Origin of the sequence: Mesorhizobium sp. M0938, assembly GCF_040319125.1 — a bacterium.
Classification (GTDB): Bacteria; Pseudomonadota; Alphaproteobacteria; order Rhizobiales; family Rhizobiaceae; genus Mesorhizobium; species Mesorhizobium robiniae.
In genome coordinates this window covers 57268-171633 of record NZ_JAMYNS010000015.1, presented here as the reverse complement: position 1 = coordinate 171633, position 114366 = coordinate 57268, and the positions used below count along the sequence as shown (strand labels likewise).

Annotated in this window: 101 protein-coding genes (2 of these 101 cut by a window edge); 56 read left to right on the top strand and 45 right to left on the bottom strand. The window is 62.9% G+C overall.

The features are described from left to right. From NKH73_RS24375 to NKH73_RS24320, 12 genes are all read right to left on the bottom strand, one after another. A protein-coding gene (locus NKH73_RS24375) for an amidohydrolase family protein (RefSeq protein WP_352936942.1) crosses the window boundary here: on the bottom strand, window positions 1–380 show its 5' portion. The gene continues 508 nt to the left of window position 1, outside the view; only the first 380 of its 888 coding nucleotides appear in the window; it begins with the start codon at window positions 378–380; its stop codon lies off the left edge, out of view. Beyond that, complete coding sequence (locus NKH73_RS24370; RefSeq protein ID WP_502893919.1) at window positions 380–1513, bottom strand: vWA domain-containing protein; 1134 nt, start codon at window positions 1511–1513, stop codon at window positions 380–382. The genes NKH73_RS24375 and NKH73_RS24370 overlap by 1 nt, the downstream gene beginning before the upstream one ends. Next, the gene (locus NKH73_RS24365; protein ID WP_352936923.1) at window positions 1510–2391 is read right to left on the bottom strand and encodes an AAA family ATPase; all 882 of its coding nucleotides are present in this window, start codon (window positions 2389–2391) and stop codon (window positions 1510–1512) included. The genes NKH73_RS24370 and NKH73_RS24365 overlap by 4 nt, the downstream gene beginning before the upstream one ends. A 9-nt stretch (window positions 2392–2400) precedes the next feature. Beyond that, window positions 2401–3411: a xanthine dehydrogenase family protein molybdopterin-binding subunit gene (locus NKH73_RS24360; RefSeq protein WP_352936922.1), complete on the bottom strand. Its 1011-nt coding sequence runs from the start codon at window positions 3409–3411 to the stop codon at window positions 2401–2403. 1 nt (window position 3412) lies between these two features. Further along, the gene (locus tag NKH73_RS24355; RefSeq protein WP_352936921.1) at window positions 3413–4780 is read right to left on the bottom strand and encodes a xanthine dehydrogenase family protein molybdopterin-binding subunit; all 1368 of its coding nucleotides are present in this window, start codon (window positions 4778–4780) and stop codon (window positions 3413–3415) included. A 13-nt stretch (window positions 4781–4793) separates the two neighbouring features. Beyond that, window positions 4794–5276 (bottom strand): (2Fe-2S)-binding protein, encoded by a 483-nt coding sequence (locus NKH73_RS24350; protein ID WP_352936920.1) that lies wholly within the window; start codon window positions 5274–5276, stop codon window positions 4794–4796. A 55-nt stretch (window positions 5277–5331) separates the two neighbouring features. Beyond that, window positions 5332–6123 (bottom strand): FAD binding domain-containing protein, encoded by a 792-nt coding sequence (locus tag NKH73_RS24345; RefSeq protein WP_352936919.1) that lies wholly within the window; start codon window positions 6121–6123, stop codon window positions 5332–5334. Between the two features lie 15 nt (window positions 6124–6138). Beyond that, a complete protein-coding gene (locus tag NKH73_RS24340; RefSeq protein ID WP_123152047.1) occupies window positions 6139–6582 on the bottom strand; it encodes an SRPBCC family protein in 444 nt (147 codons plus the stop codon). Between the two features lie 135 nt (window positions 6583–6717). Continuing rightward, the gene (locus NKH73_RS24335) at window positions 6718–7545 is read right to left on the bottom strand and encodes a helix-turn-helix domain-containing protein (protein ID WP_352936918.1); all 828 of its coding nucleotides are present in this window, start codon (window positions 7543–7545) and stop codon (window positions 6718–6720) included. Window positions 7546–7718: 173 nt separating this feature from the next. Beyond that, window positions 7719–8486, bottom strand: a complete 768-nt coding sequence (locus NKH73_RS24330; RefSeq protein ID WP_352936940.1) for an SDR family oxidoreductase — start codon at window positions 8484–8486, stop codon at window positions 7719–7721. 107 nt (window positions 8487–8593) lie between these two features. Next, window positions 8594–9592: an ABC transporter permease gene (locus tag NKH73_RS24325; RefSeq protein WP_352936917.1), complete on the bottom strand. Its 999-nt coding sequence runs from the start codon at window positions 9590–9592 to the stop codon at window positions 8594–8596. 40 nt (window positions 9593–9632) lie between these two features. Further along, on the bottom strand, window positions 9633–10373 hold the full coding sequence (locus NKH73_RS24320) for an ATP-binding cassette domain-containing protein (protein ID WP_352936916.1): 741 nt from the start codon (window positions 10371–10373) through the stop codon (window positions 9633–9635). A gap of 426 nt (window positions 10374–10799) precedes the next feature. On the opposite strand from NKH73_RS24320, the gene NKH73_RS24315 reads away from it, so the two are divergent. Together NKH73_RS24315 and NKH73_RS24310 are read left to right on the top strand one after the other, a co-directional pair. After that, window positions 10800–11789, top strand: coding sequence for a sugar-binding protein (locus tag NKH73_RS24315; RefSeq protein WP_352936915.1), 990 nt, complete (start codon window positions 10800–10802; stop codon window positions 11787–11789). A 134-nt stretch (window positions 11790–11923) separates the two neighbouring features. Then, the gene (locus NKH73_RS24310; protein ID WP_352936914.1) at window positions 11924–12721 is read left to right on the top strand and encodes a FadR/GntR family transcriptional regulator; all 798 of its coding nucleotides are present in this window, start codon (window positions 11924–11926) and stop codon (window positions 12719–12721) included. Between the two features lie 8 nt (window positions 12722–12729). Here the strand turns inward: NKH73_RS24310 and NKH73_RS24305 are convergent, their stop codons facing one another. Beyond that, on the bottom strand, window positions 12730–13668 hold the full coding sequence (locus tag NKH73_RS24305) for an NAD(P)-dependent oxidoreductase (protein ID WP_352936913.1): 939 nt from the start codon (window positions 13666–13668) through the stop codon (window positions 12730–12732). Between the two features lie 147 nt (window positions 13669–13815). Here NKH73_RS24305 and NKH73_RS24300 point away from each other — a divergent pair, with 147 nt between their 5' ends. Continuing rightward, on the top strand, window positions 13816–14712 hold the full coding sequence (locus NKH73_RS24300; protein ID WP_352936912.1) for an NAD-dependent epimerase/dehydratase family protein: 897 nt from the start codon (window positions 13816–13818) through the stop codon (window positions 14710–14712). Window positions 14713–14813: 101 nt separating this feature from the next. Next, a complete protein-coding gene (locus NKH73_RS24295; protein WP_352936911.1) occupies window positions 14814–15611 on the top strand; it encodes a FadR/GntR family transcriptional regulator in 798 nt (265 codons plus the stop codon). Between the two features lie 97 nt (window positions 15612–15708). Here the strand turns inward: NKH73_RS24295 and NKH73_RS24290 are convergent, their stop codons facing one another. Further along, window positions 15709–15996, bottom strand: coding sequence for a DUF3175 domain-containing protein (locus tag NKH73_RS24290; protein WP_352936910.1), 288 nt, complete (start codon window positions 15994–15996; stop codon window positions 15709–15711). Between the two features lie 238 nt (window positions 15997–16234). Between NKH73_RS24290 and NKH73_RS24285 the strand changes: the two genes are divergently transcribed. The 10 genes from NKH73_RS24285 to NKH73_RS24240 all read left to right on the top strand — a co-directional run bounded on the left by NKH73_RS24285 (window position 16235) and on the right by NKH73_RS24240 (window position 25650). After that, window positions 16235–17407, top strand: coding sequence for an MFS transporter (locus NKH73_RS24285; protein WP_352936939.1), 1173 nt, complete (start codon window positions 16235–16237; stop codon window positions 17405–17407). Between the two features lie 255 nt (window positions 17408–17662). After that, complete coding sequence (locus NKH73_RS24280) at window positions 17663–17986, top strand: ArsR/SmtB family transcription factor (protein WP_352936909.1); 324 nt, start codon at window positions 17663–17665, stop codon at window positions 17984–17986. Beyond that, window positions 17983–18393 carry an SRPBCC family protein gene (locus tag NKH73_RS24275; RefSeq protein WP_352936908.1) on the top strand — a complete coding sequence of 137 codons (411 nt, stop codon included), beginning with the start codon at window positions 17983–17985 and terminating at the stop codon, window positions 18391–18393. Before NKH73_RS24280 ends, NKH73_RS24275 begins: the two co-directional genes overlap by 4 nt. 38 nt (window positions 18394–18431) lie before the next feature. After that, entirely contained in the window at window positions 18432–18755 is a 324-nt protein-coding gene (locus NKH73_RS24270; RefSeq protein WP_502893918.1) for a hypothetical protein, read from the top strand. Window positions 18756–19001: 246 nt separating this feature from the next. After that, on the top strand, window positions 19002–20030 hold the full coding sequence (gene gntR / locus NKH73_RS24265; RefSeq protein ID WP_352936907.1) for an HTH-type transcriptional regulator GntR: 1029 nt from the start codon (window positions 19002–19004) through the stop codon (window positions 20028–20030). Window positions 20031–20328: 298 nt separating this feature from the next. After that, window positions 20329–21453, top strand: coding sequence for a sugar ABC transporter substrate-binding protein (locus tag NKH73_RS24260; RefSeq protein WP_352936906.1), 1125 nt, complete (start codon window positions 20329–20331; stop codon window positions 21451–21453). 70 nt (window positions 21454–21523) lie between these two features. Then, window positions 21524–23116 carry a sugar ABC transporter ATP-binding protein gene (locus tag NKH73_RS24255; RefSeq protein WP_352936905.1) on the top strand — a complete coding sequence of 531 codons (1593 nt, stop codon included), beginning with the start codon at window positions 21524–21526 and terminating at the stop codon, window positions 23114–23116. Window positions 23117–23129: 13 nt separating this feature from the next. Continuing rightward, entirely contained in the window at window positions 23130–24110 is a 981-nt protein-coding gene (locus NKH73_RS24250) for an ABC transporter permease (RefSeq protein WP_352936904.1), read from the top strand. After that, on the top strand, window positions 24107–25093 hold the full coding sequence (locus tag NKH73_RS24245; RefSeq protein WP_352936903.1) for an ABC transporter permease: 987 nt from the start codon (window positions 24107–24109) through the stop codon (window positions 25091–25093). Before NKH73_RS24250 ends, NKH73_RS24245 begins: the two co-directional genes overlap by 4 nt. Before the next feature lie 29 nt (window positions 25094–25122). Further along, on the top strand, window positions 25123–25650 hold the full coding sequence (locus NKH73_RS24240) for a gluconokinase (protein WP_352936902.1): 528 nt from the start codon (window positions 25123–25125) through the stop codon (window positions 25648–25650). Window positions 25651–25683: 33 nt separating this feature from the next. Here the strand turns inward: NKH73_RS24240 and NKH73_RS24235 are convergent, their stop codons facing one another. Together NKH73_RS24235 and NKH73_RS24230 are read right to left on the bottom strand one after the other, a co-directional pair. Next, complete coding sequence (locus NKH73_RS24235) at window positions 25684–26133, bottom strand: RrF2 family transcriptional regulator (protein WP_006202816.1); 450 nt, start codon at window positions 26131–26133, stop codon at window positions 25684–25686. A 252-nt stretch (window positions 26134–26385) separates the two neighbouring features. Next, window positions 26386–27372, bottom strand: a complete 987-nt coding sequence (locus NKH73_RS24230; protein ID WP_352936901.1) for a sulfate ABC transporter substrate-binding protein — start codon at window positions 27370–27372, stop codon at window positions 26386–26388. 264 nt (window positions 27373–27636) lie between these two features. Here NKH73_RS24230 and NKH73_RS24225 point away from each other — a divergent pair, with 264 nt between their 5' ends. Both NKH73_RS24225 and NKH73_RS24220 read left to right on the top strand, forming a co-directional pair. After that, entirely contained in the window at window positions 27637–27918 is a 282-nt protein-coding gene (locus NKH73_RS24225; RefSeq protein WP_352936900.1) for a type II toxin-antitoxin system TacA family antitoxin, read from the top strand. Then, the gene (locus tag NKH73_RS24220) at window positions 27918–28394 is read left to right on the top strand and encodes a GNAT family N-acetyltransferase (RefSeq protein ID WP_352936899.1); all 477 of its coding nucleotides are present in this window, start codon (window positions 27918–27920) and stop codon (window positions 28392–28394) included. Before NKH73_RS24225 ends, NKH73_RS24220 begins: the two co-directional genes overlap by 1 nt. 68 nt (window positions 28395–28462) lie before the next feature. Here the strand turns inward: NKH73_RS24220 and NKH73_RS24215 are convergent, their stop codons facing one another. From NKH73_RS24215 to NKH73_RS24190, 6 genes are all read right to left on the bottom strand, one after another. Then, window positions 28463–29503: a sulfate/molybdate ABC transporter ATP-binding protein gene (locus tag NKH73_RS24215; protein WP_352936898.1), complete on the bottom strand. Its 1041-nt coding sequence runs from the start codon at window positions 29501–29503 to the stop codon at window positions 28463–28465. Between the two features lie 124 nt (window positions 29504–29627). After that, a complete protein-coding gene (gene cysW / locus NKH73_RS24210; protein ID WP_352936897.1) occupies window positions 29628–30512 on the bottom strand; it encodes a sulfate ABC transporter permease subunit CysW in 885 nt (294 codons plus the stop codon). After that, entirely contained in the window at window positions 30505–31356 is an 852-nt protein-coding gene (cysT, locus tag NKH73_RS24205; RefSeq protein WP_352936896.1) for a sulfate ABC transporter permease subunit CysT, read from the bottom strand. Before cysT ends, cysW begins: the two co-directional genes overlap by 8 nt. A 23-nt stretch (window positions 31357–31379) precedes the next feature. Beyond that, the gene (locus NKH73_RS24200; RefSeq protein WP_352936895.1) at window positions 31380–32408 is read right to left on the bottom strand and encodes a sulfate ABC transporter substrate-binding protein; all 1029 of its coding nucleotides are present in this window, start codon (window positions 32406–32408) and stop codon (window positions 31380–31382) included. Window positions 32409–32818: 410 nt separating this feature from the next. After that, window positions 32819–34903 (bottom strand): penicillin-binding protein 1C, encoded by a 2085-nt coding sequence (gene pbpC / locus NKH73_RS24195; protein ID WP_502893921.1) that lies wholly within the window; start codon window positions 34901–34903, stop codon window positions 32819–32821. 25 nt (window positions 34904–34928) lie between these two features. Then, window positions 34929–40418, bottom strand: a complete 5490-nt coding sequence (locus tag NKH73_RS24190; protein WP_352936893.1) for an alpha-2-macroglobulin family protein — start codon at window positions 40416–40418, stop codon at window positions 34929–34931. Window positions 40419–40794: 376 nt separating this feature from the next. Here NKH73_RS24190 and NKH73_RS24185 point away from each other — a divergent pair, with 376 nt between their 5' ends. The 6 genes from NKH73_RS24185 to NKH73_RS24160 all read left to right on the top strand — a co-directional run bounded on the left by NKH73_RS24185 (window position 40795) and on the right by NKH73_RS24160 (window position 55487). After that, complete coding sequence (locus NKH73_RS24185; RefSeq protein ID WP_352936892.1) at window positions 40795–42723, top strand: autotransporter assembly complex protein TamA; 1929 nt, start codon at window positions 40795–40797, stop codon at window positions 42721–42723. Then, window positions 42723–48773, top strand: coding sequence for a translocation/assembly module TamB domain-containing protein (locus NKH73_RS24180; protein ID WP_352936891.1), 6051 nt, complete (start codon window positions 42723–42725; stop codon window positions 48771–48773). The genes NKH73_RS24185 and NKH73_RS24180 overlap by 1 nt, the downstream gene beginning before the upstream one ends. A gap of 354 nt (window positions 48774–49127) precedes the next feature. Then, window positions 49128–50780 carry an ABC transporter substrate-binding protein gene (locus tag NKH73_RS24175; RefSeq protein ID WP_352936890.1) on the top strand — a complete coding sequence of 551 codons (1653 nt, stop codon included), beginning with the start codon at window positions 49128–49130 and terminating at the stop codon, window positions 50778–50780. A gap of 225 nt (window positions 50781–51005) precedes the next feature. Further along, window positions 51006–52040 (top strand): ABC transporter permease, encoded by a 1035-nt coding sequence (locus tag NKH73_RS24170; protein WP_352936889.1) that lies wholly within the window; start codon window positions 51006–51008, stop codon window positions 52038–52040. Window positions 52041–52052: 12 nt separating this feature from the next. Further along, window positions 52053–53210, top strand: a complete 1158-nt coding sequence (locus NKH73_RS24165; protein WP_352936888.1) for an ABC transporter permease — start codon at window positions 52053–52055, stop codon at window positions 53208–53210. Window positions 53211–53258: 48 nt separating this feature from the next. After that, window positions 53259–55487 carry a dipeptide ABC transporter ATP-binding protein gene (locus tag NKH73_RS24160; protein ID WP_352936887.1) on the top strand — a complete coding sequence of 743 codons (2229 nt, stop codon included), beginning with the start codon at window positions 53259–53261 and terminating at the stop codon, window positions 55485–55487. A 13-nt stretch (window positions 55488–55500) separates the two neighbouring features. On the opposite strand, the gene NKH73_RS24155 is transcribed toward NKH73_RS24160, so the two are convergent. Together NKH73_RS24155 and NKH73_RS24150 are read right to left on the bottom strand one after the other, a co-directional pair. Next, window positions 55501–56091, bottom strand: a complete 591-nt coding sequence (locus NKH73_RS24155; protein ID WP_352936886.1) for a transglycosylase SLT domain-containing protein — start codon at window positions 56089–56091, stop codon at window positions 55501–55503. A 208-nt stretch (window positions 56092–56299) separates the two neighbouring features. Further along, a complete protein-coding gene (locus NKH73_RS24150; RefSeq protein WP_352936885.1) occupies window positions 56300–57061 on the bottom strand; it encodes an SDR family NAD(P)-dependent oxidoreductase in 762 nt (253 codons plus the stop codon). 160 nt (window positions 57062–57221) lie between these two features. Between NKH73_RS24150 and NKH73_RS24145 the strand changes: the two genes are divergently transcribed. Continuing rightward, window positions 57222–57815 (top strand): TetR/AcrR family transcriptional regulator, encoded by a 594-nt coding sequence (locus NKH73_RS24145; protein WP_352936884.1) that lies wholly within the window; start codon window positions 57222–57224, stop codon window positions 57813–57815. A gap of 21 nt (window positions 57816–57836) precedes the next feature. Here the strand turns inward: NKH73_RS24145 and NKH73_RS24140 are convergent, their stop codons facing one another. Continuing rightward, window positions 57837–57998 (bottom strand): hypothetical protein, encoded by a 162-nt coding sequence (locus NKH73_RS24140; protein WP_352936883.1) that lies wholly within the window; start codon window positions 57996–57998, stop codon window positions 57837–57839. 126 nt (window positions 57999–58124) lie between these two features. Between NKH73_RS24140 and NKH73_RS24135 the strand changes: the two genes are divergently transcribed. After that, on the top strand, window positions 58125–59663 hold the full coding sequence (locus tag NKH73_RS24135) for a trimethylamine methyltransferase family protein (protein ID WP_352936882.1): 1539 nt from the start codon (window positions 58125–58127) through the stop codon (window positions 59661–59663). 80 nt (window positions 59664–59743) lie between these two features. Beyond that, window positions 59744–62185 carry a GcvT family protein gene (locus NKH73_RS24130; protein ID WP_352936881.1) on the top strand — a complete coding sequence of 814 codons (2442 nt, stop codon included), beginning with the start codon at window positions 59744–59746 and terminating at the stop codon, window positions 62183–62185. A gap of 19 nt (window positions 62186–62204) precedes the next feature. Here NKH73_RS24130 and NKH73_RS24125 read toward each other — a convergent pair whose 3' ends face one another. Next, window positions 62205–62597, bottom strand: coding sequence for a DoxX family protein (locus tag NKH73_RS24125; RefSeq protein ID WP_352936880.1), 393 nt, complete (start codon window positions 62595–62597; stop codon window positions 62205–62207). A gap of 197 nt (window positions 62598–62794) precedes the next feature. Here NKH73_RS24125 and NKH73_RS24120 point away from each other — a divergent pair, with 197 nt between their 5' ends. Next, a complete protein-coding gene (locus NKH73_RS24120; protein WP_352936879.1) occupies window positions 62795–63283 on the top strand; it encodes a hypothetical protein in 489 nt (162 codons plus the stop codon). Between the two features lie 31 nt (window positions 63284–63314). Here NKH73_RS24120 and NKH73_RS24115 read toward each other — a convergent pair whose 3' ends face one another. Continuing rightward, window positions 63315–64091, bottom strand: coding sequence for a VOC family protein (locus NKH73_RS24115; protein ID WP_352936878.1), 777 nt, complete (start codon window positions 64089–64091; stop codon window positions 63315–63317). Between the two features lie 192 nt (window positions 64092–64283). On the opposite strand from NKH73_RS24115, the gene NKH73_RS24110 reads away from it, so the two are divergent. The 6 genes from NKH73_RS24110 to NKH73_RS24085 all read left to right on the top strand — a co-directional run bounded on the left by NKH73_RS24110 (window position 64284) and on the right by NKH73_RS24085 (window position 69360). Beyond that, the gene (locus NKH73_RS24110) at window positions 64284–65000 is read left to right on the top strand and encodes a gamma-glutamylcyclotransferase (protein WP_352936877.1); all 717 of its coding nucleotides are present in this window, start codon (window positions 64284–64286) and stop codon (window positions 64998–65000) included. A 134-nt stretch (window positions 65001–65134) separates the two neighbouring features. Next, a complete protein-coding gene (locus NKH73_RS24105) occupies window positions 65135–66499 on the top strand; it encodes an NAD(P)-dependent oxidoreductase (protein ID WP_352936876.1) in 1365 nt (454 codons plus the stop codon). A gap of 2 nt (window positions 66500–66501) precedes the next feature. Next, complete coding sequence (gene preA / locus NKH73_RS24100; RefSeq protein WP_126105849.1) at window positions 66502–67815, top strand: NAD-dependent dihydropyrimidine dehydrogenase subunit PreA; 1314 nt, start codon at window positions 66502–66504, stop codon at window positions 67813–67815. A gap of 110 nt (window positions 67816–67925) precedes the next feature. After that, window positions 67926–68444 (top strand): RrF2 family transcriptional regulator, encoded by a 519-nt coding sequence (locus tag NKH73_RS24095; RefSeq protein WP_352936875.1) that lies wholly within the window; start codon window positions 67926–67928, stop codon window positions 68442–68444. A gap of 19 nt (window positions 68445–68463) precedes the next feature. Then, window positions 68464–68922 carry a carboxymuconolactone decarboxylase family protein gene (locus NKH73_RS24090; RefSeq protein WP_352936874.1) on the top strand — a complete coding sequence of 153 codons (459 nt, stop codon included), beginning with the start codon at window positions 68464–68466 and terminating at the stop codon, window positions 68920–68922. Window positions 68923–68982: 60 nt separating this feature from the next. Then, window positions 68983–69360, top strand: coding sequence for a DoxX family protein (locus NKH73_RS24085; protein WP_352936873.1), 378 nt, complete (start codon window positions 68983–68985; stop codon window positions 69358–69360). 124 nt (window positions 69361–69484) lie between these two features. Here the strand turns inward: NKH73_RS24085 and NKH73_RS24080 are convergent, their stop codons facing one another. After that, on the bottom strand, window positions 69485–70321 hold the full coding sequence (locus NKH73_RS24080) for an SDR family oxidoreductase (protein WP_352936872.1): 837 nt from the start codon (window positions 70319–70321) through the stop codon (window positions 69485–69487). Window positions 70322–70535: 214 nt separating this feature from the next. Continuing rightward, a complete protein-coding gene (locus NKH73_RS24075; RefSeq protein WP_352936871.1) occupies window positions 70536–71165 on the bottom strand; it encodes a TetR family transcriptional regulator C-terminal domain-containing protein in 630 nt (209 codons plus the stop codon). Window positions 71166–71418: 253 nt separating this feature from the next. On the opposite strand from NKH73_RS24075, the gene aptA reads away from it, so the two are divergent. The 5 genes from aptA (at window position 71419) to hydA (ending at window position 76481) form a co-directional block, all read left to right on the top strand. Then, window positions 71419–72747, top strand: a complete 1329-nt coding sequence (gene aptA, locus NKH73_RS24070) for an omega-aminotransferase AptA (RefSeq protein ID WP_352936870.1) — start codon at window positions 71419–71421, stop codon at window positions 72745–72747. 139 nt (window positions 72748–72886) lie between these two features. After that, on the top strand, window positions 72887–73306 hold the full coding sequence (locus NKH73_RS24065; protein ID WP_352936869.1) for an endonuclease domain-containing protein: 420 nt from the start codon (window positions 72887–72889) through the stop codon (window positions 73304–73306). A gap of 3 nt (window positions 73307–73309) precedes the next feature. Then, the gene (locus NKH73_RS24060) at window positions 73310–74560 is read left to right on the top strand and encodes a Zn-dependent hydrolase (protein WP_352936868.1); all 1251 of its coding nucleotides are present in this window, start codon (window positions 73310–73312) and stop codon (window positions 74558–74560) included. After that, complete coding sequence (locus NKH73_RS24055) at window positions 74557–74997, top strand: contact-dependent growth inhibition system immunity protein (RefSeq protein WP_352936867.1); 441 nt, start codon at window positions 74557–74559, stop codon at window positions 74995–74997. The genes NKH73_RS24060 and NKH73_RS24055 overlap by 4 nt, the downstream gene beginning before the upstream one ends. A gap of 32 nt (window positions 74998–75029) precedes the next feature. Further along, window positions 75030–76481: a dihydropyrimidinase gene (gene hydA / locus NKH73_RS24050; RefSeq protein WP_352936866.1), complete on the top strand. Its 1452-nt coding sequence runs from the start codon at window positions 75030–75032 to the stop codon at window positions 76479–76481. Between the two features lie 17 nt (window positions 76482–76498). Here hydA and NKH73_RS24045 read toward each other — a convergent pair whose 3' ends face one another. After that, entirely contained in the window at window positions 76499–76903 is a 405-nt protein-coding gene (locus NKH73_RS24045; protein WP_352936865.1) for a cupin domain-containing protein, read from the bottom strand. Window positions 76904–77047: 144 nt separating this feature from the next. Here NKH73_RS24045 and NKH73_RS24040 point away from each other — a divergent pair, with 144 nt between their 5' ends. The 5 genes from NKH73_RS24040 to NKH73_RS24020 all read left to right on the top strand — a co-directional run bounded on the left by NKH73_RS24040 (window position 77048) and on the right by NKH73_RS24020 (window position 81531). Beyond that, window positions 77048–77839, top strand: coding sequence for an ABC transporter ATP-binding protein (locus NKH73_RS24040; protein WP_352936864.1), 792 nt, complete (start codon window positions 77048–77050; stop codon window positions 77837–77839). Between the two features lie 3 nt (window positions 77840–77842). Next, the gene (locus tag NKH73_RS24035) at window positions 77843–78721 is read left to right on the top strand and encodes an ABC transporter permease (RefSeq protein WP_352936863.1); all 879 of its coding nucleotides are present in this window, start codon (window positions 77843–77845) and stop codon (window positions 78719–78721) included. After that, window positions 78718–79848, top strand: a complete 1131-nt coding sequence (locus NKH73_RS24030) for an ABC transporter permease (protein ID WP_352936862.1) — start codon at window positions 78718–78720, stop codon at window positions 79846–79848. Before NKH73_RS24035 ends, NKH73_RS24030 begins: the two co-directional genes overlap by 4 nt. Window positions 79849–79928: 80 nt before the next feature. After that, on the top strand, window positions 79929–80900 hold the full coding sequence (locus NKH73_RS24025) for an ABC transporter substrate-binding protein (RefSeq protein WP_352936861.1): 972 nt from the start codon (window positions 79929–79931) through the stop codon (window positions 80898–80900). 181 nt (window positions 80901–81081) lie between these two features. Then, entirely contained in the window at window positions 81082–81531 is a 450-nt protein-coding gene (locus NKH73_RS24020) for a CHRD domain-containing protein (protein ID WP_352936860.1), read from the top strand. A 46-nt stretch (window positions 81532–81577) separates the two neighbouring features. Here the strand turns inward: NKH73_RS24020 and NKH73_RS24015 are convergent, their stop codons facing one another. From NKH73_RS24015 to NKH73_RS24005, 3 genes are all read right to left on the bottom strand, one after another. Beyond that, on the bottom strand, window positions 81578–83227 hold the full coding sequence (locus tag NKH73_RS24015) for a thiamine pyrophosphate-binding protein (RefSeq protein ID WP_352936859.1): 1650 nt from the start codon (window positions 83225–83227) through the stop codon (window positions 81578–81580). Continuing rightward, window positions 83224–84399 carry a CaiB/BaiF CoA transferase family protein gene (locus NKH73_RS24010; protein ID WP_352936858.1) on the bottom strand — a complete coding sequence of 392 codons (1176 nt, stop codon included), beginning with the start codon at window positions 84397–84399 and terminating at the stop codon, window positions 83224–83226. Before NKH73_RS24010 ends, NKH73_RS24015 begins: the two co-directional genes overlap by 4 nt. A gap of 97 nt (window positions 84400–84496) precedes the next feature. After that, on the bottom strand, window positions 84497–85432 hold the full coding sequence (locus NKH73_RS24005) for an alpha/beta fold hydrolase (protein WP_352936857.1): 936 nt from the start codon (window positions 85430–85432) through the stop codon (window positions 84497–84499). Window positions 85433–85635: 203 nt separating this feature from the next. On the opposite strand from NKH73_RS24005, the gene NKH73_RS24000 reads away from it, so the two are divergent. Then, window positions 85636–86670: a ribonuclease T2 family protein gene (locus tag NKH73_RS24000; protein ID WP_352936937.1), complete on the top strand. Its 1035-nt coding sequence runs from the start codon at window positions 85636–85638 to the stop codon at window positions 86668–86670. 27 nt (window positions 86671–86697) lie between these two features. Here NKH73_RS24000 and NKH73_RS23995 read toward each other — a convergent pair whose 3' ends face one another. Continuing rightward, window positions 86698–87993, bottom strand: a complete 1296-nt coding sequence (locus NKH73_RS23995; protein ID WP_352936856.1) for a GGDEF domain-containing protein — start codon at window positions 87991–87993, stop codon at window positions 86698–86700. 251 nt (window positions 87994–88244) lie between these two features. On the opposite strand from NKH73_RS23995, the gene ettA reads away from it, so the two are divergent. The 4 genes from ettA (at window position 88245) to NKH73_RS23975 (ending at window position 92700) form a co-directional block, all read left to right on the top strand. After that, window positions 88245–89894: an energy-dependent translational throttle protein EttA gene (gene ettA / locus NKH73_RS23990; RefSeq protein WP_352936855.1), complete on the top strand. Its 1650-nt coding sequence runs from the start codon at window positions 88245–88247 to the stop codon at window positions 89892–89894. A 42-nt stretch (window positions 89895–89936) separates the two neighbouring features. Then, a complete protein-coding gene (gene tam, locus NKH73_RS23985) occupies window positions 89937–90707 on the top strand; it encodes a trans-aconitate 2-methyltransferase (protein WP_352936854.1) in 771 nt (256 codons plus the stop codon). Window positions 90708–90820: 113 nt separating this feature from the next. Next, window positions 90821–91942 carry a beta-ketoacyl-ACP synthase III gene (locus tag NKH73_RS23980; RefSeq protein ID WP_352936853.1) on the top strand — a complete coding sequence of 374 codons (1122 nt, stop codon included), beginning with the start codon at window positions 90821–90823 and terminating at the stop codon, window positions 91940–91942. A gap of 140 nt (window positions 91943–92082) precedes the next feature. Then, window positions 92083–92700 (top strand): MOSC domain-containing protein, encoded by a 618-nt coding sequence (locus tag NKH73_RS23975; RefSeq protein WP_352936852.1) that lies wholly within the window; start codon window positions 92083–92085, stop codon window positions 92698–92700. A gap of 58 nt (window positions 92701–92758) precedes the next feature. On the opposite strand, the gene NKH73_RS23970 is transcribed toward NKH73_RS23975, so the two are convergent. From NKH73_RS23970 to tsaA, 4 genes are all read right to left on the bottom strand, one after another. Then, window positions 92759–93601: an SDR family oxidoreductase gene (locus tag NKH73_RS23970; RefSeq protein ID WP_352936851.1), complete on the bottom strand. Its 843-nt coding sequence runs from the start codon at window positions 93599–93601 to the stop codon at window positions 92759–92761. Between the two features lie 203 nt (window positions 93602–93804). Beyond that, window positions 93805–94764: a D-amino acid aminotransferase gene (locus tag NKH73_RS23965; protein ID WP_352936850.1), complete on the bottom strand. Its 960-nt coding sequence runs from the start codon at window positions 94762–94764 to the stop codon at window positions 93805–93807. A gap of 106 nt (window positions 94765–94870) precedes the next feature. Further along, window positions 94871–95182 carry a DUF2293 domain-containing protein gene (locus NKH73_RS23960; protein WP_352936849.1) on the bottom strand — a complete coding sequence of 104 codons (312 nt, stop codon included), beginning with the start codon at window positions 95180–95182 and terminating at the stop codon, window positions 94871–94873. Further along, the gene (gene tsaA, locus NKH73_RS23955; RefSeq protein WP_352936936.1) at window positions 95179–95700 is read right to left on the bottom strand and encodes a tRNA (N6-threonylcarbamoyladenosine(37)-N6)-methyltransferase TrmO; all 522 of its coding nucleotides are present in this window, start codon (window positions 95698–95700) and stop codon (window positions 95179–95181) included. The genes NKH73_RS23960 and tsaA overlap by 4 nt, the downstream gene beginning before the upstream one ends. A gap of 143 nt (window positions 95701–95843) precedes the next feature. Between tsaA and NKH73_RS23950 the strand changes: the two genes are divergently transcribed. Further along, the gene (locus tag NKH73_RS23950; protein WP_352936848.1) at window positions 95844–96866 is read left to right on the top strand and encodes an ArsR/SmtB family transcription factor; all 1023 of its coding nucleotides are present in this window, start codon (window positions 95844–95846) and stop codon (window positions 96864–96866) included. Continuing rightward, complete coding sequence (metF, locus tag NKH73_RS23945; protein WP_352936847.1) at window positions 96866–97783, top strand: methylenetetrahydrofolate reductase [NAD(P)H]; 918 nt, start codon at window positions 96866–96868, stop codon at window positions 97781–97783. Before NKH73_RS23950 ends, metF begins: the two co-directional genes overlap by 1 nt. Window positions 97784–98228: 445 nt before the next feature. Here metF and NKH73_RS23940 read toward each other — a convergent pair whose 3' ends face one another. Then, on the bottom strand, window positions 98229–99146 hold the full coding sequence (locus NKH73_RS23940; RefSeq protein ID WP_352936846.1) for a DMT family transporter: 918 nt from the start codon (window positions 99144–99146) through the stop codon (window positions 98229–98231). A 218-nt stretch (window positions 99147–99364) separates the two neighbouring features. On the opposite strand from NKH73_RS23940, the gene NKH73_RS23935 reads away from it, so the two are divergent. Next, window positions 99365–100585 carry an alanine racemase gene (locus NKH73_RS23935; RefSeq protein ID WP_352936845.1) on the top strand — a complete coding sequence of 407 codons (1221 nt, stop codon included), beginning with the start codon at window positions 99365–99367 and terminating at the stop codon, window positions 100583–100585. 12 nt (window positions 100586–100597) lie between these two features. Here the strand turns inward: NKH73_RS23935 and NKH73_RS23930 are convergent, their stop codons facing one another. Next, a complete protein-coding gene (locus NKH73_RS23930) occupies window positions 100598–101329 on the bottom strand; it encodes an SDR family oxidoreductase (RefSeq protein ID WP_352936844.1) in 732 nt (243 codons plus the stop codon). Window positions 101330–101460: 131 nt separating this feature from the next. On the opposite strand from NKH73_RS23930, the gene NKH73_RS23925 reads away from it, so the two are divergent. Next, complete coding sequence (locus NKH73_RS23925) at window positions 101461–102354, top strand: LysR family transcriptional regulator (RefSeq protein ID WP_352936843.1); 894 nt, start codon at window positions 101461–101463, stop codon at window positions 102352–102354. Window positions 102355–102359: 5 nt separating this feature from the next. Here NKH73_RS23925 and NKH73_RS23920 read toward each other — a convergent pair whose 3' ends face one another. Both NKH73_RS23920 and NKH73_RS23915 read right to left on the bottom strand, forming a co-directional pair. Next, the gene (locus NKH73_RS23920) at window positions 102360–103538 is read right to left on the bottom strand and encodes a lytic murein transglycosylase (protein ID WP_352936842.1); all 1179 of its coding nucleotides are present in this window, start codon (window positions 103536–103538) and stop codon (window positions 102360–102362) included. Window positions 103539–103618: 80 nt separating this feature from the next. Next, the gene (locus tag NKH73_RS23915) at window positions 103619–104410 is read right to left on the bottom strand and encodes a glycoside hydrolase family 25 protein (RefSeq protein WP_352936841.1); all 792 of its coding nucleotides are present in this window, start codon (window positions 104408–104410) and stop codon (window positions 103619–103621) included. Window positions 104411–104631: 221 nt separating this feature from the next. Between NKH73_RS23915 and NKH73_RS23910 the strand changes: the two genes are divergently transcribed. Then, window positions 104632–106005 (top strand): serine hydrolase domain-containing protein, encoded by a 1374-nt coding sequence (locus tag NKH73_RS23910; protein WP_352936840.1) that lies wholly within the window; start codon window positions 104632–104634, stop codon window positions 106003–106005. Between the two features lie 74 nt (window positions 106006–106079). Here NKH73_RS23910 and NKH73_RS23905 read toward each other — a convergent pair whose 3' ends face one another. The 3 genes from NKH73_RS23905 to NKH73_RS23895 are packed head-to-tail and all read right to left on the bottom strand — an operon-like array spanning window position 106080 to window position 112016. Next, window positions 106080–106787, bottom strand: a complete 708-nt coding sequence (locus NKH73_RS23905; protein WP_352936839.1) for a class I SAM-dependent methyltransferase — start codon at window positions 106785–106787, stop codon at window positions 106080–106082. After that, on the bottom strand, window positions 106784–108082 hold the full coding sequence (locus NKH73_RS23900) for a BtaA family protein (RefSeq protein WP_352936838.1): 1299 nt from the start codon (window positions 108080–108082) through the stop codon (window positions 106784–106786). Before NKH73_RS23900 ends, NKH73_RS23905 begins: the two co-directional genes overlap by 4 nt. A 31-nt stretch (window positions 108083–108113) precedes the next feature. After that, a complete protein-coding gene (locus tag NKH73_RS23895; protein ID WP_352936837.1) occupies window positions 108114–112016 on the bottom strand; it encodes a hydantoinase B/oxoprolinase family protein in 3903 nt (1300 codons plus the stop codon). A gap of 200 nt (window positions 112017–112216) precedes the next feature. Here NKH73_RS23895 and NKH73_RS23890 point away from each other — a divergent pair, with 200 nt between their 5' ends. The 4 genes from NKH73_RS23890 to NKH73_RS23875 form a co-directional block, all read left to right on the top strand. Beyond that, window positions 112217–112417: a hypothetical protein gene (locus NKH73_RS23890; protein ID WP_352936836.1), complete on the top strand. Its 201-nt coding sequence runs from the start codon at window positions 112217–112219 to the stop codon at window positions 112415–112417. Window positions 112418–112665: 248 nt separating this feature from the next. Next, window positions 112666–113385, top strand: a complete 720-nt coding sequence (locus NKH73_RS23885) for a TerB family tellurite resistance protein (protein ID WP_352936835.1) — start codon at window positions 112666–112668, stop codon at window positions 113383–113385. Beyond that, window positions 113382–114149: an N-acetylmuramoyl-L-alanine amidase gene (locus NKH73_RS23880; RefSeq protein WP_352936834.1), complete on the top strand. Its 768-nt coding sequence runs from the start codon at window positions 113382–113384 to the stop codon at window positions 114147–114149. Before NKH73_RS23885 ends, NKH73_RS23880 begins: the two co-directional genes overlap by 4 nt. 186 nt (window positions 114150–114335) lie before the next feature. Then, on the top strand, window positions 114336–114366 hold the start of the coding sequence (locus NKH73_RS23875) for a lytic transglycosylase domain-containing protein (protein WP_352936833.1). 755 nt of this gene lie beyond the right edge of the window; the window shows 31 of its 786 coding nt (coding positions 1–31); it begins with the start codon at window positions 114336–114338; its stop codon lies off the right edge, out of view.

The following is a 114366-nucleotide window of genomic DNA, read 5'->3' as shown; positions in this document are numbered from 1 at the left end:
AAGGCCGGCGTTTCGTGCCAGTGCAGTTGCATGCGCACGCCGCGCAGCAGGGGATATCTTTTCAAGCGATCGATCTGGGGGCGGACATCGTCCACCGTCATGTCGGCATAGCCGACGATGGCATGCGGCCAGCCGGTTTCGTTAGCTGTCTTCTGCAGGAAGGCGACCTCGGTCTCGAAATCCTCCTTGGCCCAGTTGGTCTGGACATAGACCGCCTTCTCGACGCCCGAACCTTGCTGGTCGGCCAGGAATTCCTCGATCGGATAGTCGCGGCGGATCGGCTCATAGGGTCCGAAGATGCGCGGCACCATCGGCCCACGCAGCCAGGGCTGGTCCTGCTGTCGCCAGATATGGAAATGCGCGTCGATCGCCTTCTGCATCATGAAACCCTTTTCCAGATTGCCGCGGCCGCCGGGGCAGGGCGGGCGAGCGACAGGATGAAATCGGTGAGACCCGAGATCGACGAGCCGTCGACCAGATCGTCGAGCACCGGCAGGATGGCGCGAAGGGCAGCCGTGGCCGGCTGGAAACGCGGGTCGCCGGCCAGCGGCGTCGCCAGCGACAGCCGGAAGGCGCGTGCGCTCAGCCGGCGCATCGCCATTTCCAGCTCGGCATGGTCGCCGCGCTCCAGCGCATCCGACAGGATGACGACCGCGGCACCACGCGCGAAAGCGGAAAAGCGCGGCACCGACAGGAAGGCGAGCAGCGTCGGTCCCATTCGGGTGCCGCCATCCCAGTCGTCGACCAGTGCCGCCACGCGGGCCAGCGCCTGGTCGCGGTCGCGGATGCGCAACGCCCCGGTGATGCGGGTCAGCCGTGTGCCAAAGGTGAAAGTCTCAGCCCGGTCCGCGCCTTGCACGGCCGCATGCGCCAGTTTGAGATAGTCCGATGTGTGCAGCTTCATCGAGCCGGACACGTCGATCAGCATCAGCAGCTTGCGCGGCACGGTCTGCCGGCGGCGCAGCAGCGGGGATGGCACGTCGCCGTCGGCACTGACGATTTCACGCAGCGACCGGCGCAGATCGAGCTTGCCGCGTGCGTGCGTGCGCACGGTGCGGAAGGAGCGACGGGTAGGCAAAGCGGTAGCGAGTTTGCGGCGGAAGGCGGCAAGCCCGTCGCCGTCGCGCTGGAAGCCGCGGGCGCTCAATTGTTCGGCGCCGGACGAGAGCTCGCCGCCTTCCTCCTGGCGCGCCACCTCGATCTCTTCATCTCTGGTGCCGCCGTCGTCCTTGATGCGGGTTTCCTCGTCGGCCTCGCCTTCGACCACGGCTGCGGTGTTGCCGTAGAAATGGCTTTGGAAATGGGCCTCGAATTCATCGCGTCGGTCGGGCGGCGGCGCCAGCGTGGCAAGGGCCGCTTCGCGGATATCGGCCATCGAGCGCGGGCCAAGCAGCGTCACCGCCTGCATGAAGCCTGACACCTGCTCCGGCGCTATCGGAAAGCCGTAGCGGCGCAGCAACCGGCCGAAGCCGAGCAAGGGTGCTGCCGCCCGGGGCAAGGCTGTGGCGCTCACGCCAGTGCCTCCTCGACGATCCGGCTAAGCTCAGGCGCGATGTAGGACAGGTCCTCCTCGTCCTTGATCAGCACGCCGATGGCGCGGCGGAACGCTTCCGGCCACGGGCTGCCGCCTTTTTCGAGGATCGTCGCGGCGTTCGCCCATTCGACCGCTTCGGCGATGCCCGGCGGCTTGGCCAGCGGGCGGGCGCGGATGTCGCGCACGGCAGAAGCCACGGCACGTGCGGTCGCCTCGGCGACCTCACCGGCGCGCAGCATGATGATCTCGGCCTCGCGCTCGGCGCCGGGATAGGTGATCCAGTGGTAGACGCAGCGCCGCCGCAGCGCTTCTGCCAGTTCGCGGGTGCGGTTCGAGGTCAGGATGACGATTGGCTGCGCCTTTGCGCGGATGGTGCCTCTCTCAGGAATGCTGATCTGGAAATCGGAAAGGAATTCCAGGAGCAGAGCTTCGAACTCATGGTCGGAACGGTCGATCTCGTCGACCAGCAGCACGCGCTTTTCTGGCGCCCTCAGCACCTGCAGCAGCGGCCGCGCGATCAGAAAACGGTCGTCATAGATGTCGACCTCATGCTCGCCGGCATGACGGATCGCAAGCAGCTGGCGCTGGTAGTTCCATTCGTAGAGCGCGTGTGCTGCGTCGATGCCCTCATAGCATTGCAGCCGTACCAGATCGCGCCCGAGCAGTTCGGCTATCGCCTTCGCCGCTTCCGTCTTGCCGACGCCGGGCGCGCCTTCGAGCAGCAGCGGCTTGCCCAGCCTGATCGCCAGGAAGATAGCGGTGGCCAGGCTTTCATCGGCCAGATAGCGCGAGGCGGCGAGGCGCGACGCCACCGCCTCCGGCGAGGTCGCGACAGTTTCGGCGCTTCTCTTGGGCATTACCAACACTCAGTTTGGCGCGCCGGCTTGCGCCTTCAGCGCCCGCAGGATGCGCTCCGGCGTGATCGGCAGCGTGTCGATGCGCACGCCGACTGCGTCGAAAACGGCATTGGCGACCGCCGGGATTTGCGGGTTGGCGCACATTTCGCCTGGCCCCTTGGCGCCATAGGGTCCGTCGGCCGAGGGCCGTTCCAGCACGATGATCTCGGTTTGCGCAAGATCGCCCGGTCCCGGCATCAGATACTGGTTGAAGTCGGTGCCGCCATGATCGCGATTGGGATAATAGGGTTCCGTCGTCTCGTAGAGCGCGTGGCTGATGCCCATCCATGAGCCGCCAACCAATTGCTGCTCGACCATTTTCGGGTTGAGCGCGCGACCAATCTCGAAGACGTTCTTGACCGTCAGGACGGTGACTTCGCCGGTCTCGTCGTCGACCTCGACCTCCGCCACCGTGCAGGCGTGGGCATAACAGGTCGACGGCTTCATCGCGCCGGTCTCTTTTTCGGGGTACGAGCGCGGGATGAGGAACATGCCACGGCCGGAAATCGAGCGGCCGCGCTTGAAATGCGCCGACAGCGCGACATCGAAGATCGAGATCGACTTTTGCGGCGCGCCCTTGACCAGGATGTTGCCCTGGCCGTCGGTCTCGAGGTCCGAGGCATTTACTTCCAGTTCCTCGGCCGCCACTTCCAGCATCACCTGGCGGGCTTCCCTGGCCGCCTGGATGACGGCGTTGCCGGCGCGATGCGTGCCGCGCGAGGCGAAGGTACCCATGCAGTGCGGGCCGGTGTCGGTGTCGGCCGTGTCGACGACGACGCGGTCGGTCGGCACGCCGATCGTCTCGGCGCAGATCTGCGCCATGATCTGCTTCATGCCCTGGCCGAGATCGACGCTGGAGAGCGTGACCATGAAGTTGCCGGTCGGCGTCGAATGCACCAGCGCCTGGGTCGGGTCGCCGCCGAGATTCATGCCGGTCGGATAATTGATTGCGGCAACGCCGCGTCCACGCCTGATCGCCATCTCAAGCTCCCTTCGCGTAGGAGGACATCGCCATGAACTTCTCCGCCACCGGCCAGTTGGCGGCGCGCGAGGCTTCCTGCATGCACTCGATCAGTGCCGCGCCTTCGGTCGGCTGGCGATGCGCCTTCATGTCGCCGTCGCGGTAGGCGTTGATGAAGCGGAATTCGAGCGGGTCCATGCCGATCAGCCGGGCGAGCTTGTCCATCTGCACCTCCAGCGCGAAATCACCGATGGTGACGCCGAAGCCGCGCATGGCGGAGGAGGGCGTGCGGTTGGTGTAGACGCAGTAGGTGTCGATCCAGACATTCGGGATCGTGTAAGGGCCGGGATAATGCCCCGCGCCCTTCTGCGCGCCATAGGGCGAATGGCGTGAATAGGCGCCGGCATCGGTGTAGCCGGTGACCTTGCGGGCGACGATGCGGCCGTCCTTCATGACGCCGTCCTTTATGACGACCTTTTCGGCGGCGCGCGGCGAGGAGATCTGCATCTCCTCCTCGCGGCTGTAGATGAAGGAGACCGGACGCCCGGTGAGCTTGGCGCCGAGGATGGCGATCGGCTCGACGATGACGTCGACCTTGCCGCCAAAGCCGCCGCCGACGGTGCCGCCGACGAAATGCAGTTTGTTGCCGGGCATCTGCAGGATGATCGAAGTGTTGTCGAGCGTGAAGAACATCGCCTGCGTGTTGGTATAGCAGGTGAAGCGGTCATTGCCCTCCGGCGCGACGATGCACCCGGTCGTCTCGGTCGGCGCATGCTCGATCGGCGAGGATTGGTAGGTCTGTTCAAGCACATGATCGGCGCCGGCGAAGCCGGCCTCGACATCGCCGAAGCGCACCTTGCGGCATTCGCCACTGTCATAGAGGTAATAGTTCTGGCCGTGATATTCGTTCACGATCGGTGCGCCGGGCTTCAGCGCTTCCTCCATGTCGAAGACGGCCGGCAGCACCTCGTAGTCGACCTTGACCTTGGCCGCCGCTTCCTGGGCGGCACGCTCGGTCTCGGCGAGCACCGCCACCACCGCCTCGCCCTTCCAGCGCACCTTGCCGTCGGCCAGCACCGTCTCGTCCTCCGGTCCGATCTGGATCAGGATCAGGATGGTGTAGACATTGTGCGGCACGTCCTTGGCGGTCAGGATTTTCACCACGCCTGGATGCTTTTCCGCCTCTGAAGTGTCGATGCTGCGGATGCGGGCGTGATGGTGCGGACTGCGCACCATCTTCAGATGCAGCATGCCGGGAAAATTGCGGTCGGCGAAATAGGCGGTCTTGCCGGTGACGTGGCCGGGTGAGTCCGAGCGCGGCCGGGGCTGGCCGATCTCGTGCAGATCGTCCTTGCGCTGGTCGGCGAAATAGCTCTTGCGGAGTTCCATCTTTTTACTCCCCTCAAGCCGCGTTCTGCGAATTGGATCGCGCGGCGGTCAGCACCGCCTGGATGATCGGCTCGTAACCGGTGCAGCGGCAGATATTTCCCGACAGCGCCTCGACCACCTCGTCGCGGCTGGGGTTCGGCGTGTGGTCGAGCAGCACCTTGGCGGCCATGATCATGCCCGGCGTGCAGAAGCCGCATTGGGTGGCGAAGGCGTCGAGGAAGGCGCGCTGCAACGGATGCGGCACGCCGCCTTCCGAGAGCCCCGATGTCGTGGTGATGGCTGCGCCGCTGCAGTTTTCGGCCAGCGTCAGGCAGGAGAGCCTGAGTTCACCGTCGATGATAACCGAGCAGGCGCCGCAGGTGCCCTGGTGACAGCCGCCTTTCGGCGAGGTGTCGCCGATCTTGTCACGCAAGGCGTTGAGCAGCGTCGTGCCGCTGTCGATGAATTCGGCTTTTTCCGCGCCGTTGAGCGTGAACTGAACCGGGACCTTTGCCATGTTTTCCTCCTTGCGCGCCTGCTCGTAGGGCAAGCGCGCTCCCCCGATGGGTATTTCAGGCGAGCAAAAGCCGGCCGAGATGGACCGGCAGGACTTCGTTGCGATACCAGGCACTGGCGATCGGATCGGTGACGGGCGAGGTGCCATCGCTTGCGACGGCCAGTGCTGGCGCAATGCCTTCGCTGGTAAGTTTCCTGCCGAGCAGCGTCTTTTCTGCCGCCTTGGCACGCATCGGACGGACGGCCATGCAGCCAAGCGCAATCCGCGCCGACGATACAGTGCCGTCCGGCGCCTGTTCCAGCACGGCCGCGATGCTAAGCACCGAGACGCCTTTCGGCTTGACCCGCGACACTTTCAGGAAGCGAAAGCCTTCCGCCGGAAGCGTAAATCCAACTGCCGTGGCGATGGCGTGGTTGCCTTCACGCTTTGCCAGGAAGGTTTCGATCGGCATCTCGCCGTTATCGGTGCTGACAATTGCATCCAACGCCAGCAGAGCGACGGTGAAATCGCCATAGGGCGCCGGGGCGAAAAGATTGCCGCCGACGGTCGCCATGTTTCGGATCGCCGGGCCGCCGACGGCGCGCGCCGCGCTGGCCAGCGGAGTGAGATCCGGGTGATGGGCGATCGCCGCCATGGTCACCGAAGCGCCGATGCGGACCTCGGTGCCGGAAACGGTGATGGCCGACAGCACCGGTTCGGTCGACCTGATAAGGCTGGAGACCGAGACATCGCCTTCATTGACGGCGCGCATGACCAGCGTGCCGCCGCCGAGATAGCGGGTGCCGGCGGCTTTCAGCGCCGCGTTCGCGTCCTTCACCGTCGAAAAAGTCTGCAGTGCAAGCGCCATGGTACCTCCCTTGGCTCAGCTTTGGCCAGCGAAATGACTTTTCAAAGCGTTGAAACCGCCCTGGAAGACGTTGGCGCCCATGCCCTCGGCCAATTTGTCGGCCTCTTCCGGAGCGGCGTCGAAGCTGGCGGTCCATTCGGCATAGGTGCGGTCGCCGTCAGTCACCCGCCGCAACTGCAGCGTCGCCTTGTGGTTGGTGAGCGGCTGCGGCGTCTCCAGGATGGAGTAGCTGACGAGGAAATTGTCGTCGGAGAAGTCGAGCAGCTTTTCGCGGATGCGGGCTCCGCTGGCGAGTTCGAAATTGCGCACGCAGCCGATCGTGCCGGCGTCCTTGCCGTCCTCGATATGACTTTCGACCATACGCGGATGCCAGCTCGGCAGTCCGTTGAAGTCGCGAATGCGCGCCCAGACCTTTTCGACCGGTGCGTCGATGACGCTGGAGATGGTGACTTTCGCCATATGATCGTTTCCTTGCGAATATCTATCTCGCGAGGGTAGGGCGGCGAGCCCGGCGGCGCTTATCAATGCGTCTTGAACGCCTATCAAATAGTCTGAAAAACGCCCCGCCGAGCGGCTCGGGCAGTCTGAAATGGTTCAGGAAATGGCCCGCGCCGCCTCGCGATAGAGTGTCGGCGGAACGCCGACATGGTCGCGGAAGAAGCGCGAGAAATTGCCTTGCGTGGTGAAGCCTAGATTGCAGGCGACAGAGATCAGCGGCTCCTGCGACCATTGCAACTGCCGCACCGCTTCCTCCATGCGCAGCGTGTTCCAGTAGACGTTGGGCGTCAGATTGGTCTGTTCCTTGAACAGCGCGAAGAAATGCGGCCGCGACAGGCCGACGCTGCGCGCAACGTCGTCGAAGCAGATGCGCTCGCAGACATTGGCCTTCATCAGCTGGATCGCCTTGCGGACGCGGAAGTCTTGCATGGTATTGACGCGGGCGCGCGTCACCGGCGGGGCCGAGGTGTCGGCAGCGTCGAGCACGCTGTCGATAAAACGCTCTATCTCGTAATTGGCGATGTCGTCGATGCTCTCATTGTCGCTGAGATGGTCGAGAAGGTTGGCCGCCGCCTTGTGCAGCCATGGCTCCAGCACGATCGCCGGCGTCGAGAACAGTGGCGCAGCGGACGGCAGATCGCGGCGCCGTCGCGCCCAATCCGGATCGATGTAGAAGGCGAGGAACAGGCCGGGCCGGCCGTCGCGAGACAGAGCGTGGCTGTGCGGCTGGAAGGAATTGATGCCGGCGGCGGTGCCGGGCCCAAGCCGCACCGTCTCGCGGCCGATGGTCATCTCGCCGGCCGTGCCTTCCAGCCAGATGATGATATGCGCCTCGACATGGGCATGGGTGACGAAGTCGCTGGCGACGTTCAGGACAGAAACATGTCCGAACCGGCCCCAGTAGAGCCTGATCGCTTCCGTCATGGGTATATCCTCCCGCAGACGACTGGCCTCCCTTCGCCTGCAATGGGGATAGTGCGGCGCGCTTCATGTCCGCGTCAAGGCACATGCGCACGCCTGGCGCCCGCCATGGACCGCGCCGGCCGATTTTCAGACTGAGCGATAGGAAGAAGGTGAATGTTTCCAGGCTGGTATGGCTACACCGACGCGGTCAGGCCGCCGTCGACATAAAGCGTGTGGCCATTGACGAAGGAGGAGGCGTCGGAGGCCAGGAAGACGGCGGCGCCGATCAACTCGTCGACATTGCCCCAGCGCCCGGCCGGCGTGCGCTTTTCCAGCCAGGCGGAGAATTCCGCATTGTCGACCAGCGCCTGGTTCATCTCGGTGCGGAAATAGCCGGGTGCTATCGCATTGATCTGCAGGCCGTGTTTCGCCCAGTCGGCGCACATGCCCCGGGTCAGGTTCCTGATCGCGCCCTTGGTCGCGGTGTAGGGGGCAATGCCGGTTCTGGCGAGTTCGCTCTGCACCGAGCCGATGTTGATGATCTTGCCCTTGCCGCGCGGGATCATGTGCCGGGCAACCGCCTTACCAGCGTGGAAAGCGCCCGAGACATTGGTCTTGAACAGGCGCTCCCACTGCTCCTCGGGAAAATCCTCGAGCGGGGCGCGGAACTGCACACCGGCATTGTTGACGAGGATGTCGATGGCGCCGATCTCGGCCTCGATCCGGGCAATATCCTCATCGACCGCATGAAAATCGGTCACGTCGAAGATCGAGGCATGCGCCTTGAAGCCGGCGTCGACCAGCCTTGCCACCGCACCAGCGACCTTGTCCGGATCGCGGCCGTTCAGCACCACGCTCGCGCCATGTTCGGCAAAGCCGCGCGCCAGGGCAAAGCCGATGCCTTGGCCGGAACCGGTGATCAGCACCAGCCGCCCGTCGAGGCTGAACAGCGATTTCGTCATCATGTTGTCTTTTGCTTGATCATGATCTTATCCGAACCGAAGGTCAGCGCAGCAAAAACCGGCTTCCAGGTTTTCGCTGGCGCGGACCTTCGGTTCGGGATCATGGTCTATTCGTTGCGCCTGAAATTGCGTAGCCGGTCGAACAGGACCGCCATCAGAATAGCGCCGCCAATAAAGGTACCTTGCCAGAACGCATTGATGCCGAGCAGGCCGAGACTGTTGCGGATCACTTCGATCAGCGCTGCGCCGACGACGGCGCCAAAGGCCGTACCCATGCCGCCGGCCAAATTGGCGCCGCCGATGACGGTGGCGGCGATAACCTGAAGCTCCATGCCGTTGCCGAGATTGGTGGTGACGGCGCCCAGCCAGCCGGTCTGGATGATGCCGGCAACGCCCGCCGCCAGCGCCGAGATCATGTAGACCGCGACCTTGATCTGGCGCACTGGAACGCCGGTCAGCGTCGCCGCATGCTCGTTGCCGCCGATGGCGAAGATGTGCCGGCCGAATTTCGTCCAGCGCAGGACGAAGCCGGTGATCAGCGCCAGCAGGATGGTGTAGAGCACCGGATTGGCGATGCCGAACACCCAGGCGCCACCGCCCAACGCCAGAAGCTTGTCGTGATCGGGCCCGAACTGGAAGACGACGGTGTTGTTGGAGGCGACCATGGCCAGGCTGCGGGCGATCGACAGCATTCCGAGCGTCACCACGAAAGGCGGAAAGCCGAGATAGGCGATCAGGATGCCGTTGAAGGCGCCGATAATCAGCGCTGTCGCGATCGCAGCGGCGATGCCGATCTCGATGCCGTAGCCGGCATGCATGGTGACGGCGAGCACCATCGAGCACAGGCAAAGCACCGAGCCGACCGACAGGTCGATGCCGCCGGTGATGATGACGAACGTCATGCCGAGCGCCACAATGGCGACGAAGGTGACGTTGCGGGTGATGTTGTAGAGGTTCTTGGTCGTGGCGAAAGAATCCGTGGCCACGGACAGGAACAGACAGGCGAGGATGACCGCGATCACCACCCAGAAGGTCTGGCTGGCAAACACCCTGCTCAGCAAAGTGTGCTGTTTCTGCGCGATCGTCTGGTCAAGAGTTACTGCCATCGTCGACCTTTATTTGCTTGCGTGGTGGAACCCGCTGACATCAAACCTGTTCGATGGCGCCGGTAATGAGCCCGGTGACTTCCTCGGGCGAACTCGACGCGATCACCTTGTCGGCGACCTTGCGGCCGCGCCGCATGACGATGACGCGATCGGCAACGTCAAAGACGTCCGGCATGCGGTGACTGATCAGCACGACCGCAATGCCCTGGTCGCGCAGATGGCGGATCAGGTTCAGCACCTCGGCCACTTGCCGGACCGAGATCGCTGCCGTCGGCTCGTCCATCAGCACGATCTTGGCCTGCGAAAGCATGGTGCGGGCGATTGCCACCGCTTGCCGCTGGCCGCCCGACATCTGCTTGACCAGGTCGCGCGGGCGGGTCTCGGATTTCAGCTCGGCAAAGATCTGGCCGGCGCGCTTGTACATCGCGGCGTAGTCGAGGATGCGAAACGGGCCGATGCCGCGGCGCAGCTCGCGTCCGAGATAAACATTGGCGGCGGCCGTCAGATTGTTGCACAGCGCCAGGTCCTGATGGACGATCTCGATGCCGTGCTGGCGCGCCTCCACCGGCTTGTGCAGGATCAGCTCCTTGCCGTCCATCTGCATCGTGCCGTGGCTCGGGGGGAAATTGCCGGCAATCATCTTGACCAGCGTCGACTTGCCGGCGCCGTTGTCGCCCATCAGGCCAACCACCTGTCCGGCCTCGATCGACAGCGAAACGTCGTTGACAGCCTGGATGGCGCCGAAATGTTTCGAGATATTGGTGAGTTCGAGAACCGCCACCAGACTGCTTCCTCCCCGTGCTTTGCGGCCTGCGGTTCTGTCCGCGGCCTCGCTCTCCCCAGCTCCTCCCGGAAACAGCGCTTTCGCCCATTTACGCACATGCCCACTTGGCGTCAACAGCGGCTTCTTTCGAAAAATCCGTTTTGTAGGACAAATAGCAATTGACGTCAGTCGCAAGCCGATATTAGCTAAGCACCGGAGGAGATTATGCCGATCTCCTTCTCCGGTTCGCCGGGCGGAGTAGGCGGAGGTTTATCGGTCGAGGACGGGCGCCGTTATTGCGCTGGTCTGCGACCGCATCAGGAAATGCTTATCGGCCCGGCTTGGCGACACGAGCGCTCGCGAAACGAACCTCTGTCATCGCTTGATCCGCGCTGGTCTGTGTGGCGGGCACGCCGTGTCCGTCTGTTTCAAGGGAGGACTGACATGAGGAAATCACTATTGCTCGCCGCCGCCGCCGTCATGGCGTTGGGCGCCGGGCCGGCTTTGGCCAAGAAACAGCTCGTCATCGTGGTGAAGGGTCTCGACAATCCGTTCTTCGAGGCCATCAACCAGGGTTGCCAGAAATGGAACTCGGAAAATGCCAGCTCGGAATATGAGTGCTTCTACACCGGCCCGGCATCGACCTCGGACGAGGCCGGCGAAGCTCAGATCGTCCAGGACATGCTGAGCAAGCCCGACACTGTGGCGATGGCCATTTCGCCGTCCAACGCGCCGCTGATCGCGCAGACGATCAAAAGCGCCAATCCGTCGATCCCGATCATGACGCTCGACGCCGACCTCAGCAAGGAAGATGCGGGGCTGCGCAAGACCTATCTCGGCACCGACAACTACCTGATGGGATACAAGATCGGCGAGTACATCAAGAAGGGCAAGCCGGATGGCGGCAAGATCTGCACCATCCAAGGCAATCCGGCGGCCGACAACATCCTGCGCCGCGCCCAGGGCATGCGCGACGCGCTTACAGGCCAGAAGGATCTCCCGGCGCTCGCTGGCGAGGGCGGCTGGACCGAGGTCGCCGGCTGCCCGGTGTTCACCAATGACGACGGCGCCAAGGGCGTGCAGGCGATGACCGATATCCTCGCCGCCAATCCCGATCTCGACGCCTTCGGCATCATGGGCGGCTGGCCGCTGTTCGGTGCGCCGCAGCCCTATCGCGACCTGTTCAAGCCGATGGCTGAGAAAATCGCCAAGAACGAGTTCGTCATCGGCGCCGCCGATACGATCGGTGATGAAGTGGCCATTGCCAAGGAAGGTCTGGTGACCGCGCTGGTCGGCCAACGGCCGTTCGAGATGGGCTACAAGGCGCCCTCGGTGATGATCGACCTGGTCGAAGGCAAGCCCGTCGCCGATCCGGTCTTCACCGGTCTCGACGAGTGCACCAAAGATACGGTCGACACCTGCATCCAGAAGTAGGTTCGCAGTTTTCGGGGCGTCCGATCGACGGGCGCCCCGTCACGCCGGTTCATGAAACGTGCGAGGCGACATTGCCGGGGCGAGCCGCTCCTGCTTTGCCGCGCCTTGAGCTCAGCCTGCACCGGGGAACGTGGATGCCGGACGCAAGACCGAAAAAGCGACTTACCACGGTCAAGGAACGGGCCAAGATCAAGGCACGGGCCGCCCGTCCGGCCGGCGCTCGCCGTGCCGACGCGGCGCTGATCCCCGGATCGAGCGTGCATGCGTCGCTGGCCAACGAGATCGGTCTTCGGATCGTGCGCGGCGACTATCCGCCGGGAACCATCCTGCCCAACGAGGCCAAATGGTCGGAGACCTTCGACGTCAGCCGCTCGGCCGTGCGCGAGGCGATAAAGATGCTGATGGCCAAGAGCCTGCTCGCCTCACGCCCGAAGATCGGCAGCTGGGTCGAGCCGAAGGAGCGCTGGAATCTGCTCGATCGCGACGTGCTCGCCTGGTACGCGACCGCCCCCGATCGCGAAATGTTCCTGCGCACCGTCCAAGAGTTCCGCCACATCATCGAGCCGGAAGCCAGCGCCTTTGCCGCGATCCGGCGTAGCGACGAGCAGATGGCCGAGATCAGCCGGGCCTGCCGGGAGATGGGGGAGGCGGTGACGCTGCCGGAGCGCACCCGCGCCGATACCCGTTTTCATCTGGCCATCCTGCGAGCCTCGGGCAATGATCTCCTGGTACCGCTCGGCGTGCTGATCGAATCGGCGCTCGACCACCTCTTCGTTTTCGTCACGCGCGAAACCAGTGACCAGCCTCGGGCGCAGGCGCTGCATGAGGCCATCGAGAAGAACATCCGCCTCCAGCGGCCGGCTGCAGCAAGGAATGCCGTGCACAAGCTGCTCGCCAACACCGACGACGTTATCGGACGGTCGCGGCGCTAGAGCGACCCTCAAACCTCTTGCCGCTTGCCGTCCTTGCTCCGCGTCAGATCGACACCGTTGACCTTGCCGATATACGTCGCCAGCATCGGCACATATTGATCGGCGGGCCCGGTGGCGAAGGCGCCGGCGAAGGCGTTCTTTGTGGCATTGCCGAGCGGGTTGGCGATGCCGGCAGCACCCGCCATCGATTCGAGATAGGTGAGGTCCTTGAAGGCGTTGGCGATGGTGAATTTGTGCGCGTCGCGGTCGCCTTCCAGCGTCCAGCGCATGAAGGTCTGGTAGAAGCCGCAATCCATGCGGCCGTTACGGATGACGCTGTCGAAGCGCGGCGGCGAGATGCCGACCTTCTGCGCCAGCGCCAGCGCCTCGGAATAGATCGCCGCATAGCCCAGCGAGATGAAATTGTTGAGCAGCTTCATGCGGTGGCCGTCGCCGGTGTCGCCGATATGGACGATGCGCCCGGCCCAGGTGTCGAGCACCGGCTTCAGCCGGGCAAAGACCGCGTCGGGTGCGCCGACCATGGCATCGAGCGTGCCTTCCCAAGCCTCCTTCGGCGTGCGGCTGAGCGGGGCATCGACATAGTCGACGCCGAGTGCCTTGAGTTCGGCTGCAAGCGCTACGGTCGAAGTCGGATCCGAGGTCGAACAATCGACGACAACCGAGCCCTTCTTCAGGCCCTCCTTGAGGCCGCCGGGACCGCGGATGATGGCTTCGACCTCGCGCGAGCCGGTGACGCAGATGAAGACGATATCGGACGCCACTGCCACGTCGCGTGAGGTTGCCGCTTCCTTCGCGCCACGGCCGAGCAGGTCTTCCGCCGGAGCGCGGTTTTTGCGGCCGAGAAATGTCAGGGAATAGCCCTTGTCGACAATGTTCTTAGCAATTCCGTGCCCCATCAAACCAAGTCCGATGAAGCCGATCTTTTCGCTCGCGGCAGTCGTATTCATGTCGTGTCGTCCTGTGTTGCTGGTATCGATGACGGTGCTGCGCTTTGGCCGGCGAATAGTTGAAGCGGGTTTTTGCCGCAGGCGGTGGTAGGCGATTGCAGAGTTCAGTATTGTCTGACAATACACATGAATTCCAGGGAGAGCAAAATGACGAAGCGGATCATGTTCACCGGCGGCAGCGGCAAGGCCGGGCGTCATGTCGTGCAGTATCTGGTCGAGCAAGGCTGCCAGGTGCTCAACATCGATACCAAGCCGCTCGACAATCCCAAGGTGCGCACGCTGATCACCGACATCACCGACAGCGGGCAGGTGTTCAACGCGCTGTCGAGCTATATGGGCCTGCATGAGTTCGACCCGTCGCTGCGCGCGCAGCCGGTCGATGCCGTGGTGCACTTCGCGGCCATCCCGCGCATCATGATCACGCCCGACAACGAGGTGTTCCGCATCAACGCGCTTGGCACCTACAATGTCATCGAGGCGGCGGTGAAGCTCGGCATCCCCAAGGTGGTGATCGCTTCCAGCGAGACAACTTACGGCTTGGTCTTTGCCAACGAGCCGCGCGACCCGACGCATTTCCCGCTCGACGAAGACTACGATGTCGATCCGATGGACAGTTATGCGCTGTCCAAGATCGTCAACGAGAAGACCGCGCGCGCCTTCGCGCTGCGCAGCGGCATTGACATCTACGCCTTGCGCATCGGCAACGTCATCGAGCCGCACGAATATTCGCTGTTTCCGAAATGGTTCGCCGATCCGGGCTTCCGCAAGCGCATCGCCTGGAGCTACATCGACGCGCGCGATCTCGGCCAGATCACGTTGCGCGCCATCGAAAAGGACGGGCTCGGCTATCAGGTGTTCAACGCCGCCAATGACGACACTTCGTCCGACCTGCCGACGGCCGAACTCTTGAGGCGGTTTTATCCTGACGTGCCGGTCAAGGGCGAACTTGGCGAATACGAGACGCTGCTTTCCAACCGCAAGGCGCGGGACGTGCTCGGTTTTCGTCCGGAGCATAGCTGGCGGAAATACGTCAAGACGGCCTGACAGGGCATCGTTCCTGGCTGATCTGTGCACGACGGCCGGGTTTCCAACCCGGGGTCTTTTCCCGTGCTTGACAGTCTTCGGAATCCGGACTTTGTGAGCACATGCGGGACGGCAAGCCGAATAAGGGAAAAACACCGGCCAAGGCGGCACTCGCCGAGCGCCCGACCACCGTTCGCCATGCCCAGGCCGGCGTTCGCCGTGCCGACGCGGCGCGCATGCCTGGATCGAGCGTGCATGCGTCGCTGGCCAATGAGATCGGCCTCAGGATCGTGCGCGGCGACTATCCGCCGGGAACCATCCTGCCCAACGAAGCCAAATGGTCGGAGACCTTCGACGTCAGCCGCTCGGCGGTGCGCGAGGCGATCAAGATGCTGATGGCCAAGAGCCTGCTCGCCTCGCGTCCGAAGATCGGCAGTTGGGTCGAGCCGAGGGAGCGCTGGAACCTGCTCGATCGCGACGTTCTGGCCTGGTACGCGACATCGCCCGACCGCGAGGTGTTCCTGAAAACGGTGCAGGAGTTCCGCCACATCATCGAACCGGAAGCGACAGCCTTTGCCGCGATGCGCCGTACAGACGAGCAGATGGCCGAGATCAGCCAGGCCTGCCGGGAAATGGGGGAGGCGACAACGCTGCAGGAGCGCACCCGCGCCGACACGCGTTTTCATCTGGCCATCTTGCGCGCGTCGGGCAATGATCTTTTGGTGCCACTCGGCGTGCTGATCGAATCGGCTTTCGATCATCTGTTCGCCTATACGACGCGGGAGCTGGACGATTTGCAGCATGCGCAGAAGCTGCACGAGGCGATCGAAAAGAGCATCCGACTGCAGCGGCCGGATGCGGCGCGCAACGCAGTCCGCAAGCTGTTGGCCAACACCGACGGCGTCATCAAGTCGCGCTGACAAACGCGCGCCGGCGCGTGTTTTTATGCATACCGTTGTTCCAAAATCGCTGCGCATCCTCACATCAAGCTCGATGACATGCTTTGGGCGACGTGCCCTAGCCTTCTTTCGGGCGCCCAAACGCGGCGCGCAGTTCGTCCTTGGCGTCCTCCAGCACTTTCTTCTGCTTGGTCGGCAGATTCTTGCCGGCACGGTTGATGTAGAAATTCAGCATCGACATGGCGGACTGGAAGGGCTCGGCCTTGCGCCGGTCGCTGTGCTCGGCCGATCGCTTGAGCGAGGCCGCGATCTTCTTGGGATCGTGGGATTCGAAGACGTGTTCCTCGAGGTCCAGCGCATCGCTGTGCTCGGTCACCTCGGCCGACCATTTCCTTTTCGCGGTCATGATAAAACTCCTTCCGTTGGTGCGTTGATGGAAAACTCCGGGACGGCGGCCGCTGTTCCACTGCAGCTCAAATCCCTGGAGCCACGGATTTGCGTGATGTGGCGCTGCACGGCGCCGCCAATGTGCCGTTAGTGGTGTCGAACCGGTCGATTCTGCAGAACCGCGGACAGGAAACGCCTTGATCACAACCGTCTCCAGCCAGGCAAGCAGCCCCGGCATCGACAGCGCCTATGCCTGGATGCGGCTCGGCATCTCGATGCTGCTGTCGACGATCGGCGGCGTCGGCATGTGGGCGGTGGTCGTGGTGCTGCCCGCCGTTCAGGCGGAATTCGGCGTCGATCGCGCCGCCGCGTCGATGCCCTACACCGCGACCATGGTCGGCTTCGCCGTCGGCAATGTCGTGGTCGGTCGCGCCATCGACCGCATCGGCTACTGGATCCCGGCGCTTATGGCCTCGGTGGCGCTCGGTGCCGGTTTCCTGCTGGCGTCGCTGACCACCTCGGTGCTGCAGTTCACTGTTGTCCAGGGGCTATTGATCGGCGTCGGCACCTCGGCGATCTTCGGGCCGTTGATCGCCGACATCTCGCACTGGTTCAACCGCCGGCGCGGCGTTGCGGTGTCGGCCGCCGCCGCCGGCAGCTATCTCGCCGGGGCGATCTGGCCTACGGTCATGCCTTATGTCATGCAAAGCGAAGGCTGGCGTTTCACCTATGCCGCGATCGGCGTCGTCTGCCTCGCAACCATGGTGCCGCTGACCCTGCTGCTCAGGCGCGGCGCACCACGCGCCGCCGCTCCCGGTTCACCCGGCAGCCGGCCCGTCCAGCCGATATCTCTGTCGCCAGCAGCCCTGCAGGTGCTGCTCGTCGTCGCCGGCCTTGGCTGCTGCGTGGCGATGTCGATGCCTCAGGTCCATATCGTCGCCTATTGCATAGACCTCGGCTATGGCGTTGCGCGGGGCGCCGACATGCTGTCGATCATGATGGCGGCGGGCGTCGTCAGCCGGCTGGCATCCGGCTTCCTTGCCGATCGCATCGGCGGCGTGAAAACCCTGCTGATCGGCTCGGTGCTGCAATGCCTGTCGCTGTTTTTCTATGTCCCGTTCGACGGGCTTGCGTCGCTCTACATCGTCTCGCTGGTCTTCGGCCTGTCGCAAGGCGGCATCGTGCCTTGCTATGCCATCATCGTGCGGGAATACATGCCGGCCAGAGAGGCCGGCCAGCGCGTCGGCATCGTCATCATGGCGACGATCTTCGGCATGGCGATCGGCGGCTGGATGTCGGGCTGGATCTACGATCTGACCGGTTCCTATGCCGCGGCGTTCCTCAACGGCATCGCCTGGAACCTGCTGAACATAGCGGCCATGGTGCTGCTGCTGTGGAAGGCACGGCGCAGCGCCGCCGCAATGGCCTGAAGCGGAGTACGGATCCAAGACCTGCCGTGCCTGTCGACGGCAGAGCCGGTTAGCACCGCGTACAAAAAACCCGCCTCAAGGGCGGGTTGCTGGCGCGAATCATCACCATGCTTAAATAACTAGCATATCTGCCGTCATTTAGCAACGGATCGTGGCTCCTGCGACACGGATGATTGTTCCGGCCACACCCTGCTTGACTTACCCATATCTCGGCGGTTATTGGATTGATCAATAGCCAGTGAGTTATCGATTGCGATGCCGCAGCCCCACGAAATCCTTTTCAGAACGCTTGCCGATCCGACGCGACGGGCAATCTTCGAGCGGCTGTGTCGCGACGGAGACCAGACGGTCGCGGCCCTGACGGCTCGGGCCGGGGTCTCGCAGCCGGCCGTGTCAAAGCATCTTGGGATGCTGAAGCAGGCCGGGTTGGTGCGCGACCGCCACGAAGGCCGCAACACGCACTATAGCGCGGAGCTGGGCGCCTTGGCGCCGCTGATCGACTGGACAAACCAAATGACCGGCTTTTGGCAAAGCCGGTTCAACGACCTCGAAGATCTGCTCAAAAGGATGGACCAATGACCAATACTGCGACCGAAACGCGCTCCGTCGTTGTCGAACGGGAGGTCGCTTTTCCGCCGGAAAAGATCTGGCGCGCGCTTACGCAATCGCACCTGATCGAGGAGTGGCTGATGAAGAACGATTTCAAGCCAGACGAGGGTCACCATTTCAATCTTAGCGCGGACTGGGGGGCGGTCGACTGCCAGGTCCAGGCAGTCGAGCCCCACAAGACGCTGTCCTACAGCTGGGACACCAAGGATCTCAGGAGCGTCGTCACATGGACGCTCACCCCGACTAGCACCGGGACCCATCTGCGCATGGAGCAGTTGGGCTTCCGGCCGGATCAGCAGCAGTACTACCAGGGGGCCCAATACGGGTGGCAGCGGTTCTTTGCGAACCTGGAGCAGGTTCTGGCGCGAATCGAGTAAGGCGTGCCGGCACCAACAGGCATCCGCGGGTGAACGCGATGCCCAGCAAGACGTCCATCAAAATCAGACAAGATGGCAAACAAGGCCGCCGCCAAGCGGGTCGCCCGATCCGCTTCAGCTCGTCTTCAGAGGAGGTCCTCGTGAACTGGAATATTTGGATTCGGCAATTCCACCGCTGGCTATCGATCATTTTTACGGCGGTCGTCGCCGCCATCTTCATCACCTTGGGCGTAGGTGTGGAGCCCGCCTCCTGGGTATACCTGATGCCGTTGATCCCGCTTGCCTTGCTCATGCTCAGCGGTCTGTACCTATTCGCGTTGCCCTATGCCGGCAGGTGGCGCAGCGGACGACGCACGGCGTAGTAGCGTGAACATGACGGACAAGACGCCCGCGAATCCATCTACAGCTGAAATTGAATCACCGCCCGAGCTCAGGTAGCTATCCTGGCCCGCCCGCTTGACAATGGGGTAAGGCTGCGCGACGCCAGACGGGTGCGGCGGCAGTCATAATCTCTGATAAGTACGGGTTGGCATGGCGACAGTGGCAAAGACGCTGAATAGCATTTCGCGGCCGCGCTTCGGCGCAGGCGCCGCGTTCGGGACAAGGCTGTGACCAAACCGCGCTCGCGCCGCGGCGGAGGCCGTCCGACCATCGCCGATGTCGCGCGCAAAGCAGGTGTCGGCGCCATCACCGTCTCACGCGCCCTGCGCGCGCCGGAGCGGGTTTCGGAAGATCTGCGCCGCCAGATCCAGGCGGCCGTGGATGAGCTCGGCTATCTGCCCGATCCGAATGCCCGGGCGCTTGCATCGGCGCGTGCCGAAGTCTTTGGCGTGCTGGTGCCGTCGCTCACCAACAGCGTCTTTGCCGAAGTGCTGCGCGGCATCTATGACAGCCTGTCCGACAGTTCCTTCCGCATCCAGCTCGGCAATACCCATTATTCCGGCCTTGAGGAGGAACGGCTGCTGCAGGTGTTCGGCCCGCAGCGCCCGGCGGCGCTGATCGTGGCGGGCATCGACCAGACGCCTATTTCGCGAAGACTGCTCGAGACGGCCGGCTGCCCTGTGGTGCAGGTCATGGAGACCGGGCCCGATCCGGTCGACATGATGGTCGGCTTCTCGCATTTCGACGGCGGCAGAGCGGCGACGGAGCACATGATCGAAATGGGCTATCGCCGCATCGGTTTCATCGGCGCGCGTATGGACCCGCGTTCGCAGCGGCGCCTGGCCGGCTATCGGGCGGCGATGGAAGCGGCCGGTCTGTTCGATGCGCGGCTGATCACCACCACGCCGGTGCCGTCCAGCGTGACGCTCGGGCGCGAATTGTTCCGCGACGCGCTGGCCAAGGTGCCGACGCTCGACGGGGTTTTCTGCAACAATGACGACATCGCGCTCGGCGTGCTGTTCGAGTGCCATCGCGCCTCGATCGCCGTGCCGAAGACGATCGGCATCACCGGCTTCAACGATCTCGACATGATGGAAGTGGCCTTTCCGTCGGTCACCAGCATCCGGACGCCTCGTTACGAGATCGGCCGGCGGTCGGTCGCCATGGCGCTCGCGGCGATTGCAGGCAAGCGGCCGCAAGAGCCGGTCGTCGACCTCGGCTTCGAACTCAAGCGCCGCGAGAGCACGGCCCGCTGAAGGCACTTTGCAGGCATTGCGAAATGCCGCTTTACACTACGTCATGGTAGCGCTACCATCTGCTTCTGGGCAAAACTCGCGGCAAAGACCGAAGTCTGTTTATTATATATAAGCGACAGCTCATGCTTGTTTATTATGTATAATATGATAGTTTTTACTTCGGTTGCCGTGCGGCAAGGGAGGAGATCGGGTCGGCATTCGGCCACCTGAAATGCGCGAGGGGCAAGGCTGGAGGTGCCGGGCCAAACGCGCGAGACGCGTAAGAAACAATCACAAACTGCAACTGGGAGGAATATCGATGATCAAGTCGCTCGTTGGCGGCATCGTTGCCGCCACTGCATTCGTCATGCTGAGCTCGTCGGCGCTCGCCGAGCCCGAAATCGTCACTGGCCCGTCCGCCGAGCCGGACTGCTTTGCGCCATGGGCCGCCGACACACAGTTCTTCAAGTTCCCCAAGAAGGAAGGCCCATACCGCGTCGCGCTCGCCAATGGCTATATCGCCAATACGTGGCGCATCCAGATGGTGCAGACGGCGAAGGCCTATGCAGCGCAGCCGGAGGTCGCGGCGAAACTGAAGGAGTTCAAGGTCGTCTCGACTGGCGAAGACGTGCCGGCGCAGATTTCGGCGATCAACAACTTCATCGATTCCGGCTATGACGCGATCGTTGTCAACGCGCAGAATCCGACGGCTTTCGGGCCGGTCATCAAGCGCGCCAAGGAAGCCGGCGTCGTGCTGGTCGCATTCGACAACATCCTCGGAACCAAGGACGCCATCAACGTCAATGTCGACCAGAAGGGCCTCGGCGAATTGTGGGGCAACTGGCTGATCAAGCATATTCCCAATGGTGGCAAGATCCTCGAAGTGCGCGGCGTTGCCGGCACGTCGGTCGATACCGACCGCCACAATGGCATCCATGAGGTCTTCGATGCTTCGGGCAAGAAGTGGGAGGTCACCGAAGTCGTCGGCAAATGGGACGATGGCGTGGCGCAAAAGGCCTCGGCCGACGCGATCGCCACCAACGGTCCCTTCGACGGCGTCACCGGCCAGGGCGGCGACACCGGCATCGTCCAGGCGATGATCGATGCCAAGCATCCGTTCGTGCCGTTCGGCGGCGAAACCGAGAACGGCTTCCGCAAATTCTGCGCCAAGTTTGCCGCAGACGGGCTGAAATGCTCGTCGGCCGGAACCGGTCCCGCCCAGGTCGCGGTCGCCATCAAGACGGCGATTGCCGCGCTCGAAGGCCAGGTCGTTCCGCAAGCGGTGAAGCTGCCGCTGGCGATCGTCGAGGATCCGAACTTCAAGGAAGGCGAGGACTATTTCCCCGACCAGTCCGACAATTTCTTCGTCGGCAATTCTTTTCCGACCTGCGGCATCAACTTCACCGCGCAGGAAATCATGGGCCAGAGCAAGGAAAACCAATAGGCTGATCGCTGGCGCCGCGGGCTAATCCTGCGGCGCCAGTCCCGAAAAGCAAGCGCCTTGGGAGGGGCCGATGGACGGTGCGGTTCCGCTCTTCCGGATGGAAGGCATATCCAAGCGCTATGGCGGTGTGCGGGCGCTGGAAAAGGCCGAGCTTTCAGTTACGTCAGGCAGCATCCATGCCATCCTCGGCGAAAACGGCGCCGGTAAGTCGACGCTGATCAAGGTCATGGCCGGCGTCGTCGCGCCTGACGAAGGTCGCATGACGCTGGATGGAAGCGAGGTGACCTTCGCGTCGCCGGCCGCGGCCAACCAGGCCGGCATCGTCTGCATCTTCCAGGAACTGTCGCTCGTCCCTGAACTCAGCGTTGCCGACAACATCGTCATTTCCGATCCGCCCAAGCGCTTCGGCATGATTGACCGCAAGGCGCAGCGACGCATCGCGGAGGAGGCGCTGGCGCGCGCGGGCGCCGCCGACATCCACCCGCTGGCGCTGGTCAAGGATCTTCCTCTTTCAAGAAGGCAGATGGTCGAGATCGCCAAGGCGCTTGCCAGGAAGCCCCGAATCCTGATCCTCGACGAGGCGACCTCGGCGCTTACCGCGGCCGACGTCGCCAAGATATTCGGCGTCTTGAAGCGGCTGCGCTCGGAAGGGCTGGCGCTGCTCTACATCTCGCATCGCATGAACGAGATCGCCGAGCTTGCCGACCAGTGCACGGTGTTCCGCAACGGCCGCAATGTCGCCAGTTATGCGGCAGGCACGAAGAGCGACAATGAAGTCGTCGAGCTGATGATCGGCCGCGAATACAGCCACATCTTTCCGCCAAAGCCGGTGCGCGCGCCGGCCACCGCCGCGCCCGTTCTAGAGGCGCGAAAACTGTCCTGGACTGACCGGTTGGACAATGTCTCGCTGACGGTCGGGGCAGGCGAGGTCGTCGGTCTCGGCGGTCTCGACGGCCAGGGCCAGCGTGAATTGCTGCTCGCCTTCTTCGGCGTGCTGCGCGGCCTTTCCGGCCAGATATTGATCGATGGCAAACCGGTGGCGATCGCCAGCCCAGCCAAGGCGCGTGACGACCGGATCGGCATGGCCTTGATCCCCGAGGACCGCAAGACGGAAGGCCTGATGCTGCCAATGACGGTGCGCGAAAACCTCTCCTTCGCCGCGCTCGACCGGCTGTCCAGGGCCGGCATCATCGATCGCGTTGCCGAGCAGCGGCTGATCGACGACATGGTCGGTCTGCTGGCGATCAAGACCGCCGGCCTCGACATTCCGGTCGGTGCGCTGTCCGGCGGCAACCAGCAGAAGGTCGTCATCGCCAAATGGCTGATGCGGCAGCCGCGCATCATCCTGCTCAACGACCCGACGCGAGGCATCGATGTCGGCACCAAGCAGGAACTGTATCAGCTGATGCGCAAACTCGCCGACCAGGGTGCGGCGATCCTGTTTTACTCGACCGACTATGACGAGCTGATCGGCTGCTGCGACCGGGTGCTGGTGCTCTATGACGGTGCGGTCAAGCGCGAGCTGGTCGGCGCCGAGATCACCGAGCGGGCGCTGATATCAAGCGCGCTCAACATCCATGGCGAAGAGATGGCTGTTGGCGGCATGGCGAAGACGCCAGCCCGAGGCATGGCGAAGACGCCAGCCCGAGGAGCGGACGCGTGAAAGGGATCATGGCGTGAAAGATTGGCGCTACTGGCTTGCCGAACAACGCGGAACGCTGCTGGCGTTCGGCATCTTCATCGTGATGTTTACGATCTACACCTCGAACCATCCGGCGGGCTTTACCGCCAATGTCGTGCAGACGGCCTCGAACAAGGGCGTGCTGCTCGCCTTCGTCGCCATGGCGCAGACGCTGGTGGTGATCACAGCCGGCATCGACCTATCCGTCGGCATGATCTTTCTGCTGACCAACTGCCTGGCCTCATGGCTGGTCGTTGGCACCGGCATCGAGACCGCCTTCGGCGTCGTCGCGGTGCTTGGCGCCGGGCTGCTTTGCGGCGCGATCAACGGCGCCATCGTCATCTACGGACGGCTGCAACCGATCGTCACTACCATCGCGACGGGCGCGGTCTATTTCGGCATCGCGCTGCTTTTGAGACCGTTTCCGGGCGGTTCGGTCAACGAGGATCTCGCCGACGCGCTGACCGGGCGGCTGTTCGGCGTGGTGCCAGCGAGTCTGGTGGTGCTCCTGGCCGTCGTGCTCGTCGTCTGGGTCCCGTTCAGCCGCTCGGTGCTCGGCCGCGCGGCCTATGCCGCGGGATCGTCGGAGATGGCGGCCTACATGTCCGGCGTGCCGATCCGCCGCGGGAAATTCGCTGCCTACGCGCTGGCCGGCCTGCTGGCCGCTATCGGCGGATTGTTCCTGACCTTCTTCACCTATACGGGCGAGGCGGCCTATGCCAGCGGCAATGCCTATACGCTGTTTTCCATCGCCGCCGTGGTGCTTGGCGGCGTTTCATTGTTCGGCGGCAAGGGCAGCGCCATCGGCGCGATTTTTGGGGCGCTCGCCTTCCGCACCATCGGCGACCTGCTCTTCGTCTTCGATTTCGATCCGCTCTGGCAGCCGCTGTTCCAGGGCGTCATCCTGCTGATCGCGGTCAGTCTCGGCGCCTTCGCCCTGTTCAGGGTCCGCAACCGCCTGGAGTGGTTCCTGTGAGCGAAACGACCATCGGCGGCATTGCCGGCCGCATGCCGAAATTCATCCGCCGCGCCGATCCGGCGGTGCTGACCGCCTTTGCCTGCATCGTGCTGCTGCTGTTTGTCGGCAGCCTCTACTCGCGCAGCTTCCTGTCGCCGGAATATCTGCTGCAGCAGCTCAAGGTGGCCTCGTTTCTCGGCGTCATCGCCACCGGCATGATGCTGGTCATCCTGCTCGGCCAGATCGACCTGTCGGTGCCGTGGTCGGTAGCGGCAGGCGCGATGATGGCCTGCGCGGCCGCCGCCTATGGCCCGGTCGGCGTGGCGCTGGCGATCCCGTTCGGCATTTTCTGCGGTGTCGCGATCGGCATCGTCAACGGCATCGGTGTCGCTTATCTGCGCATTCCATCGATGATCATCACGCTCGCGACCAATGCCGTCGCGCAAGGGCTGATGGTGGTCTATACGGGCGGATTCTCGCCGCAGGATTCGGCGACCAGGGCGATGCGCTATCTGGCGACCGGCTTTGCCGTTCCGGGCGTGCCCAACGCGGTCATCATCTGGGCGCTGATCGGTGCGGCGATGGTCTTTGTGCTGACGCGCACCGGCTTCGGCCGCACCGTCTACGGCATCGGCAACCGCGAACGCGCTGCCTACCTCTCCGGCATCGATACGCGGCGTATCGTAATGATCGCGTTCGCCGTGTCCGGCGGGCTCTCGGCCTTCGGCGGCGTGCTTCTGGCCGGCTATGCTTCCAAGGCGGCACAGTCGATGGGCGATGCCTATCTCCTGCCGTCGATCGCAGCGGTCGTGCTTGGCGGCACCTCGATCCTCGGCGGGCGCGGCTCCTATCTCGGCACGGTCGCCGGCGTCATCCTGATCACGCTTCTGCAATCCATTCTTTCGGTCATGCAGATGCCTGAGGCGGGGCGCCAGATCATCTATGGCGTCGTCATCGTTGCCATGCTCCTGCTTTACGGCCGCGCGCCGGCCAGCCGCTGACCCGCATCGTGGACGAAAAGGCAGCACAAATGCACAGGGGTCCCGTTCGGTCCGCACCGGCGGTCGTGGTGATGGGCGTCGCCGGTTGCGGCAAGTCGGCGGTCGGCGAAGCGCTGGCCGCAGCGTTAGGCGCCATCTTCGTCGAGGGCGACAGGCTGCATCCGCCCGAAAACGTCGCGCGCATGGCGCGCGGCGAGCCGCTGACCGACGCATTGCGCGAAGGCTGGCTCGACGCGATCGGCCGGCGCATTGCAGGATCGGTCGGCGAGGGGCAGGGCGTCGTCGCCGCCTGCTCGGCGCTGAAGCGCAGCTACCGCGAGCGCCTGCGCGGCTTTTGCCAGGACATCGTTTTCCTCTACCTGGAAATCGATCCCGCGACGGCAAAGCAGCGCGTCGGCTCCCGCCAGGGCCACTTCATGCCGGCAAGCCTGGTCGACAGCCAGTTCGCGACGCTCGAAGCGCCGGCAGCGGACGAGCGGGCTTTGACGCTCGACGCGAGGCGTCCGGTCGCCGACATTGTCGCCGATGCCGCGGGCCTGTTCGAAGCGAATTCATGAACGGTCTCGCGGATCCCGCTTCAGGACGCCCGATCAGATCTGCGACGTCAGCTCGACCGGAAAATCGTCATTGTCGGCATCGCGCATGGCGGCGAGGCTGCGATTGTCCAGCACCTCGGCGATCGCCTGGCGCACTTCCAGCATCATGTGCCGGACCTGGCATGTCGCCTCGTCGCAATCCTCGCAGCGCTGATATTGCGTGCGGCTGGCGCAAGGGATCGGCGCCAGCGGCCCGTCGAGGACACGCACGACATGGCCGATCTTGATCTCGGAGGCCGGCCGGGCGAGGCGATAGCCGCCTTCCTTGCCCTTGCGGCTCTGGACGAAGCCGGCATTGCGCAATTCGCCCAGAATGGCATCCAGGAATTTCTTCGGGATGTTGTTGGCGACCGCAATGTCGTTGACGAATGCGAGCTGGCCGACCGGCAGGCCGGACAGATGCACGAGGGCCTTGAGGCCGTATTTGCCTTTTTTGGTAAGCATGCCCGAGTCAGTTCATGAAAACCCCAACCGCCCGCATCTGGCGGTTGTTTGTGTGCAAATCATGACGGTTTGGTCGCGCTATGCGGTTTCGCGAACAAGCCGTCTGAAGGAACAGTAGGCACAAACACGTTGATTCTTCGTGACGTTTTGGACGGCAGGCGCGCGGAAAGCGGGAAATCAGCTTTGCGGAGCGGAAAAACGAAGAAAGCCGGCAAAAGCCGGCTTTCGCTTCAGGTTTGAAGATCGCTCGCTTCAGCGACTGCCATAGGTCTGGTCGAGCAGTCCGCCAGCGGCGAAATGCTCGGTCTGGACCTTGGTCCAGCCGCCGAAGACGTCTTCCACTGTCAGCAGGCGAACGTCGGGAAACTCAGCCTTGTATTTGGCGGCGACCGCCGCGTCGCGAGCCCGCAGGCCGTTGCGGGCGGCGATGTCCTGGCCCTCCGGCGTATAGAGGAAGTCGAGATAGGTCTTGGCCAGCTCGCGTGTGCCGTGTTCGTCGGCGACCGTGTCGACGATCGCCACCGGAAATTCGGCCAAAAGGCTGACCGAAGGCGTCACCTGCTCGAATTTGTCCTCGCCATACTCCCTGCTGATACCGCGCGTTTCCGACTCGAAGGTGATCAGCACGTCGCCGATCTCGCGCTGCACGAAGGTGGTGGTCGCAGCGCGTCCGCCACTGTCGAAGATCGGCACGTTGTTGAAGAGCTTGGTGACGAATTCCTTCACCTTGGCATCGTCGCCCTTGAAGGCTTCCTTGGCGTAGGCGGTGGCCGCGAGATAGGTGTAGCGCGCATTGCCTGACGTTTTCGGATTGGGGAAGATCACCTGCACGTCGTCGCGCACGAGATCGTTCCAATCCTTGATGTTTTTCGGATTGCCGGCGCGCACCAGGAAGGACGGCAGCGAATAGAAAGGCGAGGCGTTGTCGGGAAAATCCTTCTGCCAGTCGGCGGAGACAAGACCCTTCGAGACCAGGAAGTCGATGTCGAGGACCTGGTTGAAGGTGACGACATCGGCACCGAGACCCTCGGCGATGGCACGCGCCTGCGCCGACGTTCCGGCGTGCGACTGATCGACGGTAACGCCGGGGTGCCCAGCGATGAAGGCCTTGTTGACCTGCGCAAACAATTCGCGGCCGACATCGTAGGACGCGTTCAGCAGCTTGTCGGCCGACCAGGCTTGGGAGGATGCGAGGAACAGGCCGGCCAATGTGGCGACGCCAAGCAAAAATCGCTTCATGAAAACAGGCTCCTTGAAAACGCCGTTTGTTGAATTCTGCAGGATAATCGAGCGATGCCCGGCGAGACGAGGCATGCAGGCCGGATCTATGGCGTTGCAGTGAGAAAAAGCGTTGCCGAAACAGCCCATTGCTAGGATTTTCTTCCAAGCAGAGTCAATTTCTCGCCATGCCGCCGGTGCTTTCCAATCACCTTCCTAGGAGGTAAAGCGAAATAGATACACATTGTGTATGCGGAGTGCTATGGTGGGAAAGAGGAGTCCTCCATGACAAAGACCACACATGAAACCCGTGCAAAGCCTGTCAATCTGCGCATCCGAGAGGATGTGCGCATTCTGATTGACCGCGCTGCGAAAATACGCGGGAAAACCCGCTCCGATTTTATGATCGACGCCGCTTACCGCGCGGCCGAAGACACGCTGCTCGACCAAGCGCTGATCAAGGTGGATCCCGAGAGCTACCAGCATTATCTCGAAATTCTCGACGAACCACCGAGCGGTGAAGGTTATGCACGGCTTATGAATGCGCCCAAGCCTTGGCAGGGTTGATGCTGTCGGCGCCTACGCCTCTTACCGACAATCATGATCTCGAACTATTCCAAAGCGGGACCGAGAGCCTGGATCAATGGCTTCGTCGCAGGGCGCGGGCCAACCAGGTCAGCGGCGCCTCCCGCACTTATGTAGTAACGGAAGGCGTGCGCGTTGTCGGCTACTACTGTCTGTCCTCGGGCGGGCTTGATCTTGCGGAAGCGCCAGGCGCCATTCGCCGCAATATGCCGGATCCCGTTCCTATGGCTGTGCTCGGGCGTCTCGCGGTGGACGCAAGCTGGCAAGGGAAGGGGCTAGGCGCAGCGCTCTTACAAGACGCCGTTCTGCGCACCGGTCACGCCGCGGCGATTCTCGGGATTCGCGGCATTTTTGTTCATGCCATATCGGCTGAAGCGAAAGCCTTCTACGAGCACTACGGCTTTGCGGCTTCTCCAAAGAATCCGATGACCCTGGTGCTCTCGCTAAAGGCGCGTTGAAAAGTAACCGATGCCGCTCAGCATAAAGAGGCGGCTGTCATCAGCACGGATTCGCCATCGCCTTGTGGCTAAGCGGCTGGAAAAAGCTTCCAGCGCCGCGGCCTGAACGCCACCCGGCTTTTCTGCGCCGCCGGATGGTCGACGGGCAGCTCGATCTCGACCCGCTGCCGCTCGCCGCCGATTTCGAGTTCCACCCGTCTGGTGCCGGCGACGCGACGGCTGGCGGCGACCGTGCCGGCGATGCAGCCATTGCATTCGTCCACCAGTTCGACATCGTGCGGGCGGAAGAACAGCGTCGCTTCGCCCTGCGGCGCCTGTGGCGCGGAGAGCCCGATCGGGCGATCGGCGATCCAGACCTGGCCGTCCTCGACCTTGACGGGAAGTGAGCTCGATTCACCGATGAAGCCGTAGACGAAGGGCGAGTTCGGCGTGTCGTAGATTTCATCGGCGGTGCCGACCTGCTCGATGCTGCCCTGGCTCATCACCACGACGCGGTCGGCAAGCTCCAGCGCTTCTTCCTGGTCATGGGTGACGAAGACCGTGGTGTGGCCGGTGGCGTCGTGGATGTCGCGCAGCCAGCGGCGCAACTCGCGGCGGACCTGGGCATCGAGCGCGCCGAACGGCTCGTCGAGCAAAAGCACGGCCGGTTCGATCGCCATGGCGCGGGCAAGCGCCACACGCTGGCGCTGGCCGCCCGAAAGCTGCGCCGGATAGCGCTTTTCCAAGCCGGAAAGCTGGACGAGGTCGAGAAGCTCGGAGGCGCGGCGGCGGATTTCCTGCGCCGACGGACGTGTCGGCCCGTGCCGGACCTTGAGGCCGAAGCCGATATTGTCGGCGACCGTCATATGGCGAAACAGCGCATAATGCTGGAAGACGAAGCCGACATTGCGCTCCTGGATCGACTTGTGCGACGCGTCCTCCTCACCGAAGAAGATCTTTCCCCTCGTCGGCCGCTCCAGCCCGGCGATCAGCCTGAGCAGCGTCGTCTTGCCGGAACCGGAAGGCCCGAGCAGGGCGATCAGTTCACCGGACTTGATGTCGAGCGAAACGTCATGGAGGGCCGGAAACCGCTCAAACTCCTTGCGCACGTTGGCAACGCGAACTTCCATCAACCGTCCCTTTGTTGTCGATGCATGTCGTTATCCCAAAACCGCTACGCGCTTTTGGGCGACATCAAAATCTTTGTTTATGCATGTCGCCCAAAATACCTACGCACTTTGGGGCGACATGCATTCAATGTCCGCGCGTCGCGGCGATCTCGGCGCCGTAGCGCATTTCGAGAAGTGTTTTCAAGACCAGCGTGACGAGCGCCAGGCCGGCAAGCAGCGAAGCGACGGCGAAGGCGGCGGCGGCATTGTACTCGTTGTAGAGGATTTCGACATGCAGCGGCATGGTGTTGGTCAGTCCGCGTATGTGGCCCGACACGACTGAGACCGCGCCGAATTCGCCCATGGCGCGGGCATTACACAACAAGACGCCGTAGAGCAGTCCCCATTTGACGTTGGGCAGCGTCACATACCAGAAGGCCTGCCAGCCATTGGCGCCGAGCGACAGGGCTGCCTCCTCGTCGCCATTGCCCTGTTCCTGCATCAAGGGGATCAGTTCGCGGGCGACGAAGGGAAAGGTGACGAAGATGGTGGCCAGCACGATGCCCGGCACGGCAAACAGGATGACGATGCCATGCGCCTTCAGCCAGGCGCCGAACAAGCCTTGCGCGCCGAACAACAGCACATAGACGAGGCCGGAAATGACCGGCGAGACCGAAAACGGCAGGTCGATGAGCGTGGTCAGGAAGGCCTTGCCCTTGAACTCGAATTTGGCGATCGCCCAGGCGGCGGAGATGCCGAAGACGACGTTAAGTGGCACCGAGATCGCCGCCACCAGCAGCGTCAGGTGGATCGCCGAGCGCGTGTCTGGGTTGGTCAGCGCCTCAGTATAAGCGCTGAGACCCTTTGCGAAGGCTTCGTTGAAGACGACGATCAGCGGCAACAGCAGGAAAATGCCGAGGAAGGCAAAGGTCACGATCATCAGCACAGCTTTCGCCGGGCGGCTTTCGGTTACTGCCGCCGACTGGCTTTCATGGTGCGGTGCGTAGGATTTGATCTCGGGGTCAGCCATAGCGCTTGCGGCTCCACGTCTGCACCAGATTGATGACCAGCAGCATCAAGAACGACAAAGCGAGCATGATTGCCGCGATCGCGGTCGCCGCGGCATAATTGTATTCCTCCAGCCGGATGACGATCAGCAGCGGCGCGATCTCGGATTTGTAGGGCAGATTGCCGGCGATGAAGATCACGGATCCGTACTCGCCGACGCCGCGCGCGAAAGCCAGCGCGAAACCGGTGACAATGGCCGGCGCGAGCCCCGGAAGCAGAACCCGGGCGATGGTCTGGAAGCGGTTAGCGCCGAGCGTTGCGGCCACTTCCTCCACCTCCTTGTCGATCTCTTCCATGATCGGCTGGACGGTACGCACGACGAAAGGCAGGCCAATGAAGATCAGCGCGATGACGATGCCGAGCGGCGTGTAGGCGACCTTGATGCCGAGTGGCGCCAGCAGGCTGCCGAGCCAGCCGTTCGGCGCGTAGAGCGTGGTCAGCGCGATGCCGGCCACTGCTGTCGGCAGCGCGAAGGGCAAGTCTACCATGGCATCGACGATGCGGCGGCCAGGAAAGTTGTAGCGCACCAGCACCCAGGCGACGATCGTGCCGAAGACGACGTTGACCGCGGCGGCAACGAAGGCGGTGCCGAAGCTGATCTGAAGCGCGTTGATGGTGCGGCGGTCGATGGCGATCGCCCAGAAATCGGTCCAGCCGAGCGCGGCCGATCGCCAGATCAGCCCCGACAGGGGAATGAGGATGATGAGGGTGAGGTAGGCAAGCGAGAAGCCGAGCGTCAATCCGAAACCCGGAATGACGCTCGGCTGTCTGAACCGCCACCCCGCCTTGGCGGGTGCTGTGGTCATGTCGTCCTGATCTAGAGTTTAGCTTACTGGGCCGGCTTATAGATCTGGTCGAATATACCACCGTCGCCGAAATGGTAAGGCTGCGCCTTCTTCCAACCGCCAAAAAGTGGATCGTCGATGGTGATCAGTTTGATCTCGGGCAATTTGGCGAGGTCCTCCGCCGGCACCAAATCGGGCTTCGACGGGCGATAGTGGTTCTTGGCGATCAGCGTCTGGCCTTCCTTGGAGTAGAGATAGCTCAGATAGGCTTCGGCGACTTTTCGCGTGCCCTTGGCATCGACATTGGCGTCGACCACGGCGACCGGCGGCTCGGCCAGGATCGAGGTCGGCGGGTAGACGATGTCGAAATTGTCGGCGCCGAATTCGTCGAGCGCCAGATAAGCCTCGTTCTCCCAGGCCAGCAGCACGTCGCCCAGGCCCTTTTGCGCGAAGGTCACGGTGGAGCCGCGCGCGCCGGTGTCGAGCACCGGAACATGGGCGTAGAGATTGCCGACGAATTCCTTGGTCTTGGCCTCGTCGCCGCCATCCTTGGCGTTGGCATAGGACCAGGCGGCGAGATAATTCCAGCGCGCGCCGCCCGAAGTCTTGGGGTTCGGCGTGATCACCTGGACGTCGTCCTTGACCAGATCGCCCCAGTCCTGGATGCCCTTTGGATTGCCCTTGCGGACGAGGAAGACGATGGTCGAAGTGTAGGGCGCCGAATTGTTCTCGAACTTGGTCCGCCAGTCGGGATTGATCTTCTGCGATTTCGAGACGATGGCGTTGATATCGCCTTCGAGCGCCAGCGTCACCACGTCGGCGTCGAGACCGTCGATCACGGCACGGGCCTGCGCGCCCGACCCGCCATGCGACTGCTGGACGGTTACTGTCTCACCGGTCTCGGCCTTCCAGTGGGCGACAAAGGCCTCGTCGAATTGCTTGTACAACTCACGCGTCGGATCATAGGACACGTTGAGGATGGTGGTATCGGCAAATGCAAAGCCGAGTGTTCCGAATTGGACCGATGCAGCGACAAGGGCGCCGAGCAGTTTCCTGAAATGAGGATTGGTCATTTACGCCTCCGTTGAGATCACTTCAAATCTACCGAATTGGTAGAAATTAGATGCACTCAATGTTGCTTTTTTCGCCGTCTTGAAGCAATTTTTCGCTGATATTTGGCCCCATCGAGAAATTCTTTCCTCTCGGCGCCACGGTGCCGAATCCGAACTCATGAAGCGATCTATCTAGAGACAGGTCGGGACTAGGCAATGGCTGGATGTGATCTGGACGCGATTTACTTTCGCGACGGCCAGTGGTTCAGCCGGCGGTGACGGGAAAATCGAAACGCTGCTTTGGAAACGGCTCGTTTCGTTTCGACATCCCTCTGCCTGCCCGGCAGAGGGATGTCTCGCAATTGGCATTGCGAGGATCCTGCTGTCCGCTGACTTATGGAAAGCCAATGCGCTGAATCGTTTGGCGCATTCTATTCAACGAAGACTTTCACGCTGGCCGCGCGACCGGCCGCATCGATCACGGTGAGGGTCGAATAGCCGGCGCCGTCCGGCTGCCAGGTCGCGGTGCGCCGCCGGTCGATGCCGACCAGCGGCTTGCCGTTGGCCAGCCAGCGGAACGGCGCGCGGCCGCCTTGCAGCTTCAGCACTAGCGGTGAGCCCTCGGCGGTGGTGGTGCCGAGATCGACGCGGGCGCCGTTGGGCGGAAAGAGGATCGTCGGCGCCGGCTCGGTCGGTGTCGGCTGGACCAGCCCATCGGCGCCAGAACCGAAGCGCGCCAATGTCACCGGCAGATCGTCGCGCCTGGATCTGATGACGCCGGCCGGCTGGCTTGGCAGCGGCACGGCAGCCAGGCCGGAACGGACAAAGCCCTCGAACAGGATGGGTGCGGCCGAGACATAGCCGGACAGGCCGGGCACGGCGCCGGCATCGGGACGGCCGACCCAGACGCCCAGCACGTAGCGTCCGTCGAAGCCGACCGACCAGGCATCGCGGTAGCCATAGGAGGTGCCGGTCTTGTAGGCGATGCCGCGCTGTGCGGCGCCCTCCGGCGGCTTGACTCCCGACAATATGTCGGTGATCTGCCAGTTCGCCTGATCGTCGAGGATGGTAGTGGTGGAGCGTTCGGCATTGGCCGGCTCGGTGCCGTCATGCAGCGTGTGCGCCTTGCCGCCATTGGCAAGCCCGGCATAGAGCTGGACGAGGTCGTGCAGCGTTGTGCCGACGCCGCCAAGGCCGATGGCGAGACCCGGCGCCTTGTCGGCGGGCAGGACCGGCGTGACGCCGGCCTGCCGGAAGCGCGCCAGCAGCCGCGCCGGCCCGACGGCGTCAAGCACCCTGATCGCCGGCACGTTGAGCGACAGTTGCAGCGCCTGCCGGATGCTGACGTCTCCCTGGTAGCCCAGGTCGAAATTCTTCGGCCGGTAGCCGGAAAAATCCGCCGGACTGTCGTTGATCAGCGTTTCCTGCGCGACCAGTCCCTGTTCGAAGGCGAGCCCGTAGATGAACGGTTTCAACGTCGAGCCGGGCGAGCGGAGGATCCTGGTCATGTCGATCCAGCCGGAACGGCTGGCGTCGAAATAGTTGGCGGAGCCGACCTCGCCAAGGATGTCGCCGGTGCGGGCGTCGGCCATCACCATGGCGACGGACAGGCGGGGGCCGAGCCTGGTGGCGGCATCCCTGGCCACCTGTTCCAGTCCTTCCTGAACGCTTTTGCGGATCGTCAATTGCAGGGGTTGGCCAGGAACGGCTTTGGGCAGCACCGCATAGGCGGCATGGGCGGCGAGCGCCGGCAGCGTGCGGCGTATGCTGGAAACTTCGTCGAGCGCAGCACGTGCGGCCTCGCGTTCGCCAAGCAGGCCTGATGAAACCATGCGCGTCAGCACCCGGTCGCGGGCGGCATGAGCGATTGCGAGGTTGCGGTCGGGCCGTCGCTTTTCCGGCAATTGCGGCAGGGCGACGAGCAGCGCCGCCTCAGAGACCGTCAGCCGCTTCGGCTCCTTGCCGAAATAGGCCAGCGAAGCGGCGCGCACGCCTTCGAGATTGCCGCCATAGGGGGCCAGCGTCAAATAGCGTTCGAGGATCTCGCGCTTGGTGAGCCGCCGCTCGATCTGCAGGGCGCGCAGCATCTGCCTGATCTTCGAGCCGAGGCTGCGGCTGTCGCGCGGCTCTGCCAGCCGGGCGAGTTGCATCGACAGTGTCGAGCCGCCGGAGACGATACGGCCATTGGTCATGAACTGGCCGGCGGCGCGGGCCAGCGCCAGCACGTCGACGCCTTGATGGTCCCAGAAGCGCTTGTCTTCGTACGCCACCAGCATGTCGACGAGCTGCTTGTCGACCTGATCGAGCCGGGTGGCCAGCCGCCAATAACCGTCCGGCGTGGCGAAGGCCCGCAACAGCTGGCCGTCGCGGTCCTGCACTTCGGTCGACACCGTCAGCGCGGCTGGCAGCGGCGGAGGATAGGCGCGGTCGAGCTGCCAAAGCCCGCCCGCGGCGATTGCTGCAAATCCGGCGAGGGAGGCGGCGGCGATGGCCGAACGGCGCAGCGCGGTCGTCATGATCATGTTCGCCACCATCGGTCCCTTACGGCGCCTTGACCTCCATCATGCCGGTCGCGGTGCGGGCCGAATATTGCGGCCGATACATGTCCTCGACCGTTGCCGCCGGATGGGCATAGGTGCCCGGCGTCACCGCGCGCACGACATAGGCGAGCGTGATGTTGCGGTCGCCGTCGCCATCGTTCGGATTGAAGGCGGCGACGAAACGGTCGTCGCGGAATTCGAGATGGGCGGCGTCGGTCTGGGCCAGCCAGGAGAAGTTCGACAACTGGGCGCTGGAAACCAGGCCCGGATTGTCGATCTCGAAGCCGGCCGGCAGCAGATCGGTGATGACGAGCCGCGACGGCCACCTGTTCTGCTCGTAGATGTTGAGCACGACGACATAGCGTTCGTTCTGGGTCGCCTCGGTGACGTTGGCTTCGGTGCCGTCGAGCTTGTAGTAGGTGCGGCCGATGGTGAAGCCATTGCCGCTGGCCGGCAGCGGCTGGATCGGCGAGGCGACCGTGGTGACGACCGCCTGCAGCGGGTTGCTGCCGGTATTGGCGACGGTCAGCGGGCTGTCGAGCAGATCGCTGCCGGCGATCTGGTCCGAATAGGCGCCGGCATGCGGCGCGCCGTTGATGGTCAGCGCGATCGCATCATTGCCGGCCTTCAGCGCGCGGGCCGCCAGCAGCATCCAGGACTCGTCCTGCGTGCTGGTCCACCTGACGGCGGCGCGTTCCTTCGTCACCAGCTTGATCAGTGCCGGCACGATCGTCGGCACCGGCTTCGATTCGGCGGCAAGCGCCAGCATCGCCGCGCCGTCACGCAGCGGCGAGCCATAGTCGGACCTGTAGTAGTCGTATGCGGAGGTTGAATTGGCCAGCTGCAGGGCGGCCTGGAAGGTGGCTTCCGAGCGCTGCGTGTCGCCGTAGAGCGCCAGGCCCGCCGCCAATTGGGCAAGGGCCATCGGACTCGTAAAGGCTTCGAGCTGCGTGTCGGCATAGTAGCGCAGATCGCCGATCGAGGCCTTCTTGTTGCGGGCCAGCACATAGAGCGCATAGGCGATCTCGCTGCCGCGATCCTTGACGTCCTGGTCGTAGCCGATCGAGTTTTGCAGATTGCTCAGCGCCTGGTTCATCGCCAGGGCCGGCACGTCGTATTTCTGCTCGCGCGCCCGGGTCAGGAAATCGGTGACATAGGCGTCGAGCCATAGATCGCCGGAGCCCGGACCCCACAGGCCGAAGCTGCCGGCGGAGGCCTGATAGCTCAGCACCTTGTAGATGGCGTCCTGGATGCGGCCGCGCAGGTCGGGGTCGCTGGCCATGCCGATGCCCGAGGCCATGTCGTTGACATAGAGAAGCGGCATGGCGCGGCTGGTGGTCTGCTCGGCGCAGCCATAGGGGTAGCGGTCAAGCGTCATCAAGAGCGACGGCACGTCGAAGGCCGCCGCCTGTGAAACGCCGACGCTGACCGAAGCGCCGTCGAGCAGGCTTGCCGCCAGGAGTTCCTTGTCGACGCGCAGCGACCCGCCATTACCCTTGAGATCGACCACCATGCGGGTGGTGACAGGCAATTGCGCCGGGCGCACCGGCACGTAGAGCGTCTGCTCGACAGCAGTGCCGTCGGCATGCGCGAGCTTGACGGTGATCGAGGCGTTGCCCGGTGTTTGAGCCATCAGCGGCACGGTCAGCGTCTGCCGCTTGCCTTTGGCCAGCGTCAGCTTTTCGGGCAGGGTGGCATTGCCGGTCGAAAGATCGCCTGTCGTGTCGATGGTAAGCGCATAGTCACCCTCCGGACCGTCGGCGTCGGTGACGTCGAGCCGCATGACGGCCGAATCGCCGGGCGCCAGGAAGCGCGGCAGGCCGGCGGTGATCACCACCGGATCGCGCACGATCACATCGGACTGGGCATGGCCGACCCCGTCCCTGGTCCAGGCGACGGCCATGACGCGCACGGTGCCGTTGAACTGCGGGATGTCGAAGTCGATCCGCGCCTTGCCATCCGCGTCCAGCTGGACCGGACCGGAGAAGAAGGCGACCAGTTTTTCGGTCGGCGGACTGCCTTGCGACTGCATGTTGGCGCCGTCGCCGCCGGTGCGCAGCTTGCCTGACGTGCCCAGCGAGCCGTCGATCAGCCGGCCGTATAGGTCGCGTACCTCAAGGCCGAGCATGCGCTGGCCGAAGAACCAGGTCTCCGGGTCCGGCACCTTGTAATTGGTCAGGTTGAGGATGCCGACATCGACGGCCGCGACCATGACATAGGCATTGGCGCCCGGCTGCACGCCGGCCACGGAAACCGGGATCGACAGCTGCTGGCGCGGCATGGTCTTGTCCGGCGGCGTCAAGGTGACGGCGAGCTTCTTCGAGCCCGAATCGACCTTCAGCCATTTGACGCCGATGGCGCGCGCCGGCATGCGCGTTTCCTGCGCATCGCCAGGCCTGAACAGCGTTGCCGTGACATAGGCGCCGGCGCCCCAGTCGTCGCCGACCGGGATGTCGATGCTGCTGCCGCCGGCCGGCACGGTTGCCGTGACGGTCTTTAACAGCTTGTCGGCGCCAATGGTGACGAGCAGCTCGCCGGCAAAATGCGGCGAAACCTTCAGCTTGGCCACTTCGCCCGCCGCATACATGTCCTTGTCGAGGGCGATCTCGAGACCGTCGGGCGTTTCGGTGGTAGTGGAGGAGACGTACCAGCCGGCGTCGAACTCGTAACTGGTCGCCGGGCCTTCCGGATCCGATGTCTCAATCTCAAGCCGGTAGCGGCCCCAGTCGACCGGCAGCGAAACGGTGGCCTCGCCGTCGGCGGTGAGGTCGACCTGGCCGTTGGCTACCGACTTGGTGAAGGTGACCGGCTCGTAGTTCCAGGAATTGCTCGAGCGGTACCATTGGTAATTGCGTTCGACCTTGACCAGCGACCATTGCGTTCCCTGCAGCGCCTCGCGCTTGCCGTCGGGATCGACGGCGATCAGGCCGAATTTCGCGGTGCCGCCTTGCGGCACCTCGTCGCCGTCGAAATCCGGACGGATGCCGATCATATGGCCTTGCGGCCGGATGCCGATGTTGAGTGAGCGCTCGACGGCGCGGCCGCCGGTCTCGCGCATCCTGACCGTGACCTTGGCATCGACGAGCTTGGTGGTCGAGGGCAACTGATCGACGGAAACCGGGAAGGTCGCCTTGCCGTCCTCGCCAACCACCGGCAGGCCGGCAAACGGCGTGACCGACGGTTCCGCCGACTGCTCGTCGGCGAGGCCGAAGGAATAGCCCTTGAAACGGTCCCAGTTGCGGGTGGTCGACAGCGTCAGCTCGCCTTCGAGCGCCAGCCCGGCGGCCGGCGCGCCATAAAGGAAGCGGCCGTCGACGGTGACGTTGGCTGTTTCGCCCTGCGCGATCTCCTGCTTGTCGGAGGCGAGGTCGAACTCGATGCGATCAGGCACGAAATCCTCGACCAGGAACATGTGGCTGGCGACCGCCGCCTGCTTGGGATCGGTGTGGATCGCCACCGTCCAGGTGCCGCGCATTGCGTTGGGTTCGAGCGGCAGGTCGACGGCATGGCCGCCGGCCGATGCGCCATCGCTGACGATGCGACGGTTCTCGACGCCGTCGGGACGGGTGAAGATGAAGGTCAGCGGCAGGTTCTCGACCGCCTTGGCGGCGCTGTCGCGGGCAAGCGCTGCAACATGGACGTCTTCGCCGGCGCGGTAAATGCCGCGTTCGGTCCAGGCATAGACGTCGAGCGCGCCCGGCGCCGGACGCCCGGTGACGCCACGGTCGGACAGGTCGAAGCCGGCGCGGCCCATGTCGAGAAAGACGAAGTCGCTGTCGCCCTGCTTGGCTGTCAGTACAGCCGGCACCATGCCGCCGTCGCCGCGCGTCAGGCCGGGGTTGAAGACGGCGCGGCCTTCTGCATCCGTGATCGCAGTGCCGAGGATTTCGTTGTTTCTGGCGAGCAGCGTCAGTTCGGCACCTGATATCGGCTTGGCGGTTCCGAGCGAACGGGCAAAGACGTTCAGCCCATCCTGTCCGGTATAGGTCGACAGGCCGATGTCGGAGACGACGAACCATTGCGTGGCGCGCGAATCATAGTCTTCGTTGTCATCGTCATTCTCGTCGACCGGTTGCGCGGTCAGCACATAGACGCCGGGCTTGCGCTGCGGCAGCGCTTCGTCGACCGGGAAGGACGTGGTGACTTCCTTGTTCAGGTCGTTGGCGATGTCGAGCTGGCCTTGCCAGACCGGCTCGCCCATCTGGCCGGAGATGTTGGAGATGTCGTAGCCGTCAAGCTGGCGCAGGAACTGGTAGCCGGACAGAAGCTGAGTCAGCGAGCGGTCGCCGATGCGGTAGAGCTTCATTTCGGCGGCGTTCATGTTGACGGTGACGACCGGAATGCCGCGGCGCGCGCCGGCGGGCAGCACGAAGCTGTCGCCGGTGAAGCGGGCGGATGGGGCGCGGTCCTGCACATAGATCGACAGCACCACCGGGGCGGTGATCACCTCGCCGATGGCGGCCGGCAGGCCGGGGCGGAAGGTCACGTCGTAATGCTGGCCATGCTCGAGCCCTTCGACGCAGATCTGCTTGTCCTTGGCTTCGACGCCTTTGGGGGCGGCGTTGTCGACGGTGACGAATTGCGAATAGTCGACGCCGGTCTTGACCAATTCCTCGGAAAACTGCGCGCAGATGCGCGGCGCGCTGGTGTCGGCGTCGACCGTGTGATCGACGACGCGGAAACCCTTGCGCGCCTTCAGGTCCTGATAGGCGGCCGAGACCCAAGACGAATTGACCAGCGCGAGGCTCGCTTCGTAGGCCTGGAGGGCCGGCCGGGCGAGGTCGCGGCGATCGAGTCCGTCGCCGAGCAGTGCCAGTGCTTCGGCGCGCGTCTTGGTGGTGCGCAGCAATTTGTAGGCGTTGAAGGCGGCGGAGGTGGCGTTCGCGGGCAGGGTGGACACTTCCGCGCTGTTGGCGGTCGGTTGCACCGCGAGCGTTTCCCGCGCCAGTTCAAGCCAGAGCTGGCCGTCGTCGGGCAATACCGAAACCAAAGCCTCGTATTTTTGCATGGCCGAGCGGCGGTCGCCGGTCTGCGCCGCTTGTTCTGCCGCCGCCTTCAGCGCCGCCAGCCCTTCGGTGGGCTTGGTGTAGGCCGGGCCTGTGAGCCTGTTGCGGTACTGCTGGGCCTGGTCGGCCATCCAGGCGGGGAAAAAGGCGAGGTCCGGCGGCGCGCCGATATCGGGGTCGCCATCGATGTTGACGACCTTGCCGGCGACGGCGCCTTTGAAGGGCTTCAGCAAATTATAGTCGGATTTGAGAAAACACCATTTGGCCTTGGGGTTGTAGGTGAAGGCGCGGCAGGCGGGATCGCCTAGACATGTCGTCTTGCACTGGTCGAGACTGACATTCTGGTCGGATCTGAGATCGAAACCGAAATAATCGGAATTGTCCGATGTCACCACCCGGCGTGCTTCGGCCGCTTGCGCGACACTGCCCCAGGCGAAAAAGAGAAGGAAAAGGATCGATAGACCACGAGCCGCGCGCATTGCCATAACACCCCTCCAGACACTGCTTTTCGCATCGGCCCGAAAATCGAAATCGGTTTCGGAAAGCACGATGCGACACTTCAAAGTCTTGGAGCGTACCTTGTGCGTCCGGATGGACGCACGTCGCTCTAACGTCAAGACATGTTCAAGCTTCAATCAGGCTTGTCAACACAAGGACGCGGCAGGTTCCGCCTGCCGACGGTTTCCTTTCCGGCCGATCGCCGGTAGTACCTCCACAGGACAGGGATCACGCTTTCTTGCGGCGACGCAGAAGGTGTGAATTCCAAGCCCTGTCTATTTCAGACAATTGGATTGTGGCTCCTTTACGAGCAATTCAGAAGTTCATTCCAATTTTAGCTTTGGGAGCTAGTGTAGAGTTGTAATGTTGGCGTACGAGAGGCAGATGTGGGGGGGGAAAGCGCCACGGCGCGTGCTTTTGCACGCCTTGCTTTTCGCCTTGCTGTGCTCGACTGCATTGGTTTCCGCGACTGGAAACGCGGCCGCTTTCGAGATTTTCGGCATCAAGCTGTGGGGATCGTCGGAGGATGAAGACGCCGACATCGTCGATCCACTGCGCTATGCGGTGACCATCGAAGCGCCCGATGCCGACGAGGATCTCGTCAAGAAGCTCGAAAATGCCTCGGCGCTGAAGGCCGACGAAGAACGTCCGGTCTCCGGTTCGCTCGGCCTGATGGCCAAGGCGCGCGGCGACCGCGATCAGCTTATCGCCGCACTTTACGCGGACGCCCGCTACGAGGGCGTCGTCACCATCACGATCGAGGGCAAGCCGCTCGACGATTTGCCGCCCGACGCCGAATTTTCCGGTCCGCAGCCTATCCCGGTGGTGATCAACGTTGCGACCGGGCCGAAATTCACGCTTGGCGACATCAGGCTGGAGGGCGATGCGGCGGGACTGGCGAGCGCCGACTTCGGCCTGATCGCCGGCGGCGATGCCGGTTCCGGTGCCGTGCTCAAGGCCGAGGTCTCGATCGTGCGGGCGCTCAAAGAGGAAGGCAGGCCGCTGGCCAAGGTGACGGACCGAGAGATCATTGCCGACCACGCCACCTCGACGCTCGACGTGACGCTGACCGTGGCGGCCGGGCCGGTTGCCGGCTATGGCGACACCACGGTCGAGGGGACCGAGAAGGTCGACCGCGATTTCACCGAATACATGACCGGCCTGGAGCGCGGCCGCCAATATTCGCCGGAAGAGGTCGATGAGGCGCGCGACCGGCTGCTCGGGCTGGAAGTTTTCAATAGCGTGACGCTGAAGGAGGCCGACAGTCTCGACGCCGACGGCAACATCCCGATCGGCGTCGAAGTCAGCGAGCGCAAGCCGCGCTATTTCGGCCTTGGCGGCACCTTCTCCAACACCGAGGGGCTCGGCCTCGAAGGCTATTGGGGCCACCGCAATCTGTTCGGCCGTGCCGAAAAGCTGCGCATCGAGGGTGCAATCAGCGGCATCGGCAGCAACGACCTGACCGAGCTCAACTACAATGCCGGCATCATGTTCGAAAAGCCGGGCGTGGTCGGGCCGGCATCGAAGTTCTTCGCCGGCGTCAACACCGTGTTGGAGCATCCCGATGCGTATGATCATTTCTCGGTCAAGGGCAATACCGGCCTGTCGTATGAACTCGACAAGCAGCAGACGGTTTCCGCGGAAGTCGCGCTCGACTATTCGAAGATCACCGATTCTTTCGGCAAGCACACCTACCTGATCGCCAGCGTTCCGCTGCAATATGTCTACGACAACCGCGACAGCCGGCTGAACCCGACGAAGGGCTTCAGGCTGCTGGCCTATGCCGAGCCGAGCTACGATATTTTGAACGGCGCGGCCTTCGTCAAGCTGAGGGGCGAAGGATCGGCCTATCAGTCGCTCGACACGGCCTCCAAGTTCATCTTGGCCGAACGCGTCGCCATTGGCTCGATCATCGGTGCCGGCCTTCAGGATGTTCCGGCGGACCGGCGCTTCTATTCCGGTGGCGGCGGCTCGGTGCGCGGTTATGCCTATCAGGGCATCGGTCCGAAGGACATCGACGGACAGCCGATCGGCGGGCTCTCCTTCTTCGAAACCTCGCTCGAGATGCGCATTGCCGTCACCGATACGATCGGCGTCGTGCCGTTCGTCGATGCCGGCACTGTCTCGACCGAGCAATTCCCGGATTTTTCCGACATGAAGGTCGGCGCCGGCGTCGGCTTGCGCTATATTACGCCGTTCGGGCCGCTGCGCGTCGATGCGGCGGTGCCGCTCAATCGGGGTCCCGACGACCCGCGTTTCGGCATTTATGCCGGCATCGGTCAGGCGTTCTGATGGCAATGTTCAAGCGCATCCTCCGCATTGTCCTCTACACGCTGCTCGTCTTGGTGGCGGCGGTGGTCGGTGCGCTCGTCGTGCTGACCAAGACCGAGCGCGGCCGCGACAATCTCGCCGGCATCATCTCAACCGTGGCGTCGACCGACGACCGAAAGGTCACGGTCAGCGGCATCGACGGCATCTGGTCCGGCGCGCTGACTGTCGACCATGTGGTGCTGGAGGATCGCCAGGGCGCCTGGCTGGTGGCGCGCAAGGTGGCCGTCGACTGGTCGCCGTTGGCGCTTCTGTCGAAAAACTTAAGCGCCGGCCGCATCGCGGCCGATCGCATCGAGCTGGCGCGATTGCCGGTGGCGAGCACGCAGCCGAGCCAAGGCGGCGCCACCACACTGCCGGTGTCGCTCGACATCAAGCAGATCGACCTGCCCGAAATCGCGCTTGGGCAGGCCCTGGCCGGCAGCGGTATCGCAGAGCTCGCGGCCAAAGGTTCGTTCAAGGCCGACGCGGCGCCTTTGGCGCTCGAAACGAACCTCAACATCACCCGCCACGATGGCAAGGAAGGTAAGGTCGACGCCAACATCCATTTCGCGCCCGCCGACAACAAGCTCGACCTCGATCTGAAGGCATCCGAGCCGGCCGGCGGCATCATCGCCAATCTGCTCAAGCTGCCGGATGCGCCTCCAGTCGACATCGTCATCACGGGCACGGGGCCGGTCGCCAACTGGAGCGGCATCGGTACCTTCGTCGTCGACGGCCAGATCGTCACCCAGCTTACCGGCCGTCACCAGCTTACCGACAAGGGCAACTATGTCGAGGCCAAGGGCGACGGCGACTTCCAGCGCTTCATACCCGATAATCTGAAACCCTTGTTTGCCGGCAAGACCAGCTTCGACCTCGCCGGAACTGCGATCGTGACGGGCGGCATCGAAGTCGAGCGTGCCAATATCGACAGCGATGCCGTGCATGGCACCGCCGCGGGCATCGTCGATCCCAATGGCGCCAGCGATCTTTCGGTGGAACTCGCTGCCAAGGGTCCGCCGATCGTCCTCAGCCTCGGTACTGCGGCGCAGCCGGTGACCGTCGCGATCACCGGCGCCACGGCCCGCGCGTTCGGCGGCGGCAAGGCGCCGATCATCGATATCGGCGCGTCTCTGGTTTCGGTGGTGGCGGGCGGCACGCGAGTGGACGATCTGGCGGCTGAAATCCATTCCGACGGCTTCGACATCCAAGACCGCAGCGGACCGGTCACCATCAAGCTTGCGGCCGGCGGCCTGAACACCGATGTGGCGACGCTGGCGCCGCTGGTGACCGGCAGGGTGACAGCGGATCTCGCCGGATCGGTCAGCAAGGAGGGGATCCTCCTCGATCAAGGCACGCTGCGCAGCGCCGCGCTCAATGCCTCGGTGACGGCCAATGTGACGCTGGCCGATCTGGCGATGACGCTCAAGATGAATGCCGATGCCGTTTCGACGGCGCTGCCGCCGCAGATCCGCTCGGTTCTCGGCGAGCGCGTGACATTCTCGGCGACAGCAACGCGTGACCCGCAGGGTTCCTTTGCCGCCAATGCGCTGCAATTTACCTCGGGCTCGCTCAGCGCCAGCGGCACCGCCAGCGCGATCGGCACCGACATTCAGGCCGACATCAAAGGCACGCTCGGCGACGTTTCGGTGCTGTCGCCCATGGTCGGCGTACCGGTCGGCGGGGCCGTCGATTTCGCGCTGAAGGCGAGCGGCGCGCGCTCGGCGCCGGATTTCTCGGTTTCGGCCGACAGCGACAGCCTTACGGCGTCCGGTCATACGGTCAAGACGATCAAGCTGGCGGCGACCGGGAAGGCCGACATAGCCAACCCTGCCGCCGATGTCTCACTGACCGGGTCCGTCGACGACCAGCCGCTCGATCTCAGGGCATCATTGGTCACGAATGACGGAAAGCGTTCGCTCAGCGGGCTGAGCCTGTCGCTGGCCGACAACAAGGTCTCGGGCGATCTCGCTCTCGGCGACGGCTTGCTGCCGCTGGGGACGTTGACGCTCGAAGCGCCCGATATCGGCCCTCTGGCCGCACTTGCCGGGCAGACGGCGATGGGCGACGTGCAGGGCAGCATCCGGTTCTCGAATGATGATGGCGCGCCGGCAGTTGCCATCGATATGACAAGCGGGTCCATTTCGCGCGGCGACCTGGCGGCGAAGACTATTGCCGTCAATGCGCTGGTCGCCAACTATCTCAAGGGCCCGGCAATCTCCGGCACGATCAAGGCCGATACGGTCACATCAGGCGCCACCGTGATCAGCGGCATCGGGGTCGATTTGAAGCGCGATGGCGACTGGACCGGGTTTACCGGCGGCGCCACTGTGGCCGGCATTCCGGCCACAGCCGAAGGTCGGGTGAAGATCGCGGACGGCACGACAAGTGTCGAGATCGCCTCGGGCGAAGCGACCATCCGCGGCATCAAGGCAGCGATTGCGCAGCCGTCGAGCTTGAGCATCGCCAATGGCGCGGCCAGCATCGAGAAGCTGATGCTCGATGTCGGCGGCGGATCGGTCAACGTGTCCGGCACCGCCGGCCAGACGCTCGACCTCGCGGCAGAATTTTCCGCATTGCCGGCCGCCCTTGCCAATGATTTTTCACCCGGCCTCGACGCCGCGGGCGCGCTCAGCGGAACAGCTGAAGTGACGGGGCCGTCGGCTGCCCCGGACATTCGTTTCAATGCACAACTCGACGGCGCCGAAACCAGCCAGACGCGCCAGGCGGGGCTCGGTCCGCTCAATGTCAATGCGGCAGGCAGTTTCTCCTCCGCCGGCGGCATTGCCATTGATCGAGCGACGCTCGCTGGCGACAAGATTTCGGGCAAGGCCGCCGGCACTATCAATCCAAACGGCATCAGCGATTTTGCGCTCGACCTGGCCTCGACCGGCCCGAGCCTGCCGCTGGCGCTTGGCAGCGCCGAAAGCCCGATCAAGCTCGAGCTGCAGGCGCTTTCGGTAAAGGCTGCGGGGCAGGGCACGCAGCCGAAGCTCGATATCTCCGCTGTTCTGCCTTCGGTCGCGACGAATTTCACCAATGTCGAGGGGCTCACCCTTTCATTGCACTCGGACGCCTTCGACGTGAAAAGCCGGACGGGGCCGATCTCCGGCACGGTGACGGCGGACAAGATCGGCCTGGACAATCCGACCATCGCGCCGCTGATCGCCGGCAAGATCACAGCCAAGGTCGCCGGCAGCCTCGCTGTCGACACCGTCGTCATCGACAGCGGGTCGGTGACGGGCGATGCGCTGAACACCGGCTTCAACGGAAGGGTCTCGCTGGCCGACGGCGCCATCGATCTCCACCTCAGGGCGGATGCGGCTTCCGCGGCGCTGCCGGCGGCAGCGCGCGGTGTGCTCGCCGAGCGAACGGAACTCAGCGCCGCGCTGAAGCGCGACGCCAATGGCAATATCACCGCCAACGCAATCCGGCTGGTGTCCGGCGCGCTGACCGCCGACGGGCAGGCCAGCCTTGCCGACAACAAACTCGCCGCCGATATCAAGGGCGCGCTGGCCGACATCTCGCTTCTGTCCAGGGATGCCAAAGGCGCCATCGCTTTCGCGCTGAACGCGCAAGGCGCCAGCACCGCGCCCGACCTGTCGCTGACGGTGAACAGCGACCGGCTTTCGGTGGCCGAACGCGAGATCACCGGGCTGAGGCTCACCGCAACCGGCAAGGCCGATGCCGCCAACCCGGCGGCCGATGTACGACTGACCGGAAATGTCGCGGGCCAGCCCCTGCAAGGCAGTGCCGTGCTGGCGACCTCAGACGGCAAGCGCGCCATCAATGGGCTTCTGCTGTCGCTCGGCAAAAACCGGATATCAGGCGACCTGGCACTCGATAATGCCTTCGTGCCCGATGGCACAGTGGCGCTCGACCTGCCTGACATCGGACCGCTCGCAGCGCTTGCGCTGGAAAAGGCGGAAGGCGACGTGCGCGGCACGATCTTCTTTTCGAAAACCGGCAATGCGCCTGAGGTCACCATCAGGGCTTCGACGGCTTCGATTTCGCGCGGCGATCTCTCGGCAAAGACGGTCAACATCGATGCGCAGATCGCCAACTATCTCGCGGCGCCGGTGATCTCCGGAAAAATTCGTGCCGACAGCGTCACTTCGGGCGGCACCGTCATTCGCGGCATCGACGTCGATCTAAAGCGTGACGGCGACTGGACCGGCTTTTCCGGCGGCGCCAACGTCAAGGACATTCCAGCCAGGGCCGCCGGCCGCGTCAGGATCGCCGAGGGCACGACGACGGTCGAACTCACCTCGGGCGAGGCGACCATGCGCGGCATCAAGGCAGCGATCGCCCAGGCCTCGACCATAACCATCGCCAACGGCACGACCAGCCTGGACAGGGTCGTGCTCAACCTCGGCGGCGGCACGGCGACGGTTTCGGGCAAGGCCGGGCAGGCGCTTGATCTGAACGCGACGCTGGCGCGGGTGCCGATCTCGCTGGCCAATAGTTTTTCGCCGGGCCTCGATGCCGCCGGCTCGATTTCGGGCACGGTGAAGGTGACGGGCGCGCCGGCCAATCCGGCCGTTGCCTTCAACATCGACGCCGCAGGCGTTCAGACGTCGCAGACCCGCGGCGCCGGCTTCGGCGGCATGGGTGTTTCGTCCTCCGGCACGTATTCGGGCAACAGACTGGCCTTCGACGCCAATATGAGCGACGGCGCCGGCCTCGGTCTCAAGGGCGGCGGCACGGTGGCGACATCAGGCACACCCACTCTTGATCTCGACTTTTCCGGCAAGGTGCCGTTCGCCTTCCTCACCCGGACGCTCGCCGCGCAAGGCCTGTCGTTGAGCGGCGCGGCCGACGTGAATCTGCAGGTGCGCGGCCCGGCGACATCGCCGGTGATCTCAGGCACGGTCCGCGCGTCAGGCGCTCGCCTGATCGATGCACGCTCGGGCCTTGCGATCAACGACATCGCCGCCGATGTCGCAATCGGCGGTGGCGTCGCCAGGATCAACCGCCTGACCGGCACGCTGTCGACGCGCGGCAGTCTGTCGGCCAGCGGTACTGTCGGCATCGCTCCGGCGCAAGGTTTTCCGGCCGACCTGTCGGTCAAGCTCGTCGACGGCCGCTATACCGACGGCAGGGTGGTCACCGCCAATCTCGGCGGCGACCTGACGATCAAGGGGCCGCTCGCGTCGGCGCCGGTGATTTCGGGCACGATCAATCTGGCCAAGACCGTGATCACCGTTCCCGAAAAGCTGCCGGGCTCGCTGGCCGCGCTCGATGTCAAGCACAGGAACGCGCCGGCCGCAGTACGCGCGCAGGAAAAGGCGTTGCGCCCGGCGACGGCGAGCGGCGGCAGTGGCGGCAGCGGCCTCAACCTCGACGTCACCGTCAACGCGCCGAGCCAGATCTTCATCCAGGGCAGGGGTGTAGATGCCGAGCTTGGTGGTTCGCTGCGGCTGACCGGCCCGGCATCGTCGCCGCAAGCGGTCGGTACTTTTGATTTGCAGCGCGGCCGGCTGACGATTCTCGCCAAGCGGCTGACCTTCACCGAAGGCACGGTCGGCTTTTCAGGGTCGCTGGTGCCTTATCTCAATCTCACAGCGACATCGACGACGAACAGCGCCACCGTCACCATCGTGGTGTCTGGCGAGGCGACCAATCCGAAATTCAACTTCTCGTCGGTGCCGGCGCTGCCGGAAGACGAGGTTCTGGCGCAGCTGATCTTTGGCCGCTCTATGTCGAACCTGTCGCCGCTGCAGATCGCCCAGCTTGCCGAAGCCGCCGCGCAACTGGCCGGTGTCGGCGGCTCGACCTCGCTGCTTCAGAATCTTCGCAGCGCGATCGGCGTCGATGATCTCGACGTCATCACCGACGAGGAGGGCGGCACCGCCGTCTCGGCGGGCAAATATCTGAACGACCGTACCTATGTGACGATCCAGAAGGGCGACAAGCCGGGTTCGGGCAGGGCGGCGATCGATTTCAATGTCGGGCGCGGCGTCAAATTGCGCGGCGAGGCCACCGATGCCGGCGAAGCCAAGGGCGGCGTCTTTTACGAACGCGAATACTAAAGCCAGCCGGCATGACGCCACGGTTTTTGGCACCATGCTCGGGATTGGGCTGGCGCTGTGCAAGCCCTGGCGCATGACCCAGAACACCGGATCGGTTTCGAAAGGATGTGTCCAAGATTACCGCGCCGAGTGAGGCTTGGCGCCGCGGCGAATGTCTCAGTTTAATCGATGCCGGAGATTCGAACGAAATCTGCCGGGCAGTAGCAATTTTGCGCCAAGACTGTCGTTATCACGCGAACCGCTTCCCTTCCAAAGTTGCACATTCTTTGGGATGTTCCCAATCCGTGCCGTTTTTGACATCATGGCCCGGATGCGGAATGGTAAAAGGCAGAAAGCCAACAATGGGAGTTCGTGATGACAATCTTTAGGAGTAATGGCGATCGCGTTCCGGATCACATCCATGCAATGGCCAAAGAAGCCAGGGCCGGACGTGTCGATCGCCGTGAGTTTCTCGCTTTGGCCAGCGTCTTCGGCGCGTCCACGGCGATGGCCTATGGCATGATCGGACTTGCCGATCCGACGCCGGCGAGAGCGCAGGACGCGGAGGCCAAGAAGGGCGGCATACTGAAAGTCGCGATGTGGATCAAGGATCCGAAGGATCCGCGCAAGGCCGACTGGTCGGAAATCGCGAATGCCGAGCGCCAGGCGCTCGAGCCGTTGGTCAAATACACAACCGAATACACGTTCCGCCCCTACCTGCTCGAAAGCTGGGACGTCAACGACGATGCCACCGAGTACACGCTGCATGTGCGCAAGGACGTGACGTGGTCGAACGGCGATCCGTTCACCGCCGAGGACGTGATCTTCAACATTCGTCGCTGGGCCGACAAGAAGGCCGAGGGCAATTCCATGCCCGGCCGCCTCGGTTCGCTTGTCAAGAATGACAAGCTGGACGAAAGCGCGGTGACCAAGGTCGACGATTTGACCGTGAAGCTGAAGCTCGACACGCCTGATATCGCGCTCATTCCCAACATGTGCGACTATCCCGGCCTCATCGTTCACAAGACCTTCGACGAAAAGGGCGGCGATTTCAAAGCCTGCCCGATCGGCACTGGTCCGTTCGAACTCGTCTCCTACGATGTCGGCCAGAAAGTCGTCTACAAGCGCCGCGAAGACAACAAGTGGTGGGACGGCGAGGTGTTCCTCGACGGCATCGAGTTCATCGACTACGGCACCGATCCCGCGGCCACGGTCAGCGCCTTCGAATCAGGAGAGGTCCATACCAATTTCGAGACGTCGGCCGACTACGTGTCGATCCTCGACGGTGTCGACCTGATCAAGTACGAGGTGGTCACCGCAGCGACGATCGTCTGCCGCACCAATGTGGCCAACAAACCTTACGATGACCAGAAGGTTCGCAATGCGCTGCAGCTTGCGGTCGACAACGCTGTCGTGCTCCAGCTTGGCAACGGCAATGCCGGTACTGTCGCCGAAAACCACCATGTTGCCCCGATCCATCCGGAATACTATGAGTTGGCAAAGGTTGCTCGCGACCCGGCCAAGGCGAAGGCGCTGATGGAAGAGGCCGGTCAGGCCGATTTCGAGCACGAGCTGATCACGGTCGACGAGGACTGGCACAAGAACACCGGTGATGCGATCGCCGCGCAGATGCGCGACGCCGGCATCAAGGTGAAGCGCACGGTGCTGCCGGGTTCGACGTTCTGGAACGACTGGACCAAGTATCCGCTGTCGATGACCAACTGGAACATGCGGCCGCTCGGCGTCCAGGTTCTGGCGATCGGCTATCGTACCGGCGAAGCCTGGAACGAAAGCGCCTGGTCGAATCCCGAATGGGACGCCAAGCTCAACGCGGCGCTTTCGGTCGCTGACGCGGCCAAGCGCAAGGAGATGATGAAGGACATCGAGCAGATCCTGCAGGATTCCGGTATCATCATCCAGCCCTATTGGCGCAAGCTCTACAGCCACTCGGTGGCTGCCGTTAAGAACTATGCCATGCATCCGACATACGAGCGCGATTACGGCAAGATCTGGCTCGACGAGGCCTGATCCGATCGATCGTGGAAGGGGCGGTTCGCCCCTTCCACCCACTCCACGCATGATTCCACAACCGAAAGTCGGCGCAGCAAACAAGGCGCGAACACTTCGGATTGGGGTGTGCGATAAGACAGGGTTGATCGCATTCTGAGGTCCGTTTGACAGCCAGCTTTGCCGCCAGCGGCTGAGCTGGTTCCAAGCTGACCCCAACCCCAACCAGACCGGCAGGGGACCGCCATGCTTTCTTTCATCATTCGACGCCTCGGTACCATGGCATTGACGATGCTGTGCCTGACGATGGTCGTGTTCTTCCTGATCAATCTCGATCCCAATCTGAAAAAGCTGGCGATCAGCCAGACTGAAATGCACACCTCGGCCGAGCAGCTCGAAAGCTGGCTGGTCAACCATGGCTACCGCCAGAATTTCTTCTCCCGTTATGGCCAATGGCTGGGTATCGTGCCCAAACAGCCGGTCACAGATCCGGCAACGGGCGAGCCGGCGCGACGTTTTTCTTTCTGCAATGATCCTGTCGAGCCGACGTTCTCCGGCGTGCTGCAAGGCGACTTCGGCTGCTCGACCAAGTTCAAGACGACGGTCGCATCGAAGCTTTTCCCGGCGCTCGCCGCCACAGGAATCCTGATGTTCTGGGTGCTTGTGGTGATGGTGCCGATCTCGCTTCTGATCGGCATCCTCGCCGGCATGCGCGAGGGCTCTCGAACCGACCGGACATTGTCCGTCGCCTCGATTGCCTCGACGGCGACGCCCGAATATGTGTCGGGCGTCATCTTCACGGTCATTTTCGCCTCATGGCTCGGCTGGCTCAACGGTTCGGCGGCCTCGGCCAGCCGGGGCATCACCTTCTACAACTTCACGCTGCCTGTCATGACGCTGGCGATCTACGGCATCGGCTACATCGCCCGCATGACCCGCGCCTCGATGGTCGAGGTGATGACGCAGCAATATATCCGCACCGCCCGGTTGAAGGGCCTCTCCTTCGGAAGCGTGGTGGTCAAGCATGCGCTGCGCAACGCACTCATTGCGCCGTTCACCGTCATCATGCTGCAATTCCCCTGGCTGCTCACCGGCGTCGTCATCGTCGAGGTGATGTTCCGTTATCAGGGCTTCGGCTACACGCTGGTCGAGGCGGCCGGCAACAACGACATCGATCTTTTGCTCGGCTGCTCCCTGGTCTCGGTGTTCATCGTCCTGATCACGCAACTCATTTCCGATGTCGGCTACGCGTTTCTCAATCCGCGTATCAGAGTTCAATAGGGGATCGGGCGGATGCAGCTTGAATATATCGGCGCCTTCAACGTGGTGCTTGGCGTGCTTGCCCGTTTCTGGCCGGTCTGGATCGCTCTCGTCCTGGTGATGGGGGCGAGCTTCGCCTACAAGAAGAGGCTTGGCCTCTATGGTCAGCTTTTCGACAGCAGCGTCGGCATCGTCGGCGTCGGCATCTGTCTGTTCTGGATGTTCACGGCGATCTTCGCGTCGACCATCTCGCCCTTCAATCCGCTTGCCCAGATCCCGATCATGAAGGACGCGCTGCCCGGCGCGATCGAGCCGCAATCTGGACTTGTCTACCTGTTCGGCGGCGACAAGCTTGCCCGCGACGTGTTCAGCCGCATGATCTATGGCAGCCAGATCGTGCTGATCATCGCGCCGGCGGCGACCGGTTTCGCGCTGATGGTCGGCATCACGCTCGGACTGCCTGCCGGCTATTATGGCGGCAGGATCGATACGGTGCTGTCCTTCCTCGCCAATCTGGTGCTCGCCTTCCCGGTTATCCTCCTGTTTTACCTGCTGGTGACGCCGGGCATCATGGAGACACCGATCCCCTATGCGATGGCCGGCCTGTTTTTCCTGTTCCCGATCATCTTTTTCAGCGTGCTGTTCTGGACGCGCTACAAAAAACGACCCGACCGTCTCTACATCCTCTTGGGATTGACGCTGATCATTGGCGGCTGGGTCTATGCCGGCCTCGTCTTCGATGCCGACCCGTTCAGGATCATCCATATCGATCCCAACCAGCTCAATATCTTCGTGGCAGTGGTGTTCGCCTCCAGCCCGGGCGTGTTCCGCATCGTGCGCGGCCTCACCATGGACATCAAGACGCGCGATTATGTGGCGGCGGCGCAGACGCGCGGTGAATCGCCTTGGTACATCATGCTGTGGGAGATACTTCCCAATGCACGCGGGCCGCTGATCGTCGATGCCTGCCTGCGCATCGGCTACACCACGATCCTGCTCGGCACGCTCGGCTATTTCGGCTTGGGACTGGCGCCCGAGAGCCCGGACTGGGGCACCGCGATCAAGGACGCCAGCCGGCTGTTGCGTTCCTTCATCCATCCGGCGCTGCCGCCAACGATCGCGCTGATGTCATTCGTCCTGGGCCTTAATCTCCTGGCCGACTCGCTGCGTGAACAATCGATGAAAGATTGATGGACGGGTTCTCGACCCGATATGAAAAGACAAGGATTGGAGCGACCCATGAATGAGGCAGTTCGAAATCCCGGCAAGCCGACCCCTGGGCCAACCACCGAACCGATCATCGAGATCGAGAACCTGTCGATCTCCTTCTTCACCCGCAAGGGCGAGATACCGGCGGTCATGGACTTTTCCTGCACGGTCATGCCTGGCGAAGCGATGGGCATCGTCGGCGAATCCGGCTGCGGCAAGTCGACCGTGTCGCTCGGCATCATGCGCGATCTCTCCAATATCGGAAAGATCGTCGGCGGCCGGATAAAGTTCCAGGGCAAGGACATGGGCGAACTGTCCGACGAGGAGCTGCGCGCCATCCGCGGCAACAAGATCGCGATGATCTACCAGGAGCCGATGGCCAGCCTGAACCCGGCGATGAAGGTCGGCCAGCAACTGATGGAAGTGCCGCTGATCCACGACAAAGTGTCGAAGGAAGAGGCCTATAAACGCGCGCTCGAAATGGTGCGCTCGGTCAGGCTGCCCGATCCAGAGCGGATGATGCGCTCCTTTCCGCACCAGCTTTCCGGCGGCCAGCAACAGCGCATCGTCATCGCCATGGCGCTGCTGTCGAAGCCGGCGCTGCTCCTGCTCGACGAGCCGACGACGGCGCTCGACGTGACGGTGGAGGCTGGCATCGTCGACCTGGTCAAGGGGCTCGGCGAGAAGTTCGGCACCTCGATGATCTTCGTGTCGCACAATCTCGGCCTGATCCTGGAAACCTGCGACCGCATCACGGTGATGTATTCGGGCGAAGCGGTGGAAACCGGCAAGATCAAGGACGTCTTCGACCGGATGCGCCACCCCTATACGCAAGGCTTGTTCCGCTCGATTCCGTTGCCCGGCGCCGACAAGAATTCGCGGCCTCTGATCTCCATTCCGGGGCAATTGCCGCTGCCGCATGAGCGGCCGAAGGGCTGTAATTTCGGCCCGCGCTGCCACCATTTCGTCGAGGGCGTCTGCAACGCCGCCGAAATTCCGATGATCGCGGTCGAAGGCCATGAAGGTCATTTTTCGCGCTGCGTGCGCTTCAACGAGATTGATTGGGGGGCGCTGCCGCCCGGCGCCAAGAAGGTCAACGAGCGCGTCGAGCCCGGCGCGCCGGTGCTCAAGATCGAGGACCTCAGGAAATACTACAAGGTCGGCGGCAGCGAGGTGTTCGGATCGAGCGAAGGCCGCGTCGTCAAGGCCAACGAGACGATCTCGTTCATGGCGCGCGAATCCGAAACCGTCGCCATCGTCGGCGAGTCCGGTTGTGGGAAGTCGACGCTGGCGAAGGTGCTGCTCGGGTTGGAGACCGCGAGTTCCGGCAACGTGACACTTGGAAATCAACAGATCGGTTCGACCAGCATCGAGAAGCGCAGCGTCGATACGGTGTCGTCGATCCAGATGGTGTTCCAAAATCCGTTCGACACGCTCAATCCCAGCCACTCGGTCGGCTCGCAGATCATCCGCACGCTGGAAAAGTTCAATATCGGCAACACAGTTGCCGATCGCCGCAAGCGCATGCTGGAGCTTCTCGACCTGGTGAAGCTGCCGCGGGCGTTCGAAACCCGCAAGCCGCGCCAGCTTTCCGGCGGCCAAAAGCAGCGCATCGGCGTGGCCAGGGCCTTTGCCGGCAACGCCAAGGTGGTGGTGGCCGACGAGCCGGTCTCGGCGCTCGACGTGTCGGTGCAGGCGGCGGTGACCGAACTGTTGATGGACATCCAGCGCAAGAACAAGACGACGATGCTGTTCATCAGCCACGACTTGTCGGTGGTGCGCTACATCGCCGACCGCGTCGTCGTCATGTATCTCGGCTATATCGTCGAGCAGGGCACGACCGACCAGATCTTTTCGCCGCCCTATCATCCCTATACCGAGGCGCTGCTGTCGGCGATCCCGATTGCCGATACGTCAGTGATCAAGAAGCACATCGTGCTGGAAGGCGACATTCCGTCGGCGATGAACCCGCCAACCGGCTGTCCGTTCCAGACGCGCTGCGGCTACAAGAAACTGGTGCCGGACAATCTTTGCGAGACGCAGGTGCCACCGGTGAAGAATCTCGGTGACGGTCATATGAGCCTGTGCTGGCTTGCCGACGATGTACTGGCGAAAATGGAGCCGGTGATCAAGTTCGACAAGGAGCATGCCGCCCATGAGGGGGTGCCGGACGACGCGCCGCAGGGCGTCGGTCCGGGCTTTGCCGGCACACCGCCCAAGCGTCCACGTGGCAAGAGGCCGAAGCTGTCGGACGGCTAGATCAGTGGCGCCATCAAGGCGCGCACTGCCTTAGCTGCGTGGCGTAGTCGCGAGCCATCTGCTCGGTGGCCCGCGCGTAGCGCTGCACGCCGGCATCGCCCCGTTCGCCGCGCTTGTAGGCGGTCCAGCCGAGATAATAGGCCAGATACAAGTTGTAGGTGTCGTTGCGGGCGACGCCGAGCGTGTCTGATGTCTTGGAATGGTACCAGCCGACGAAATCGACGGCATCGGCAAACCTGGTGCGGCGCGCCGCCCAGCTGCCCGTCTCGTTCTGGTATTGCGCCCAGGTGCCGTCGAGTGCCTGCGAGAAGCCGGTGGCGCTGGAGACACGTTTCCAGGGAATGAAGCCGAGAAGCTTGGTGCGCGGCGGCTTGGCATTGCTCTTGAAGCCGGATTCCTTTCGCACCGTCGCCATCAGCACGGGAACCGGCACGCCGTACTTTTGTTCGACGCGCTCGGCCGCCGCCTGCCAGTTGTCGAACCAGCCGTCATTCTGGTCGAACACCGCGCAGACATCGTTGATATGGTTCGGCGGCGTCGCGCAGGCCGACAGCACGAGCAGCACGGTGACGGCTATAATTTTACTAAAACTCGACCTACCCATCGGAACAGGATTAGGCCGAAAACATAAAGGGAATCTTGCTGCGTTCCTTAATCGCTTGTCGGCCGCCCCGTGACGAGAAATCGCTTTCCCAAGAGATCAACGCTGGAAAGCACCTCGTCGGCGGCCGAGTTTGCGCGAAACTTCTCAGTGATCCTTTCCTTCAATTGCGCGCTCAAGAGTTTTGATCCTTCGGCCTGACCTTCGGCGTTCAGATTCCGAGACCACCGGCTATATTTACGGTCTCACCGTTGATGTAGCCCGCAGAAGGTCCGGCGAGAAAGCAGACGGTTTCCGCCACTTCTTCGAGGGTCGCAATGCGACGGATCGGATGCATGTCCAGGATGGCTTCACGGTCCGGAAGCTCACCGGCAACGTCCGAGGCCATGTCCGTGGGCATGATGCCCGGCTGTACGACGTTCACGGTAATATTGCGGGGGCCAAGGTCGCGCGCGATGCCCTTTGCGTATCCGGCGAGCGCCCACTTTGTTCCGGCATAGTCGGCGACACCCGGGAACGGCACGTATGAGCCGAGGAGAGAGCCGATGAAAATGACCCGACCACCGTCGGTCAGTTTGGGCGCCGCCGCGCGCGTGATGGCGATCGTGCCCATGACGTTGACCTGCCACTGGCGATTGTACTTGTCTCCATCGAGCTTGGGATCGTCTACGAGCTGACCCTGGATCGCGATACCGGCATTGTTCACGAGGATGTCGAGCTTGCCGAATTCGGCAATCACCGACTCGATCAGAGGCTTGGCGGTTGAAAGGTCGGCCTGATCGCTCCGGAACGCGAGGGCCCTGACGCCCTTCGCCTTCAGCTTCTCGACCACGGCTTCGGCCTTTTTGGCCGACGCGACGTAGGTGATCGCAACGTCCGCACCCTGGTCGGCAAGTGCCTCGGCCGTAGCGGCGCCGAGCCCGCGCGAGCCGCCTGTCACGAGGGCGACCTTGCCCTTCAATATGTTCGACATGAGAATCCTTTCTATACGCCATTGGAGCGCCGCCTTACCTTGGCGAGCGACAACGCCATGATTACGTAATGAACATTACGATAACGATTGGTATGAAATGTGGACATGCACTGTCAAGTGGTTTAGTAATGGCCATTATGAAAATTTCTGAGTTGAGCTGATGGGGCGCCATCGCGAATTTGACGTGGAGAAAGTGCTCGACGCGGCGCTATGCGTCTTCTGGCGCAAGGGCTACGAGGGTGCCTCCTACGCTGACCTGACCGAGGCCGCCGGCGTAGAGAGGCCCGCCCTCTATTCTGCCTTTGGCAACAAGGAAGCGCTCTTCCGCCGAGCCCTGGATCGCTACTACGAGCGATACATGGATTTCATCCCTGAGGCGCTTCAGCTACCGACATCGCGGCAAGTTGCTGCGCACATCCTGTACAGTGCAGCCGACCTCCATACACGTTACCCCGGCCATACAGGGTGTCTCGGTATCAACGGGGTACTGGCGGGATCGGATGAAGCGGAACCTGTACGACAAGTGTTGATAGATGCCCGCGCGGCTGGTGAGGCGCAGCTTCGTGAACGCTTCGAACGGGCCAAGGCCGAGGGCGACTTGCCGGAGACGGCCAAACCTGACGCCCTGGCGGCATTCGTGATGGCTGTCTCTCACGGCATGGCGGTGCAGGCTAAAGCCGGCTTTAGCCGCGAAATGCTGCAGGCTGTTACTGAGCAAGCGCTTTCCACGTGGCCTACGGATAGTTCCACATAGTCCGGAAAGCCACCCTAAACCTCAGGCGAGAGGCGCGCCGGCCGTCGCTTGCGCTTGGCCTTCCGTAGTGCTCGCCGCCGCATCGCGGCTGTGAGCAGACCTAGTCGAATTGCCGCTCATGACAGCCACGACGCGGCGCATCTCGTAGCGCCGTAGCTCGACGGCCGGGCGAGCGATGATCAATTTTCCGACCTTTCCTGTCGCTTTTGTCTGATAGAAATTGCCAGCGTGCCGCCTTGGCTAAAATCACGCCCGCAGGTGGCGGATTTCTGACAGCCCGATCGCTGTGCCGGCGCTTTGATGCGCCGCATGAACGAACCAAGACGCAAGCGCGGCGCCGAGCGAACCAGCAACAGGGGACCGGCCGCCATTCCGCAACTGCCGCTGCGCCGCGTGACCAATCCCTATCCGCCAATGGCGATGCTCTCGGCAGACCAGATAGAGGCGATCCACCAGGCGTCGATGCACATTCTGGAGAATTTTGGCATCGAGGTGATGAGCCCGCGCGCGCTGTCGCTGTTCGACAAGGCCGGCGCCGAGGTCGATCACGCGGCGGCGAATGTCCGCATCGACCGCGGCATGGTCGAGGAAGCGCTGAAGACGACGCGATCGAACTATACGCTGACCCCGCGCAATCCAGCCCATACCGTCCATCTCGGCGGCAACACCATTAATTTCACCCTGGTCGCCGGGCCGCCCAATGTGCATGACATGGAGCGCGGCCGCCGCGCCGGAAACCTGCGAGACTATTCTGACCTCACGCGGCTGGCGCAGCATTTCAACTGCATCCACATGCTCGGCAACCAGGTCTGCGCACCGGTCGAACTGCCGGCGAATTCCCGCCATCTCGACACCTATTTCGCCAATCTGACGCTGACCGACAAGAGCTTTCACGTTTCGGCGATCGGCCGGGGCAGGGCGCTCGATGGCATCGAGATGATGGCAATCGCACGCGGACTGACGCTTGATGAGATGCGCGACGACCCCGGCGTTACCACCATCATCTCGGTCAACTCGCCGCGCCGCCTCGACGAGATGATGGCCGAGGGGCTGATGACCATGGCCGAATACGGCCAGTCGGTCGCGGTGACGCCGTTCACGCTGATGGGGGCGATGAGCCCGGTGACGCTTGCCGGCGCGCTGGCGCAACAGAATGCCGAGGCGCTGTTCGGAGTGGTCTTGGCGCAGCTTGTCCGCCCTGGCGCTCCGGTCATGTATGGCGCCTTCACCTCCAATGTCGACATGAAGTCCGGCGCACCGGCCTTCGGCACGCCGGAGAACACCAAGGCCAACGTTGCCTCCGGGCAGCTGGCGAGGCGCTATGGACTGCCCTACCGGACGACGCCGGGCTCGGCCTCCAACGCCGCCGACGCGCAGGGCGCCTACGAGACGCTGATGGCGCTGTGGGGCGCGGTGCTCGGCCACGGCAACCTCGTCTACCACGCTGCCGGTTGGCAGGAAGGCGGGCTGACCGCGTCGTTCGAGAAGTTCATCATCGACGTCGAAATGATCCAGCACATGATGGAGTTTTTGCGTCCGATCGAAGTCAACGAGGCGGAACTTGCCGTCGAGGCGCTGGGTGCTGTGCCGACCGGTGGCCATTTCTTCGGCGAGCCGCACACGCTGGAGCGCTATGCCACCGCCTTCTACCAGCCGATGCTGTCCAACTGGCAGAACTACGAGGCGTGGCAGGAGGGCGGCGGGCTCGACGCCACGGCGCGCGCGACGCGGCTGTGGAAGAAAGCGCTCGAAGACCATGTCGAGCCCGCGATGGATATTGCCGTGCGCGAGGCGCTGGAAGCGTATGTGGTAAAGCGCAAGGACGCGATCGGGGCGGGCGAGCCGTGACGGTCAGCGATCCGTTTTCCTACCATCCCGATTCCCGATTCACTTTACCCCTCCAACTCCCTGAAATAACGAGAAAACCCATGAAGTCGCATGCAAAGGTCGTGGTCATTGGCGGAGGCGTCGTCGGCTGTTCCGTGCTGTTCCATCTGGCGCGTCACGGCTGGACCGACATCGTCCTCCTGGAGCGCGACGAGCTGACCTCCGGTTCGACCTGGCATGCGGCCGGCGGCATGCATACGATCAATGGCGATCCCAACGTCGCCAAGCTGCAGAAATACACGATCTCGCTCTACAAGGAGATCGAGGAACTGTCGGGTCAGGCAACTGGCGTCCATCTGACCGGCGGCGTGCTTTTGGCGGCGACCGAAGCGCGGCTCGACTGGCTGCGCGGCGTCGTCGCCAAAGGCCGCTATCTCGGCATCGACCTCGAGGAGATCTCGCCTGACGAGGCGGCCGAGCTGATGCCGCTGCTCGACCCGAAGCAGTTCGTCGGCGCCGTCCGCAACAAGGAGGATGGCCATCTCGATCCTTCGGGGGTCACCCACGCCTATGCCAAAGCGGCGAGGAAACTTGGCGCCGAGGTCGAACGCTTCACCAAGGTCGAGGACATCGTGCGCCGAGCCGACGGGCTGTGGCGCGTCATCACCAACAAGGGCGAGGTGGTGGCAGAGCACGTCGTCAACGCCGGCGGGTTGTGGGCGCGCGAGGTCGGCCGCATGGTCGGGCTGGAACTGCCGGTGCTGGCCATGGAGCACATGTACCTGATCACCGAGGATATGCCGGAGGTCGCCGCCTGGAACCAGAAGACCGGCACGGAAATCATCCACGCGGTCGATTTCGACGGCGAGCTGTATCTGCGCCAGGAGCGCGGCGGCATGCTGATGGGCACTTATGAGAAGGCCAACAAGCCATGGTCCGAATTTTCCACGCCATGGAATTTCGGCCATGAACTGCTGGAGCCCGACATCGACCGCATCGCGCCGTCGCTGGAAGTCGGCTTCCGGCATTTCCCGGCCTTCCAGAACACCGGCATCAAGCAGATCATCAACGGTCCTTTCACCTTCGCGCCGGACGGCAACCCGCTGGTCGGACCGGTGCGCGGCCTGCCGGGTTTCTGGGTCGCCTGCGGCGTCATGGCCGGCTTTTCGCAGGGCGGCGGCGTTGGTCTCGCGCTGTCGAACTGGATGATCGAAGGCGATCCCGGCGCCGACATCTGGGCGATGGATGTCTCGCGCTACGGCGACTGGGCAACGATGGCCTACACCAACGCCAAGGTGCGCGAGAATTATTCGCGGCGTTTTTCCATCCGCTTCCCCAATGAGGAACTGCCTGCCGGGCGGCCGCTCAAGACCACGCCGATCTACGAGCTTTTGTCGGCCAAGGGCGCGCAATGGGGCGTGGCCTACGGGCTGGAAGTGCCGCTGTGGTATGCGCCTGAGGGCGTCAGGGACGAGTTCTCGTGGCGGCGCTCAAGCGATTTCGAGCATGTCGCAAAAGAGGTGAGGACGGTCCGGACAAGTGTCGGCCTGTCGGAGATTTCGAACTTCGCCAAATACAGGGTGACGGGCGTGGGCGCGGGGGCCTGGCTCGACCGCCTGCTTGCCTGCAAATTGCCAAGACCCGGCCGCATGACGCTGGCGCCGATGCTGAAGGAAGACGGCAGGCTGATCGGCGATTTCTCGCTGGCCAATCTCGGCAGTCCCAATTCCAGCGGGGACGGCTGGTTTCTCGCCGGCTCCGGCATTGCCGAGCAGTATCACATGCGTTGGTTTGAGGGGCATCTGCCGAAGGACGGTTCGGTTCGTGTCGAGGCGCTGGCGGCGAAGCTGACGGGCCTGTCGATCGCTGGACCCAAGGCGCGGGACGTGCTGGCTAGGGTTACGCAGGCGGATGTGTCGAATGCGGCGTTTCCGTTCATGGCCATCCGCAAGATGGATATCGGCATGGCGCCGTGCCTTGTCGGCCGCGTCACCTACACCGGCGATGTCGGTTACGAGATCTGGGTGGCGCCGGAATACCAGCGTGCTGCGTACCAGACCCTGATGGCGGCGGGCGAAGAATTCGGCATCGGCCTGTTCGGCTCGCGCGCGCTCAACGCGCTTCGGCTGGAGAAAAATTACGGCTCGTGGGCGCGCGAATACCGGCCGATCTACGGGCCGCTGGAGGCCGGGCTCGACCGTTTCGTCGCCTATGGCAAGGAGGCCGACTTCATCGGCAAAGAGGCAGCGCTCGCCGAGCGCAAACGAGGCGGCAAGCTCAGGCTGCGCGCCTTTGTCGTCGATGCGGCAGACGCCGACGTCATCGGCGACGAGCCGATCTGGTTCGACGGCGCCGTACGCGGCTGGGTCACTTCAGGCGGCTACGCGCATCATTCGAAGACATCCGTGGCCATGGGCTATGTGCCGAAGGAGATCGCCGACGAAGTCGACGGCTTCGAGATTGAGCTCTTGGGCAGGCGCTATGCCGCGCGCGTGCAGCCGTCGCCGCTGTTCGACGCGAATCTCGAGCGGATGCGGGGGTGAAGGCGCCGCTGTTGGCGCCTCAAGCGCTGCGGCGATTGTCCAGCGCAAAAGCGCCGGGGCCGGCGAACACCAGATAGAGGAAGATGAAACAGAAGGAGATCGCCGCATCGCCGCCATTGTTGACCGGAAAAAAGCCGCTTGGCATGTGCGCCATGAAATAGGCGATCGCCATCTGACCGCTGAGAAGGAATGCGACTGGCCTGGTGAACAGCCCCAGTACCAGCAGGATGCCGCCGGCGAATTCCAGGATGCCCGCGGTCAGCGACAGCCCGCTCAGCGCACCGGCTTGATCGCTGACGGGAAAATTAAACAGCTTTTGTGTGCCGTGCTCCATGAACTGAAGTGCCGTCATGATGCGAAGCACCGCCAGGGCCTGCCGCTGATACTTGGCGAGACCGTCAAAAAACTTCATCAAAAACTCCATGTTGCACTCTATCCGGCCATAAATTATCGCCCGGCAATGGACCATTCATTTCTCATGGTCTGCCGTCAACAATCGGTGATTGGAAATGTTCCTCTTCCCTTAATATTTTTCTCGCCAGGGTTGTGTACAAATCGCTATAGTTGTATTGGTATCAAGACACTCCAACCATGTGGGTTCCGTTTGCCATGAGAAAAGTCGTTGTTAGCCTATTCGCTATCCTTGCCGGCACCAGCGTCGCCATGGCTGACGACGCCGGCTGTGCTGCTTTCAAATGGCCGGTGACGCGCGAGGAGGCCCTGTTTGCGGCGGCGCCCGCCGCGCAGTCCGGCACTGACCTTTCGGTTGGCGAGGCTGCAGATGTGGCGTTGGCGCCGGTCGACACGATCAGCTTCACCGTTCCGCCGGAACGCGCGCCGGCAGCCGGTACGTTCGGCGCGACGGCAAGCGTGGCCGTGCCTCCGGAGGGAGAGCTCCAGATCAGCCTGTCCGATGAGGCCTGGATCGATGTCATTCAGGACGGCAAAGCCGTGAAGTTGGCGGCTTTCAGCGGCGTGAAAACCTGTCCGGGCATTCGCAAAAGCGTGCGTTTCAAGCTGGCGGCGGGTGCCGCGACGGTCCAACTCAGCGGCGCCAAAAAGGCCGGTCTCAAAGTTGCAGTGCTGACGCCAGAATGATCCAGCGACAACACTCGGTTGGTCAGGACGCCTACCGTACGGGCGCAAGCAGTGCGAAATGCGCACCTTGCGGGTCCTGGCCCTGCACAATCCATTGGCCGGTCGGCACTTCCATGGGACCCATCAGGATCTTGCCGCCATTGTCGGTGATGCGCTTGGCCGCGGCATTGATGGCCGGGACGTTGAAGTAGAACATCCACACCGGCACTGGCATCTGCTCCGGCTTGTTCATCATGCCGCCGCCGGATTCCGGGCCGGCGGAAAAGGTCTGGTAGATGCCCATCGGCCCCATATCCATCGCATCGCCCTTCTCCCAGCCGAACTGCTCTGAATAGAACTCGAACGCTGCGTTCCAGTCCGACGTGTAGAGTTCGTGCCAGCCGATATGGCCCGGTGTGGTGGCCGGCACCGTTGGCTGATCGGGGCCGGTCGGCTGCATCAACATGAAGGTCGCGCCTTGCGGATCGGCGACGACGGCGAAGCGGCCGACGCTCGGAATGTCGTCGGGTTCGCGGTGAACCGTGCCGCCGGCATTCTTCAACGATTGCGTCGAGGCGTCGACATCTCTGGTGTGGATATAACCGAGCCAGGCCGGCGGCATGCCCATCTTGGCGGCGTCCTCCGGCAGCGTCATCAGACCGGCGACGCCGCGCTCGCCGACATTCATGACGATATAACGCGGCATGCCCGGCCCGGCGTCGAAGGGCTGGGCCGTCCAGCCGACTACGTCGGTATAGAAGGCCTCGGCGGCGTCGAGGTCGGTGGTCATCAACTCGTACCAGAAGAAGGGCATCGGAGACTTTGGCATTGTCGTGCTCCTTATGTTTCCAGTCGTGGGCGGTTTCCAGTTTTGGATTGTGGTTTGATCCATCCTAGGACGATCTTGGCGACGGAAATCCGACATCTGGGCCAAGAATTGCCCGCGGCAAGGCACCGCCGTTCAAGTCTTGCGTACTTCGCGTTTTTCGCCTTTCCTTCAGTCAACGAGGGGTGTCGATCCATGCGCCTGATGTCGCTTACGCCGGAGCTCGTCGCGTTATGCCATCGGGAGGAGGCCGATCCCGGTCCCGATGGCAGCTGGACGCAACTGACCGACGAGGATTTCCAGGACCTTGCCTTGCGGCTGTCGGACGAAGCCGACGCGGGCCCGTTGTGGGTGTTTGCCTATGGCTCGCTGATCTGGAAGCCGGCTTTCGAGTCCGTCGAACAACAACGCGCCACCGCGTTCGGCTGGCATCGGTCCTTCTGCCTCGACATGGTCCGTTGGCGCGGCAGTGCCGAGCAGCCGGGCTTGATGATGGCGCTGGAGCGGGGCGGGCGGTGCAACGGGGTAATCTACCGCTTGCCCGACGGCGAAAAACCGGCCCAGATCGAAAGGCTGCTGCGGCGCGAAATCGACGATCACGAGAGTGTTGCCTCGGTCAGATGGTTTCCGGTGCGCACTGCTCAAGGATCACTGCGGGCGTTAGGCTTCTGGGTTGGCGTGACCGGCAGAGGCACCTCGCTCAACCAGCCGCTGGAACGGGTAGCTCAGGTGCTGGCCAGGGCGTGCGGGCATGTCGGGTCGGGCGCGGAATATCTCTACAACACCGTCAGTCACCTCGAAGCGTTCGGCATTCGTGACCGCAATCTGTGGCGGCTGCAGGAGCTGGTCGCGAACGAGATCAGGTCGATCCATGGCCGTGTCCCCGGAATGGGCCTTCTGTCTGCACAGTGATCGCGCGCAATAACATGAGTACATTAATCATGTTTTTATCCAGCCTTTTCAGCGGCTTGCATCGAAAATTGACCAATTGATAAAAAAACAAAACGTGTTAGCCTTCCGCAAAACCACAAGAATGGGGAACCGGAATGGCGACTGGTCATTTCAAGCAAGGCATTGCCGGCGGACGGCTTTCGCCTGAACAATATGCGGATAATTTTTCCGACCTGCATCCGCCGCTCGATCATCACGAGGCGCTGGTCGAATCCGACCGCTGCTATTTCTGCTATGACGCGCCGTGCATGAACGCATGCCCGACCTCGATCGATATTCCGCTGTTCATCCGCCAGATCTCGACCGGCAATCCGATCGGTTCGGCCAAGACGATTTTCGACCAGAACATTCTGGGCGGCATGTGCGCCCGCGTCTGCCCGACCGAGACGCTATGCGAAGAAGTCTGCGTGCGCGAAGTGGCCGAAGGCAAGCCGGTGCAGATCGGCCGCCTGCAGCGCTATGCCACCGATGTCGCCATGGCGCAGGACAAGCAGTTCTATGCGCGTGCCGCCCCGACCGGCAAGACGGTCGCCGTGGTCGGCGCCGGACCGGCCGGCCTTGCCGCCGCCCATCGACTCGCCCGTCATGGTCATGAGGTGACCATCCTGGAAGCCCGTCCGAAGGCAGGCGGCCTCAATGAATACGGCATTGCCGCCTACAAGAGCATCGATAATTTCGCCCAGGCCGAGGTCGATTATGTCACGTCGATCGGCGGCATCGACATCCAGAACGGCAAGGCGCTCGGTCGCGACTACCAGCTGTCGGACGTGACCAGGAACTACGACGCGGTGTTTCTCGGCATGGGGCTTGGCGGCGTCAATGCGCTGCGTGCCGATGGCGAGGAGGCGCAAGGCGTGACCAATGCAGTGGAGTTCATCGCGGAGCTTCGCCAGGCCAGCGATCTTGCCAGCCTGCCGGTCGGCCGGCGTGTCGTCGTCATCGGCGGCGGCATGACGGCGATCGACGCAGCGGTGCAATCGAAACTGCTCGGCGCCGAAGAGGTGACGATCTGCTACCGGCGCGGCCAGGAGCACATGAACGCCTCCGAATTCGAGCAGGATCTGGCCGCCGCCAACGGCGTTACCATCCGTCACTGGCTGCAGCCGAAGCGGGTCATTGCCGAAGGCGGCAAGGTGTCGGGCATCGAGCTCGAATACACGGCGATGGATGGCGACAAGCTCGTCGGCACCGGCGAGCGCCTGACGCTTACCGCCGACCAGGTGTTCAAGGCGATCGGCCAGAGCTTTGTCCCGGCTGCGCTCAATGGCAGCGGGGCCTTGCTTGCTTTGGAGGCCGGCCGCATCAAGGTCGATGCCGAAGGCCGTACTTCGCTGGCCAATGTCTGGGCGGGCGGCGATTGTATCTATGGCGGCGACGACCTCACCGTCTCCGCCGTCGCTCAGGGCCGCGACGCGGCCGAATCGATCCACCGGGCACTGACCTCGAACGGGAGGGCATGAGCATGGCAGATATCAGAAACAATTTCGTCGGCATCAAATCGCCCAATCCGTTCTGGCTGGCATCGGCGCCGCCGACCGACAAGGCCTACAACGTCATCCGCGCCTTTAAGGCGGGCTGGGGCGGCGTGGTGTGGAAGACGCTCGGCGAAGAGGGCCCGCCGGTGGTCAACGTCAACGGTCCGCGCTATGGCGCGATCTGGGGCGCCGACCGCCGCCTGCTCGGCCTCAACAACATCGAGCTGATCACCGACCGCGACCTGCAGGTCAATCTGCGCGAGATCAAGCAGGTCAAGAAGGACTGGCCCGACCGCGCCATCGTCGTCTCGCTGATGGTGCCTTGCGAGGAACACGCGTGGAAGGCGATCCTGCCGGTGGTCGAGGAGACTGAGGCCGACGGCATCGAGCTTAATTTCGGCTGCCCGCACGGCATGTCGGAGCGCGGCATGGGTGCCGCCGTCGGCCAGGTGCCGGAATACATCGAAATGGTCGTGCGCTGGTGCAAGGCCAACACCCGCATGCCTGTCATCACCAAGCTGACGCCCAACATCACCGATGTGCGCAAGCCGGCGCGTGCCGCTCTTGCCGGCGGCACGGATGCGGTGTCGCTGATCAACACCATCAATTCGATCACCGGCGTCAATCTCGACAGTTTCGCACCGGAACCGACAATCGACGGCAAGGGTTCGCATGGCGGCTATTGCGGCCCGGCGGTGAAGCCGATCGCCATGAACATGGTCGCCGAAATCGCGCGCGATCCGGAAACGCACGGCCTGCCGATCTCCGGCATTGGCGGCATCACCACTTGGCGGGATGCTGCCGAATTCATGGCACTCGGCGCCGGCAATGTGCAGGTGTGCACGGCGGCGATGACCTATGGCTTCAAGATCGTGCAGGAGATGATCGCCGGCCTGGAAAACTGGATGGACGAGAAGGGACACGCCTCGCTGGACGACATTATCGGCCGCGCCACGCCCAACGTCACCGACTGGCAGTATCTCAACCTCAACTACGTCGCCAAGGCGCATATCGACCAGGAGGCCTGCATCAAGTGTGGCCGCTGCCACATCGCCTGCGAGGACACCTCGCACCAGGCGATCACCAGCATGGTGGACGGCGTCAGGCATTTCGAGGTGATCGAGGCCGAATGCGTCGGCTGCAATCTCTGCGTCAATGTCTGCCCGGTCGAGAACTGCATCACCATGGAGCCGCTGGCGGCCGGCGTGATGGACCAGCGCACCGGTCGACCGGTGTCACCGGTCTACGCTAACTGGACGACGCATCCAAACAACCCGATGGCCAAGGTGGCGGCGGAATAGGGCAGCCCGTCGTGGAAAAGCGGCGCCTGCGGGCGCCGCTCTTTTCAAATAACTATTGTAGATAAAATTTATCCATGATAAAAGATATCCATGGATTGGAGATCAACACAATGAAGCTGGGCGAGGGCGTGGAAGCGGCTATCCATTGCGCCGCGATGCTTGCCGGTGTGGAAGGCGCGGCGACTATGCCGGGTGCTGCCATGGCGGAAGCCTTTGGCCTGTCGCCAAGCTATCTCTTGAAGCATCTCAACATGCTGACGGCGGCGCGCGTCCTGGAATCCGTCCCTGGACCGGCCGGCGGCTACCGGCTGGCGCGGCCGGCCGAGCGCATAACGCTGCTCGACATCGTGCTCGCGGTCGAAGGCAAAGAACCGGCATTCCGCTGCGGCGAGATTCGCCAGCGCGGTCCGGCCAAGCTCGACGCGTCCGCCTATGTCAAACCCTGCGGCATCAACGTCGCGATGCTCAAGGCGGAGCGCGCCTATCGCGCGGCACTCGCCGAGGCAAAGCTGTCCGACATCGTGTCCGATTTCATGAGCGGTGCCGATCCGCGTTCGGTTGCAGCTAGCTGCGCCTTTGTCGAGCGCCATCAGCGGCTGCAGAAATCCAGTTCAACCAAGCAAGCATGAGCATGCGAAAGGAAAGACGATGAAACAGAGAATGCAGTTTTTCGCCAAGGCGCCGGAAATCATGAAGGCGGTGTCGGCGCTCAACAAGGCGGTCGACGAATGTGGGCTCGAGGTGGGCCTGCTGCATCTGATCAAGCTCAGAGCATCGCAGATCAATGGCTGCTCCTATTGTGTCGAGATGCACAGCCGCGAGGCGCGTCGCGATGGCGAGACCGAGCCGCGGCTCTATCTCGTCTCGGCCTGGAAGGAATCGCCGCTGTTTTCCGAACGCGAACGCGCTGCCTTCGCCTGGACCGAAGCGGTGACGAAGATCGCCGACAACGGTGTCTCGGACGAACTCTATGCGCGGACGCTCGAGCATTTCTCGGAAGAGGAACTGGTCAAACTGTCTGTCGCTCTTGGCATGATCAACACCTGGAACCGGCTTTGCATCCCGTTCCAGGCGATTCATCCGATGCCGGCGGCGAAAGCTGCTTGAGCGAGCGAGCCGGCGCGCGGCCTGGGCGCCGCGCGCCATTTTTGTTTGGGGATCAAGAACATGATGGCAAATTTTGAGAATGAGATTCTGTTTGCCGCCCGCCTGCTGCTTGGCGGCGCCTTCGTCTTTGCCGGTCTGCGCAATATCCAGAATGCAGGCTTCCTGACCCAGATGATGACGGCACGCGGCGTGCCGGAGGCGCGGCTGATGCTGTGGCTGGGTATCGTCCTGCAGGTCGTCTCCGGAGCGCTGGTGATATCAGGTATCTGGACCGCTGCCGCCGCTTTGTGCCTGGTGCTGTTCCTAATTGTCGCCACCCCGATGTTCCACAATTTCTGGGATCATCAAGGGCCCGAGCGCGCGTCCCGCATTAACGGCTTTGTCGGCAACGTGGCGCTGACGGGAGGTTTCCTGGCGATGGCGGCGCAGCCGCTTTGACGTTCAGACGGCCGCCTCGCGGAAGGCAGCTGGCACGGTTTCTTGGTGACATGCCAGCTTGCGCGCCCCGATACCGGAAGAGCCGCCGACGATCACGGCATGTGAGGGTTCCCGCTCTTGAACGCTATTCCTTCGATGTTAGGGTGGCCGACTGACGCCCGACGAGGTCGAGGCTCAATGTCTTCAATTGCTGTCTTGCCTTTGCATCATAAGCCTGCGCGTCGGCGCGGGTTTCTCTCAGTCCGTCGAAATACAGGCCGCTCCGCCCTTCCAGGTCAGGAGATACAGCGAGGTTGAGGATGGCGTCAGCGCCGGTCTCGACCGAACTCCACGGCGTGACGCCTGCCTGCCGGACCATGGTCGTGTTCATGTAGCTTGCCGGATGCAGGCTGTTGACGGTGACACCGGTGTTCTTCAACTCCTGCGCCAGGTCGATGGTGAACATGATCTGCGCCAGCTTGCTCTGGCAGTAGGCGCGTACGCCGCTATAGCCGTGGGTCAGCATCACGTCGCCGAAATCGATCGCCTGCTGGCCGGCCGAGGCGACGTTGACGATGCGCGCCGGCGCACTCGCCTTCAGCAACGGGACAAGCTCCGATGTGAGCAAGAAACCGGCGAGATAGTTGACGGCAAAGCGCAGTTCGTAGCCGTCGGCGCTGACCTGTCGTTTGGTGCCGGCGGTGCCGATGCCGGCATTGTTGATCAGGACGTCGAGCCGATCGGTTCTGGCACGCACGGCATCGGCGAGGCGGCGGACCTCGGCGAGCGACGAGAGGTCGGCGACGAGAAGCTCGGCCTTGCCGCCGGCGGCCTCGATCTCGGCGACGGCTGCCTTGCCGCGTGTCGCATCGCGGCCATGCACCAGGACCCGCGCGCCGCCGGCGCCGAGCCTTTGCGCGACCACGCGGCCGACGCCGTCAGTCGATCCGGTGATGAGGATTATCTTGTCTTTCAGTTCCATCTTCAGAGCCTCCATTCTGCTCTGAAGGGAAGATGGGGCATCCGACAAGCCTCGAACAGTTCAAATTTCATCCTGGTATCGAGACTGCTATAATGATGCCGATGGAGCTCCGACGCATTCAGCCGAAGACAGCCGCCGCCCGTCAGCTTCGTCATTCCAGGGCGTAGCAGCCGCGAAGCGACGCAGCGCAGACCCTAGGGTGACGAAACGAGAGCTAACCCTTCGGCTTCAGCCCGTCGATGAACAATTGCTCGAGGAACCTTGCCGCGTCCTCGAAGCGGCCGTCACCGCCGCGGTTGGGGCCGAGCACGGCGCGGACCTGGACGTCGAAATCGGCGTAGTGCTGCGTCGTTGCCCAGATCGAGAAGATCAGGTGCCAGGGGTCGGTGCGGGCGATCTTGCCGGCGCGCATCCAGCCCTTGATGACGGCCGCCTTCTCGTCGACCAGCGTCTTCAACTCGCCTTCCAGCATCGGCATGATGCGCGGCGCGCCCTGCAGGATCTCGTTGGCGAACAGGCGGCTTTCCCTAGGGAAATCGCGCGCCATTTCGAGCTTGCGCCTGATGTAGCTGCGCAATTCGGTCAGGGGGTCGCCGATGTCGTCGAGTTCGCGCAGTGGCGCCAGCCAGGTGTCCAGAAGCCGCTGCATCAGCGTCTCGTGGATGTCCTCCTTGCGGCGGAAATAGTAGAGCAGGTTAGGCTTCGACATGCCGGCGGCTTCGGCGATCTGGTCGATGGTCGAGCCGCGAAAGCCGTTGGTTGAGAAGACTTCGAGTGCCGCCTCCAGGATGAGTTCGCGCTTTTCCTGCTGGATGCGGGTGCGGCGAGGGGCGGGGGTGTCCATGTCGGCCGTCATCCCCGCAGGACATCGCCGCGAGGGCCATCTGGACCAATTCTCTGGACCAGTTTTTCTCCGGCCTGTGGAGCGCGCTTCAGATGCCGCATTTCCGCTAGTAATCCCTTGACCGCCGACAGGGCGGTGCTAACGTTTGTCCAATCGGTCAAAATTTGCGTAGCACGAAAACGCAGCGAAGACCAAGTGTCGGGAAGACCAAGCGTTAGCCGCACCGAAACAGTTACAAGGGGAAGTCTTGGTCATGTCCAACCGGCTGAAAGTCACGCCGAACGATCTCAGCGCATTCTGGATGCCGTTCACGGCAAACCGGCAGTTCAAGCAGGCGCCGCGCATGTTCGTGTCCGCCAAGGACATGCACTACACGACGAGCGACGGCCGCAAGGTTCTCGACGGCACCGCCGGGCTGTGGTGCGTCAATGCCGGCCATTGCCGGCCGAAGATCACCGAAGCGATACAGCACCAGGCCGCCGAGCTCGACTATGCGCCGGCCTTCCAGATGGGCCACCCGATCGTGTTCGAACTGGCCAACCGCCTGGTCGACATCGCGCCGAAAGGCATGGATCATGTGTTCTTCACCAATTCCGGTTCGGAATCGGTCGAAACGGCGCTCAAGATGGCGATCGCCTATCACCGCGTGAAGGGCGAGGGTTCGCGCACCCGCCTGATCGGCCGCGAGCGCGGCTATCACGGCGTCAATTTCGGCGGCATCTCGGTCGGCGGCATCGTCACCAACCGCAAGATGTTCGGCACGCTGCTCGGCGGCGTCGACCACATGCCGCACACCCATCTGCCCGAGAAGAATTCGTTCACCAAGGGCGTGCCCGAACATGGCGCGGAATTGGCCAACGAGTTGGAGCGCATCGTCGCGCTGCACGACGCCTCGACCATCGCGGCCGTCATCGTCGAGCCGGTGGCCGGTTCCACAGGCGTCATCCTGCCGCCGAAGGGCTATTTGCAGAAGCTGCGTGAAATCTGCACAAAGCACGGCATCCTGTTGATCTTCGACGAGGTCATCACCGGTTTCGGCCGCCTTGGCGCGCCGTTCGCCGCCGACTATTTCGGCGTCACGCCCGACATCATGACGACCGCCAAGGGCGTCTCCAACGGCGTCATCCCGATGGGCGCGGTGTTCGTCAAGAAGGAGATCCACGACGCCTTCATGACCGGCCCCGAACATATGATCGAGTTCTTCCACGGCTACACCTATTCGGGCAATCCGATCGCCTGTGCGGCCGCGCTCGGCACACTCGACACCTACAAGGAAGAGGGGCTGTTGACCCGCGGCGAGGAACTGGCGCCCTATTGGGAGGATGCGCTGCATTCACTGAAGGGCGAGCCGAACGTCATCGATATCAGGAATATCGGCCTGATCGGCGCGATCGAGCTGGCGCCGATCGCCGGGCAGCCGACCAAGCGAGCCTTCTCGGCTTTCGTCAAGGCGTTCGAGCGCGGCGCCTTGATCCGCACCACCGGCGACATCATCGCGCTGTCGCCGCCGCTGATCATCACCAAAGGCCAGATCAACGAATTGATCGACCATGTGCGGGATGTGCTGAGGTCCATCGATTGAAGAACCGGGCGCGGATATCCCTCCCCCTTGAGGGGAGGGGGGCCGCGAAGCGGTCGGGTGGGGTCGGTGGCGACGCGCGCCGACCTGATCTTTTGCTGCGAGTTCGCTTCTGATGCCCCGTACCCGAGTGAGTTTCGAAATGCGCCAAAAGGCGCGGGCGCTTCGAGTTCACGCGACCAAGGGCGAATCTCTGCTGTGGTATGAACTGCGCGAATTGAAATCGGGCGGGTTCAAGTTCCGCCGCCAGTGCCCGATCGGACCCTATATCGTCGACTTCGCTTGTCTTGCGGTAAAGCTGGTGGTGGAAGTGGATGGCGACTTGCACGAACAGGAGAGGGGCAAACGGCATGACGCTGTCCGTGACGCCTATTTGCGATCGCTCGGGTTCGATATCTTTCGCGTCGATGAGCCCGATGTCATAAACAGCGCTTGGCATGTGGCGCGGGCGGTCAAGGAGAAAGTCGCGCGCATGTTCGGCGACCCCACCCGACCGCTTCGCGGCCACCCTCCCCTCGAGGGGGAGGGGGACGCCGGCGTGCCGCAATCAATGAGGTTTTAGAATATGGCCGCACCCGGCGAGAATCTGCGAATCAATTCAGACCGTTTGTGGGATTCGATAATGGAGATGGCGAAGATCGGCCCCGGCATTGCCGGCGGCAACAATCGCCAGACGTTGACCGACGCGGACGGCGAGGGGCGGCATCTGTTCAAGCGCTGGTGCGAGGCGGCCGGCCTCGAAATGGGCCTCGACGAGATGGGCACGATGTTTGCCCGCCGCGAAGGCACCGACCCTGATCTGCCGCCGGTCTATGTCGGCAGCCATCTCGATACGCAGCCGACCGGCGGCAAGTATGACGGCGTGCTCGGCGTGCTTGGCGGGTTGGAGATCGTGCGCTCGCTCAACGAGCTCGGCATCAAGACAAAACATCCGATTGTCGTCACCAACTGGACGAACGAGGAAGGCGCGCGCTTTGCGCCGGCCATGATGGCGTCCGGCGTTTTTGCCGGCGTCCTCGACCAGGCCGACGTCTATTCGCATGTCGACAAGGACGGCAAGAAATTCGGCGAGGAGCTCGAACGCATCGGCTGGAAGGGCACCGAGAAGGTTGGTGACCGCAAGATACACGCCTTCTTCGAGCTGCATATCGAGCAAGGCCCGATCCTCGAAGACGAGCGCATCGACATCGGTGTCGTCACCCATGGCCAGGGACTGAAATGGCTGCAGGTGACGCTGACCGGCAAGGAGGCGCACACCGGCTCGACGCCGATGCCCAAGCGCCGCAACGCCGGGCTCGGCATGGCGCGAGTGATCGAGCTGGTGCATGAGATCGCCATGGACTACCAGCCCGACGCCGTCGGTGCGGTCGGCCATATGGAGGTCTATCCGAACTCGCGCAACATCATCGCTGGGCGCACCGTGTTCACCATCGACATCCGCTCGCCGGAAAAGGAGGTGCTGGATGCCATGGACGGCCGCATCCGCGAGGGCATCGACACGATCTGCGAGGCGCTCGACATCAAATATCAAATCGATCAGGTCGGCCATTTCGATCCGGTTACGTTCGATGCAGGCTGCGTCAAGGCTGTGCGGGAAGCGGCAGAGCGCTTGGGTTATACGCATCGCAACATCGTCTCCGGGGCCGGCCACGACGCCTGCTGGATTAACCGCGTCGCGCCGACGGCGATGGTGATGTGCCCGTGTGTCGACGGGCTCAGCCACAACGAGGCAGAGGAAATTACCAAGGAATGGGCTGCGGCCGGCGCCGATGTGCTGTTCCATGCGGTGGTGGAGACGGCGGAGATCGTGGGGTGAAGCCGCGGGGCAATCTTGACGAGGACCGACCGCTCAACGTGTTGCTGGGCTGGAAGGCGGATCAGCCGCCGTATCCGACCTCTCTTGTCGAACATGCCAGCATTGCCCTGGCGACGCCGTTGCGGGATCTTACCAATGAGCAGGTGAGGCTTTTGGTCAGCCAAGGGTTCGGACTGGAGTATGTGGTTCCGAAAGCGATATCCATCCTGGTTGAAAACCCGCTGATCGGGGTGACGTTCTACGACGGCGATCTGCTTACGAACTGCCTGAAGATTCCACATCGGTTCTGGATGGAGAACCAGCATTTGTGGGTGGAGCTTGACGGGATCTTGCGGTCGCTTGATCAAACCATGTCAGACGTTGCCAAGCATCGGCCGCGATTCGAGTCCGCCTGGGAGGCTTGGAGCAGTCAGGACACGAGGTCGAAGAAAACCTAGCCCTGCCAGCGCGATTATAGGGGAACAAGAAAATGACCAAAGTCATCCGGAATGGCACCATCGTGACCGCCGACCGCACCTGGAAGGCCGATTTGCTGATGCAGCACGGCAAGATCGTTGCCATCGGCTCGAACCTTCACGGCGACCACGAGTTCGACGCCACCGGCTGCTATGTGATGCCCGGCGGCATTGACCCCCATACCCATCTCGAAATGCCGTTCATGGGCACCTATTCGGCCGACGATTTCGAGAGCGGCACGCGCGCCGCCCTTGCCGGCGGCACGACGATGGTGGTCGATTTCTGTCTGCCGGCGCCGCAGCAGTCGCTGCTTGAGGCCTTGCAGATGTGGGACAACAAGACCTCGAAAGCGTCCTGCGACTATTCCTTCCACATGGCGGTCACCTGGTGGGGCAAGCAGGTGTTCGACGAGATGGCCACCGTCGTCGATAAGGGCATCACTTCGTTCAAGCACTTCATGGCCTACAAGGGCGCGCTGATGGTCGATGATGACGAAATGTATTCGTCGTTCCAGCGCTGCGCCGACCTTGGCGCGCTGCCGCTGGTTCATGCCGAGAATGGCGACGTGGTGGCGGCGCTTTCGCAGAAGCTGCTGGCCGCGGGCAACAATGGCCCGGAGGGACACGCCTATTCACGCCCGCCGGAAGTCGAAGGCGAGGCGACCAACCGCGCCATCATGATCGCCGACATGGCCGGCGTGCCGCTCTATGTCGTGCATGTCTCCTGCGAGCAGGCCCATGAAGCCATTCGCCGGGCGCGCCAGAAGGGCATGCGCGTGTTCGGCGAGCCATTGATCCAGCACCTGACGCTTGACGAGAGCGAGTATTTCAACAAGGACTGGGACCACGCGGCGCGCCGGGTGATGAGCCCGCCCTTCCGCAACAAACTGCACCAGGATTCGCTGTGGGCCGGCCTGCAGGCCGGATCGCTGCAAGTGGTGGCGACCGACCACTGCGCCTTCACCACCAGCCAAAAGCGCAACGGCGTCGGCGATTTCACCAAAATCCCGAACGGCACCGGCGGGCTTGAGGACCGCTTGCCGGTGCTGTGGACCACCGGCGTCAACACCGGCCGGCTGACGATGAACGAGTTCGTCGCGGTGACCTCGACCAACATCGCGAAGATCCTCAACATGTATCCGAAGAAGGGCGCCATCGTTGAGGGTGCGGACGCCGATATCGTCGTCTGGGACCCGAAGCGCAAGAAGACGATCACCTCCAAGAAACAGCAGTCGGTGATCGATTACAACGTCTTCGAAGGTTTTGAGGTCACCGGCCTGCCGCGCTTCGTCTTTTCGCGCGGCGAACTGTCGATCCAGGAGGCTGAGGTCAAGGCGAAGCCCGGCCATGGCGAGTTCGTCGGCCGCGAGCCGAATGCAGCGGTCAACCGGGCGCTGTCGACCTGGAAGGAGATTTCTGCGCCGCGCAAAGTGGAACGTACAGGCATTCCGGCGACCGGGGTTTGAGCTGCTTGGTTTTCGCCTCAGGCGACCAGCGCATCCAGTTCCGGCAGCAGAGCGACGCTTTCCTGCTCGTTGGGATCGGTGCGGGCAATGACCGCCGAAGAGGGGCTGTCGCTCAGATTGGCGGGCAGGTGCGGGACGCCGGCCGGGATGTAGAAGAGGTCGCCGGCCTTGACGATAATGTGCTGTTCGAGCCGGTCGCCATACCAGGTATGGACCTCGCCGGAGAGCACATAGATCGCCGTCTCATGGCTTTCATGCAGGTGCGCCTTGGCGCGGGCACCGGGCGGCATGGTGAGAATATGCATGCAGATGCCGGTAGAGCCGACTGTCTCGGCGGCGATGCCGGTGAAATAACTCAGTCCCTGCTTGCCTTCATAAGAGCTTTCAGGGCGGATAAGATGACAAGTGGGTTTGGGCGACATCGGGGCGACTCTCGATCGAGTGGGCTCTCAGCCGGATAGGAACTCTCAGTCGGATAGGACGGGGCGAGTGGAAAGCAACATCGAGGAAAGATCAACCGGATTCCAGCAGGCGCGCCAGCGGTGCGAAAAGGCAGGCTGCGGCCGATGACGGGAGCATCGCCAGCCGTCGTTTCGGCAAGCAAGCTCGGCCTGACCTTCCAGACCAGTGATGGTCCAGTGCAGGCGTTGTCGGATGTCGACCTGACCATCGGCAAGGGCGAATTCGTCTCCTTCATCGGGCCGTCCGGCTGCGGCAAGACGACCTTGCTGCGGGTCATCGCCGATCTGGAGAAGCCGACTTCGGGAACCATCTCCGTCAACGGCATGACGCCCGAGCAGGCGCGCCAGAGCCGCGCCTATGGCTATGTCTTCCAGGCGGCGGCGCTTTATCCGTGGCGTACGATCGATCGCAACGTGGCGCTGCCACTGGAGATTATGGGCCTCTCCAAGGCGGAGCAGGCGGCGCGGATCAAGCGCACGCTCGACCTCGTCAACCTGGCCGGCTTCGAGAAGAAGTATCCGTGGCAGCTTTCAGGCGGCATGCAGCAGCGCGCCTCGATAGCGCGGGCGCTGGCCTTCGATGCTGATCTTCTGTTGATGGACGAGCCGTTCGGCGCGCTGGACGAGATCGTGCGCGACCATCTAAACGAACAGCTGCTGGAGCTTTGGGAGCGGACCAACAAGACCATCTGTTTCGTCACCCATTCCATTCCCGAGGCGGTCTACCTCTCGACGCGCATCGTCGTCATGTCGCCGCGTCCGGGCCGCGTCAGCGACGTTATCGAATCGACGCTGCCGAAGAAGCGGCCGCTCGACATCCGCGAGACGCCGGAGTTCCTGGCAATCGCGGCACGCGTGCGTGACGGGCTGCGCGCCGGCCACTCCTACGAGGATTGAGGCGTGGACTCCTTTCGCGACAAGATCGTTCCGGTGACCTCGATCCTCTTAGGCGTGGTGGTCGTCTGGTATGTTTTCGCAGTCATCCTGAACGCGCCGTTCCAGCGCGACCTCGACCGCCGTGCCGGCGTGACGCCTGGTATTGTGGAATTCATCGGCAAGACGATGTCGCAGCCGAAGCCGACGTTGCCGGCGCCGCATCAGGTGGCGGTGAATTTCTTCGAGAACACTTTTCTGCGCAAGGTCACCAGCAACCGCAGCCTTGTCTACAATGCCTGGGTGACGCTGTCCTCGACGCTGCTCGGCTTCGCGTTCGGCACGGCACTCGGCATCGTCATCGCCGTCGGCATCGTGCATGTGGCGACGCTCGACCGCAGCCTGATGCCGTGGATCATCGCCTCGCAGACCATTCCGATCCTGGCGGTGGCGCCGATGATCATCGTTGTGCTGGCGGCGATCGGCGTCACCGGGCTGATCCCGAAGGCGCTGATCTCGACGTATCTGTCGTTCTTCCCGGTGGCCGTCGGCATGGTCAAGGGGCTGCGTTCGCCCGAGCTCACCCATCTCGATCTGATGCACACCTACAATGCCAGCCCCTCGCAGACCTTCTGGAAATTGCGGGTGCCGGCGTCGGTGCCGTTCCTGTTCACCTCGATGAAGGTGGCGGTCGCCGCCAGCCTAGTCGGCGCCATCGTCGGCGAACTGCCGACCGGTGCAGTGGCCGGCATCGGTGCCAAGCTGCTGGCCGGTGCCTATTACAGCCAGACGATCGACATCTGGTCGGCGCTGGTGGCCGGCTCGGTCGTGGCGGCTCTGCTGGTGATGGTGGTCGGCATTGCCGGGCGCATCGTCGACCGCACCATGGGCGGGAGACCGGCATGAGCTCCCTTCTTTCGTCGATCACGCCCCGTTCCTGGCAAGGATATGCCGCGCTTGCCCTTCTTGCCGGCGCGCTCCTTCTTTGGCCGCTTACCGATGCCACCTCCGGTTACGGCACGGCGACCGCGGCTTTGATTTTCTTCTTGCTGTTCCTTGCAATTGCTGCCGACAACTTTCCATCGGTGATTGGGGTGGTGTTACTCTTCCTTGGCGCGCACGGCGCGGCGTGGATGCTGCTCGCCGGCATAACCGGCAATGAAGGCACCGCTCGCGCGTCCTTCTATCTGCTGCTCGCCGCGGCATGGTTTCTGGCCTGGCGCTGCGTGACGATCCTGTCCGCACTTCGTCCGACTTCGCGCTGGGCGGCGGCCGCTTTGAGGCTGATCATTCCGGCGATCTTCGGCGCCTGGATCCTGATCATCTGGGAGGCGGTGACGCGCGGCGCGGGCATCCCTTTCATATTGCTGCCGCCGCCAAGCGCCATCGGCGTGCGTATTGCCAATTCGCTGCCGGTGCTCGCCGCCGACGTGCGGCAGACCATCTTCAAGGCGGTGCTCTTTGGCTATGTGGTTGGCAGCGGTGCCGGCTTCCTCACCGCCATCGCGGCCGACCGCGTGCCGTTCCTGCGCCGCGGGCTTTTGCCGATCGGCAACATGGTGTCGGCGCTACCGATCATCGGCGTGGCGCCTATCATGGTCATGTGGTTCGGTTTCGACTGGCAGTCGAAGGCCGCCGTCGTCATCATCATGACCTTCTTCCCGATGCTGGTGAATACGGTCGCCGGCCTTGCCGCCTCCGGCCATATGGAACGCGACCTGATGCGCACCTATGCGTCGAGCTATTGGCAGACGCTGTTCAAGCTGCGGTTGCCGGCGGCCGCGCCCTTCATCTTCAACGCGCTGAAGATCAATTCGACGCTGGCGCTGATCGGCGCCATCGTCGCGGAATTCTTCGGCACGCCGGTGGTCGGCATGGGATTCCGGATTTCGACCGAGGTCGGGCGGATGAACATCGACATGGTCTGGGCCGAAATCGCAGTTGCAGCACTTGCGGGTTCGGTCTTTTATGGCGTGGTCGCTCTTTTCGAGAGAGCAGTCACGTTTTGGCATCCCTCCGTCCGTGGAGGATAGGGCGGTGGCGGGTTGGAATTAGGAGCGCATTGAAGGTCCTGTTCCTAAAGGGTGAACACTTAACTTCAGAGGGTAAAAACATGAAAAGACTTGTTATTTCGATGCTGGCCGGCGCGATGTCGCTTGCCGCGTTCCAGGCGATGGCCGCGGACAAGGTGACGCTGCAGCTGAAATGGGTCACGCAGGCGCAGTTTGCCGGCTACTACGTCGCCAAGGACAAGGGGTTCTACGAGGCCGAGGGGCTTGACGTCGAGATCAAGCCGGGCGGCCCTGACATTGCGCCGGAGCAGGTGATCGCCGGTGGCGGCGCCGACGTCATCGTCGACTGGATGGGCGGCGCGCTCGCCGCACGCGAAAAGGGCGTGCCGCTGGTCAATATCGCCCAGCCGTTCAAGAAGGCCGGCATGCAGCTGGTCTGCCCTAAGGATGGCCCGATCAAGACCGAAGCCGACTTCAAGGGCCATACGCTCGGCGTCTGGTTCTTCGGCAATGAATATCCGTTCTACGCCTGGATGAACAAGCTTGGCCTGAAGACCGACGGCGGCCCGGACGGCGTTACCGTGCTGAAGCAAAGTTTCGACGTACAGCCGCTGATCCAGAAACAGGCGGATTGCATCTCGGTCATGACCTACAACGAATATTGGCAGCTCATCGACGCCGGCTACAAGCCGGAAGAGCTGATCGTGTTCAACTACTCGGCGATGGGCAACGACCTGCTCGAGGACGGGCTCTATGCGTCCGAGGACAAGCTCAAGGATCCGGCCTTCGAGGACAAGATGGTGCGTTTCGTGCGGGCCTCGATGAAGGGCTGGAAATATGCCGTCGACAATTCCGACGAGGCGGCCGGCATCGTCATGGACAATGGCGGCCAGGACGAGAATCACCAGAAGCGCATGATGGGCGAAGTCGCCAAGCTGATCGACAATGCCGATGGCAAGCTCGACCCGGCGACCTACGCGCGCACCGCCAAGGCGCTCCTCGATCAGAAGATCATCACCAAGGAGCCGAGCGGCGCCTACACGACTGCCATCACCGACAAAGCGATCAAATAAGACGATCAGGCAGAGGCGATCAACCGGGATTCTGGGGTCTGCAATTCGAAAAAAGGGGCGGGCGACCGCCCCTTTTTGTTGGGACGTAAAATAGCCGTTACCGGTGGAAACATCCGCTCGCCACAACGTTGTGCCGGTGCATCCAATTTCAGCGGATGTCATCGCCACAACGGAGATTTCCATGCGCATACAATCCTTCTCGCCGATGCTTTCGGCGTTGGCCGTTTCGGCTTCTTTCCTGTGCGCTTCACCGGCCCTGGCCGACATGATGAAGATGAAGGCGACGCTCGATGGAGCTCAGCAGAATCCGCCCATCACCACGGAGGGCAAGGGTACCGCCGCTCTCGTCTTTGACACCGCCACGAAACAGCTCACATGGAACGTGACGTATTCGGGCCTCAGCGGCCCGGCTACGGCCGGACATATTCACGGTCCGGCGGCAAAGGGTGAAAATGCCGGCGTCGCCGTCCCGTTCAAGGGCGCTCCAAAAAGTCCGTTCAAGGGGGCGGCGGTGCTGACCGACGCTCAGGCTGCCGACCTGATGGCCGGCAAATATTACATCAACATCCATACGGCGGCCCATAAGGACGGCGAGATCCGCGGGCAGATCGAGAAGGCGGCGGCGATGTAGCCAGGGTCTTCTTCTGCCGACGGAAAGGGCGTCCCTTTCCGCCGGATCAGACCTTTTCGCGGATCTGGGTCATCGTCCGGGTGGGCGTGATGGCCTCGGGGTCGAGCCTGATCTCGACGATCGACGGTTTGCCGCTGGCACGGGCGCGTTCGAAGGCCGGCGCGAAGTCGGCTGTCTTCTCGACCGTCTCGCCATGGCCGCCATAGGCGCGGGCGAGAGCTGCGAAATCGGGATTCTTTAGGTCGGTGGCGACGACGCGACCTGGATATTCCCGCTCCTGATGCATGCGGATGGTGCCATAGATGCCGTTGTTGACGACGATGACGATGATCGGCAAATCGTACTGCACGGCGGTGGCGAATTCCTGCCCGTTCATCAGGAAGCAGCCGTCGCCGGCAAATGCAATCACGTCGCGCTCGGGGAAGAGTTCCTTGGCGGCAACGGCTGCCGGCGTGCCGTAGCCCATCGAGCCGGAGGTGGGGGCCGCCTGCGTGGCAAAGCGGCGGAAACGGTGGAAGCGGTGCACCCAGGTGGCATAATTGCCGGCGCCATTGGTGAGGATCGCATCATCGGGCAGCACCGTTTCGAGATAGTTCATGATCGATCCCATCTGCACCGGACCAGGTCCGGTTTCCGGCGGCGTAGACCAGTCGAGATAGGCGGCATGCAGGCGTTGGGTTTCGTCGGCCCAGTTCGGCGCCGCCGGCCCCTTCCTCCTGGCGAAGGCCCGCACGAAGGCGGAAGGCGAGGCGTTGATCGCCAGCGTCGGCCGGTAGACGCGGCCGAGCTCGCCGGCGTCGGCGTGGACATGGACCAGTGTCTGGTCTGGGTAGGGGCTCTTCAGCAGCGTGTAGTCGGAGGACGGCATTTCGCCCATGCGACCGCCAATCAGCAGCACGAGGTCGGCCTGCTTGATCGCCGTCGCCAGCTTGGGGTTGATGCCGATGCCGACATCGCCGGCATAGTTTGGATGCAGATGATCGAACAGCATCTGGCGGCGGAAGGAACAGCCGACCGGCAGCGACCAGGCTTCGGCGATACGCTGCATTTCCTGAACGGCATTGGCATCCCAACGTGTGCCGCCCAGAATAGCCACAGGCCGTTTCGCGGCATTGAGCAGCGCTTCGAGCCGGTCGAGTTCGACTTCACCGGGAGAGGTTTCGACGCGCGTGTAGTGCTGGGCCTCCGGCGCCTCGGCAAGGCTGGTCAGCATGTCTTCCGGCAGCGAGATGACCACCGGGCCGGGGCGGCCGGACGTCGCCACAGCGAAGGCCCGGGTGACGAATTCGGGGATGCGTGAGGCATCGTCGATCTCGACCACCCATTTGGCGATGTCACCGAAGAACCTGGAATAGTCGACCTCCTGGAACGCCTCGCGCCCCTTGGCGTGGCTGGCGACCTGGCCGATGAACAGGATGACGGGAACCGAATCCTGCATGGCGATGTGGATGCCGGCCGAGGCGTTGGTGGCGCCGGGCCCGCGGGTGACGAAGCAGATGCCGGGTTTGCCGGTCAGGCGTCCATGGCAGTCGGCCATCATCGCAGCGCCGCCTTCCTGGCGGCAGACGATGGTGCGGATCGTCGAATCGTGCAGCGCGTCGAGCACCGCGAGATAGGATTCTCCGGGCACGCAATAGATGCGGTCAGCGCCGTTGGCTTCCAGCGCATCGACGATCAATTGTCCGCCGGTTTTCATTTTCCTGACCTCTCCAGTTCGGCAAGAATTTCTTCGGTGTGTTCGCCGAGACGCGGCGAGGGCCGCTCATAGGCGAGCGGCGTGCCCGACATGACCATCGGTGCGCGTACCGTGGGCAGGAGATTGCCGTGGCCGTCGTCGAGGTCGAGCCGCATGCCGCGCGCGATGGTCTGCGGGTCGGCAAACATCTGGCCGATCGTGTTGATCGGGCTGGCAGGCACACTTGCCGCCTCCAGTTTGGCCAGCAGCGGGTCGCGATCGAAGGTTTTTAGCGCCTCGATCATATGCTCGCGCAGCTTCGCCCGGTTGGCGACCCGCGCGGGATTGGTGGCGAAATCGGGGTTCGACGACAGCTCGTCCAATCCGACGGCCGCGCAGAATTTGGCGAACTGGCCGTCATTGCCGATGGCCAGGATGATATGACCGTCCTTCACCGGCACCACTTCGTAGGGCGCGATATTCATATGCGCATTGCCCATCTGCACCGGCGATTTGCCTGAGACCAGATAGTTTAGGTTCTGGTTGCCGAGCGTCGAGATCTGGGTGTCGTAGAGCGCCATGTCGATATGCTGGCCTTCGCCGGTCTTCTCGGCGTGGCGAAGTGCTGCCTGGATGGCGACCACCGAATAGAGGCCGGTGAAAATGTCTGATATGGCAACCCCGGCCTTTTGCGGCTCGCGGCCGGCCTCGCCGGTGATCGACATCATGCCGGCCATGGCCTGGATGATGAAGTCATAACCGGCGCGTGGCGCGTAGGGCCCGTCCTGGCCGAAGCCGGTGATCGAGCAATAGATCAGCCGCGGGTTGATCTTGCGCAGGCTGTCATAGTCGAGCCCGTATTTCTTCAGGCCCCCGAGCTTGAAGTTCTCGATCAAAACGTCTGCGGTCGCGACCAGCCGGCGCACGGTCTCGGCGCCTTCGGGCGTCGAGAAATCGATGGCGATGGAGCGCTTGCCGCGATTGCAGGAATGGTAATAGGCGGCGGAAAGATTTTCGCCGTCATGGCTCATGACGAAGGGCGGACCCCATTTGCGGGTATCGTCGCCACCATCCGGGCTTTCGACCTTGATCACGTCGGCGCCGAGATCGGCAAGCAGCTGCCCGGCCCACGGTCCGGCCAGGATGCGGGCGAGTTCGATAACGCGGACGCCTTTCAGCGGGGGTTCGGCCATGGATCACCGTTATGGGTCGAAAGCAGAGCCTCTATCAATACCGTGTGCGGCTGTCACGGCCCTTGCGATAGGCCAACCTCGATCGGGTTAACGCCGATCAGGCTTGTTTCAGTACGCCGTCGGCCCATGCGGCGAAATCATCCATGACAACATCCCGATTCACCTCGTTCAGGCTTTCGTGGCGGGTCTCGGCATAAACCTTTGAAACGAGATTCGAAAAGCCCATCCTGCGCAGGCGCCCTGCGAGGTGGTTGACCGCCTTGCCGCCGTCGGTGGCGGGGTCCTTTTCGCCGCCGACGAGGCAGATCGGCAGGGTCTTGCGGACGCCGGAAAAATTAGTGTCGTCGGCACCGTCGAAGACAAACCCGAACACGTCGCGCCACATCGACACGGAGGCATCCCAGCCGCAGAGCGGATCGGCGATGTATTTGTCGACTTCGGCTGTGTCGCGCGACAGCCAGTCGAATGGCGTTCGGTGATCGGGGATGGCCTTGCCCCAGGCCTGGAAGGTCAGTCTCGGCAGCATGCGCGACGGCATGTCGGAGCCGAGCCGGAATTTTTCCCAGGCCAGGATGGCTTGCGCGGCACGGCCAGCGAGCCCAGCGGAAAAATTGGCGTTCCAGATGGCGGCGGCATGCAGCCGGTTCGCGTGGGCAAGCATGAAATTCAACGCGATGAGGCCGCCCATGGAATGGCCGAAGGCGATAACGGGCAGGCCGGGATGTTCGCCGGCGATCAAATCGTGCACGGCGGCGACATCGGCTATGACCTTGGCGCCGCCATCTGATTGAGCGAACTGGCCGAGTGGCGCGTCTGGCGCCTTGGTTGCACCGTGGCCACGATGGTCGTGGGCGTAAACGTGGTAACCGCGCTCGCCCAGAAAGGTAGCGAAACGGACATAGCGTGCGGCGTGCTCTGCCAGCCCGTGATTGATGTGAATAGCGGCGCGCGAGCGGCCCTCGGCGCGCTTCACATAGAGGTTGAGCTCGGCGCCGGTCGGCGATCGGAGCACGCGCTGCTGGCTGAATGACATTGTCGCTTCGTCTCCAACGCGTCTTTCGCACCCACGAGCGTTTGCGTGCGCCGAGGCCGGTTTTGCGTCAATCGGCGTTTTCCGCAGCGCTGTTCTTGCCTCGCTACACACAGTATCGCAATTCTGACATGGAGAATTTGATACCGAGTGAGGGCGGCAGTCTGTTGCCGCGGCATTTTTCAGCCGGGGGTACTTTTATGCGCATGCGGATAGGTCTCGTTTTCGGATTGACGCTTCTGGTCATGTCGCTGGCGGGCGCTGCGCAAGCCGAGGTCAAGATGAGCGGCTCTTTCGTAGCCGACGCCACCTGCCCAGCGACCCAGGCCATCAAGAGCGGCAAAAACCCCGGCAGCATCTCGACCGATGCGGGACAGAGCTACGAGCTGCTGGCTGGCAACAAGGATGCTCCTACGCACTATCTGATCCGCGTGCCGGGGGCCGATCCGGAGCGTCGCTGGGTGAAGGTCGATTGCGGCCATGTTTCGGGCGGCAGCGCATCCGGGGAATCGGCAGCACCTGCGCCAGCCGTACCTGTGCCGGCCGAAGGGGAGAAGTCTGCTGCGCCGGCTTCGGGAAAGCCTGAATATGTCCTCGCGCTGAGCTGGCAGCCCGCCTTTTGCGAAACCAGGCCCGGCAAGACCGAATGCAAGGCGCAGACCGCTGGTGGATTCGATGCGACGCATTTCACCTTGCACGGGCTGTGGCCGCAGCCGAACGGAAATTTCTATTGCGAGGTGGCAGCGGCCGACAAGGCCAACGACAATCCGGCGCACTGGCAGGACCTGCCGCCCGTCGAGATCGACCCGAACACGCGGTCGGAGCTCGATCGGGTGATGCCGGGCACCGCATCCGCTCTCGAAAGGCATGAGTGGATCAAGCATGGCACCTGCTACGGCAAGAGCCAGCAAGCGTATTTTTCCGATGCGCTGAACCTGATGCGCGCGGTGAATGCTTCGCCTGTGCGCGATCTGTTCGCAAAGAATATCGGCAAGCAACTGACGTCGGATCAGATCCGCAGTGCCTTCGATAGCGCGTTTGGCGCCGGGGCAGGTGAGCGGGTCCGGGTATCCTGCCTGGTCGATTCGACGAGTGGTAGGCGGCTGATCGGTGAGCTGACGCTCGGCCTCACCGGCCCAATCGGTCCGAGCAGTCGGCTCGGCGACCTGATGCAGGCTGCCGCGCCGACAAGCAAAGCCGGCTGCCCGAAAGGCGTTGTCGATTCCACAGGATTCCAATAACAGGCAAGCCAGCAGGCAAGCCGGAAATTATGCTTCGGCGCTGCGCCCTGATTTGGTCCATGCAGTGAGGCTGTCGGCCTCGTGGCCGCCCGGTTCGCCGACGACGCGGTCGCGTCCGGTCGATTTGGCCTTGTAGAGGCGCTGGTCGGCCAGCGCAAAAACATCGGCAAGGCAGCGGGTCGTCTCACTGACGGTGGAGATGCCGGCGCTGACTGTGATGTCGAACCGGCTGGTGCTTGCGGATGTCTTGACCGCGTGCCGGATGTTTTCGCCAAGAAGCCTGGCTACCGAATGCGAACGTGAGCAGAGGATGGCGAATTCCTCACCGCCGATCCTGAACACCTGATCCTCGGGACCGACAATCTCGCCAAGCAGTGCCGCGACGGCTTTCAGCACCTTGTCGCCCTCTGCGTGGCCGAAGCGGTCGTTGATCGATTTGAAATGGTCGACGTCGATGATCAGGAGGCTGAGCGGCTTGGCCGTCCGCAGGCTGGCGGCAACTGCGGTTTCACCGTCGCTGTCGAAGCGACCCCTGTGTAGCAGGCCGGTGAGCCCGTCGCGGCCGACATGCTCGACCAGCGCCTCATAGCGCTCGCGGTAGGTCAACGTGTCGAAGATGTCGGACAGCCCGCGCGGCGCCGGGATCTGCCGCGCCTCGAACCATCTGATGTAAGCGACAAGCATGGTGCTGTAGGCAAGCGCCGCGCCCATCTTGGCGAACCAGCCGCCGAAGAAAACCGCGATCGGTGCACCGGTGACGAAATGCAGCGCGGCGAAAAATCCAGCCTGATCGAAAGTGAGCACGCATGCGACGGAGATCAGAATGCGAGAGAACAGCGCCTTGCGGAGATAACGCCCAAGCTTTTCGTAGAGCAGGATGATCAGGATGGCGTCGACGAACAGTAGCGTCGTGCCCCACACCATCAGCCAGCCCATCTGGTCGATGAAACCGATATCGGGAAGTTTGCCGTTGGGAAGCGGCGCGATCTCATGCAGGCGCAGGACCAGTACAAGCCCGATCATCAAGGCATTGCCGAGCAACAGACCGTAGATGGGCTGCCGGACGGTTGCCGCGTCCTCCTTGATGTAGAGAAGCAGGAGCATCACCAGCTTGCCGGAGAACAGCACGGCGGAACCCGGCGAGACCATGCCGAACGGCAGCGCGACGTAAAACACGCTGGCGAGGTAGGTTTCCAGGAAATGCATGACCCCGAGGGCGCAGACAAAAACGCCGAGGCCGATACGGTGCCTGAATCGGAAAAGCGTGACCATGACGCCGAAGTAGATGACCGCTTCGGCAAGGAGCAGGAAACTGTTCAGCACGATCCGATCTCGTTGCAGAAATCGCTGCTTGCCGGCGATTCCCCATCCAACACCTTTGACGCGGAATGATTAACCGCAGCTTTCGTTGGGCACATGCAGCGAGCGAAAGCGGAGACAGTTCGATGGGCCCGTCCGGCCCGAAGTCAGGTCCGAAATGCCAAAACAGTTTGCCGTTCGGCGCGGCATCGCCTACATAGCGCGCAACTTCCATTCAATCCGACATTCCAGTCGACTTTTCAGGGAAAGCGCGCGTGGCACGCCAGTTCATCTATCACATGGCCGGCCTCAACAAGGCCTATGGCACCAAGAAGGTGCTCGAGAACATTCACCTCTCCTTCTACCCCGACGCCAAGATCGGCATCCTCGGCCCGAACGGCGCCGGCAAGTCGACGGTCCTCAAGATCATGGCCGGCATCGACAAGGAGTGGAACGGAGAGGCGTGGCTGGCCGAGGGTGCTACCGTCGGCTACCTGGCGCAGGAGCCGGCACTCGATGCGGACAAGACGGTGTTCGAGAACGTCATGGAAGGCGTTGCCGCCAAGACCGCCATCATCGAGCGCTACAACGAATTGATGATGAACTATTCCGACGAGACGGCCGACGAGTCGGCCAAGCTCCAGGACGAGATGGACCGCCTCAACCTGTGGGATCTCGAACAGCAGGTCGAGATGGCTATGGAAGCGCTGGGCTGTCCGCCCAAGGAAGCCGACGTCACCAAGCTGTCGGGCGGCGAGCGCCGCCGCGTCGCGCTTTGCCAGCTCCTGCTGCGCCAGCCCGACCTTCTGCTGCTGGACGAGCCGACCAACCATCTCGACGCCGAGACGACGGCATGGCTGGAAAAGCATCTGCGTGCCTATCCGGGCGCGGTGATGATCATCACCCACGATCGCTATTTCCTCGACAATGTCACCGGCTGGATTCTTGAGCTCGACCGCGGCCGCGGCATCCCCTATGAGGGCAACTACACCAAATATCTCGAAGCCAAGGCCAAGCGGCTCAAGCAGGAGGGCCGCGAGGACGATGCACGCCAGCGGGCGATCGGCCGCGAGCGCGAGTGGATCCAGTCCAGCCCGAAGGCCCGGCAGACCAAGTCGAAGGCGCGCATCCAGGCGTTCCAGGATCTGCTGGACGCAGCCGACAAGCGGCGCCCGAGCGACACGCAGATCGTCATTCCGCATGGCGAGCGGCTCGGCAATGTGGTGATAGAGGTCGACGGCCTATCGAAGGGCTTTGGCGACACGCTGCTGATCGACGATCTCGAATTCAAGCTGCCGCCCGGCGGCATCGTCGGCGTCATCGGCCCGAACGGCGCCGGCAAGACGACGCTGTTCCGCATGATCACCGGCCAGGAAAAGCCGGATGCCGGCACGATCCGCGTCGGCGAGACGGTCAAGCTCGGTTATGTCGACCAGAGCCGCGATGCACTCGACCCAACCAAGACCGTGTGGGAAGAAATCTCGGGCGGCGCCGAAGTGGTCAAGCTCGGCAAGTTCGAGGCCAACACCCGCGCCTATTGCGCGTCGTTCAACTTTCGTGGCGGCGATCAGCAGCAGAAGGTCGGCAATCTGTCCGGCGGCCAGCGCAACCGCGTGCATCTGGCCAAGATGCTGAAGACCGGCGGCAATGTGCTGCTGCTCGACGAACCGACCAACGATCTCGATACGGAAACGCTGGCTGCACTCGAAGACGCGCTGGAAAGCTTCGCCGGCTGCGCCGTCATCATCTCGCACGATCGCATGTTCCTCGACCGTCTGGCGACGCACATCCTCGCCTTCGAGGGTGACAGCCATGTCGAATGGTTCGAGGGCAATTTCGAGGATTACGAACAGGACAAAATCCGCCGGCTCGGCCCCGATGCCGTCAATCCGCACCGCATGACATATAAGCGGCTGACCAGATAAGGTTTAGGGGCGGCGAATTCTCTAATGATCTGAGGAGCTGAGATGGCTGATTGGTCCGCCGCCCAATATCTGAAATTCGAGGACGAGCGCACGCGGCCGTCGCGCGATCTCGTCGCGCAGGTGCCGGTGGAAGCACCGCAGCGGGTGGTCGATATCGGCTGCGGACCTGGCAATTCGACCGAATTGCTGGTCGAACGCTGGCCGAGTGCGCAGGTCAGCGGGTTCGACAGCTCGCCTGACATGATCCAGAAGGCGAGGGCACGTTTGCCTGATGTAACCTTCGAGTTGGCCGATGCGGCGGCGTGGCAGCCGGCGGAACCGGTCGACGTTGTTTTTGCCAATGCTGTGTTCCAGTGGCTGCCCGATCATCCGGCGATTTTGCAGCGGCTGATGGGATTTTTGGCGCCCGGCGGCGCGCTTGCCGTGCAGATGCCCGACAATATGAGCGAGCCCTCGCATCGGCTGATGCGGGAGACGGCGGCCGAAATGCCGTTTGCCAAAAAACTCGAGGGTGCTGCGCGCGGGTCGTTGCCGCCGGTGTCGTTCTATTACGATCTTTTGTCGCCGTTCTCCGACCGGCTCGACGTCTGGCACACCGCCTACAATCATCCGCTGGCCGATGCCGAAGCCATCGTCGAGTGGCTGAAGTCGACCGGGCTGAAGCCGTTCCTCGATCCGCTCGACGAGGACGAGCGGCGGCTTTTCCTCAAGCGCTACACTGCCAGAATAACCGAAGCCTATCCGAAGACGGCAAACGGCAAGGTGCTGCTGCGTTTCCCGCGCCTGTTCATCGTCGCGCGGCGCTCAGCTTAGCTCAGGCACTTGATTTAAGCCGGCATAAACCAGCTTGGTGCGAAAGATGTTGCGCCGAGCTCTCGCGGCGCCCACATCAAGCCGCAACGCCTGCGCATGGGGACGAACTGGAAATGCATCGCGTCATCATCAGCGGCCTTGGCGTTGAAATCCCCGAGCCTTCGATCACCAATGAAGAATTGGTCGACAGCTTCAATGCCTGGGTCGAGATGGAGAATGTCCGCCGCCAGGCTTCGGGCGAGACGCTGCTGCAGAAGTCGGACAGTGCCTTCATCGTCCATGCTTCGGGCGTACAGACCCGCCATGTGATCGAGCGGGAAGGTATCCTCGACCCGACCCGCATGGCGCCGCGCATTCCGGCGCGGCCCGATGACGCGCTGTCGCTGGAAGCCGAGTTCGGCATCGCGTCGGCCAGGAAAGCGCTCGATCATGCCGGCCTGGAGCCATCTGATATCGATCTGGTGATCTGCTCGGCCTCGCACCACCAGCGGCCCTATCCGGCGATCGCCATCGAGATGCAGCAGGCGATGGGCACGAAAGGCGCCGGCTTCGACATGGGCCTTGGCTGCTCGTCGGCGGCGGCGGCACTGCACATCGCGGTCAACCTGGTGCGGGCCGGCGCGCACAGGCGCGTGCTGGTGACGACGCCTGAGATCATCACCGGCCATCTCAACTTCCGAGACCGGCAGACGCATTTCATCTTCGGCGACGCTTCTGTCTCGATGGTTGTGGAGGGGCTCGCCCAGGGCGACAAGCGGCCTGGCCGCTTCGAGGTGCTCGACACGCGCACCTGGACGCAGATGTCCAACAACATCCGCACTAATCTCGGCTACCACACGCGCACCGCCCAGGACGATCCGTATATGATCAATCTGGAAGGCAATTTGATCAAGCAGGTCGGCAACAAGGTGTTCAAGGAAGTCACCGTCGCTGGGCACAAGTTCATCGTCGAGTTCCTGGCCGAACACGGGCTGACGCCGCAGGCGATCCGGCGCTTCTGGCTGCATCAGGCCAATGCGCGGATGAACGCCATGATCCTAAAACTGTCGTTCGGCCACGAGGTCGGCCATGACCGCGCGCCGATGGTGCTGGAGCGCCTCGGCAACACCGCCGGCGCTGGCGCGATCGTCGCGTTATCGGAGAACCACGTCGACATGAAAGCCGGCGACTACGGCCTGCTTTGCGCCTTCGGCGCCGGCTATTCAATTGGCGGCGCGCTGTTGCGCATGCTCTGATCTATTTGGGCGACGGCGTCAGCATTGGAAGGCGCCCGATACATCGTATCAGTCTCCTTGATTGGAGCATCAGCGCTTTCGACTGGACCTGATGAGCTGACTGCGGCTAATTGCGTGGCATCACGCAAGGAGCGAAGCCTATGCTGGATCTCTTCCCCGAGGTCGAAAATCCGGTTGAAATCATCCCGGCGCGGAAGCTTGCCGCGCAGGTGGCGGCGCTCTACGTCGCGCCATCGGATCATTTCGAGACCCGCGCAGTGGATGAATTGCGGCTTGGCTTCAATGGCATCGACGGCGATTTCCATGCCGGCATGACACGTCGCTCCGGTGGGCGCGAGCCTTGGTATCCACGCGGCACCGAGATACGCAACGAGCGGCAATTGTCCATCGTGGCGGCGGACGAGCTGGCGATCGTGGCAGGGCGGATGGGCATCGCCGAGATCAGGCCGGAGTGGATCGGCGCTAACCTCTTGATCGAGGGCCTGCCGCATCTTTCCATGCTGCCTTCCGGCACGCTGCTGTTCTTCAAAGGTGGCGTCACCATCAAGGTCGACGCGCAGAACGGTCCTTGCCGCATCGCCGGACGCTCGGTCGCCGAAAATGCCGGAATGGCCGACCACGAGGCCGGCGCGCTGCTGTTCCCGAAGGCGGCAAAGCGGCTGCGCGGCCTCGTCGCCTGGGTCGAAAAGCCTGGCCGCATCACCACAGGCGAGGAGATTTCGGTGCGCGTGCCGGAGCAATGGATTTACCGGGCCTAAGTCAGGTGATGGTGGGCTACGCCGCCGAGACGGCGGCGTAGCGAGAATCCAGAAGGCCTCAGGCGGCCTTGCGGTTCTTGTTCGCGCCCTGCGCCGTGACGGACACGTGATCCCACTTTTCCCACAGCGCGATGCGGTTGGCGTATTCCTGCTTGATCATCGGCAGGCCGCCATCGCCGAAGAACACCCTGAGCGGTGGTTCGGCCGCATCGACGATTTCAAGCATTGCCGGTCCCGTGGCGACAGGGTCACCAGCCACCGAGCGCTTGCGCCGCTCCGCCATCGCGGCGCGGGCCGGCTCATAGGCCGCGATCGGCTTCGAGACCTTGGCGGACGGGCCGGCCCAATCGGTGGAGAAACCGCCCGGCTCGACAAGCGTCACGTGGATGCCGAACTCCGCGACCTCCAGGCTGAGAGACTGGCTGAAGGCTTCCAGCGCCCACTTCGAGGCGTGGTAGAGACCAACCATGGCGAAGGCGTTGACGCCGCCGATCGACGAGATCTGGATGATGTGGCCGGAACGCTGCGCCCGCATGATCGGCAGGGCAGCCTGGGTCACCCAGAGAGCGCCGAACACATTGGTCTCGATCTGGTCGCGGGCCTCCTGTTCGCTGATTTCCTCGATAGCGCCGAAATGGCCATAGCCGGCATTGTTGATGACGACGTCGAGCCGGCCGAAGCGGCTATGCGCTTCGGCAATGGCGGCATCGACGGCCGTCTTGTCGGTGACGTCGAGCTTAATCGCGGCGATACGGTCGCCATATTTGTCGACGAGGTCGGCAAGCGTGCCGGCATCGCGGGCCGTTGCCGCGACGCGGTCGCCACGGGCGAGGGCAGCTTCCGCCCAGACGCGGCCGAAACCCTTCGACGATCCGGTAATAAACCAAACCTTGTGTGTCATGATCCACCAGTTCTTGCCCTTACGGGCTTTGATTGTTCGGTTCTTGTTTGACCATGATCTTCTCCGAAAACGGATTCCACTTTTGGGTCATGGTCTAAACGGAGGCTACTCCGTTCCGGCATATACGGAGCATTCCGGACCTATCAAGGTCGAGCACGTTTTGTTGATGAGGGCCTGCGCCACAACAGCCGGTCAGGCTTGAATCAGGGATAGTGCACTGGCCTCGACCAGGCCGGGTCCTCGTGCTTTTGCCAATAGATCGCCATGAGACGCCTGGTAATCGCGCCGACCTTGCCGTCCGCGACCGGAACACCGTCGATCATCGTCACCGGCATGATGCCGCCGGCAGTCGAGGTGATGAAGACCTCGTCGGACTGACGCAGCGTAGCGACGCTGACATCGGCCGCTGTCACGGCAAGCCCTGCCTTCGTGCAGAGATCGAACACCGTGCGGCGGGTGATGCCGGGCAGCACGCCGACAGCCGGCGTCGCCAGTTTGCCGTCATTCACGCAAAAGACGTTGAAGCCGGGGCCTTCCGCGACATTGCCGTTGAAATCGAGGACCAGCGCGGTCTCCGCGCCGCGGTCATAGGCGTCGTAGAGGCCTCGCACCAGGTCGAGCCAGTGATAGTTCTTGATCGCTGGATCGATTGAGACCGGTGGGATGCGCACCTTGTCGCTGATCGCAATATGCAGCCCACGCTGCAATTGCTCGGCATTGGCGACCGAGCCGAAGGGAACGGCGAAAGCCATGAAGCGGTTGACCGCCTCGCGCGGGTCACGGCCGAAGGTCGGGGAGACGCCGCGCGTGCACAGCATTTCGACATAAGCGGCGCGATGACCCGACTGCGCCACGCAATTGTGGAGGATTTCGGCCACGCCTTCGCGGTCGAACGGGATCGTCATGCGCAGCTTCTCCAGCCCGCCGAAGAAGCGGTCGAGATGCAGGTCTAGGCGGAAGAAGCGACCGTCCCAGACATGCACCGTGTCGTAGGTGGCGTCGGAATGCAGGAAGCCCCAATCCAGAACCGAGATCTTGGCTTGCGACATCGGCAGATATTGCCCGTCCAGAAAGGCAACGCCATCCGGATAGGCGTGCGGGTCTTGATGATGGGCGGAGAGCTCAGGCAGGCGGTTGGCTTGCGGGTCGATCGACTTGCTCATCACGTCCCCCTCAGGTCGTTTTTCGCCGACCAGATGACGGAATAGAGCGGCACGGTGGGTGGCACAAGACACAGGCTGGGCTTGCCACTGGGCCATTGAGAACCAGTTATTCTTCCTCGTTGTCATCGAGCAGACGCGTGGCGCGCCAGCGGGTCAGCACAATGTTGATCTGTTCCATCACGAAGAAACGCGCCGAGTCGCGGTCGTAGCCTTCGGCCAGCAGCTTTTCGTAGTCGGTGTGCACATGGCGGATATGGGCCGTCGTCGCCAGCCACACGGCAATCGTCGGCGGCAAGGTCTTCATATGCACGGCGCCGGCGTCGGCGCGGATCTTTTCCATGTCGGCATAGGGCGCCAGCGGCAAGAGTGCAGTCAGCGCCTTGGCGATGGCGCGGCGGCGGCCGGTCGGCGCGTTCATCTTTCGATCCTTCCAGGCTCGTCCCGTCCGGCGATGGTCGCCTCGGCAAAGGCATCGGTCGAAGCGAAATAAGGCTTGATGTCGATGACCGGCGTGCCGTCGAGCACATCGATGGCGTCGACATCGATACGGCCCGTGTCGATGTCGACGGCGACCAGCTTTGCAACATGCAGCCCGACAGGGTTCGGCCGGGCAGGGGAGCGTAGCGAAAAAACGCCTTTCGGCTCGGCCGCATGGCGGGGTTTCTGGACAATCAGGGTCCGCGGTGCGTGGTGCAGCCAGGACAGGATGACGATGTGGCTGGCGCGCTCCAGGCCGAGCAAGCCGTTACGATAGGGCAGGTCGATCGTGAGAACCGCCGGCTGTCCCGTCTCCCGCGCGGCTCCCATGTTCTTCGGGCACGTTTCCCGCGTGGTCCAGGGAGAGGCGATGCGGCCAATGAACACGACATGGCCGTCCGGTGGCATATCGGCCGGATCGGTCGCCAAAAGCTTTTCGCCGCTGCGCATCTCGAACATGGTTTTCGCCTCGATCGTGTTTCCAGCTTTGCGTGATCCGCCACGCATGCGCCATTTTCTTGTCCGGAAGCGACATAGCGCTTGCAAGCCTATCAAAATCGACATAAACATATGTTTATATCTTTTTCAAAGAGAATGCTCGCATGCATGTCGCTCTCGACACTATGGTAGATACATTGAAGGCGGCGGCCGAATCCAGCCGGCTGCGCATCCTGGCGTTGCTATCGCGCGGCGACCTGACCGTTTCCGATCTCACCGAAATCCTCGGCCAGTCGCAGCCGCGCGTCTCGCGCCACCTGAAGCTTTTGCTGGAGGCGGGGCTTATCGGCCGTTATCAGGAGGGCTCGTGGGCCTTCTTCCGGCTGTCGGATTCGGATGCGGCGCGCGATTTCGTGCTCAGGCTGGTTTCCGGCATCCGGGGCGCCGACCCGCAGGTCGAGCGTGACCTCGAGCGGCTGGCAGCGGTCAAGCGCAAGCGGCAGGATCGCGCCGCCGAATATTTCTCCGTGAATGCCGCGAGTTGGGACCATATCCGCTCGCTGCACGTGCCGGACCGCGCCGTCGAGGCAGCGCTGCTCAAGCTCGTCGGCAAGCGCCCGTTCCAGTCGATGCTGGATCTCGGCACCGGAACCGGGCGGCTGCTCGAAATCTTTTCGCCGCTCTACCGGCGTGGCGTCGGCATCGACATGTCGCGCGAGATGCTGACGGTGGCGCGGGCCAACCTGGACAAAGCAGGGATTTCGAATGCGCAGGTGCGCCAGGGCGACATTTTTGCGCCACCGGTCGAGCGCGACGCCTTCGATCTCGTCACCATCCACCAGGTGCTGCACTATCTCGATGATCCCGCCCGCGCCATCCGCGAGGCAGCACGGTTGCTGCGCCCGGCAGGCCGGCTGGTGATCGTCGATTTCGCGCCGCATACGCTGGAATTCCTACGCGACGTGCACGCGCATGTGCGGCTCGGCTTTTCCGACCGCCAGATCACCGAATGGTTTTCCGAGGCCGGGCTCGACCTCGAAGACAGCCAGGAATTCGAGCCGCGCGGCGGCAACGAGGCCAGGCTCACCGTCAAGCTGTGGCTCGGCCGTGACCAGCGCATGCTGATCGCCGATCCTTCCAGCCACGCACAACCGGCCAATGCCTATCCGATAGGGGAAACCGCCTGATGAACCAGTTCCGCTTCTCCCGCCGCCCTGACATTGGCGACAAGATTCGGGTTTCATTCGAGTTCTTCCCACCGAAGAGCGACGAGATGGAAGCAAGGCTGTGGGATACAGTTACCCGGCTGGAGCCGCTCAAGCCGAAATTCGTCTCCGTCACCTACGGCGCCGGCGGCTCGACGCGCGAGCGCACGGCGCGCACGGTCAAGCGCATCCTCAACGAAACGGCGCTGACGCCGGCGGCGCACATGACCTGCGTCAACGCGGCGCGTCATGAGGTCGACGAGGTCATTCAGGAATTCGCCGACATGGGTGTCACCCGCTTCGTTGCCTTGCGCGGCGATCCGGCCGAGGGCGTCGGCGCTGCCTACCGTCCGCATCCGGACGGCTACGCCAATGGTGCCGAACTGGTGGGGGCGCTGAAAGGTGTTGGCGATTTCGACATCTCGGTCTCCGCCTATCCGGAAAAGCATCCGGAGAGCCCGGATTTCGCCACCGACATCGATATGCTGAAGCGCAAGGTCGACAATGGCGCGACGCGGGCGATCACCCAGTTCTTCTTCGACAATGATCTCTACGAGCGCTATGTCGAGCGGGCGCGGCGCGCCGGCATCTACATACCGATCGTGCCGGGCATATTGCCGGTCCACAATTTCACCCAGGTCGCCAATTTCTCGTCGCGCGCCGGCGCGTTGGTGCCAGCATGGCTGGCCGAGCGCTTCGACGGGCTTCAGAAGGACCCGCAGACGCATGCGCTGGTAGCCTCCGCGGTGGCGGCCGAGCAGGTGCTGGACCTTGTCGAGCGCGGCGTCGGCGATTTCCACTTCTACACCATGAACCGGGCCGATCTGGTCTTTGCCATCTGCCACATGATCGGCATCCGCTCGCATGAGGCCGAAGCTGCCGGATCTGCCGCAGCGTAAGCTCTATCGACGTTTTGGAAAACCAAAAAGGCCGGGTAAAACCCGGCCTTTTCAATGACTTGGACTAGTCTGTGCTGATCTTCCGTCGCTTTGGCGGGTCTAAGGAAGAAAGCCCATAATCAGGGCTCCGATAAATGCAAACGCAGCACAAATCATCAATGCGTTGATCGGCCTCGTGAGTCCCATGTCATAGCCTCCTCTTAAAGAGCTATGGCGAGAGTCTAGGGTCATTTGTGCCACAGGCAAGCGGAAAATGTGCTGCATTGCGACGACAATGTGGAATTCACGACCTGCTCTTTGCCGTTAGGTATTGAAACTCTTCGGCAAAATCCGACTTAGGACCTGTGTATAAATTGTGACGAAGCCGGGGCAAGGGTGGATATGGCAGCGCTACCACCGCCGAAATCGGAATCGATTTTGCGCGTCCAATTGGATGCGCGCCACTTTACCGTCGGCCGAACAGGCGGCCGTCGATGGTGACTAGGCCGAGCGCGATCAACGCCATGCCGCCGAGTTCGAACAATTCAAGCCGTTCGCCCAGGAACAGGAAGCCAAGCAGGATGGCGCTGGCCGGCACGATCAGCGTGACCAGCGAGGCGTTAGTGGCGCCTGCCGAGGCGACGAGATTGAAATAGAGGATGTAGGCGAAGGCGGTGGACAGCAGCGCCAGCGCCAACACCGCCGCCCAGACCGGCGGCGAGGCCGAAAACAGATTGGCAGGACCATAGCCGAGCAGCACGAGCGGGATCATGATGATGGTCGAGGCGGTCAATTGTCCGGTGGCGATAACCGGTGACGGCACGCCCTTGAAGCGGCGGGCCACCATCAGGGCGACAGCATAGGACAGCGACGCGCCGATCAGCGCGAATTTCGCCCAGACCGGTCCGCCCAGCCCGGCAAGCAGGCCGGGGCCGATCATCACCGCCGTGCCGACGATGCCGAGCGCGATCCCGGCAAGCTTGTTCCAGGAGAGTTTTTCGTCTGATGTCAGCGCGTTGGCGAGGATCAACGTCCAGAACGGCGTCGTTGAGTTGAGCACTGAGGCGACGCCGGCGCCAAGTTCGGTCTGGCCGGCGAAGATCAGCGAGAAGGGGATGACGTTGTTGACGAGCGCCAGCAGGAAGAACAGGCCGGCATGCGGCAAGGCGAGGCGGAAGGACGGACCGCGCAGGCCGAGATAGAGCTGCAGCGCCAGCGCCGCGATGGCGACGCGAAACAGCACCAGCACCAGCGGCGGAAGCTCGGCAACCGCAATGCGGGCAAAGAAGAACGAGCCGCCCCAGATCGCACCGAGCAGCAGAAGCTGCCCCCAGTCCTTCAGGACCATAGGGCCGCGCATTGCCGTCGTGGTTGTGATCGCCATGGATCGTCCTCCCAGATAGCTCTGAATGCCAAGCCAATCAGGTGTCTGTTCAGGCCATATCCTGTTCGATGGCAAGTGCCACCCGAAACCAGACCGATGGGCTAGCATTCCCATCATCTGGCGTAGCGCCGCAGCGTCAGGGGTGCGAGACACAGAATTGTTTTCATTCCCCCATAGGTTGGATTAATTGTGCGCAGTCTAAGTCGAGGGATTCGTCCATGCAGCGATTCGAAAATGCGCGCGAAGCGGCGTTGGCGCTTCGCCCGGACGATCCGATTTATTGCTTTCGCCCGCAGGTGCTGAAGGCGGACGCCAGACAGTTCATGGGGATGTTTCCCGGCAAGACCGCCTATGCGGTCAAGACCAATGGCGAGCAGATCGTGCTGAAGACGCTGGTCGAGGCCGGCGTCGGCGCTTTCGACGTGGCCTCGCCCGGCGAATTCGCCGCCGTTCGCGCCGTCTCGCCCGACGCCGAGATGCTCTACATGCATCCGGTAAAGGCACAGTCTGATATCAAGCTGGCGCTGGAGAAATATGGCATCCGCGTCATCTCGCTCGACCATGAGGACGAGATCACCAAGCTGACCCGCGTGGTGAGGGCGCTCGATATCGATCCTGGCGCGATCACCGTGTTCGTGCGCATCCAGACGAAAGGATCGGCTGCTTACGAGTTGTCGAAGAAATTCGGCGCCGGACCGGCCAATGCAGTCGAACTGGCCGAACGGCTGAACCGGACGGGCTACAAGGTCGGGCTGTGCTTCCATGTCGGCAGCCAGATCGAGGATCCTGACACTTATGAGCGGGCGCTGGCCTCGGCCGACTGGGTGCGCAACCGCGTCAGCTTCGACATTGCCGGGCTTGATGTCGGTGGCGGTTTTCCGGCCGAATACGGCCATGATCCCAACCGCAAGCAGATCGAGATGCCGTCGCTCGGCCAGATCATGTCGCGGCTGTCGGGCGATCTGAAGGAATACCAGTTCGACCAGATGCCGCTGGTGGCGGAGCCGGGCAGGGTGATCGTGGCGCGCTGCCTGTCGCTGATCGTGCGGGTGCTGCTGCGCAAGGGCAAGCGGCTCTACATCAATGACGGCATCTGGGCGTCGCTGTCGGATTCGTGGACCGGCAAGATCACGCTGCCGGCGCGCTTCATTCCAGACCCGGCGATACGCTCGCGCAATGGCGAGGAGAAGACCATCGTGCCGTTCAAGGTATGCGGCGCGACCTGCGATTCCGTCGACATCCTGTCGCGGCCGTTCTGGCTGCCGGAAACGGTCGATACCGGCGACTGGATCGAGATCGGCCATATCGGCGCCTATTCGCTGTCGCTCAGGACCCGGTTCAACGGCTTTTATCCCGACACGTTCGTCGAGGTGACGACGCCATTCGACGAAGGCGACGCGCCGCAGGGGTTTGCGAGCCTGGAGACGATGGCGGATTAGGCCATACGCAGGTCAGGCTACGCCGCCGCCGGCCTGGATGTTCTCGCCGGTCAGCCAGCGGGCCTCGTCGGAGGCGAGGAAAACCGCGACATCGGCAACGTCGCGCGGCGCTCCGATCCTGCCGAAAGGCGACATGCCGGCGGCGATCGCGCGATCCCGCTCGGGCAGCAGGTCGGTATCGGTAAAGCCTGGCGAAAGTGCATTCACAGTGACGCCGCGCGGCCCGAGCTCGCGCGAGAGGACACGGACGAACTGTTCGACGGCCCCTTTGCTGCCGAGATAAAGGGCCGTCTGCGTGAAGAACATTTTGGTTCCACCGGTGGAGACGGCGATGATGCGGCCACCGTCGCGCACGCGGCGCGCCGCCTCCTGAAGCGTGAAGAAGGTGCCTTTGGCGTTGGCGCCGAAGACATAGTCGAAATCGGCTTCGGTGGCCTCGACCAACGGCTTGATGACGGCGACGCCAACATTGGCGACGACGATGTCGATCGTCCCTATCTGCCTTTCGGTCTCATCGAACAGCCGGCCTATGTCGGAAATATTGGAGATATCGGCCCGAATGGCGACGGCTTTTCCGCCATTCTCGTGAATGGCAGCAACGGCTTCCTGGGCGGCCTTCTCGTTACCGACGTAATTGACGACCACGGCCGCACCGTTTGCCGCGAGGCCCTCGGCGATGGCGCGTCCGATGCCGCGCGAACTGCCGGTTACGAGCGCGGTTTTGCCTTTGAGCGAATGATACATAGCTGCTGTCCTTTTCTCGTCTGGCTGCGGCCGCTCCAAATCGAGCGGCGGTTCCATGTCGAAGTTAGGGACATGCTATTGCTCAGATAATAGCCTATTATCGAATAGGCTTGTTAAGTCTGGAGTACATAATGCGAGGGAGCGAGTTCTCCGAGCTGAACGCGTTTGCAGCGATCGTCAAGGAAGGCAGCTTCGTCCGCGCCGCGGCCAGGCTCAGGGTGTCGCCGCCGGCGCTTAGCCAGACGATACGCGGGCTGGAAGAGCGTGTCGGTGTCCGGCTGCTCAACCGTACGACCCGCAGCGTGTCGCCGACCGCAGCAGGCGAAACGCTGTTTGCCCGCCTCGCTCCGGCATTCAGCGAACTCGAAGGGGCTGTCGCCGACGCGCGTGCATCACGCGATCGACCGGCAGGCTCGCTGCGCATCAATGTTCCACGTATCGCCGCCATGCGTTTCATCGCTCCTATTCTCGGCGATTTCCGCAGCACCTATCCCGATATTGCCGTCACCGTAATCGTCGACGATATGCTGACTGACATTGTGGAGGGACGATTCGATGCCGGAATAAGGCTCGGTGAGCGGCTGCATAAGGACATGGTGGCGGTGAAACTCAGCGAGGAGTTGGAGATGGCCGCGGTGGCCGCGCCCAGCTATCTGGAGCATCACCCCATACCCCGCCATCCTGCAGACCTGCATCGTCACCAATGCATCAATTTCCAGTGGCCCGGTGGCGGCAACATCTATCGATGGGAGTTCGCGCGAGGCCAACGCGCTTTGGAAATAGCCGTGAACGGCGGTCTGACGGTCAACGATACGGAACTGATGGTCAGCGCGGCCCTGGATGGGATCGGCGTGGCTTACATGCTGGATTACCAGGTTCGGCCGTGGATCGAAGCCGGCAAGCTCATCCGTTTTCTCGAAGCCTGGTCGCCCAGATTTCCGGGCTTTTACCTATATCACACGAGCTCACGGCAGGTTCCGCCGGCGTTGCGTGTCTTCATCGACTTCCTGCTTGCCAGGCGATGACCCGCTTAAAGTTTCGCCAAAAGCTCCGGTGTCGGCCAGCCGTCGACTGGCAAGCCTAGCCGCTTCTGCTCCTTGCGGATCGCCTCGCGGGTGTTGGTGCCGAGGATGCCGTCGACCGTGCCCACGTCATAGCCTTTGGCCTCGAGCTTTGTCTGCAATGCCCTCATCTGGTCGCCGTTGAGGCCGGGTTCGGGATCGCGCGGGTCTAGTTGCGGCGCACCCGCCAGCCGCGCGGCGAGATTTGCCGCGGTCAGCGCATAGGTGAAGGACTGGTTCCATTCGAGATAGACGTCGAAATTGTGATAGACGAGGAAGGCCGGTCCTTTGCGGCCCATGGGCAGCGCCAGGCCTGCCTTCAGGCCGTTGTCGGCAAGTGGCGTGCCATCGGGGTTGGTGACGCCCCACTGAGCCCACTGCGTCAACGGCAGCTTGTTGGTGCGGCCGGTCTGGTCCCAAGGCAAGTCGTCGGGCGCACGGACTTCCTCGATCCAGGGCTGGTCGCGTTTCCAGCCGCGCGACATGATCTTGTTGGCCGTGGTCATGATCACGTCAGGCGCGCTGCCGCGCAGGTCGATGACTTCGTCGCCGTCGCCGTCGACGCCCCGGTTGAGATAGTCGGACGGCAGCATCTGCGTCTGGCCGATTTCGCCCGCCCAGGCGCCGGTGACATCCGCCGGCACGACGCCGCGATCGATCAGTGTCAGCAGCGGCACAATCTGCGGGCGAAAGAGTTGCGGGCGGCGGCAGTCATGCGAGAGCGTGACCAGTGCGTTCAGTGTGTGGAAATCGCCCTGCACTGCGCCGAAATCGGTCTCAAGTGCCCAGAAGGCGGCGATGACCGCCGGCTGGACGCCGAATTCCCGGTCGGCGCGGGCAAAAACATCGGAATATTTCTTCAGATTGGCCGCGCCTTGCTTAAGCCGATGAGGCGAGATCATGCGGTTCGAGAATTCGACGAAGGTCTGGGTGAACACGCCCTGGGAGCGGTCGCGCGCCAGCACCTTTTCATCGGCGGTGGCTTTTTCCAGTGCCTCAAGGCCGGCAGTGCCGACGCCGGCGGCCTTGGCCTCCGCCGCCACGCCCTGCTTCCATGCCTCGAAATCGCCGCCGCATTGCTGTGCCGCTGCTGGCACCGCCGTGGCAGCTAGAAGCAGCGCCGCGAGAATTTCCAAACGCAATCGCATCGCCATCCTTCCGAGAAGATTACCAGCGGTTGCAGGCGTCCTTCATTGGCTGTGTCGAAAAGCAGGCGGCAGGCCCGCTGTCAACGGGTGTTCTGCCGCAGCCACTTGTTCCAGGCGGCTTCCGACCCGTTGAAGACATTGATATCGGCCTTGCCCCTTATGCCCGGCACAACGCCGGTTCCGGTGTACTGCCAGAAAGTGAAGGGATGGCTGCCGTATCTCTCGCGCGGATGGCCTGCCACCGAACGCAGCCAATAGGGGTAGCCGCGGAAAGCCGACAGGCCATTGTCGTCGAAGAAATCGATCGAGGTGTAGATGATCGGCTTCTTGCCATAATGTTTTTCGACGATTTCGAGGAATGTGCTCATCTCGCTGCGCACCGTGGCCGCATTGGGGCGCAGCTTGCAGGTCGGTGATTGCGGGTTCCATTCCATGTCGAGAACCGGCGGCATCGCCGAGGGGTCTTTGGGCACGTTCTTGATGAACCAGTGCGCCTGCGTGGCGGCCGGCGTGCAAAAATAGTAGAAATGATAGGCTGCGCGCGGAATTCCAGCGGCCTTCGTGCGGCTCCAATGCTCGTCGAAATACTCGTCGAAGCGATCGCCGCCTTCCGTCGCCTTGATGAAAACGAAGGAAATGCCGCTGGCCCTGGCCGCCGGCCAATCGACCGAGGTCTGGTATTTGGAGACGTCGGTGCCGTGAACGGCATAACTCCACGGCGCGCCGCTTTCCCACTCATGCGGGTCGGAGTCGTCAAAACGGGGTGCACGCACCGCAACGGTCGGGGCGCTCGGCAGTGACGGCGCAAGATCGTCGACGGTCGAACAGGCGCCCAGCAACGTCAGCATGATGAAAGCCGCGAAACGGCGCATCGCTACTCCTGAACCGGTTCCAGCCGGCCGCTGATGGGTTGTTGCTGCAGGTGGCCCCTCGACCGTACCCCCAAGCGATCTCCCCATAGGACCGCTTCTATCCCTGGTGATCGCCGATCATGGTTGATATTCCGTTCACGGCGCACGACAGGAGCCGCGATTTTGCCGAAGCAGTGGCGGCAAATCAATGACATAGATGAGCTTCCGGGGGAGTCGGAAAAATGCGGATTGTTCTAAGGCTGGTGAAATGGCTGCTCGGGCTGGCTGTGCTGGCGGTCGCAGCACTCGCCGCCTGGCTGTATTTGGCGCCGCCGGAACTGATCCGCGTCGGCTCGGGCTACACGGCCAAGATCGTCTGCTCGAATGTCTTTATTGCCGGACGCGATGCCAATGAGGTGCTCGCCGTCGATGTGCAGGCGCCCGGCCATCCGCTGCTGCGGCTGATGAGGATCTCCGTCGACAAGGAGCAGGGCACGGTCTCGGCTGGGCTGTTCGGCGTGTTCGGCAAGAGCGTCGCGGTCGCTCGCGACGGTCTCGGCTGCACCTTGGTTCCGGATGGCGACACCGCCACGGCCGAAGCAGTCGCCGGGCCGGCGCTGACGCCGCCGCTGGACGCGCTCTGGCCGGACGGCGACAGGGTCGACGCCTCGCAGGACCCTGAAATCGCTGATATCCTCGACGATGCGGCATTGGCAGGCACTGGCATGCGTGCGGTGGTGGTGGTCAAGAACGGGCGCATCGTCGCCGAGCGCTATGGCAGCGGCTTTTCCGAAAAGACACCGCTGCTCGGCTGGTCGATGACCAAGTCGGTGAACGCCGCGATCGTCGGCACCGTGGTGAAAGCCGGCAAGATGGCGATGACGAACCAGGGGCTGTTCGGACCCTGGAAAGCAGATGGCCGCACCGCCATCAGTCTCGCCGACATGATGGCGATGTCGAGCGGGCTGGAGTTCAACGAGGACTATGGCGACGTCGCCGACGTGACGCGGATGCTTTATCTCGAGCCTGATATGGCGCGCTTTGCCGCAGCCAAGCCGCTGACCGGCGAGGTCGGCAAAATGTTCTCCTATTCGAGCGGCACGGCGGTGATGCTGTCGCGGCTGTGGCAGGATGCGATCGGCGACAAGAACAAGGCGCTGGCGTGGCCAAGGATTGCACTGTTCGAGCCGCTCGGCATGCAGAGCGCGGTATTCGAGGTCGACGAAAACGGGACGTTCGTCGGCTCGTCCTATCTCTATGCCACGGCTCGCGACTGGGCGCGTTTCGGCCAGTTTCTGCTGCAGGGTGGTGTCTGGAAAGGCCAGGAGATCCTGCCTGCCGGTTTCGTCGGCTGGATGCGGGAAGCAGCACCGGCCTCAAAAGTCTACAGCAGGGGCCAGTTGTGGATCGAGGGCCCGGGCGACGAGGAGAACCCCGGCGCCGGCATTGCTGCGGGTCTGCCTGGAGATACCTATTGGATGGAAGGGCATGACGGGCAGACGGTCGCCATCGTCCCCTCCGAGCAGCTGGTGGTCGTGCGGCTCGGCCTGACGCCAGCCAAGCTCGGCTTCCGGCCGCAGACGATGTTGGCAGCGTTGGTAAAGGCGCTGCATTAAGGAATGCGGCGGGTCGCGGTCTTTTCTACGCAGCTGTCGCCAAAGGCCTGCATGTCAACTTCTGCACCGAGGAACTAGATGGCGATCTTGATGACGGCAAGCCAGGCGTAGCCGCGATAAAGCGTTCTAAACCGAAGGGTTGCGCCGGCTTTTGCAGATTCCGATTCCAGGACGTCGCGCAGCGCTTCACGCGGCTCGACGTGGAATTTTCTCAGCCAGCCGCGCAACAGTGTGCGGAACCAGTGGGGCAGGGCCTCCTGCTGACCGAAATCAACGATGTGCAGCGAGCCGCCAGGTGACAGGGCGGCAAGTGCCGCTGTCACCGTCGTCTCCCAACCGGGGATCATCGACAGCGAATACGAAACAAAAATGCGGTCGAAATTTTCGACAGAAAATAGCGCTTTCGCGTCGAAATTGGTGGCGTCGCCGCGCGCCAGCTTGACGCGGCCGGACAGGCCTTCGCGGGCCATGGCAGCAGTGGCCGTTTCCAGCATTTCTGCAGAGATATCGAGACCGAAGAAGCGGGCGCCGGGATAGCGTCGGGCGGCAAGCACGATATTGCGGCCGGTGCCGCAACCGAGTTCGAGCACGGTGCCGCCAGCGGGTACATCCAACCCTGCGATAAGCCGGTCGCGACCGAGTAGGTAATATTTGCGGGTGAGGTCGTAGAAATGACGCTGCCAGCGATAGACGCCGTCCATCAACTCGGCATGCCCGGCCGGCGGTTTGCCGTGCCTGGCCGGCGGTTCGGCGTGCCTGGCCGGCAGTTCGGTTGCGCTCATGCGGGCTGCTTCACATAAAGGTGGAAGCCGCCATAGATAGCCGACCGATCGCGGGCCGAGAATTCGCGCGACGCTTCGTCCGCATAGCTCCACTGGTCGAGCAGCGAATTCGAGACCCGGCCGGGCAACAGGCTGGGTTCGGCAGCGGTGCGGAAGATAACGCGGGCATGAGTGGACGCGGTGCGGGTGATCTCGGCCCACAGCGCATTGAGTTGGTCGTCGGTCATCCAGTCCTGCGCGTCGAGCAGGACGAAGCGGTCGACCGAACCGGCATCCTTGCCGGCGAGGAATTCGATCAGATTGGCATGATGAATGGCAACGCTGTCGACATTGTTGCGGATCGTCTCGTAGTTGCGCTTTTCGAGATAGGCCGGCAGCGCCGCCTCGCCGGGATTGGGATAGCGGCGGGCAAAAGCCTGCCAGGCGAAATAGTTGTTCTCTAGCGGAAAATCGCAGGCGAGTTTTTCCAGCCGAGCTTTCAGGACGCTCGCCATGGTGCCGTCGCCCGAAGTGATCAGCGAATCGTACTGCGCCGGCGGAATGCCGAGGCCGAACAGCGAGGCTTTTCGCGAAGTGGCCCATTTCAGCAAGGGTTTTTCGAAGACGGGCGCCAGTTCCTCGTTGAAGAAGCGGCGCTGGTCGGCGATGGTTTTCGCTTTCATGATGCCGGCGGGATCTACGCCGAAGAACTTGCCCGTCCGGTGGCCCATGGCGATAAACAGGCCGAGCAGGCCGGTCTGGTAGAAGTTGCGGTCGAAGACGGCGATGCGGCGACGGCCACGCCAGTTGCGGCGCTCCCAATAATGGCGGCTGACCGGGTCGAGATGCGGGGCGATGAAGCGGTCGTAGGCTTCCGAATTGTGACGGGTCTCGGCGGCGCCGAAGAAACGGAACAGGTCACCCTGCGAGGGCAGATGGCGCACCGCTTCGAGTTTCATGCGGTTCAGCGCGATATGGGCGGCGTTAAGATCAACGGCATCGATCCTTTCGGGCGACCGGGTGAGATAGGCCAGGATGTTGCAGCCGCCAGAGGCGATGGTGACGATGCGGTGGCCCTGGCCAAGCTGCATTGCCTCCATGTCGACGTCGGGATCTTCCCAGATCTGCGGATAGACGAGGCCGGAAAACAAAAAGGCGAACAGCCGTTCGGAGAGGCCGGCCTTCGACAATGGGCGGTTCTGGTAGACGGCTTTGCCAACTTCCTTGCCGCGGCGAAAAACCAGTTCTCCGGAAATGTCCGTCATGGCAAGGCGATTCCCCGTTTGCTTTGCCGCAAGCGGGTAGCGCAGGGTCATGACAGGCCGGTGACAACCTGTTGAAGCTGGCTCAGGCCTCGCCAAACCCACCTGGCGTTGGTGTCGTCACGATGACGGCGTCACCGGCCTCGAGCACCGACTGGTCACAAGCCTTCAGGACTTCGACGCGGCCATCCTTGCGGCGGACCTTGGTCGAGCCAATTTCGCCATCGCCGCCGCCGTCCAGGCCTTGCGGCGGGCGGTTGCGATGCGAGGACAGGATGGCGCATTCCATCTTTTCGAGGAAGCGGATGGTGCGCCTGGTGCCGTCGCCGGCACTCCATTTGCCTTTGCCGCCGGAGCCTTCTCGGATGTGGAAATCCTCGAGCAGGACGGGAAAGCGCAATTCCAGCACTTCCGGGTCGGTCAGTCGCGAATTGGTCATGTGGGTGTGAACGCCGGAGGTGCCGGCAAAGCCGCGGCCGGAGTTCACCCTGCCGGCCGGCGAGCCCGAGCAGATCGTCTCGTAATACTGGTACTTCTTGTTGCCGAAGGTGAGGTTGTTCATGGTGCCTTGTGCGTTGGCCATCGCGCCCATGGCGGCGAACAGCGCGTTGGTGACATGCTGCGAGGTCTCGACATTGCCGGCGACGACCGCCGCAGGGTAGGCGGGCTTCAGCATGCAACCCTCAGGAATAATGATGTTGATGGGTCTCAGACAGCCGGCATTCATCGGGATCATGTCCTCGACCATTACGCGGAAAACGTAGAGCACGGCCGCGCGGGCGACCGGCTCGGGAGCGTTGAAATTGTTCTTTATGACTGGCGACGTGCCGGTGAAGTCAACGGTCGCTTCACGCTTTTGCCGGTCGATCGATATCTTCACCTTGATCACCTGACCGGTGTCGGTTGGATACTCGTATACGGAACTGTCGGGCAACCGCTCCAGCACGCGGCGCACACTTTCGGCCGCATTGTCCTGGACATGGGCCATATAGGCCTCGACGACGCCGAGGCCGAAATGCGCGACCATCTTGCGCAGCTCGGCAACGCCCTTTTCGTTGGCGGCAATCTGCGCCTTGAGGTCGGCAATGTTCTGGTGCGGATTGCGTGCGGGGTAGGGATGGTCGGTGAGCAGCGTCTCCAGCTCCTTCTCGCGGAAGCGGCCGCGATCGACGATGCGGAAATTGTCGAACAGCACGCCTTCCTCGTCGACCGTTGTGGCGAGCGGCGTCATCGAGCCGGGCGCCGTGCCGCCGATGTCGGCATGGTGGCCGCGCGAGGCGACGTAGAACAGGATTTCCTCCCCCCTCGAGGGGGAGGTGGCGGCGAAGCCGCCGGAGGGGGTCGCCGCGGCAGTGCTCGACGTTGTTGAGGTGCCTCCTGAAAGGACCTCCTCTGGCCGCTTTGCGGCCATCTCCCCCTCAAGGGGGGAGATTAGGTCAGCGCTTGCAAAAACTGGCGTCACCACCGTGATATCAGGCAGATGCGTGCCGCCATTGTAGGGCGCGTTGAGGGCAAAGACATCGCCGGGGTGGATGTCGCCGGAGTTGAGCCGGATGATGGTCTCGACCGAACGGTCCATGGAGCCGAGATGCACCGGCATGTGCGGCGCGTTGGCGACTAGCGCGCCGTTCCGATCGAAGACGGCGCAGGAGAAATCCAGCCGTTCCTTGATGTTGACGGAATAAGCTGTGTTTTGCAGTGTCACGCCCATCTGCTCGGCGATCGACATGAACAGGTTATTGAACACCTCCAGCATGACCGGATCGGCCCCCATCTTCCCGGAGAGACCGGTGCCGAGTGCCGCCTGCCGGCGCTTTTTCTCGATGCGGCGCAAGAGCACATGGTTCTTGGCGGTGATCTCGGCCTGCCAGCCCGGCTCGACGACGATGGTCTGGTTCGGCTCGATGATCAAAGCAGGGCCGGCGGTCTTGTTGCCCGGTTTCAATGTCTCGCGAGGAAAGATACCGGCGTCGCGCCAGGCGCCATCGGTGAAGATCTTCCTATTCTCCGCAGGGTTTACGGCGATGCCCTCAAGGACTGAATCACTTTCCTCGCGGCCGGTGCCGCCGGTGTCGATGCCTTCGACGCCGACCGATTCCACGATCATCGGCTTGTCGTCATAGACGAAACCGAACTGCGCCTTGTGGGCCGTTTCGAAATCGCCTTTGGCCCGTTCAATCGAGCCGTGCTCGAAATTCACCGGCAACGCGGTGTCGGTGCCGTCATAGCGGACCTGCAGCAGCGGTTTCGAGGCGACGGCGTCCTCGGCGATGCCTTGCGCGGCAAGCTCGTCGATGACGGCCTTTCGCAACGTCGCGATGAGTTCGTCGATTGCCGGTTTAGAGCCTTCCAATAGCGGTTTGAACAGCGCCTGCTGGCGCGAGGCAAAGACCGAGGACAGGCCGATACCGTAGGCCGAAAGCAGGCCGGAGAAGGGATGGATCAGCACCGCTTCCATGCCGAGTGCGTCGGCAACGAGGCAGGCATGCTGGCCGCCGGCGCCGCCAAAGCAGTTCAACAGATATTCGGTGACATCGTAGCCGCGCTGCACGGAAATCTTCTTGATGGCGTTGGCCATGTTTTCGACGGCGATGGTGACAAACCCTTCGGCGACGGCCTCCGGTGAGCGGCCATCGCCGATTTCGGCGGCAAGTGCTGCGAATTTCTCGCGCACGGTTGGCACGTCGAGCTGCTCGTTCTGGCCGGGTCCGAAAATGGCCGGGAAGAAGTCGGGCTGCAGCTTGCCCAGCATGACATTGGCGTCGGTGACGGCCAGCGGGCCGCCGCGCCGGTACGCCGCCGGGCCGGGATTGGCGCCGGCCGAATCCGGGCCGGCGCGGAAACGGCCGGCCTCGTAATGCAGGATCGAGCCGCCGCCGGCGGCAACGGTATGGATGCGCATCATCGGCGCGCGGATGCGCACGCCGGCAACTTCGGTGTCGAAGGCACGCTCATAGTCGCCGTCGTAGTGAGCGACGTCCGTCGACGTGCCGCCCATGTCGAAGCCGATGACTTTGTTGAAACCGGCGAGTTTTGCGGTCTCGACCATGCCGACGACGCCGCCGGCCGGACCGGATAACAACGCGTCCTTGCCCTGGAACATGTCGGCGGCCGTGAGGCCACCGGACGACATCATGAACATGAGGCGAGGGCTTTCCCTCCCCCTCGAGGGGAGGGTGGCGGCGAAGCCGTCGGGTGGGGTCGGCTCGACTGGGTTCGCCGCTCTGGCAGTGCCTTCTGAGAGGACCCCCTCTGGCCGCTTTGCGGCCATCTCCCCCTCAAGGGGGGAGAGGACGCCCAGCTCTTGGCCAACCCTTTGCACATATCTCGACAAAATCGGCGACAGATAGGCGTCAACCACGGTGGTGTCTCCGCGGCCAACCAGCTTGATGAGCGGCGAGACCTCGTGACTGACCGAGACTTGGCGAAACCCCAGTTTCCTGCAGACTGTTGCCACGGCCTTTTCGTGGTCGGGATGTTTCCAGGCATGCATGAAGACGATCGCCACGGCGTCGATGCCGTCGGCCTTGGCCTGCTCGATGGCCGGCCGGCAGGAGGCGATGTCGAGCAGCCGTTCGACATTCCCGTCGGCGCGCACGCGCTCGTCGACCTCGATGACGCGCTCGTAGAGCTGTTCGGGAAGAATGATCTCCTTGGCGAAGATGTCGGGCCGCGCCTGATAGGCGATCCTCAGCGCGTCGCGAAATCCCCTGGTGATGAGCAGCAGCACACGATCGCCCTTGCGCTCCAGAAGCGCGTTGGTGGCGACGGTGGTGCCCATCTTGATGTCGCCGATCAGGCCGGACGGGATCGGAGCGCCGGATTTTAGTCCGAGCAGATCGCGAATGCCCTGGATGGCGGCGTCGGCATAGGCTTCGGGATTCTCGGACAGCAGTTTGCGTGGTTGCAGTCCGCCCTGCGGGTCACGGCCGATGACATCGGTAAAGGTGCCACCGCGGTCGATCCAGAAGTCCCATTTGGCGGTCACGGCAGCTCTCCCAGGCATTTTATTGATTCAATGTGTTAATTTCCCAGTAGCCTGGTGTTAGTTCGCCATGGCTTCGCCGGCAACGGCAAAAGCAGATGATGTTACATGCGGAAATGCAACGTTACGAAACTCATGGCCGCCTGATGCATTCTCCCCTCGATCGTCACCGTTAGCGGGGGCGTGATTAGAGGAGAGATATCATGAAGAAACTCATTCTTGCGTCGGTTTCGGCGCTTGCCCTGCTCGGCGTTGCTGCTTGCAGCGACAGCGGCACGGGCGGCGACGCCACCACCACGCAGAGCACCAATCCGCCGGCAAACGAGCAGCCGATGCAGCCGGCCCCTGATGCTACGCAGCCGGCTGAGCCGGCTCCGGCGCAGCCATCTGCGCCTGCGCAGTAATCCATGTGATGAAAAGAAGGCCGGCATGATGCCGGCCTTCTTGGCTGGATGATGGGGGCACCCTGCGGCGACCGCCGCAAGGTGAAAAAGGCGTTTCTACCCGTCAGGCGATATGGCCTCTGTCGCGGCTATCTACTGGTTTCCCGTGATCGACTGTTCGCGCAGGCTGCCTCAGGCACCCCGTCAGGCTGCCCCTGCGGCATTGTCTTCGCTTGATAGCGGTGCCCGGTTAGCCCTAATAGGTGCCCATGTCGATTTGGGATCGCCTCGGCGACTTCATCACGCGCGTTTCGTCCTCAACCTCGTCGGGTGTCGCCGACGTGGTCGAGGCCGTGCGCACGGTTTTCTCCGGCGATCCGGATCTGCGCCGGCGCGTCGCCTTCTCGGTGGCGATGATCGCGCTGTCGGCCAAGATGGCCAAAGCCGACGGCATCGTCACGCAGGACGAGGTGCGCGCCTTCCAGCAGATATTCGAAGTGCCGAAGGAGCAGACGCGCAACGTGGCGCGGCTCTACGATCTGGCCAAGCGCGATATTGCCGGATTTGAGACCTATGCCGAACGCATGGCGCAGCTTTGCGGCTCCGGTCATTCGAACTGCGTGTTGCTGGAGGACATTCTCGACGGGCTGTTCCATATCGCCAAGGCCGATGGGTCAGTCCACGAGCGCGAAGGCCAGTTCCTGCATCGCATCGCCGAGATCTTCCGGATCGAGGAGGCGCATTATCAGAGCATTCTGGCGCGGCACGTCGATCTCGGTGCGGCTGATCCCTATATCGTGCTTGGCATCGAACGGGGAAAACCGTTCGAGGAAGTCCGAAAGCGTTATCGCAAGCTGGTCTCGGACAACCATCCCGACCGGCTGATCGCACGCGGCCTGCCGCAGGAATTCATCAAGATCGCAACGAGCAGGATAGCGGCGATCAACGCAGCCTATGAGATGATCGAACGAGGCCTGCGGCACGCATGAGCGGCTTCCTGCCCGACGAGCCGAGCGCCGAGGTAAGGGTTTCGCCGAATTTCGGTCCACGACGTGAGGCGACCAAACCCGACATGATCGTGCTGCACTACACCGGCATGAAGACCGGCGCCGGCGCGGAGGCCTGGCTGTGCGATCCGACGAGCGAGGTTTCGTCGCATTATCTCGTCCATGAGGACGGTCGCATCGTCCAGATGGTCAGGGAAAGCGACCGTGCCTGGCACGCCGGCAAGAGTTCATGGTTCGGACGCAGCGACATCAACTCCTGCTCGGTCGGCATCGAGATCGTCAATCCGGGACATTCGCTGGGCTATCGCAACTTTCCGAAACGGCAGATCGATGCCGTCATCGGCCTGTGCAAGGGAATTGTTCAGCGCCATTCCATTCCAGCCCAGCGGGTGCTCGCCCATTCCGATGTGGCGCCGGGGCGCAAGATCGATCCGGGCGAGAAATTCCCCTGGAAGGCGCTGTTTGAGGCCGGTGTCGGCCATCTTGTCAAAGCGGCATCTGTCAGGCGCGGCGCGACGCTGAAGGTCGGCGCTGCGAATGCCGAGGTCGAGGCGTTGCAGTCGATGCTGGCGCTCTACGGCTATGGCGTCGAGATATCAGGCGCTTTCGACCGGCAGACCGAAGTCGTGGTCGAGGCTTTCCAGCGGCATTTCCGGCAACGCCAAGTGGATGGCGTGGCCGACGGATCGACAATCCGCACGCTGGAAAGGCTGCTTGCTTCCGTAAGGGCAGGCCCGTCCAAGTAGTCTTTCCCTAGCCGTTAAGTTACAATCTGTCACTTAAAGTGACTTGCCGCGCCTTCTTTGCCGCCAAATCGACCGTCAAAGGCGATCCGTGCAAGTTTGTCGGATCTACAGCCCCCCAGATGTTCCGATGGTGATTTAGCGTAGCTGCGTGAAGTTCTTCGCGCGGTCCAAACAGAACAGGATCCCATGCAGAAATTGACCGTTTTAACGGCAGCTG

What these genes read in the sequence shown, in the direction of transcription:
- NKH73_RS24365 (WP_352936923.1), bottom strand. Translation starts at nt 2,391, where the DNA reads ATGCCCAAGAGAAGCGCCGAAACTGTCGCGACCTCGCCGGAGGCGGTG.
- NKH73_RS24360 (WP_352936922.1), bottom strand. Translation starts at nt 3,411, where the DNA reads ATGGCGATCAGGCGTGGACGCGGCGTTGCCGCAATCAATTATCCGACC.
- NKH73_RS24355 (WP_352936921.1), bottom strand. Translation starts at nt 4,780, where the DNA reads ATGGAACTCCGCAAGAGCTATTTCGCCGACCAGCGCAAGGACGATCTG.
- NKH73_RS24350 (WP_352936920.1), bottom strand. Translation starts at nt 5,276, where the DNA reads ATGGCAAAGGTCCCGGTTCAGTTCACGCTCAACGGCGCGGAAAAAGCC.
- NKH73_RS24345 (WP_352936919.1), bottom strand. Translation starts at nt 6,123, where the DNA reads ATGGCGCTTGCACTGCAGACTTTTTCGACGGTGAAGGACGCGAACGCG.
- NKH73_RS24340 (WP_123152047.1), bottom strand. Translation starts at nt 6,582, where the DNA reads ATGGCGAAAGTCACCATCTCCAGCGTCATCGACGCACCGGTCGAAAAG.
- NKH73_RS24335 (WP_352936918.1), bottom strand. Translation starts at nt 7,545, where the DNA reads ATGACGGAAGCGATCAGGCTCTACTGGGGCCGGTTCGGACATGTTTCT.
- NKH73_RS24330 (WP_352936940.1), bottom strand. Translation starts at nt 8,486, where the DNA reads ATGACGAAATCGCTGTTCAGCCTCGACGGGCGGCTGGTGCTGATCACC.
- NKH73_RS24325 (WP_352936917.1), bottom strand. Translation starts at nt 9,592, where the DNA reads ATGGCAGTAACTCTTGACCAGACGATCGCGCAGAAACAGCACACTTTG.
- NKH73_RS24315 (WP_352936915.1), top strand. Translation starts at nt 10,800, where the DNA reads ATGAGGAAATCACTATTGCTCGCCGCCGCCGCCGTCATGGCGTTGGGC.
- NKH73_RS24310 (WP_352936914.1), top strand. Translation starts at nt 11,924, where the DNA reads ATGCCGGACGCAAGACCGAAAAAGCGACTTACCACGGTCAAGGAACGG.
- NKH73_RS24305 (WP_352936913.1), bottom strand. Translation starts at nt 13,668, where the DNA reads ATGAATACGACTGCCGCGAGCGAAAAGATCGGCTTCATCGGACTTGGT.
- NKH73_RS24300 (WP_352936912.1), top strand. Translation starts at nt 13,816, where the DNA reads ATGACGAAGCGGATCATGTTCACCGGCGGCAGCGGCAAGGCCGGGCGT.
- NKH73_RS24295 (WP_352936911.1), top strand. Translation starts at nt 14,814, where the DNA reads ATGCGGGACGGCAAGCCGAATAAGGGAAAAACACCGGCCAAGGCGGCA.
- NKH73_RS24290 (WP_352936910.1), bottom strand. Translation starts at nt 15,996, where the DNA reads ATGACCGCGAAAAGGAAATGGTCGGCCGAGGTGACCGAGCACAGCGAT.
- NKH73_RS24285 (WP_352936939.1), top strand. Translation starts at nt 16,235, where the DNA reads ATGCGGCTCGGCATCTCGATGCTGCTGTCGACGATCGGCGGCGTCGGC.
- NKH73_RS24280 (WP_352936909.1), top strand. Translation starts at nt 17,663, where the DNA reads ATGCCGCAGCCCCACGAAATCCTTTTCAGAACGCTTGCCGATCCGACG.
- NKH73_RS24275 (WP_352936908.1), top strand. Translation starts at nt 17,983, where the DNA reads ATGACCAATACTGCGACCGAAACGCGCTCCGTCGTTGTCGAACGGGAG.
- NKH73_RS24270 (WP_502893918.1), top strand. Translation starts at nt 18,432, where the DNA reads ATGCCCAGCAAGACGTCCATCAAAATCAGACAAGATGGCAAACAAGGC.
- NKH73_RS24260 (WP_352936906.1), top strand. Translation starts at nt 20,329, where the DNA reads ATGATCAAGTCGCTCGTTGGCGGCATCGTTGCCGCCACTGCATTCGTC.
- NKH73_RS24255 (WP_352936905.1), top strand. Translation starts at nt 21,524, where the DNA reads ATGGACGGTGCGGTTCCGCTCTTCCGGATGGAAGGCATATCCAAGCGC.
- NKH73_RS24240 (WP_352936902.1), top strand. Translation starts at nt 25,123, where the DNA reads ATGCACAGGGGTCCCGTTCGGTCCGCACCGGCGGTCGTGGTGATGGGC.
- NKH73_RS24235 (WP_006202816.1), bottom strand. Translation starts at nt 26,133, where the DNA reads ATGCTTACCAAAAAAGGCAAATACGGCCTCAAGGCCCTCGTGCATCTG.
- NKH73_RS24230 (WP_352936901.1), bottom strand. Translation starts at nt 27,372, where the DNA reads ATGAAGCGATTTTTGCTTGGCGTCGCCACATTGGCCGGCCTGTTCCTC.
- NKH73_RS24225 (WP_352936900.1), top strand. Translation starts at nt 27,637, where the DNA reads ATGACAAAGACCACACATGAAACCCGTGCAAAGCCTGTCAATCTGCGC.
- NKH73_RS24220 (WP_352936899.1), top strand. Translation starts at nt 27,918, where the DNA reads ATGCTGTCGGCGCCTACGCCTCTTACCGACAATCATGATCTCGAACTA.
- NKH73_RS24215 (WP_352936898.1), bottom strand. Translation starts at nt 29,503, where the DNA reads ATGGAAGTTCGCGTTGCCAACGTGCGCAAGGAGTTTGAGCGGTTTCCG.
- cysW (WP_352936897.1), bottom strand. Translation starts at nt 30,512, where the DNA reads ATGGCTGACCCCGAGATCAAATCCTACGCACCGCACCATGAAAGCCAG.
- cysT (WP_352936896.1), bottom strand. Translation starts at nt 31,356, where the DNA reads ATGACCACAGCACCCGCCAAGGCGGGGTGGCGGTTCAGACAGCCGAGC.
- NKH73_RS24200 (WP_352936895.1), bottom strand. Translation starts at nt 32,408, where the DNA reads ATGACCAATCCTCATTTCAGGAAACTGCTCGGCGCCCTTGTCGCTGCA.
- pbpC (WP_502893921.1), bottom strand. Translation starts at nt 34,903, where the DNA reads ATGACGACCGCGCTGCGCCGTTCGGCCATCGCCGCCGCCTCCCTCGCC.
- NKH73_RS24190 (WP_352936893.1), bottom strand. Translation starts at nt 40,418, where the DNA reads ATGGCAATGCGCGCGGCTCGTGGTCTATCGATCCTTTTCCTTCTCTTT.
- NKH73_RS24185 (WP_352936892.1), top strand. Translation starts at nt 40,795, where the DNA reads ATGTTGGCGTACGAGAGGCAGATGTGGGGGGGGAAAGCGCCACGGCGC.
- NKH73_RS24180 (WP_352936891.1), top strand. Translation starts at nt 42,723, where the DNA reads ATGGCAATGTTCAAGCGCATCCTCCGCATTGTCCTCTACACGCTGCTC.
- NKH73_RS24175 (WP_352936890.1), top strand. Translation starts at nt 49,128, where the DNA reads ATGACAATCTTTAGGAGTAATGGCGATCGCGTTCCGGATCACATCCAT.
- NKH73_RS24170 (WP_352936889.1), top strand. Translation starts at nt 51,006, where the DNA reads ATGCTTTCTTTCATCATTCGACGCCTCGGTACCATGGCATTGACGATG.
- NKH73_RS24165 (WP_352936888.1), top strand. Translation starts at nt 52,053, where the DNA reads ATGCAGCTTGAATATATCGGCGCCTTCAACGTGGTGCTTGGCGTGCTT.
- NKH73_RS24160 (WP_352936887.1), top strand. Translation starts at nt 53,259, where the DNA reads ATGAATGAGGCAGTTCGAAATCCCGGCAAGCCGACCCCTGGGCCAACC.
- NKH73_RS24155 (WP_352936886.1), bottom strand. Translation starts at nt 56,091, where the DNA reads ATGGGTAGGTCGAGTTTTAGTAAAATTATAGCCGTCACCGTGCTGCTC.
- NKH73_RS24150 (WP_352936885.1), bottom strand. Translation starts at nt 57,061, where the DNA reads ATGTCGAACATATTGAAGGGCAAGGTCGCCCTCGTGACAGGCGGCTCG.
- NKH73_RS24145 (WP_352936884.1), top strand. Translation starts at nt 57,222, where the DNA reads ATGGGGCGCCATCGCGAATTTGACGTGGAGAAAGTGCTCGACGCGGCG.
- NKH73_RS24135 (WP_352936882.1), top strand. Translation starts at nt 58,125, where the DNA reads ATGAACGAACCAAGACGCAAGCGCGGCGCCGAGCGAACCAGCAACAGG.
- NKH73_RS24130 (WP_352936881.1), top strand. Translation starts at nt 59,744, where the DNA reads ATGAAGTCGCATGCAAAGGTCGTGGTCATTGGCGGAGGCGTCGTCGGC.
- NKH73_RS24125 (WP_352936880.1), bottom strand. Translation starts at nt 62,597, where the DNA reads ATGAAGTTTTTTGACGGTCTCGCCAAGTATCAGCGGCAGGCCCTGGCG.
- NKH73_RS24120 (WP_352936879.1), top strand. Translation starts at nt 62,795, where the DNA reads ATGAGAAAAGTCGTTGTTAGCCTATTCGCTATCCTTGCCGGCACCAGC.
- NKH73_RS24115 (WP_352936878.1), bottom strand. Translation starts at nt 64,091, where the DNA reads ATGCCAAAGTCTCCGATGCCCTTCTTCTGGTACGAGTTGATGACCACC.
- NKH73_RS24110 (WP_352936877.1), top strand. Translation starts at nt 64,284, where the DNA reads ATGCGCCTGATGTCGCTTACGCCGGAGCTCGTCGCGTTATGCCATCGG.
- NKH73_RS24105 (WP_352936876.1), top strand. Translation starts at nt 65,135, where the DNA reads ATGGCGACTGGTCATTTCAAGCAAGGCATTGCCGGCGGACGGCTTTCG.
- preA (WP_126105849.1), top strand. Translation starts at nt 66,502, where the DNA reads ATGGCAGATATCAGAAACAATTTCGTCGGCATCAAATCGCCCAATCCG.
- NKH73_RS24095 (WP_352936875.1), top strand. Translation starts at nt 67,926, where the DNA reads ATGAAGCTGGGCGAGGGCGTGGAAGCGGCTATCCATTGCGCCGCGATG.
- NKH73_RS24090 (WP_352936874.1), top strand. Translation starts at nt 68,464, where the DNA reads ATGAAACAGAGAATGCAGTTTTTCGCCAAGGCGCCGGAAATCATGAAG.
- NKH73_RS24085 (WP_352936873.1), top strand. Translation starts at nt 68,983, where the DNA reads ATGATGGCAAATTTTGAGAATGAGATTCTGTTTGCCGCCCGCCTGCTG.
- NKH73_RS24080 (WP_352936872.1), bottom strand. Translation starts at nt 70,321, where the DNA reads ATGGAACTGAAAGACAAGATAATCCTCATCACCGGATCGACTGACGGC.
- NKH73_RS24075 (WP_352936871.1), bottom strand. Translation starts at nt 71,165, where the DNA reads ATGGACACCCCCGCCCCTCGCCGCACCCGCATCCAGCAGGAAAAGCGC.
- aptA (WP_352936870.1), top strand. Translation starts at nt 71,419, where the DNA reads ATGTCCAACCGGCTGAAAGTCACGCCGAACGATCTCAGCGCATTCTGG.
- NKH73_RS24065 (WP_352936869.1), top strand. Translation starts at nt 72,887, where the DNA reads ATGCGCCAAAAGGCGCGGGCGCTTCGAGTTCACGCGACCAAGGGCGAA.
- NKH73_RS24060 (WP_352936868.1), top strand. Translation starts at nt 73,310, where the DNA reads ATGGCCGCACCCGGCGAGAATCTGCGAATCAATTCAGACCGTTTGTGG.
- hydA (WP_352936866.1), top strand. Translation starts at nt 75,030, where the DNA reads ATGACCAAAGTCATCCGGAATGGCACCATCGTGACCGCCGACCGCACC.
- NKH73_RS24045 (WP_352936865.1), bottom strand. Translation starts at nt 76,903, where the DNA reads ATGTCGCCCAAACCCACTTGTCATCTTATCCGCCCTGAAAGCTCTTAT.
- NKH73_RS24040 (WP_352936864.1), top strand. Translation starts at nt 77,048, where the DNA reads ATGACGGGAGCATCGCCAGCCGTCGTTTCGGCAAGCAAGCTCGGCCTG.
- NKH73_RS24030 (WP_352936862.1), top strand. Translation starts at nt 78,718, where the DNA reads ATGAGCTCCCTTCTTTCGTCGATCACGCCCCGTTCCTGGCAAGGATAT.
- NKH73_RS24025 (WP_352936861.1), top strand. Translation starts at nt 79,929, where the DNA reads ATGAAAAGACTTGTTATTTCGATGCTGGCCGGCGCGATGTCGCTTGCC.
- NKH73_RS24020 (WP_352936860.1), top strand. Translation starts at nt 81,082, where the DNA reads ATGCGCATACAATCCTTCTCGCCGATGCTTTCGGCGTTGGCCGTTTCG.
- NKH73_RS24015 (WP_352936859.1), bottom strand. Translation starts at nt 83,227, where the DNA reads ATGAAAACCGGCGGACAATTGATCGTCGATGCGCTGGAAGCCAACGGC.
- NKH73_RS24010 (WP_352936858.1), bottom strand. Translation starts at nt 84,399, where the DNA reads ATGGCCGAACCCCCGCTGAAAGGCGTCCGCGTTATCGAACTCGCCCGC.
- NKH73_RS24005 (WP_352936857.1), bottom strand. Translation starts at nt 85,432, where the DNA reads ATGTCATTCAGCCAGCAGCGCGTGCTCCGATCGCCGACCGGCGCCGAG.
- NKH73_RS24000 (WP_352936937.1), top strand. Translation starts at nt 85,636, where the DNA reads ATGCGGATAGGTCTCGTTTTCGGATTGACGCTTCTGGTCATGTCGCTG.
- tam (WP_352936854.1), top strand. Translation starts at nt 89,937, where the DNA reads ATGGCTGATTGGTCCGCCGCCCAATATCTGAAATTCGAGGACGAGCGC.
- NKH73_RS23980 (WP_352936853.1), top strand. Translation starts at nt 90,821, where the DNA reads ATGCATCGCGTCATCATCAGCGGCCTTGGCGTTGAAATCCCCGAGCCT.
- NKH73_RS23975 (WP_352936852.1), top strand. Translation starts at nt 92,083, where the DNA reads ATGCTGGATCTCTTCCCCGAGGTCGAAAATCCGGTTGAAATCATCCCG.
- NKH73_RS23970 (WP_352936851.1), bottom strand. Translation starts at nt 93,601, where the DNA reads ATGACACACAAGGTTTGGTTTATTACCGGATCGTCGAAGGGTTTCGGC.
- NKH73_RS23965 (WP_352936850.1), bottom strand. Translation starts at nt 94,764, where the DNA reads ATGAGCAAGTCGATCGACCCGCAAGCCAACCGCCTGCCTGAGCTCTCC.
- NKH73_RS23960 (WP_352936849.1), bottom strand. Translation starts at nt 95,182, where the DNA reads ATGAACGCGCCGACCGGCCGCCGCCGCGCCATCGCCAAGGCGCTGACT.
- tsaA (WP_352936936.1), bottom strand. Translation starts at nt 95,700, where the DNA reads ATGTTCGAGATGCGCAGCGGCGAAAAGCTTTTGGCGACCGATCCGGCC.
- NKH73_RS23950 (WP_352936848.1), top strand. Translation starts at nt 95,844, where the DNA reads ATGCATGTCGCTCTCGACACTATGGTAGATACATTGAAGGCGGCGGCC.
- metF (WP_352936847.1), top strand. Translation starts at nt 96,866, where the DNA reads ATGAACCAGTTCCGCTTCTCCCGCCGCCCTGACATTGGCGACAAGATT.
- NKH73_RS23940 (WP_352936846.1), bottom strand. Translation starts at nt 99,146, where the DNA reads ATGGCGATCACAACCACGACGGCAATGCGCGGCCCTATGGTCCTGAAG.
- NKH73_RS23935 (WP_352936845.1), top strand. Translation starts at nt 99,365, where the DNA reads ATGCAGCGATTCGAAAATGCGCGCGAAGCGGCGTTGGCGCTTCGCCCG.
- NKH73_RS23930 (WP_352936844.1), bottom strand. Translation starts at nt 101,329, where the DNA reads ATGTATCATTCGCTCAAAGGCAAAACCGCGCTCGTAACCGGCAGTTCG.
- NKH73_RS23925 (WP_352936843.1), top strand. Translation starts at nt 101,461, where the DNA reads ATGCGAGGGAGCGAGTTCTCCGAGCTGAACGCGTTTGCAGCGATCGTC.
- NKH73_RS23920 (WP_352936842.1), bottom strand. Translation starts at nt 103,538, where the DNA reads ATGCGATTGCGTTTGGAAATTCTCGCGGCGCTGCTTCTAGCTGCCACG.
- NKH73_RS23915 (WP_352936841.1), bottom strand. Translation starts at nt 104,410, where the DNA reads ATGCGCCGTTTCGCGGCTTTCATCATGCTGACGTTGCTGGGCGCCTGT.
- NKH73_RS23910 (WP_352936840.1), top strand. Translation starts at nt 104,632, where the DNA reads ATGCGGATTGTTCTAAGGCTGGTGAAATGGCTGCTCGGGCTGGCTGTG.
- NKH73_RS23905 (WP_352936839.1), bottom strand. Translation starts at nt 106,787, where the DNA reads ATGAGCGCAACCGAACTGCCGGCCAGGCACGCCGAACCGCCGGCCAGG.
- NKH73_RS23900 (WP_352936838.1), bottom strand. Translation starts at nt 108,082, where the DNA reads ATGACCCTGCGCTACCCGCTTGCGGCAAAGCAAACGGGGAATCGCCTT.
- NKH73_RS23890 (WP_352936836.1), top strand. Translation starts at nt 112,217, where the DNA reads ATGAAGAAACTCATTCTTGCGTCGGTTTCGGCGCTTGCCCTGCTCGGC.
- NKH73_RS23885 (WP_352936835.1), top strand. Translation starts at nt 112,666, where the DNA reads ATGTCGATTTGGGATCGCCTCGGCGACTTCATCACGCGCGTTTCGTCC.
- NKH73_RS23880 (WP_352936834.1), top strand. Translation starts at nt 113,382, where the DNA reads ATGAGCGGCTTCCTGCCCGACGAGCCGAGCGCCGAGGTAAGGGTTTCG.